The sequence below is a fragment of the Exiguobacterium sp. TNDT2 genome (genome assembly GCF_003331145.1).
In the GTDB taxonomy this organism is placed as follows: domain Bacteria; phylum Bacillota; class Bacilli; order Exiguobacteriales; family Exiguobacteriaceae; genus Exiguobacterium.
Window position 1 is genome coordinate 1 of the sequence record NZ_QLVE01000010.1, and the last position, 82,365, is coordinate 82,365.

78 protein-coding genes are annotated in these 82,365 nt (G+C 52.7%); 63 read left to right on the forward strand and 15 right to left on the reverse strand.

Going from position 1 to position 82,365, the window contains the following annotated elements:
• Positions 1-94 (reverse strand): helix-turn-helix domain-containing protein (locus DPV68_RS15135; protein WP_157964149.1); only part of this gene is annotated, 94 nt, incomplete at its 3' end.
• Between the two features lie 238 nt (positions 95-332).
• On the opposite strand from DPV68_RS15135, the gene DPV68_RS07105 reads away from it, so the two are divergent.
• From DPV68_RS07105 to pheT, 6 genes are all read left to right on the forward strand, one after another.
• On the forward strand, positions 333-587 hold the full coding sequence (locus tag DPV68_RS07105) for a hypothetical protein (protein ID WP_114166084.1): 255 nt from the start codon (positions 333-335) through the stop codon (positions 585-587).
• 23 nt (positions 588-610) lie between these two features.
• Positions 611-1,093 carry a dUTP diphosphatase gene (locus DPV68_RS07110; protein ID WP_029595195.1) on the forward strand — a complete coding sequence of 161 codons (483 nt, stop codon included), beginning with the start codon at positions 611-613 and terminating at the stop codon, positions 1,091-1,093.
• Positions 1,068-2,198 (forward strand): M42 family metallopeptidase, encoded by a 1,131-nt coding sequence (locus DPV68_RS07115; RefSeq protein ID WP_483297294.1) that lies wholly within the window; start codon positions 1,068-1,070, stop codon positions 2,196-2,198. Before DPV68_RS07110 ends, DPV68_RS07115 begins: the two co-directional genes overlap by 26 nt.
• Before the next feature lies 1 nt (position 2,199).
• Complete coding sequence (locus DPV68_RS07120; protein WP_114166086.1) at positions 2,200-2,946, forward strand: TrmH family RNA methyltransferase; 747 nt, start codon at positions 2,200-2,202, stop codon at positions 2,944-2,946.
• 301 nt (positions 2,947-3,247) lie between these two features.
• The gene (gene pheS, locus DPV68_RS07125; RefSeq protein ID WP_114166087.1) at positions 3,248-4,270 is read left to right on the forward strand and encodes a phenylalanine--tRNA ligase subunit alpha; all 1,023 of its coding nucleotides are present in this window, start codon (positions 3,248-3,250) and stop codon (positions 4,268-4,270) included.
• Between the two features lie 12 nt (positions 4,271-4,282).
• On the forward strand, positions 4,283-6,658 hold the full coding sequence (pheT, locus tag DPV68_RS07130) for a phenylalanine--tRNA ligase subunit beta (RefSeq protein ID WP_114166088.1): 2,376 nt from the start codon (positions 4,283-4,285) through the stop codon (positions 6,656-6,658).
• A 42-nt stretch (positions 6,659-6,700) separates the two neighbouring features.
• Here the strand turns inward: pheT and DPV68_RS07135 are convergent, their stop codons facing one another.
• From DPV68_RS07135 to rnhC, 3 genes are all read right to left on the reverse strand, one after another.
• Complete coding sequence (locus DPV68_RS07135; protein WP_114166089.1) at positions 6,701-7,723, reverse strand: PTS sugar transporter subunit IIC; 1,023 nt, start codon at positions 7,721-7,723, stop codon at positions 6,701-6,703.
• 326 nt (positions 7,724-8,049) lie between these two features.
• Positions 8,050-8,862, reverse strand: coding sequence for an alpha/beta fold hydrolase (locus tag DPV68_RS07140; RefSeq protein ID WP_114166090.1), 813 nt, complete (start codon positions 8,860-8,862; stop codon positions 8,050-8,052).
• A gap of 72 nt (positions 8,863-8,934) precedes the next feature.
• Entirely contained in the window at positions 8,935-9,846 is a 912-nt protein-coding gene (rnhC, locus tag DPV68_RS07145) for a ribonuclease HIII (RefSeq protein ID WP_114166091.1), read from the reverse strand.
• Between the two features lie 123 nt (positions 9,847-9,969).
• Between rnhC and DPV68_RS07150 the strand changes: the two genes are divergently transcribed.
• The 7 genes from DPV68_RS07150 to DPV68_RS07180 all read left to right on the forward strand — a co-directional run bounded on the left by DPV68_RS07150 (position 9,970) and on the right by DPV68_RS07180 (position 18,018).
• On the forward strand, positions 9,970-10,371 hold the full coding sequence (locus DPV68_RS07150) for a hypothetical protein (protein WP_114166092.1): 402 nt from the start codon (positions 9,970-9,972) through the stop codon (positions 10,369-10,371).
• Positions 10,371-10,892 (forward strand): NfeD family membrane protein, encoded by a 522-nt coding sequence (locus DPV68_RS07155; RefSeq protein ID WP_021065653.1) that lies wholly within the window; start codon positions 10,371-10,373, stop codon positions 10,890-10,892. The genes DPV68_RS07150 and DPV68_RS07155 overlap by 1 nt, the downstream gene beginning before the upstream one ends.
• A gap of 3 nt (positions 10,893-10,895) precedes the next feature.
• On the forward strand, positions 10,896-12,410 hold the full coding sequence (locus DPV68_RS07160; protein ID WP_114166093.1) for a flotillin lipid rafts scaffold protein FloT: 1,515 nt from the start codon (positions 10,896-10,898) through the stop codon (positions 12,408-12,410).
• Positions 12,411-12,546: 136 nt separating this feature from the next.
• Positions 12,547-13,518: a BMP family lipoprotein gene (locus tag DPV68_RS07165; protein WP_114166094.1), complete on the forward strand. Its 972-nt coding sequence runs from the start codon at positions 12,547-12,549 to the stop codon at positions 13,516-13,518.
• Positions 13,515-15,158 (forward strand): methyl-accepting chemotaxis protein, encoded by a 1,644-nt coding sequence (locus DPV68_RS07170; RefSeq protein WP_114166095.1) that lies wholly within the window; start codon positions 13,515-13,517, stop codon positions 15,156-15,158. The genes DPV68_RS07165 and DPV68_RS07170 overlap by 4 nt, the downstream gene beginning before the upstream one ends.
• A 156-nt stretch (positions 15,159-15,314) precedes the next feature.
• Complete coding sequence (locus tag DPV68_RS07175) at positions 15,315-15,884, forward strand: helix-hairpin-helix domain-containing protein (protein WP_114166096.1); 570 nt, start codon at positions 15,315-15,317, stop codon at positions 15,882-15,884.
• 1 nt (position 15,885) lies between these two features.
• A complete protein-coding gene (locus DPV68_RS07180; protein ID WP_114166097.1) occupies positions 15,886-18,018 on the forward strand; it encodes a ComEC/Rec2 family competence protein in 2,133 nt (710 codons plus the stop codon).
• A gap of 59 nt (positions 18,019-18,077) precedes the next feature.
• On the opposite strand, the gene DPV68_RS07185 is transcribed toward DPV68_RS07180, so the two are convergent.
• Positions 18,078-18,242 (reverse strand): YqzM family protein, encoded by a 165-nt coding sequence (locus DPV68_RS07185; protein WP_016508105.1) that lies wholly within the window; start codon positions 18,240-18,242, stop codon positions 18,078-18,080.
• A 90-nt stretch (positions 18,243-18,332) separates the two neighbouring features.
• Between DPV68_RS07185 and holA the strand changes: the two genes are divergently transcribed.
• Together holA and DPV68_RS07195 are read left to right on the forward strand one after the other, a co-directional pair.
• Complete coding sequence (holA, locus tag DPV68_RS07190; protein ID WP_232819544.1) at positions 18,333-19,343, forward strand: DNA polymerase III subunit delta; 1,011 nt, start codon at positions 18,333-18,335, stop codon at positions 19,341-19,343.
• A 9-nt stretch (positions 19,344-19,352) separates the two neighbouring features.
• The gene (locus DPV68_RS07195) at positions 19,353-19,787 is read left to right on the forward strand and encodes a GNAT family N-acetyltransferase (RefSeq protein ID WP_114166099.1); all 435 of its coding nucleotides are present in this window, start codon (positions 19,353-19,355) and stop codon (positions 19,785-19,787) included.
• A gap of 30 nt (positions 19,788-19,817) precedes the next feature.
• On the opposite strand, the gene rpsT is transcribed toward DPV68_RS07195, so the two are convergent.
• A complete protein-coding gene (gene rpsT / locus DPV68_RS07200) occupies positions 19,818-20,078 on the reverse strand; it encodes a 30S ribosomal protein S20 (RefSeq protein WP_021065661.1) in 261 nt (86 codons plus the stop codon).
• A gap of 220 nt (positions 20,079-20,298) precedes the next feature.
• Here rpsT and lepA point away from each other — a divergent pair, with 220 nt between their 5' ends.
• The 5 genes from lepA to hemW all read left to right on the forward strand — a co-directional run bounded on the left by lepA (position 20,299) and on the right by hemW (position 26,858).
• Positions 20,299-22,122 carry a translation elongation factor 4 gene (gene lepA / locus DPV68_RS07205; RefSeq protein ID WP_114166100.1) on the forward strand — a complete coding sequence of 608 codons (1,824 nt, stop codon included), beginning with the start codon at positions 20,299-20,301 and terminating at the stop codon, positions 22,120-22,122.
• A gap of 101 nt (positions 22,123-22,223) precedes the next feature.
• Positions 22,224-23,300 (forward strand): 3-phosphoserine/phosphohydroxythreonine transaminase, encoded by a 1,077-nt coding sequence (serC, locus tag DPV68_RS07210; protein ID WP_114166101.1) that lies wholly within the window; start codon positions 22,224-22,226, stop codon positions 23,298-23,300.
• Positions 23,278-24,441, forward strand: a complete 1,164-nt coding sequence (locus DPV68_RS07215) for a 3-phosphoglycerate dehydrogenase family protein (protein ID WP_114166102.1) — start codon at positions 23,278-23,280, stop codon at positions 24,439-24,441. The genes serC and DPV68_RS07215 overlap by 23 nt, the downstream gene beginning before the upstream one ends.
• A 12-nt stretch (positions 24,442-24,453) precedes the next feature.
• Positions 24,454-25,638 carry a DUF1015 family protein gene (locus DPV68_RS07220; RefSeq protein ID WP_114166103.1) on the forward strand — a complete coding sequence of 395 codons (1,185 nt, stop codon included), beginning with the start codon at positions 24,454-24,456 and terminating at the stop codon, positions 25,636-25,638.
• Between the two features lie 65 nt (positions 25,639-25,703).
• Positions 25,704-26,858 (forward strand): radical SAM family heme chaperone HemW, encoded by a 1,155-nt coding sequence (gene hemW / locus DPV68_RS07225; RefSeq protein WP_114166104.1) that lies wholly within the window; start codon positions 25,704-25,706, stop codon positions 26,856-26,858.
• 55 nt (positions 26,859-26,913) lie between these two features.
• On the opposite strand, the gene DPV68_RS07230 is transcribed toward hemW, so the two are convergent.
• Entirely contained in the window at positions 26,914-27,519 is a 606-nt protein-coding gene (locus DPV68_RS07230; protein ID WP_114166105.1) for a DUF1054 domain-containing protein, read from the reverse strand.
• Between the two features lie 191 nt (positions 27,520-27,710).
• On the opposite strand from DPV68_RS07230, the gene hrcA reads away from it, so the two are divergent.
• The 6 genes from hrcA (at position 27,711) to DPV68_RS07260 (ending at position 34,099) form a co-directional block, all read left to right on the forward strand.
• Positions 27,711-28,733 carry a heat-inducible transcriptional repressor HrcA gene (gene hrcA, locus DPV68_RS07235; RefSeq protein WP_114166106.1) on the forward strand — a complete coding sequence of 341 codons (1,023 nt, stop codon included), beginning with the start codon at positions 27,711-27,713 and terminating at the stop codon, positions 28,731-28,733.
• Between the two features lie 17 nt (positions 28,734-28,750).
• The gene (gene grpE / locus DPV68_RS07240) at positions 28,751-29,323 is read left to right on the forward strand and encodes a nucleotide exchange factor GrpE (protein ID WP_114166107.1); all 573 of its coding nucleotides are present in this window, start codon (positions 28,751-28,753) and stop codon (positions 29,321-29,323) included.
• Positions 29,324-29,352: 29 nt separating this feature from the next.
• Positions 29,353-31,176 (forward strand): molecular chaperone DnaK, encoded by a 1,824-nt coding sequence (gene dnaK, locus DPV68_RS07245; RefSeq protein WP_114166108.1) that lies wholly within the window; start codon positions 29,353-29,355, stop codon positions 31,174-31,176.
• 109 nt (positions 31,177-31,285) lie between these two features.
• Positions 31,286-32,392, forward strand: a complete 1,107-nt coding sequence (dnaJ, locus tag DPV68_RS07250; protein ID WP_114166109.1) for a molecular chaperone DnaJ — start codon at positions 31,286-31,288, stop codon at positions 32,390-32,392.
• An 18-nt stretch (positions 32,393-32,410) separates the two neighbouring features.
• Positions 32,411-33,349, forward strand: coding sequence for a 50S ribosomal protein L11 methyltransferase (gene prmA, locus DPV68_RS07255; protein WP_114166110.1), 939 nt, complete (start codon positions 32,411-32,413; stop codon positions 33,347-33,349).
• Positions 33,350-33,352: 3 nt separating this feature from the next.
• Positions 33,353-34,099, forward strand: a complete 747-nt coding sequence (locus DPV68_RS07260) for a 16S rRNA (uracil(1498)-N(3))-methyltransferase (RefSeq protein ID WP_114166111.1) — start codon at positions 33,353-33,355, stop codon at positions 34,097-34,099.
• 83 nt (positions 34,100-34,182) lie between these two features.
• On the opposite strand, the gene DPV68_RS07265 is transcribed toward DPV68_RS07260, so the two are convergent.
• Positions 34,183-37,842 (reverse strand): S8 family serine peptidase, encoded by a 3,660-nt coding sequence (locus tag DPV68_RS07265; RefSeq protein ID WP_114166112.1) that lies wholly within the window; start codon positions 37,840-37,842, stop codon positions 34,183-34,185.
• A gap of 332 nt (positions 37,843-38,174) precedes the next feature.
• On the opposite strand from DPV68_RS07265, the gene DPV68_RS07270 reads away from it, so the two are divergent.
• From DPV68_RS07270 to DPV68_RS07395, 26 genes are all read left to right on the forward strand, one after another.
• Positions 38,175-38,819, forward strand: coding sequence for a class I SAM-dependent methyltransferase (locus DPV68_RS07270; RefSeq protein ID WP_114166113.1), 645 nt, complete (start codon positions 38,175-38,177; stop codon positions 38,817-38,819).
• The gene (locus DPV68_RS07275) at positions 38,816-39,283 is read left to right on the forward strand and encodes an S-ribosylhomocysteine lyase (RefSeq protein ID WP_021065678.1); all 468 of its coding nucleotides are present in this window, start codon (positions 38,816-38,818) and stop codon (positions 39,281-39,283) included. The genes DPV68_RS07270 and DPV68_RS07275 overlap by 4 nt, the downstream gene beginning before the upstream one ends.
• Complete coding sequence (locus tag DPV68_RS07280) at positions 39,284-40,222, forward strand: PLP-dependent cysteine synthase family protein (protein ID WP_114166114.1); 939 nt, start codon at positions 39,284-39,286, stop codon at positions 40,220-40,222.
• Positions 40,188-41,345: a bifunctional cystathionine gamma-lyase/homocysteine desulfhydrase gene (locus tag DPV68_RS07285; protein ID WP_114166115.1), complete on the forward strand. Its 1,158-nt coding sequence runs from the start codon at positions 40,188-40,190 to the stop codon at positions 41,343-41,345. Before DPV68_RS07280 ends, DPV68_RS07285 begins: the two co-directional genes overlap by 35 nt.
• A gap of 130 nt (positions 41,346-41,475) precedes the next feature.
• Positions 41,476-42,354: an EamA family transporter RarD gene (rarD, locus tag DPV68_RS07290; protein ID WP_232819545.1), complete on the forward strand. Its 879-nt coding sequence runs from the start codon at positions 41,476-41,478 to the stop codon at positions 42,352-42,354.
• A gap of 92 nt (positions 42,355-42,446) precedes the next feature.
• Positions 42,447-43,112, forward strand: coding sequence for a deoxyribose-phosphate aldolase (gene deoC / locus DPV68_RS07295; RefSeq protein WP_029595219.1), 666 nt, complete (start codon positions 42,447-42,449; stop codon positions 43,110-43,112).
• A 77-nt stretch (positions 43,113-43,189) separates the two neighbouring features.
• Complete coding sequence (rpsU, locus tag DPV68_RS07300; protein WP_029334745.1) at positions 43,190-43,384, forward strand: 30S ribosomal protein S21; 195 nt, start codon at positions 43,190-43,192, stop codon at positions 43,382-43,384.
• Between the two features lie 33 nt (positions 43,385-43,417).
• Positions 43,418-43,867 (forward strand): GatB/YqeY domain-containing protein, encoded by a 450-nt coding sequence (locus tag DPV68_RS07305; RefSeq protein WP_114166117.1) that lies wholly within the window; start codon positions 43,418-43,420, stop codon positions 43,865-43,867.
• 136 nt (positions 43,868-44,003) lie between these two features.
• The gene (locus DPV68_RS07310) at positions 44,004-44,516 is read left to right on the forward strand and encodes an NfeD family protein (RefSeq protein WP_034778122.1); all 513 of its coding nucleotides are present in this window, start codon (positions 44,004-44,006) and stop codon (positions 44,514-44,516) included.
• On the forward strand, positions 44,513-45,493 hold the full coding sequence (floA, locus tag DPV68_RS07315) for a flotillin-like protein FloA (RefSeq protein WP_034778121.1): 981 nt from the start codon (positions 44,513-44,515) through the stop codon (positions 45,491-45,493). The genes DPV68_RS07310 and floA overlap by 4 nt, the downstream gene beginning before the upstream one ends.
• A 5-nt stretch (positions 45,494-45,498) precedes the next feature.
• On the forward strand, positions 45,499-45,933 hold the full coding sequence (locus DPV68_RS07320) for a hypothetical protein (protein WP_114166118.1): 435 nt from the start codon (positions 45,499-45,501) through the stop codon (positions 45,931-45,933).
• Positions 45,934-46,067: 134 nt separating this feature from the next.
• A complete protein-coding gene (locus DPV68_RS07325; RefSeq protein WP_114166144.1) occupies positions 46,068-47,024 on the forward strand; it encodes a PhoH family protein in 957 nt (318 codons plus the stop codon).
• A gap of 18 nt (positions 47,025-47,042) precedes the next feature.
• Entirely contained in the window at positions 47,043-49,124 is a 2,082-nt protein-coding gene (locus DPV68_RS07330; protein WP_114166119.1) for an HD family phosphohydrolase, read from the forward strand.
• Positions 49,102-49,578 carry an rRNA maturation RNase YbeY gene (ybeY, locus tag DPV68_RS07335; protein WP_114166120.1) on the forward strand — a complete coding sequence of 159 codons (477 nt, stop codon included), beginning with the start codon at positions 49,102-49,104 and terminating at the stop codon, positions 49,576-49,578. The genes DPV68_RS07330 and ybeY overlap by 23 nt, the downstream gene beginning before the upstream one ends.
• Positions 49,575-49,925, forward strand: a complete 351-nt coding sequence (locus DPV68_RS07340) for a diacylglycerol kinase family protein (protein ID WP_232819547.1) — start codon at positions 49,575-49,577, stop codon at positions 49,923-49,925. The genes ybeY and DPV68_RS07340 overlap by 4 nt, the downstream gene beginning before the upstream one ends.
• A gap of 35 nt (positions 49,926-49,960) precedes the next feature.
• A complete protein-coding gene (era, locus tag DPV68_RS07345; protein WP_114166121.1) occupies positions 49,961-50,869 on the forward strand; it encodes a GTPase Era in 909 nt (302 codons plus the stop codon).
• 2 nt (positions 50,870-50,871) lie between these two features.
• Positions 50,872-51,621, forward strand: a complete 750-nt coding sequence (gene recO / locus DPV68_RS07350) for a DNA repair protein RecO (RefSeq protein ID WP_114166122.1) — start codon at positions 50,872-50,874, stop codon at positions 51,619-51,621.
• A 287-nt stretch (positions 51,622-51,908) separates the two neighbouring features.
• A complete protein-coding gene (gene glyQ / locus DPV68_RS07355) occupies positions 51,909-52,802 on the forward strand; it encodes a glycine--tRNA ligase subunit alpha (protein WP_370447070.1) in 894 nt (297 codons plus the stop codon).
• A complete protein-coding gene (gene glyS / locus DPV68_RS07360) occupies positions 52,795-54,849 on the forward strand; it encodes a glycine--tRNA ligase subunit beta (RefSeq protein ID WP_114166123.1) in 2,055 nt (684 codons plus the stop codon). Before glyQ ends, glyS begins: the two co-directional genes overlap by 8 nt.
• Before the next feature lie 21 nt (positions 54,850-54,870).
• Positions 54,871-55,500, forward strand: coding sequence for a transcriptional regulator CcpN (gene ccpN / locus DPV68_RS07365; protein WP_114166124.1), 630 nt, complete (start codon positions 54,871-54,873; stop codon positions 55,498-55,500).
• Positions 55,487-56,335, forward strand: coding sequence for a pyruvate, water dikinase regulatory protein (locus DPV68_RS07370; RefSeq protein WP_114166125.1), 849 nt, complete (start codon positions 55,487-55,489; stop codon positions 56,333-56,335). The genes ccpN and DPV68_RS07370 overlap by 14 nt, the downstream gene beginning before the upstream one ends.
• Before the next feature lie 107 nt (positions 56,336-56,442).
• Entirely contained in the window at positions 56,443-58,263 is a 1,821-nt protein-coding gene (gene dnaG / locus DPV68_RS07375) for a DNA primase (protein WP_232819548.1), read from the forward strand.
• 35 nt (positions 58,264-58,298) lie between these two features.
• The gene (rpoD, locus tag DPV68_RS07380; protein ID WP_114166127.1) at positions 58,299-59,393 is read left to right on the forward strand and encodes an RNA polymerase sigma factor RpoD; all 1,095 of its coding nucleotides are present in this window, start codon (positions 58,299-58,301) and stop codon (positions 59,391-59,393) included.
• A gap of 132 nt (positions 59,394-59,525) precedes the next feature.
• Entirely contained in the window at positions 59,526-59,864 is a 339-nt protein-coding gene (cccA, locus tag DPV68_RS07385; RefSeq protein ID WP_114166128.1) for a cytochrome c550, read from the forward strand.
• Between the two features lie 95 nt (positions 59,865-59,959).
• Positions 59,960-60,676, forward strand: coding sequence for a tRNA (adenine(22)-N(1))-methyltransferase (locus tag DPV68_RS07390; protein ID WP_114166129.1), 717 nt, complete (start codon positions 59,960-59,962; stop codon positions 60,674-60,676).
• A complete protein-coding gene (locus DPV68_RS07395) occupies positions 60,676-61,788 on the forward strand; it encodes a Nif3-like dinuclear metal center hexameric protein (protein WP_114166130.1) in 1,113 nt (370 codons plus the stop codon). The genes DPV68_RS07390 and DPV68_RS07395 overlap by 1 nt, the downstream gene beginning before the upstream one ends.
• Positions 61,789-61,830: 42 nt before the next feature.
• On the opposite strand, the gene DPV68_RS07400 is transcribed toward DPV68_RS07395, so the two are convergent.
• On the reverse strand, positions 61,831-62,784 hold the full coding sequence (locus DPV68_RS07400; RefSeq protein WP_114166131.1) for a 4-hydroxy-3-methylbut-2-enyl diphosphate reductase: 954 nt from the start codon (positions 62,782-62,784) through the stop codon (positions 61,831-61,833).
• A gap of 120 nt (positions 62,785-62,904) precedes the next feature.
• Here DPV68_RS07400 and DPV68_RS07405 point away from each other — a divergent pair, with 120 nt between their 5' ends.
• The 5 genes from DPV68_RS07405 to DPV68_RS07425 all read left to right on the forward strand — a co-directional run bounded on the left by DPV68_RS07405 (position 62,905) and on the right by DPV68_RS07425 (position 68,557).
• Positions 62,905-64,668, forward strand: a complete 1,764-nt coding sequence (locus DPV68_RS07405) for a sensor histidine kinase (RefSeq protein ID WP_114166132.1) — start codon at positions 62,905-62,907, stop codon at positions 64,666-64,668.
• Positions 64,665-65,603, forward strand: coding sequence for a sugar ABC transporter substrate-binding protein (locus tag DPV68_RS07410; protein WP_232819549.1), 939 nt, complete (start codon positions 64,665-64,667; stop codon positions 65,601-65,603). The genes DPV68_RS07405 and DPV68_RS07410 overlap by 4 nt, the downstream gene beginning before the upstream one ends.
• Before the next feature lie 52 nt (positions 65,604-65,655).
• Positions 65,656-67,008, forward strand: a complete 1,353-nt coding sequence (locus DPV68_RS07415) for a DEAD/DEAH box helicase (RefSeq protein WP_232819550.1) — start codon at positions 65,656-65,658, stop codon at positions 67,006-67,008.
• Positions 67,009-67,089: 81 nt separating this feature from the next.
• The gene (locus DPV68_RS07420; protein ID WP_114166134.1) at positions 67,090-67,992 is read left to right on the forward strand and encodes a deoxyribonuclease IV; all 903 of its coding nucleotides are present in this window, start codon (positions 67,090-67,092) and stop codon (positions 67,990-67,992) included.
• Position 67,993: 1 nt separating this feature from the next.
• A complete protein-coding gene (locus tag DPV68_RS07425) occupies positions 67,994-68,557 on the forward strand; it encodes a hypothetical protein (RefSeq protein ID WP_114166147.1) in 564 nt (187 codons plus the stop codon).
• 32 nt (positions 68,558-68,589) lie between these two features.
• Here the strand turns inward: DPV68_RS07425 and DPV68_RS07430 are convergent, their stop codons facing one another.
• The 3 genes from DPV68_RS07430 to DPV68_RS07440 form a co-directional block, all read right to left on the reverse strand.
• Complete coding sequence (locus DPV68_RS07430) at positions 68,590-68,760, reverse strand: DUF1427 family protein (RefSeq protein WP_114166135.1); 171 nt, start codon at positions 68,758-68,760, stop codon at positions 68,590-68,592.
• Between the two features lie 92 nt (positions 68,761-68,852).
• Positions 68,853-71,018, reverse strand: coding sequence for an RNA degradosome polyphosphate kinase (locus DPV68_RS07435; protein ID WP_114166136.1), 2,166 nt, complete (start codon positions 71,016-71,018; stop codon positions 68,853-68,855).
• Positions 71,015-72,547 (reverse strand): Ppx/GppA family phosphatase, encoded by a 1,533-nt coding sequence (locus DPV68_RS07440; RefSeq protein ID WP_114166137.1) that lies wholly within the window; start codon positions 72,545-72,547, stop codon positions 71,015-71,017. Before DPV68_RS07440 ends, DPV68_RS07435 begins: the two co-directional genes overlap by 4 nt.
• A gap of 178 nt (positions 72,548-72,725) precedes the next feature.
• On the opposite strand from DPV68_RS07440, the gene DPV68_RS07445 reads away from it, so the two are divergent.
• Genes DPV68_RS07445 through DPV68_RS07460 form a run of 4 tightly spaced genes read left to right on the forward strand, consistent with a single transcriptional unit; the run spans position 72,726 to position 76,195 of the window.
• The gene (locus DPV68_RS07445) at positions 72,726-73,484 is read left to right on the forward strand and encodes a metal ABC transporter ATP-binding protein (RefSeq protein WP_114166138.1); all 759 of its coding nucleotides are present in this window, start codon (positions 72,726-72,728) and stop codon (positions 73,482-73,484) included.
• Positions 73,481-74,344 (forward strand): metal ABC transporter permease, encoded by an 864-nt coding sequence (locus DPV68_RS07450; RefSeq protein ID WP_114166139.1) that lies wholly within the window; start codon positions 73,481-73,483, stop codon positions 74,342-74,344. The genes DPV68_RS07445 and DPV68_RS07450 overlap by 4 nt, the downstream gene beginning before the upstream one ends.
• A complete protein-coding gene (locus DPV68_RS07455) occupies positions 74,331-74,741 on the forward strand; it encodes a Fur family transcriptional regulator (protein ID WP_114166140.1) in 411 nt (136 codons plus the stop codon). Before DPV68_RS07450 ends, DPV68_RS07455 begins: the two co-directional genes overlap by 14 nt.
• A 56-nt stretch (positions 74,742-74,797) precedes the next feature.
• Positions 74,798-76,195, forward strand: a complete 1,398-nt coding sequence (locus tag DPV68_RS07460) for an NAD(P)H-hydrate dehydratase (RefSeq protein ID WP_114166141.1) — start codon at positions 74,798-74,800, stop codon at positions 76,193-76,195.
• 30 nt (positions 76,196-76,225) lie between these two features.
• On the opposite strand, the gene DPV68_RS07465 is transcribed toward DPV68_RS07460, so the two are convergent.
• The gene (locus DPV68_RS07465) at positions 76,226-76,807 is read right to left on the reverse strand and encodes a 5' nucleotidase, NT5C type (RefSeq protein ID WP_232819551.1); all 582 of its coding nucleotides are present in this window, start codon (positions 76,805-76,807) and stop codon (positions 76,226-76,228) included.
• 71 nt (positions 76,808-76,878) lie between these two features.
• A complete protein-coding gene (ispG, locus tag DPV68_RS07470) occupies positions 76,879-78,000 on the reverse strand; it encodes a flavodoxin-dependent (E)-4-hydroxy-3-methylbut-2-enyl-diphosphate synthase (protein WP_021065716.1) in 1,122 nt (373 codons plus the stop codon).
• Between the two features lie 271 nt (positions 78,001-78,271).
• Here ispG and DPV68_RS07475 point away from each other — a divergent pair, with 271 nt between their 5' ends.
• On the forward strand, positions 78,272-79,903 hold the full coding sequence (locus DPV68_RS07475; protein ID WP_232819552.1) for a methyl-accepting chemotaxis protein: 1,632 nt from the start codon (positions 78,272-78,274) through the stop codon (positions 79,901-79,903).
• An 8-nt stretch (positions 79,904-79,911) separates the two neighbouring features.
• Here DPV68_RS07475 and DPV68_RS07480 read toward each other — a convergent pair whose 3' ends face one another.
• On the reverse strand, positions 79,912-80,388 hold the full coding sequence (locus DPV68_RS07480; protein ID WP_232819553.1) for a hypothetical protein: 477 nt from the start codon (positions 80,386-80,388) through the stop codon (positions 79,912-79,914).
• Positions 80,389-80,569: 181 nt separating this feature from the next.
• Here DPV68_RS07480 and DPV68_RS07485 point away from each other — a divergent pair, with 181 nt between their 5' ends.
• A complete protein-coding gene (locus DPV68_RS07485) occupies positions 80,570-82,213 on the forward strand; it encodes a Na/Pi cotransporter family protein (protein WP_114166143.1) in 1,644 nt (547 codons plus the stop codon).
• Positions 82,214-82,365 lie beyond the last annotated feature (152 nt).

An 82,365-nucleotide genomic window follows, 5' to 3' on the forward strand; every position in this document is an offset into this window, starting at 1 on the left:
TGTTGTAGATGAAGCGGGCGCAGCCGATCGTCTTGACCAGGAACTCCGCCTGCGCCGCCGTCGGGTGGAGCCGGTATTTATATCCCTTCAGCACGTCTTTCCCTCCTTCTCTGTGTGGTCGGATGATGCTTTTCTCATTCCGATACCCGCAGAAGGGGCGAGGAAATCTGACGGAATCACGAACTTTTGTTCGTTATGTTTGTCACAGGGACATCCGAAGGGTTCGCAAGCAGGCGATTCATCTCCCACCTACGCTGGACTTCGCCCGAGACGTTTAGAGGTGGGAGAATTCTCGCTTAATTATGTTAAACTTAAGATAAGGAGGACGTCCCATGGATCAATCTGTCTTGGCCATTGTCGCATTGTCACTCATCGTGTTGAACGTCTACACGTACGTGCAAGCGAAACGGTACACGCTCGGTGAAGGCGATTTCAACGTCTTATATGCTTATGCCGGTGGTGCGATCGGCGCTCTGTTCGGACTCCATTTGACGCGCAAAAAGGCGGTTCATGCCCCAAAAAGCGTTCAAATACAAGTATTGATTTTGGCAGTCGGCTGGTCTTTAATGATTTTAGTACTGCTTTGAATGGAGAATAGGAGGAGCAACCGGTGAACTGGACAACATTGTTTGATCGGCAGCGTGAATTAGATGAGCGGATCAAAGAAGAACATCAATTATCCGGGAACCAATTTGATGAGCGCTTGCTTGCTTTGCTCGTCGAGCTTGGTGAACTCGCCAATGAGACCCGTAGCTTTAAATTTTGGTCAACGAAGGGCCCGTCGCCTCAAGACGTGATCTTAGAAGAGTATGTCGACGGCATTCATTTCTTATTGTCGCTCGGACTTGCCCTCGGGTATGAACGTGATTCGTTCCCAGCAGGTAGCTCGTATCTTGACGCGACTGACGCTTTTTTAGACGTGTTCCGCAAAGTGACGAACTTTGGTTTGTCGAAGACAGAGCCGATGTACGAGACGCTGATGGCGGCTTATCTCGAACTTGGCTATACGCTCGGCATCAATGAAGAGTTGATGGTGATGGCGTATATGGCGAAAAATGAAAAGAACCATGAGCGACAGAATCAAGGTTACTAATCAAATATCGAAGGAGCGATGTCCCGTGAACGAATCTTTACATATGTTGAAACGCTTGACGGATGCCACAGGTGTCCCTGGAAATGAAGGCGAAGTCCGCTCACTCATGCGTGAGTATTTAGAACCTCACGTCGAAACGTTCGAACAAGACGGGTTAGGCAGTCTGTTTGGTCGAGTGACAGGCGACGCGGATGGACCGCGTGTCATGATTGCCGGCCATATGGACGAAGTCGGGTTCATGGTCACGCGCGTTGAAGAGGGCGGCTTCCTCCGCTTCCAAGCACTCGGCGGCTGGTGGAACCAAGTTCTCCTCGCACAGCGCATGGACGTCGTCACACGCTCGGGAGAGAAGATCCCAGGCGTCATCGGTGCCAAACCACCTCACGTCCTTCCGGTCGAGGCACGCAAGAAACCTGTCGAGATTAAAGACATGTTCCTTGATATCGGTGCGACGTCGAAAGAACAAGTGGCCGAGTGGGGCATTCGTCCGGGCGATACGGTCGTCCCGCATTGTGAGTTCACGGTCATGAAGAACGAAGATTTCTTGATGGCGAAAGCATGGGATAACCGAATCGGTTGTGCCATCGCCATCGAGGCGGCGAAACGATTGAAAGACGACGAGGTTCCGGGGGTCGTCTTTACAGGAGCGACGGTCCAAGAAGAAGTCGGGTTGCGCGGTGCCGTCACGGCTGCCAACTTGGTCAAACCTGACGTTGCCATCGCCGTCGATACGGGCATTCCAGGAGACACACCAGGGATGACACCGGCAGAAGGTTTGTCGAAACTCGGGGAAGGGGTCCAAGTCATCTTCTTTGACGCGACGACCGTCACGAACCCGCGCCTCATCGATTTGATTGTCGACGTGGCCAAAGAGAACGACATCAAGTACCAATTAGATTTGACGCCGGGCGGCGGGACAGACGCAGGTCGGTTCCATTTGTCAGGAATCGGGATACCGGCCGTCGCGCTCACGGTACCGGTCCGTTATTTGCATACGAATGTCTCGATCATTCACAAAGCAGATTATGAAGCGGCCGTCGATTTGGTCGTAGCGCTCACGAAACGACTCGACCACGAAACGGTTCAATGGTTGAAAGAGGGATAATATGACGAAAATCACGTCTACGAAAAGTGAGACGATCAAACGCTTAAAGCGATTGATGACGAAAAAAGGCAGACAAGAGTCCGGACAATTTTTAGTCGAAGGCGAGCATTTGGTCGACGAGGCCATTCGTGCCGGACGTCTCGTTCAGCTGATCATGGGGGAGTCGTATACCCCGAAAGGCTCATGGCGTCTCGATGAGATGCCGGTCCTCGAACTATCGGACCATGTGGCCGATCTGCTATCTGAGACAGAAAAGACGCAAGGCGTCTTCGCGGTCGTCAAGATGGCCCCGGTCGAACGGAAGATGAAGCATGTGCTCGTCCTCGACCGGATTCAAGACCCGGGTAACCTCGGGACGATGATTCGCACGGCCGATGCGGCTGGATTTGACACGGTCCTCCTCGGTAAAGGGACGGTCGACCCGTTCAACGCCAAAGTTGTCCGAGCGACACAAGGTTCGCTATTCCACGTGAACGTGCGCTCGGTCGATTTGCTCGAGATGCTGCCAGAAATGAAGAGCGAAGGCTTTCATGTATATGGGACTGCACTTGCGAAAGCGACGTCTTACGAACAAGTCGACTTCAAAGAGAAAGTCGCGCTCGTCATTGGCAATGAGGCGCAAGGCGTGCATCACGACGTGCTCGACCTATGTGACACGCGCGTTCATATCCCGGTTCTTGGCGAGGCCGAATCGTTGAATGCGGCCGTCGCGGCCGGCATCCTCATGTATCGGATCGCATTACAATAATCTTGTCAGCACCGAAAAATCGTGATAGGTTTATAACATCGAACAATATACCGAATAGACGTTGAAAGAGCATAGTACGCGAACTACCGAACGAGTACAGGGAGCATGGGCCGAGACTGCGAGCCGATGCCTTGGTCGGCGCCGAATTCACTCTCGAGTCGTGTTGGAGACAACACCGGGGTAGCATCCCGATACCGATGCTCTCAAGTGGGCCGATTTCGGCCAAGTAGGGTGGTACCGCGATTATTCGTCCCTTCAGTCATCGACTGAAGGGATTTTTTTTGTAGAGGAGGAAATAAGGATGAAAGAACAGTTAGAACAATTACAACAAGACGCGTTGCAGGAGATTCAAGCGGCATCGTCACAAAAAGAATTGAACGATGTCCGAATCAAATATTTAGGGAAGAAAGGTCCGATGACCGAGGTCCTTCGTGGGATGGGGAAACTATCCCCTGAAGAGCGTCCGGTCGTCGGTGAGTTGGTCAACACGGTCCGGTCGACGATTCAAGAAACACTCGAGGCGCGAATCGAGGAAGTGAAGGCGGTCGAACTCGAAGCGAAACTCGCGGCTGAGACAATCGACGTCACACTACCGGGTCGGACGGCGCTGCCGGGCCATACCCACTTGCTTCAACAAATCGTCGATGAGATGGAAGACTTGTTCGTCGGGCTCGGCTATACGATCGCCGAAGGTCCGGAAGTCGAGACAGACCTCTACAACTTCGAGATGCTCAATCTTCCGAAAGACCATCCGGCACGTGATATGCAAGACTCGTTCTATATCACGGATGAGACGCTTCTCCGGACACATACATCACCAGTTCAGGCCCGGACGATGCTCCAAGCCAACGGGAAGCCGATTCGCATCATCTGCCCAGGGAAAGTGTACCGTCGCGACGAGGACGACGCGACACACTCACACCAGTTCATGCAAATCGAGGGGCTTGTCGTCGATGAGCACATCTCGATGGCTGATTTGAAAGGCACGCTTGAAGTGTTCGTCCAGCAATTGTTCGGTGAGACGCGCGAGATTCGTCTCCGTCCGAGTTTCTTCCCGTTCACGGAACCGTCGGTCGAAGTGGATATCTCTTGCTTCAAATGCGGCGGCGAAGGCTGCAATGTCTGTAAGGGAACAGGCTGGATCGAGATTCTCGGAGGCGGTATGGTCCATCCGCGCGTTCTCGAGATGGCTGGCTATGATGCCACGAAGATATCTGGATTCGCGTTCGGAATCGGCGTCGAACGGATGGCGATGTTAAAACATGGGGTGGACGATATCCGTCACTTCTATACAAACGATTTACGTTTCATCGAGCAATTCTAAGGGGGAACACACATGTTATTATCGAAAAAATGGTTGAATCAATATATTGATGTATCAGACTTGAGCGGGCAAGAACTCGGAGACTTGATCACGAAGAACGGAATCGAAGTCGAGAGCGTCATTAGCCGCGCTGAAGGATTGTCAGGACTCGTCGTCGGTCACGTCCTCTCGTGCGAGAAACATCCCGAAGCGGACAAGTTGAATGTGACGACGGTCGATATCGGGGCGGACAGCCCGGTGCAAATCGTCTGCGGCGCACCGAACGTCGCTGCCGGACAGCACGTCATCGTGGCAACGGTCGGAGCTCGACTCCCAGGACTCAAAATCAAGAAAGCGAAACTGCGCGGCGTCGAGTCACAAGGCATGATCTGCTCCCTCGAGGAGCTTGGTTTTGAGAAGAAACAGATTCGTGAAGATGAACAGGAAGGGATTCATACGTTCCGTGAATCGGTCGAGGTCGGTGCGGACGTCATCAGCTTACTCGACCTTGACGATGAAGTGATCGAGCTCGGGTTGACACCGAACCGCTCGGATTGCTTGAGCCTATACGGAATCATCCATGAAGTCGCGGCCATTCTCGAGCGTCCTTACACGCTTCCATCGGCAGATGTGACGACTGATGCACCAAACGCGGTCAGTGTCCGTCTTGAGACGAACAACTGCCCGTACTACGCGACACGTCGCGTCGACGGTGTCACGATCGGGGACTCCCCACAATGGCTGAAGAACGTCTTGATTGCTGAAGGTGTCCGACCGATCAACAACGTCGTCGATGTGACGAACTACGTCATGCTCGAACTCGGCCAGCCGCTCCACGCGTTCGATACGGCAAAACTTGGAACGACGATCGCTGTCCGTCAAGCACATGACGGCGAAGAAATCGTCACGCTCGATGATGTGACGCGCACGCTCGATGCCTCGATGATGGTCATCACGGACGGCGAACAGCCTGTCGCCATCGCCGGCGTCATGGGCGGTGCGAACACAGAAGTCGATGCGACGACGTCGAGCATCATCCTCGAGTCGGCTTACTTCGCACCGGCATCGGTCCGTAAGACGAGCCGTACGCTCGGTTTGCGTTCAGATTCAAGCGCCCGGTTCGAGAAAGGAGTCGACCCAGAACGATTGCAACTGGCCCTTGACCGTGCGGCCGAACTCATCGTTGAAGTGAGCGGTGGCACGATCAGCGACATCGTCGTCGCTGGGGAAAAAAACTCCGCGGCTCGGACGATTGACGTCTCGGTCGCTTATATCAACCATCGACTCGGGATGGACCTCGAGCAAGCGACGATCGTCCGCATCTTGGAACGTCTCGGTCTCGATGTGACCGGGGACGAGACGTTGACAGTCCACGTACCGTCGCGTCGCCCTGACTTGGAGTTGCCGGCTGACATCACAGAAGAAGTGGCACGCCTCTACGGCTATGACAGTCTTCCGTCAACACTCCCGGCGTCGCGTTCAAAAGGGTACCTCCCGAAAGAAAACGTGTTGCGCCGTAGCGTTCGTCGCGTCCTTCAAGGGACAGGGTTGTCGCAAGCAATCACGTACTCGCTCACGAGCGTCGGACACGCCGCACGCTTCAGTGGGGAAGGCTCGGACAAAGTTAACTTGGCGATGCCGATGAGCGAAGAGCGCTCAGTGCTCCGGACCTCACTCGTCCCGGGTCTCCTCGAAGCGGCGCGATATAACACGTCACGCCAACAAGCGAACGTGCGCTTGTATGAAACAGGACGCGTCTACGTGGAAGAAGGCGAGACGTTACCACGCGAAACGGAGCGGGTCGCCGGTGTATTGACGGGTCTTTGGTACGACCATCGCTCGCAAGGCACACGTGTCCCGGTCGACTATTTTGTTGCCAAAGGCATCGTCGATACGCTGTTGCACTCACTTCGCATCGAAGCGACGTATGAGGCGGCCGTGATTGCGGATATGCACCCAGGTCGTACCGCAAACGTGCTCATCGACGGACGTGTCATCGGCTATGTCGGACAAGTCCATCCGGGCGTGTCAAAAGAAGCGTACGGTTTGAAGGAAGTGTACGTATTCGAACTCGACTTGGATGTGTTGCAACAGTCAGCCGAGCTTGTCTATGAAGACGTACCACGTTTCCCATCCATCACACGTGATTTGGCGCTCGTCTTGAAACGGGACATCCCGGCGGGTCAAGTCGAAGCGACGATCAAACAGGCGGCCGGACCGCTCTTGGTTGACCTCGCCTTGTTCGATGTCTATATCGGGGAGAACGTAGGAGACGATGAAAAATCAATCGCCTTCTCGCTCAAGTATCAAGATCCGACCCGCACGCTTCAAGATGAAGAAGTGACGGCGTCGTATGAAGCGATTCTCACTGCCGTTCAAGCGGCGCACGGTGCGGAAGTTCGCGCCTAACTTAAAAAAGGTGTCCACTACGTGTGGACACCTTTTTTGAGTTTACTGGACGTCGAGCGCCAAGTCGCCGAACTTTGTCCAACCGACGAGGCATGTCACTTTATACAACAGGAGCGTGATGACGGCCGGAAGGACGACACCCGTTCCGACGAAGATGAGGAACGCGTCCATTCCTTGCGCGGCAAGGATGTTGAGCGGGGCAATCAACGAATTGAGGCCGAGCCCTGCGATCTCATATGGGACTTCGAGCGAGAAGACGAGCGTCGCGATCGGCGCGCTGATCATCGCCGCGATAAAAGGTGGCATGACGACGCGAGGATTTTTGACGACGTTCGGGAACTGCACTTTCGGTGTGACGAAGAACGAGGCGACCAAACCACCCGGATCCGTTTGACGATACGCCATGAGTGTGAAGCCGACGAACTGGGCCGTACATCCGATCAACGCGGCGGCGCTGGCGACCGGGTCGAGCTGGAGCGCGATGGCGAGTGCGGCCGATGAAGCAGGCGACATGAGCATGACGCTAAAGACGAGCGCGATGACGAGCGATGTCGCGATTGGAGACGTATTGACTGATGCGGTGATGCTCGCACTAATCGAGTTGATGAGCGGTGTCGTGACGGCTGCTGCACCGACCCCGACGATGCCGCCCCCGAGGACGGCCGTGACTGGGACGACCATCATATCGAATTTTGTTTTCCCAAGGACACGTTTACCTAACCAAACCGCAGCTGTTGCCGCGATCAAGGCGCTGATCGGTTGACCAGGTATGAGCACGAGCCCGCTCTCGGTCGGTTGGAGCGCCGCACCACCGACGGTTGCCGCAATCATCGAGCTGAACAAAACGAGTGTATTGCCGCCGAGCTGGTAGGCGACACCGGCACCGAGCGCCGGGGCGAGCAACGATTTCGCGACTTGCCCAATCAAGACGAGCGTCTCGATGCCGGCCATCTTCCCAATCGTTTCAATCAACAGTCCGACCCCGAGCGTGACGAGGACGGCGCTAGCCATTCCTGCTGATATTTTGATCATCCGATCCATTGCGTACTGTTTCACTTCCATCATCTCCTCTATGTGTGTCAATCCAATAAAAAAACCTATCCAGATAGGATAGGCGCGTCGGTCATACCATGAGCGCCTCGTCCGAAACCATCGAAACAAGGGCCCAAAAATTCGTCTCGGTCATCGAGTCGATTTTCAGTCCCTCAGTCGAATAATAATCAGTAGGCCGTGTTGCGCATGGGTTTTCATCATTGCCAGCTCCTCCGTTTGTTAAGATTTGTCTAAGCCTAACATGATATGTTTCAATAATCAATATTTTCTGAAAATTTATTTGAAAAAATTAAAAATAGCTCAAATAGAAAGACGACCCGATGAAGGGTCGTCTCGTATTAAGACGTGCTGGCTGCCAGTGAGCCGACTTGTTGATCGATGAATGCCATCGAGATTGAATTGAAGTGATCGGGTTGATCGACATTGACGACGTGACCTGAGTCAGAGACGACCTGGACGCGTGCCGTCGGTTGATGTTTCGCGGTCCGTTCGACAGCTTCAAGGAACATGTAGTCCTCGTCACCCATAATATAGAGAATCGGTACGTTCGTCTCGATTGAAGAGAAATGACGAAGCAACGGATTCATATTTTCAGTCATCTTGAACCAGCGGATGAACTCACGCTGACACAGGTTGGCCGCATCACGGACGAACATCATGCGTGATTTCTTATGCCGTTTTTTCGGCAACAAAATCCACGCGAAGAGCTGATATAGCCACATATAGGGCACGAAGCTCTGCACGAGACTGCCGAGGCGAATCAACAACGTCGAGCGGACGTTGAATTTGACGATGGCCCCACCAAGTACGACCGAAGCAATTCGCTCGGGATGGTGCTCGAACATCGCTTGAATGACAATCGTCCCGAGTGATAAACCGACCATATGTCCTTTTTCAATCTGTAAGTGGTCCATGACCTCGACGACATCTTCGACAACGACGTCAAGCGTATAGGCGTTCAGCGGTTGGTTCAACGACTGTTCTTCGTTGTACGAACCGCCGTGTCCGCGCAAGTCGAGCAGGAGCACGTTATATTTCTTTTTGAACGGCCGAATTTGACGATACCAATGCGACAGACTTCCACCCGCGCCATGAATGAAGATGACCCAAGGGTGGTCGTCGCTTAAAGTGTACGTTTTATAATGCAACATGAACGCTATCCTCCAAAAATTTTTAAGTTCATTAAACCCTAAAAACAATATACCATATCTACAAACGTAGGACTATCGTTTCAACTCGCTCAAGCGAATCGCTTTCTTCGTGTTGGCGAAGTGGACTTTCGCCACTTCGTTCAAACGCTCTTGACCGTAACGGATGATCAACTCGGCCGCAACTTGATCGACTTTGGCACCGGCGCCTTTCGGTAAGGTGACCCCGAGTGTCGCACTTAACTTGTCCATTTCTTTTAAGAACAAGGCGCGGGCGAGAATCGAGGCAGCGGCCACGGCGACATGTAGCCCTTCCGCTTTCGTCGAAAAATAGACGTCGTCTTTGACGACCGCCTTTTCAGATCGCAAATGGTTATAATAGACGTTCTTTTCAGCGAACTGATCGATTAAAATGGCGTCAGGTGTCGCATCGAGCTTCTTCAATAAGGCCGACAAGGCGGCATTATGCGCAATGGCCGTCATTTTTCCTTGCGTCATCGTCCGTTGCATCTTATTATATGCCGGATTGTGCAACGTCGCTTTCTGATAAGTGATGGTGACATGCAAGTCTTTAGCGATGCGGACGATTTCTGTGTCCGACAGCAGTTTGGAGTCTTTGACCCCGAGTTCTTTGACGAGGGCGATTTTCTCTTTTGGCACATAAGCGGCGACGACGACGAGCGGTCCGAAATAATCACCTTTTCCGACTTCGTCGCTCCCGATGACAGACCAGTCCGCAAAGCCTTCCGGCAGAACATTTTTCGGAACACTTGGTTCTTTTTTAATGCTTGTTCCCCATTTGGCGGCTTCCGTGTCAGCATTGCGTCCCTGGAACATGACTTTACCCGAATTGTAGACTGTAATCACGCACTGAGGTGTTTTGGCACTGAAACGTGCGTGTGGTGGGGGGTTGACTGAATGGGCCCGATAACTCGCGATGAGTTCCTCCTGGGCGGTAGCTGATAATTTAATGACTTGATTGCCCAATATGAGCACTTCCTTTCTAACGCTAGCAAATTAATCTTACATTTTTTTTAGATATTTTGAAACCAAAGTTTCGCTCTAAACGTATAGACAAGTGAGTAAAGAAAGAAGCGAGGTGAGTCGGAGATGTGGTGGCGCGATGACACGGATGAAGATGAGGCAGAATCTCTCTATAAACATATTCTCGAGCTAGAAGCTCGGATTGCGAAGCTGATCGCCCATCAAGTCAGGGTGCGTCGCTTGCTCATGCAGGAATCGTCGGAAGCGGCGACTGAGCAAATCATTGCGTTACAGGCGGAAGTCGATCACTATTTGTCACTTCTGCGACAAGAACGGATGGAAGCGGTCGACCGCTTTGATCGCTTGCGTCTCGAGCAGACGTTAGGACGGGTCCGGCAGTCGGTCGAGCAACCGACCCGACCGTTGGCAGAGTGGGATACGATCGAACAGGCGCTCGCGCTCGAAGTCGAACATTTACGCCGCGTCCTTTCGTACGAACGACAGCGTCGCGCCGAGGAGGAGTGGTAATGGAATCGTTAGATCAGCTATATTGGTGGGTACTCATCATCGCCGGTCTCGGTACATTCGTGTACATGATTTTTTCAGATGCGTTCGATGTATTTGATGGTTGGTTCAATCCCGCCGTCATCTTATCGTTTTTAGCGCTCGGTGCTGGGATCGGATTGATATTAAACGCCCTTGCCCACGTGTCGCCGATGATTGGGCTAGCCGTCGCCCTCGTCGGATCGTTCGCGCTCACGACGCTCCTGTACTTATTTGTCCTCTTGCCGCTGTCGAACGCGGAAGAATCGATCGGCATGACCGACGAATCCCTCGTCGGCCTCATCGGTCGTTTGACGGTCCCGGTCCCGGAAGGCGGGTTTGGCGAAGTGCTCGTCGAATCGGTGACAGGATCCGTATTAAAAACGGCTAAGAGTGTCGACGGAAAAGCCATCGATACGACACAACGCGTCGTCATCATCGAAGTCGAACGAAACATTGCGGTCGTCATGGAGTATGACGAGCCGACAATCCGAAAGGAGTTTTAACGTATGAACACAGCTATTTTAGCCAGTATTATCGTCGGGGTGATCTTGCTCGCCTTGATTTTCGTCTTCGTGTTGAAGTATCGCACGGTCGGACCAGATGAGGCGCTCATCGTCACCGGCAGCTATTTAGGGAAAAAGAACGTCCATAGCGATGCGTCAGGCAATCGCGTAAAAATCATTCGCGGAGGCGGGACATTCGTCTTGCCGGTGTTCCAGCAGGCAGAGCCACTCAGTCTTCTCTCGAGCAAACTTGAAGTGACGACACCGGAAGTGTATACCGAGCAAGGTGTACCGGTCATGGCGGACGGAACGGCCATCATCAAAATCGGCGGCTCCATCAGCGAGATTGCCACGGCGGCCGAACAATTCCTCGGCAAACCGAAAATCGAACGCGAGAACGAGGCGAAAGAAGTGCTCGAAGGTCACCTGCGTTCAATCCTCGGTTCGATGACGGTCGAAGAAATCTATAAAAACCGCGACAAGTTCTCCCAAGAAGTGCAACGCGTCGCCTCACAAGATTTGGCCAAAATGGGTCTCGTTATCGTCTCGTTCACCATCAAAGATGTCCGCGACAAGAACGGCTATCTCGAATCGCTCGGGAAACCGCGAATCGCGCAAGTGAAGCGTGATGCCGATATCGCAACGGCCGAAGCGGACAAAGAGACGCGGATCAAACAAGCAGAAGCGATGAAGGACGCGAAGAAAGCAGAACTCGAACGCGCCTCAGAAATCGCGGAAGCCGAGAAAGAGAATCAGCTTCGCATCGCCGCCTATCGCCGCGAGCAAGACGTCGCAAAGGCCCGTGCCGACCAAGCGTATGAACTAGAGGAAGCCCGCGCCAAACAAGAAGTCACCGAGCAACAGATGCAAGTCCAAATCATCGAGCGTCAAAAGCAAATCGAGCTCGAAGAGAAAGAAATCATGCGTCGCGAGAAACAATACGATTCTGAAGTGAAGAAGAAAGCCGATGCCGACCGCTACGCAATCGAGCAGTCAGCCGAAGCCGACAAGGCGCGTCAAATCGCCGCGGCCGATGCCGAGAAGTACCGCATTGAAGCAGAAGCGAAAGCCGACGCCGAACGTGTCCGTCTCGCCGGTGTGGCCGAAGCCGATTCGGAACGGGCCAAAGGGGAAGCGGAAGCCGAGATTATCCGCTTGACGGGTCTTGCCGAAGCCGAAGCGAAACAAAAGATCGCGGAAGCGTTCGAACAGTACGGACAGGCCGCCATTCTCGACATGGTCGTCAAGATGCTTCCGGACTATGCGAAACAGATTGCAGCACCGCTTGGCAATATCGACAAGATCACGGTCGTCGATACGGGTAGCGGTAAAGACGGAGGTGCCGGCAAAGTCACGGGGTATGCCACAGATTTGATGGCATCGCTGCAACAGACGCTCAAAGCGTCGTCAGGAATCGATATGAAAGACTTACTCGACAACTTTGCCGGAAAAGGCAACGTTCAACCGAGTGCGGATCGCGAATTGAGTGATTCGACGTTCGCCGCGACGGAAGAATAAGTGTGAAGCCACAGATCGTCTGTGGCTTTTTTGTTTTTACTCGGATTCACCTAAAATTAAAAAGAAAGGCTTCAAACTCAATCGGTTTCTGACGATAAGGGAGATGTCAGACCATTAGAGAGAGGAAGTAGCTATTATGAAGAAATCACTCATTATCGGCTTGTTGGCCGCATGTGTGACTTGGTTGCCGGGTTGTCAGTCTGTCATTGACCAGCCAGAACAAACCGTTGAAACTCGCCAATCGATGGGTGTTGTCTTGTCCGATGTTGGTCTCGGCGACCAATCATTCAGTGATGCGGCGATGCGCGGCATGGGACAACTCCGTGAGACGGGGGAATGGTTCGTCGATTATCGCGAACTTGCAGAGACGGAAACATATAAAGCAGGGTTCGAACAGCTCGTCGCCGACGGACATGATGTCATCATCGGTCTCGGTTTCGCCTGTCAGACGGATTTGGAGGCGGTGGCAGCCGAACATCCAGAGCAACAGTTCGCGTTGATTGATGCGGTCTCGACGTTACCAAACGTCATGTCGGTGACGTTCCAAGAGATGGAAGGGAGCGCACTCGCCGGCGCAGTGGCGGGACTTGAGACCGAATCGAACAAAATCGGCTTTATCGGAGGCGTCGACAACGAGCTGATTCAAAAGTTCGAGACCGGCTTCGAACTCGGGGCAAAGAACGTGAATGAAGATGTGACGATGCTCGTCGATTTCGCCAACGATTTCGCCTCGCCAGAAATCGGCCGCCAGTTGGCCGAGAAACAGATTGAAGCCGGAGCGGACGTGCTGTACGCAGCTGCCGGACTGACTGGAGTCGGCGTCTTAGAGACGGCTGAGCGAAACGGGATCAAAGCGATCGGTGTCGACAGCGATCAATCGATGATTGCGCCTGATGCGGTCATCACATCGATGTTGAAACAAGTCGATTTGGCCATCGTCGAGATTGCGGACCGGGTCGAAGCAAAGGCGTTCAACGCCCATATCGAACTTGGAATCGATCAAGGCGGTGTCGGGTTGGCCGCTCTTCGTCGTGTCCAGTGGGATGACGATGAGACGAAACGGTTCGAGGCGTTTCAGAAACAGTTGATGGAGGGGACGCTAAAATGAGCTTACGGAAACGGTTTCTCTTTTCGACCGTCTTCACGGTCTTATTGATTGTCTTGATGATGGGTTATGTCTTATTGACGCTCAATCGTCTGCAGACATATAACGAGCAGTACGGCACTCAGATGATTGAACTGTCCCAGCTCGAGACGTCGCTCCTGCAAGAACAATCCCTTTGGACATCGCTCGGTGAGCAGATGAGCCAATCAACGCTCACACAGCTCGAGAGGATTCGAGCGACGAACACGGAGACGTTCACGACGCTCGAACAAACGTACCTCATCCCTGAATTCGCGAACCATTTAGAACGCGCGACGATGAAGTATGAGCGGATTGGAGCCGAAGTCGAGACGGCTGAGGCAGGCGGGATTGCCGCCCGGATTCAAGCGGCGAAACTTGAAGGGGTACTGAATGACGTGAACACGCTCCTCTTGAAAAATGGAACGTTCTATGAGGCGCTACAAGCCGAGGCAGCGAGTGAGACGAAGCGTCTCTTGCTCGTGTCGGTATTATTGACGATTTTCGTCATCGGCGCACTCAGTGTCTATAACTTCTTCTTTGCCCGCTCGATCACCCAACCGCTCAAACGTAACGTCGAGGCGGCGGAAGCAATCGCGGCCGGCCGGTTGATCACGTTGCCGGACTCGACGCGGCGTGATGAAATCGGACGGTTGGAGCGGGCCATGCAAGAGATGACGGTGTCGCTGCAGACGGTCATCGGATCCATCCGCGTCACGTCGATGAAAGTGAACGATATGACGGAGACGGCGGCCGCCGAAAACGAGGCTGTGGTCAGCACGACGTCGAACATCACGAACGCTGTCGATGAGATGGCAAACGGGGCACAGTCAATCGCGACCGAACTACAAGAGACACTTGAATCGGTCGGCATCATGGCGACATCATTCGAGACAAGTTTGAACCAGACGAAGCAGACGACCGAACAGACGTCTGAGATGACGCGTGAAGTCGCCGCTGGTATCGAGACGTTGACGGACCAGGAAGCGATTTTAGCGCGTGCGAGCGAACGTAACGCATCGCTCGTCAACCGGATGGATGATTTCGCCCGGAAAACAGAAGAAATCGAAAAAATGGCAAAGCTTGTGGAAGATGTCGCCGCTCAGACGAACTTGCTCGCCTTGAATGCGGCCATCGAGGCTGCACGTGCCGGAGAGGCCGGCCGAGGGTTTGCCGTCGTCGCCAGCGAAGTGAAGAAATTGGCCGAGGAGAGCAACGTGGCGACACGTTCCATCTTTGGTGTCGTCCAAACAATTCAGGACGAAGTCGTCCGCTTGACGGACATGGTCGAAGAGTCGAGTCGGGAACAGACGGCACAGCTCGAGGCGTTCGGAATGACGAAGCAGGCGTTCAACCGAATTCATGACCGCACGGACCACGTCGCCTCGTTCGTCAGTACGATTGAACGCGAGATGGTCGCGTCGAGTTCGGAAGTGACGAACGTCTTGAAACGGGTCGAGGAAGTGAGCGGTGTCACCGAAGAACTTGCGGCGGGGAACGAGGAAGTCGCAGCCTCGATGAAAGAGCAGCAAGCGAGTTTCGATCAGATTTTCGCCTTGATGCAAGAGTTAGAAGGACAAGCCGCGGCACTCGCGAGCCAAGTTCAACATTTTGAAGAGGACTGAGACAAGTTTCGGCTTGTCTCTTTTTTTGTCGTCTTGAAACGGATGAGGCACACGTCCATCTGGGTCATAAGCGCGTCAGAAACGTTAAAGGCGGACCGGGTGCACCGATGGCCATTTCCTCATACTATAGGGGAGACTCACTCGAGGAGGAGACGTATGGAAAAGTGGAAACGATATGTCATCGTGCTGCTGATTGGACTGTTTATCGGGGTGGGCTATATGTTTTATTCGAAAGAACCGGAGACGCCGATGGTCGAACAGTTCATCGCGACACCCGAACCGGAAGTCGAGCCGAGCGTCCCGACCGAAATCGTCGTCTATGTAACTGGGGCAGTTGAGGCACCGGATATGTATACGATGCCGCAAGGGGCGCGTGTCGGAGATGTGTTGTCTCTCGCCGTCTTGACGGATGAGGCTGATCCCGAACAATTGAACTTGGCCCAACTGCTCGTCGATGGGACGAAAGTGAGCGTCCCGAAAAAAGGGGAGACGGTCGTTGTGCCGGCCGCTGAAGAAGCGAGCGGGGGGACGAACGGGGTCCATGTCAACAGTGCGACGAAAGAAGAATTGATGACCGTACCGGGAATTGGTCCGGCCAAAGCCGAAGCCATCCTGAATCACTTGAAGCAGAACGGTCCGTTCAAGTCGTACGAGGAGATCGGTGACGTCAAAGGATTCGGTGAGAAGACGCTAGAGAGCATGAAAGGGTATCTATTGGTGCCGTGACATGCCACTGTATCCACTGTTGCCGATCAGCCTATTCATTGCCGGGATGTACGGGTCGGTCACCCTCTGCCTCCTATTGTCTGTTGCCATCGCGTTCACCTGTCGCGGTCAATCCTTCTATGCGCATATCGGTGCCGTCCTGCTCGTCCTGTTCGTGTTCGTACGTCCTGACGCCGAACCGTTGCCGGAGGACGGGCCCTATCTGTTTGCCATCGAGAGCCGGCGGGACAACGGACTATCAGCGCGGCTGTATGGACAAATCGCCGGAACCGAAGGCGTGTTGACCGGACGAGATGTCGCGCTTGGCCGTCCGGGCGAAACATGTCTCGTCACATTCACAGACAGCGCATTCGCACCGTTACGCAATACGGGAGGATTCGATGAGGCGGCTTGGGCGCACGGTGCAGGGCTTATGTTCAAAGGGAACGACGTGTCGATTGAGGCGTGTCAACCGAGTAAAGGATTGAATGGTCGTCTGCTCCGCTGGAAAGAGCGACAGCTCACGAGAATCGAGGCGACGTATCGGACGGACGTGGCGCTCTATATGGAGGCGCTCCTATTCGGGGAAAGCCGTTTGCTCGACGAGGAGACGTCGTTCTCTTATCGAGTGACCGGGTTGTTACATCTGCTCGTCATCTCCGGGTCGCATATCGCCCTCCTCGTCTTGGCGTTCCGATGGTTGTTACGTGGTTTTCCGTTTCGTCGGGAGACGAAGACACAACTTATCATCACCGCGGTCACACTGTTCGGTTGGTTGACAGGTTTTTCACCCCCGGTCGCACGGGCCGTGCTCGTCGCCGATTTGTTGCTCGGGTTATCGCTGTTCGGAATTCACGTCCGCGACCCGATTCGGCTACTGAGTTGGTGTGGCGCGATGTTGCTCGCGATGCAACCGTATTTGCTATGGAACTTGGGGTTTCAATTGACAATCGTGATGACGTTGTTCTTGCTCGTGACCCGATCGATTTGGCATAGACCGTTCGGCTTGGCCATCTATGCCCAATGGTTCGGTCTCATCTTCCTATGGTCAGTCCAACCGATTATCTCGGTGTTGGCACCCATGTATAACGTCGTAGGCGCTTTCTTAATTTCCTGGATTGTCATTCCGCTCGCTCTTTTGGCATTCATCGTACCGGCGGTGGAACCGCTCCTCTACCCAATCCTCGACGGGTTGAATGGGACGTTCCGCTTGCATCATGACTGGCAGCCGTGGCTCCCATTGCATGAGTCCACACTTTGGCACGCTGTGGCGCTCGCTACCGGATTGTGGGTCGGGTTAATCTTACTCGAATGGAAACGGTGGACGGGGTGGGCGTTGGCGCTCGGCTCCCTTTTACTCCTGCATGTTACGTTGGAATGGACCGAGCAGCCTCGTGTCACGTTTTTAGATGTCGGACAAGGCGATGCCATCGTCGTCGAGTATGGTGAGGTGACCGGGGCCATCGACGTCGGCGGGGTGTATCAAGACCCGAACGAACAAAAACGCTCCACTTATGACCCGGGAGCGGACGTTGTCGCCCCGTATATATGGAAGCGGGGGGAACGTCGTCTCGATTTTTTGTTGCTCACCCATGCCGACCACGACCACATCGGAGGACTGACTGGGCTGCTCGATGCGATTCCCGTTGAGGAAGTATGGCTCTCGGCGGAAGTGGCGGACCATGACAAACGGGACGAATTGTTGGCCATTCTGGCCGAGTATGACGTCCCGGTTCGTCTCTTGTCGGCCGGAGACCGACCGTATCCGTGGATGTGGGTCGTCGCACCGGACGAGTCAGGAGAGGACGAGAATGCGAACTCGGTCTCACTATTTATGAAAGTAGGGGGCCTATCGTATTTATTGACCGGGGATTTGCCGGACACGCGGGAAGAGATGATTCCGACCGTTGACGTCGATGTGTTCAAGCTCGGACATCACGGGGCGGAGTCGTCCTCGAGTCATGAGTTGATCGAGCGGGTCGACCCGGAATGGATTGTCGTCAGTGTTGGAGCGAACAATCGCTACGGTCACCCCCACCCCGACACATTAGAGCGAATCGAAGGCAGACGGTTATTGCGGACCGATGAGGACGGGATGGTCGTCTGTGAACGAAATCGCTGTCGCGGGATTGTGACGAAGGCAGTACCGCCATGAAAAACTATGATAAACTAAAAAAGCGATTGCTCCCCCGGGGCAATCGCTTTCTGACTGACTTATAAGCTCAAGAACTTGATGAGGACACCGATCGCGAAGATGGTGAAGAAAAAGCCGAACGGGACGATGAAGCCGATTGCTGAATCGATGGCATCGTTACGTTTGCACTGCACGTCGTTCTCGAACGGGTTTTCGCTTTGTGGGCGAACAGAGTTAATATGCATAGTGAGTCCCTCCTTGAAATGGTTCCGTCCTAAGTATAGCGAATCAGTGAAGGATAATCTATGTTTAGATAAGAATAAATTGTGAAAGTGGTGTGTGTTTTGAATGAACCGTGGCTGCATAACGGAAAACTGTCGAACGTGTACGTCCTATTTGGGACAGAGAAATATTTACTGGAGACGTGGGAACGGGCGATCGTCAAAGCCGCTAACCCGTCTGGTGACCAATTTGATGTCATGCAGCTCGACTTGCACGAGACGTCACTCGACACGGCACTCGACGAAGCAGAGACAGTACCTTTTTTCAGCGAGTATCGGACCGTCATTGTCAAACATGCCCAGTTCTTGACGGGGGCGAAAGAAAAGCAGAAACAAAATGTCGAGCGCTTGACGGATTACGCGTTACAACCGGCGCCTTACTCTGTGCTCGTCTTTGTCATTGAAGCGGAAAAACTCGATGAACGAAAAAAAGTTGTCAAACGCCTGAAAGAACGGGCCATCGTCCTCGAAGCGAAAAAACCGAGCCAATCCGAATTAATGCGTTATGTCGGCGATGAATTGAATCGTCGTGGTCAAAAGATGGAGCGGGCGACCGTCGAGCGTCTGTTGTTCCTCTGTCAAGACGATTGGGGCAAACTCGTGCGCGAGCTTGAGAAGTTACAACTCTATGCAAGTGAAGGCGCCGATATCCCGATCGAGATTGTCAATGACTTGGTCCCGCGGACGCTCGAGGATAACGTGTTCCAACTGTCCGAATTTTTAGTGGCCCGACGTGCGGATGCGGCTCTTCGCCTCGTCCGGGATTTAGAGAAGCAAGGGCAAGAATTGATTGGTCTATTGTCGCTCCTCGCCCGACAGTATCGGAATATGTATCTCGCGAAACAGCTGACGGAGAAGGGGTATGGCGAGAAACAAATCGCCTCGAAAATCGGGGCACACCCGTACACGGTAAAACTCGCCTCACAAGCGAGCCGGAATTTCTCAGAGGCCCAGCTCGGCCGGGCACTGACGTTGATTGCCGATGCGGACGAGGTGATGAAGACGGGACGGGGCGACAAGCAAATCGTTTTCGATACGCTCGTCTGCCAATTGACATTACTATGAGGTGAAGACATGGGATTACAGGAAGTCGGACTAGAAGATGTGATTCCGCTCCGGCATGACGTGTTACGTCCGGGGCAGGCGATTGAAACGTGTTATTTTGAAGGGGATGACGCCGAGACGACTCGTCACTTCGCCTGGGTCGAAGATGGTCGTGTCATGTCGATTGCGACCGTCATGGAAGTGAAGCGTGACTTCGATGGTCAGACGGTGGCGTACCAACTCAGAGGGATGGCAACTGACCCGAAATCTGCTGGTCAAGGGATTGGCTCGGCCTTCTTACAGGCGCTCCACCGCGAGCTCGATGACGCTTGGTGGTGCAACGCCCGAGAAGTGGCAGTCCGTTTCTATGAACGGAACGGTCTAGTGAAGATCGGTGACGCGTTCGACATTCCGGGGATTGGACCCCACTATGTGATGAGAACCAAAAAAACAGCCGGCTCCTAATGGAGGCGGCTGTTCCGTTTTAGTCTCTAATTAGAGAGCTGCGATGCGAGCTGCGAGACGTGATTTGTCACGGCCAGCTTTGTTTTGGTGGATAAGACCTTTTGCTGCAGCTTTGTCGATTTTCTTCGTAGCGAGGACGAAAGCTTCTTGAGCAGCTTCTTTGTTTCCTTCGAGTACGAGAGCGTCAACACGTTTCACTGCTGTACGCATTGCTGCTTTCTCTTGCGAGTTCGCGACGCGACGCTTTTCAGAAGTTTTTGCACGTTTGATTGCTGATTTGATGTTTGCCATTGTTTTGTCACCCCCTGAAACAAGAAAGTGTATGTTCTCATTACTTCAAGTAATCATTCAACAGAACAAGCACAATTGTAGCAAACGGTTATTCGAAAAGCAACCACTTGATGATTATTCTGAAAACTATATGTGGTATTGTTGAAGTAGGTCGTACACATACACTTAGGATTTTGATATAATGACACGGTATGCATGAGAAGGATAGGTGAACCCATATATGAACAAACAAGAATTAGAGGATCGTCAGAAGAAGATTCGGAACTTTTCTATCATCGCTCACATCGACCATGGAAAGTCGACGCTCGCTGACCGGATTCTCGAGAGAACTGGTGCGCTCACGGCGCGTGAAATGAAAGAACAGACGCTCGACGCGATGGATCTCGAACGCGAACGCGGGATTACGATCAAGTTGAACGCTGTTAAATTGAACTATACCGCAAAAGATGGCGAAGAGTACATCCTTCACTTGATCGATACACCGGGACACGTCGACTTCACGTATGAAGTGTCGCGCTCACTTGCGGCTTGCGAAGGGGCCGTCCTCGTCGTCGATGCGGCGCAAGGGATTGAGGCCCAGACGCTTGCGAACGTTTATCTCGCACTCGATAACGACCTTGAAATCATCCCGGTCATCAACAAGATCGACTTGCCATCGGCCGACGTTGAACGCGTCCGTCAAGAGATCGAGGACGTCATCGGTTTGGATGCGAGTGACGCCGTACCGGCTTCAGCCAAGGCAGGGATTGGGATTGAAGAGATTCTCGAACAAGTTGTCGAACTCGTCCCAGCACCGACGGGAGATCCGTCAGCACCGCTCCAAGCACTTATCTTCGACTCATATTATGACGCCTATCGTGGCGTCGTCGCCTCGATTCGAATCGTCAACGGTTCGGTCAAAGTCGGGGACAAGGTCCAAATGATGTCGACGGGTAAATCGTTTGAAGTCACGGACCTTGGCGTCTCGACTCCGAAGCCTTTATCGGTGAAAGAATTGAATGTTGGAGACGTTGGTACGCTATCGGCGTCCATCAAGACGGTCGGTGACGTCCGTGTCGGGGATACGATCACGCTCGCTAAAAATCCTTCGACGGAACAGCTCCCAGGTTACCGGAAGATGAACCCGATGGTGTACTGTGGTCTATATCCGATTGACGCCGCCAAATATAACGATTTGCGCGAAGCGCTTGAACGGCTTCAGTTGTCGGATGCGGCACTCGAATTCGAACCGGAGACGTCCCAAGCACTCGGCTTTGGCTTCCGCAGCGGATTCCTTGGCATGCTCCATATGGAGATCATTCAAGAGCGGATCGAGCGTGAGTTCGGAATCGACTTGATTACGACGGCACCGTCGGTCATCTATCATGTCACGACGACGGCGGGCGAGGTTGTCCACGTCGATAACCCGTCGAAGATGCCGGAACAACAAAAAGTCGAGTCGATTGAAGAGCCATACGTCAAAGCGGCCATCATGACACCGAACGATTATGTCGGGGCCATTATGGAACTCTGTCAGAAGAAACGCGGCAGCTTCATCGATATGCAGTACATCGATACGACCCGCGTCAAAATCACGTACGACATCCCGCTCAGTGAAATCGTCTACGACTTCTTCGACCAGTTGAAATCAAGCACGAAAGGATATGCTTCGCTCGATTACGACTTGATCGGGTATCGCCCGTCACGCCTCGTCAAGATGGATATCCTCCTCAACAATGAACTCGTCGATGCGCTCAGCTTCATCGTTCACCGCGATTTCGCCTACGAACGCGGCAAGGTCATCGTCGAGAAATTGAAGGCGCTCATCCCGCGGATGCAGTTCGAAGTGCCGATTCAAGCAGCGGTCGGAACGAAGATCGTCGCCCGCTCGACGATTAAGGCGCTCCGTAAGAACGTCCTCGCTAAATGTTACGGCGGTGACATCTCACGGAAACGTAAATTGCTCGAGAAACAAAAAGAAGGTAAAAAGCGCATGAAGATGGTTGGTTCCGTCGAAGTGCCACAAGAAGCGTTCATGTCCGTCTTGTCGATGGACGAAGAATAATCGTTCGCCCTTATCTCCGGATAAGGGCGATTTTTCTCATTTGGCAGGATTCGGCACGTCGGGTACGGAATAGTACCCACTTACAGATAAAAAGAGGAGGAGTGGCGGTGGTCTATAATTTTTCAGCCGGGCCAGGCGTATTGCCGGAACCTGTCTTACGTGAAGTGCAAGCCGAGTTTCATTCCTATAAACAAGGGGTGTCCATCGTCGAGATGAGTCATCGTTCCGAAACGTTCGCCACGATTGTCGAGCAGCTCGAGATGAGACTGCGGCGGTTGATGCACATTCCTGACGACTACGCCGTCCTGTTCCTTCAAGGGGGAGCGACGCTGCAATTTTCGATGGTACCGATGAACCTACGCGCGACCGGTCGTTTCGCCTATCTCGACAGCGGGATTTGGTCGAAGAAGGCCATCGCCGATGCGAAACACTTCGGTAACGTCATCGTCGTGGGCAGTTCAGCCTCATCGAACTATGGCACAATTCCGGAGTGGCCGGAGCATATACAGGACGTCGATTATCTTCATGTGACGTTGAACAACACGATTGAAGGGACGCGCTATACGAAACTGCCGGACACGGGAGTCCCGCTCGTTGCCGACGTCTCGTCGAACATCTTGGCGGAAGCGATTGACGTCAAGCGCTATGGGCTATTATATGCCGGTGCCCAAAAAAATATCGGGCCGGCCGGATTGACGCTCGTCATCATCCGTCGCGATTTGATTGTCGACCGTGACTTGCCGTCATACCTCGCGTACAGCAAGCACGTTGATACGCTGCTCAACACGCCATCGACGTTCAGTCTATACGTCGCCGAGCGCGTGCTCGCCTGGGTCGAGGGAGAAGGCGGGGTCGAGGCGATGGAACGTCGCAACGTCGAGAAGAGTGGTCTGTTGTACGATGCTTTAGATGCATCGCCACTGTTTCATGCCGTCGTCTCGGGCAAGCAGCGGTCGCTGACGAACATCCCGTTCACGACCGGGGATGCCGAGACGGACCGGGCGTTTCAACGATTCGCCGAGGCACGCGGATTAATCGAGCTCGGGGGTCACCGTTCGGTCGGCGGCCTGCGAGCCAGTCTATACAACGCGATGCCGCTCGAAGGCGTGACACGTCTCATCGATGTGATGCATGAGTTTGAACAGGAGGGACAAGATGTTTCATATAAAAACGTATAATCAAATCGCAGAAGACGGGTTACGACGTTTCGAGCCGAGCGAGTATGCCGTCAATGACGCCGAACAAGCGGACGCCTGGGTCATTCGGAGCCATGACGTCCATCAGGCGGACATCCCGCCTTACTTGCTCGCCATCGCCCGGGCCGGTGCCGGCGTGAACAATATCCCGCTCGACCGGCTCGCCCGTCAAGGGGTCGTCGTGTTCCATACGCCGGGCGCGAATGCGAACGCGGTCAAAGAACTCGTGCTCGCCAGCATGCTGTTATCGGTCCGTCCGATTTTGGAAGGGGCGAACTGGGTCAACAATCATACGTTTGCCGATCAGACATCGCTCGAAGAAGCGATGGAACAACAGAAACGGCGTTTCGTCGGGTCCGAACTGCGAGGCAAGCGCGTCGGCATCGTCGGTCTCGGTGCAATCGGGGCGTCGCTCGCGAACGATTTGCTCCATCTCGGCATCGACGTCATCGGGTACGACCCGCACTTATCGGTCGACGGGGCCTGGAATATCTCACAACAAGTAAAACGGGCGAAGCAGTTGAGCGAGTTGCTCGTCGACGTCGACATCCTGACGATTCATATGCCGCTCACGGATGACACGCGCCACATGATTGATGCGACATGGTTCAAGCAGATGAAACCGGGCGCTACCGTTTTGAATTTCGCCCGGGGTGAACTCGTGAATGACGCCGATTTGTTAGAAGCGCTCGATGACAACGTGGCGACATACATCACCGACTTCCCGAAACAAGTGCTGCTCGGACATCCGCAAGTCGTCGCCTTCCCGCATCTCGGCGCCTCGACCCACGAGTCTGAGGTGAACTGTGCAATCCAAGCCGTCGATACGCTCAAACTGTATCTCGAGACCGGTAGTATCCGAAACTCGGCCAATTTCCCGAACACGGAACTCCCTTACGTCGGCAAGCGGCGTTTGGCCGTGCTCCATTTGAACGTCCCGAACATGGTCGGTCAAATCGCGAGCCGGCTCGCCGAGAACGGAATCAATATCGACAACATGGTCAACCGGAGCCGCAACGACGTAGCCTATACGTTGATTGACATCGACAACCACAAACATGAGACGCTATCCGTGCACGCTTTATATGACATCGAGGGCGTCATGCGCGTCCGCGAATTTTAAGGAGGAATGACCATGGTCGTATTCAAACCGTTTGCCCCATACATGCCAAAACATCCCGAGAACGTTGCCGCTGACCCGTACGATATCGTCAGTGTCGAACAGGCTCGTGAAGACGTCGAACAGCGTCCCGATTCATTTCTTGCGGTCGATAAGCCGGAACTGTTCACGGCGGACATGCCGCTCGAAACGTGGGGACAACGAGCCCGTCATGAGCTCGAACGGCTTTATAAGAGCGAGTTGACCGAACGGACCCACGGGTTTTATGTTTACCGGCTCATCGATCAAGGGCGTGTCCAGACAGGGCTCGTCGCCACATTCTCGGTGACCGATTATGAGGCCGGTCGCATCAAGATTCATGAGCACACCCGTGCCGCGAAAGAACGCGAACGCGTCGAGCACGTATCGGCGACGAAAGCGCACACCGGCCCGATTTTGATGAGCCACGCGCCGGACGAAGGGTTGCGTCGCATCTTGGACGACGCGACGACAGGAGAGGCGTTGTTTGCCTTCACGGACAGTGAAGGTGTCATCCATGAAGGCTATGCCGTGCCATCCAAGCATCAAGCGCGCGTCATCATGATCGGAGCCACCATTCCGGCCATCTATATCGCCGACGGGCATCACCGTGCCAAAGCCGCGGCCGTCGTCGCCCGGAGTCCGATTCATGAAGGGGAATCGAAACAAGAGCGGGATCATTTCCTCGGCGTCCTCTTCCCGAGCGATGAGCTGACGATTTTGCCGTATCATCGGATTTTGAATCAAGTGGCCCATGAAGAAGTGATGGTGCTGCTCGAAAGTCTGGATTTCTCGTATGACATCGAGTCGGTCCCTTTCTTGTATGTCCCGAACGAGCGGGGCACGTTCGGTTTTTCTAACTGGGGCGAACATTTCATGCTCAAAAAACGACAGACGACGACGGCGCTCGACGTCGAGACGTTGCAACGAGATGTGCTCGAACCATATTTTCACGTCACGGACGTTCGCACTGATCCTCGCATCGATTTCATTGGCGGCAAGGATGCCCTGACACGCCTCATCCACTTGGCTGGACGTAGGGACGTCGTCGTGTTGACGTGCCACGCCACGGCGATGGAAGAGTTGATGCGCGTCGCCGATGAGAGCGGTCAAATGCCGCCAAAATCGACGTGGTTCGAACCGAAATTGAAGAGCGGTCTGTTCATTCATCGGTTCGATTGAACGTGCAGAGTGGCGTCACGACGTGAAAAGCGTTATAAATGGAAGAGAAGAAAGGGGTGGCCGCCATGGCTAAAGCCGTATATCTTCACATTCCATTTTGTGAACATATTTGTTATTACTGCGATTTCAACAAGGTGTTCTTGAAGAACCAACCGGTTGATGACTATTTAGATGCACTTGAACGAGAAATCAAACTCTCGCTCAAACAATATCCGACCGATACGATCGAGACGATCTTTATCGGCGGCGGGACACCGACCGCACTCGATGAGGCGCAGATGAAACGTCTCATGGATATGGTCGCGCGTCACTTGCTCCCGCTCGCGTCGCCGAATCTCGAATACTCGGTCGAGGCGAACCCGAACTTCGTGAGCGCCGAGAAGCTTGATACGATGAAACAGGGCGGCGTCAACCGCGTCAGTTTCGGTGTCCAAACGTTCGATGACGGCGGACTCGAACGGATCGGACGGACACACCGGGCCGATGACGTGTTCGCGACCGTGACAGAGGCCGCGAAGCGATTCGATAACATTTCAATCGACTTGATGTTCGGCTTGCCGGAGCAGACGCTTGAGCAGATCGAGCGCGACCTCGACTTGGCGTTCAAGCTTCCGATTCAACACGTGTCTTCCTATTCGTTGATCCTCGAGCCGCACACCGTGTTCGCGATTCAAGAACGAAAAGGAAAGCTGCGCCTTCCGGGCGAGGACATCGAAGTCGCGATGTATTTGAAAGTGATGGAGACGCTCGAACGTCGCGGTTTGAAGCAATACGAGATTTCGAACTATAGCCTCGAAGGACGCGAGAGCCGTCACAACCAAGTGTACTGGCGCAACGAAGAGTATTATGGTTTCGGGGCCGGAGCGCACAGTTATTTGAACGGGGAACGGCGGGCGAACATCGCCCCGATTCCGCACTATATCAAGGAGGAAGGGCTACCGGTTCGCAATACGACGACGCTCGAGACGTTCGAGAAGATGGAAGAGGAACTGTTCCTCGGACTCCGGATGCGTCAAGGCGTGTCGTTTGCGACGTTCGAGTCGAAGTATGGTGTGTCGATGCGTTCGGTGTTCGGGCACGTCTTGACTGAGCTTGAGGCGAAACGGTTGATCGAGACGACGGACACACACGTCCGCTTGACCGAATCTGGGCTCCCGCTCGCCAACGAGGCGTTCGCCGCTTTCATCGGCGAGGCACGGATGATCGACTCACCGGAATAGACATCGATGTCATAAACACAAGGGCGAACCCGGATTGGGTTCGCCCTTGTTTTGGTCATAAGACAAGATCGCGGTAAAGCGGCAGGAGCCGGCTGAACGTGTCCTCGACGAGCGCGAGGAACGCGGCTTCGTTTTGGAGAATCGACGCATCGGCCGGAAGTTGACGTCCAATCAAGAAGTCGGCTTTCTTCACGGTCGCGAACCGTTCCGTGATTGCCTCAATCGATTCAGCTGACGAATCCTCAATTAAGAACGCGTCTTTTTTCATATGATCCCCGGCGACATGGAAGTCGGGGAACTCTGATTTGAAGTCGATCGTCATGAGTCGACGGCCGATCGCTTCTTTGTTCGGCATCTCATAGATGAAGGCGAGCCAAATGAAGACGCGATCATCGAACAGGCCGACTTGGAAATGGGGATGTTTCTTATAGCCGCGCTTATCATGGCAAATGGCCATCCACGTGTCTTTCGGTGGATTGACTGTGCGACGGGCATGTTTGGCGACATGCAGATAGAGCGGGAGACCGACATCGGCCTCAAGTTGAGGACCGACCTCGTCATAGATTCGGTGGAACAGCGGTTGAATCTCAGCACGGATCCCAGCCATCCGGGCATCGAGTCCGTCTTGTGTGAATACGTTAAATTGTTGTGTTGTAAACATCTAATCACCTCAATTTGTATCATACCGAAACTTGAAGAGACATGCATACCGGAAGGCTTCAATGGACAGGAAAAAATGAGGCGAATGAATTGACAAATGTGGAGAACATGATAATATTTGAAGTGTGATTAGCACTCGATGAATATGAGTGCTAACAAAGTAAGGCCAATCCTTCAGAGAGGAGTGACGTTGTGCTGACAGAGAGACAATTGCTCATTTTACGAGCCATTATTGATGATTATATTCAAACGGCCCAACCCGTCGGTTCGCGGACGTTATCGAAGCGGGATGACTTGTCATTCAGTTCGGCGACGATCCGAAATGACATGGCCGATTTAGAAGATTTGGGTCTGATTGAAAAGCCGCACACGTCGGCCGGACGCATCCCGTCTGAAGTCGGTTATCGGTACTATGTCGACCATCTCGTCGAGACGAAAATCATCGACGAGCGGGCGACATATCATCTCGGCGAACGACTTCGTGCCTCGGCCCAAGAGTCGGAAGTACTCATCCGTCAAGCCGCTGACCTACTCTCTGATTTGACCAATTATACGACGGTGGCACTCGGACCCAACAGCCAGATGAATCGGTTGGCCCGAATCGATTTGATGCCGCTCGATGAGCGACGCGGTGTCGTCTTGATCGTGACCGATCAAGGACACGTCGAACATCGGACGGTCGTATTCGATTCACCGATGGCGCCGGATGTGGTCGAACAGACGGTTCGGTTCTTGAACAATCGTCTGAAAGGAACTCCACTCGGTCAGCTGAAGCTTCGAATTGGAGAAGAAGTGTCCAAGCTTCACCTCGCGCATCAAGAACAATTTGAGTTCATGATGCAACTCATTCAATCGACCGTCGGCGTTCACCATCCTGCTTCACTTTACCTAGGCGGGAAGAAGAACATCTTCAATCAACCTGAGTTTCAGACGCTTGATACGCTGCGTCCGTTCCTTGAATGGATCGATGAGCAGGAGCGATTGACCGACTGGCTCGAATCGTTGCCAAACCGGGAGATTTATGTGAGCATTGGAAGCGAGAATGGCATCGTCGCGCTTCAAAATTGTAGCGTTATCACCTCCGACTATACGCTCGACGGCCAGACATTCGGCACGATCGCGATGATTGGGCCGACTCGGATGGATTATCGACACGGGGTTCAAATGATGGGACAAATTATTGAGGCGCTCAGGCGAACGAAATTAGAAGAGTGATGGAAAGGAGCCTCATTATGACAACTGACAAACAAAACGGGCCAGGGCCAGAAGAAGTGCTCGAAGAAAAAGATTTTGATCCGAAACAGATGGAGACAGTAGAAGCTGAAGAGGTTTCAAATGTTGAGTTTGTGGAAGAAACTTCTGAAGGGACGGATTTACAGAAAGAGATCGACGCACTCAAAGCGAGCGAGCTCCGCATCCGCGCGGACTTTGACAACTTCCGACGCCGGACGAACGAAGAGAACGCGAAACGTGTGAAGTTCGCTTCACAGACGGTCGTCGAGAAATTGATTCCGCTCATCGACAACTTTGAACGGGCGCTCCAAGTCGAAGCGAATTCGGAAGACGCCAAGCAGATTCAAGCCGGCGTCGACATGATTCACCGCCAGTTGCTCGACGTTTTGAACGGTGAGAACGTCGAAGTGATCGACGCGGTCGGACAACCGTTTGACCCGAACTATCATCAAGCGGTCATGCAAGAGCCGAGCGATGAGTTCGAGTCAGGGATCGTGACGATGGAGCTTCAAAAAGGGTACACAATGCACGGACGTGTCATTCGTCCGAGCATGGTAAAAGTCTCAGAATAACATTACTTAATTAGATGGAGGAATAGACAATGGGTAAAATTATCGGAATTGACTTAGGGACAACGAACTCATGTGTGGCAGTGATGGAAGGTGGCGAAGCGGTCGTCATCTCGAACGCGGAAGGGAACCGTACGACACCTTCTGTCGTCGCATTTAAAGGCGAAGAGCGTCAAGTCGGTGAAGTCGCGAAACGTCAGGCCATCACGAACCCGAATACGATCCAGTCGATTAAACGTCATATGGGTACTTCGCATACAGTAGAAGTCGATGGTAAGAAATTCACACCGCAAGAGATCTCGGCGATTATCTTACAAAAATTGAAAAAAGATGCGGAAGACTACCTCGGTGAGTCAGTGACAGAAGCGGTCATCACTGTTCCTGCTTATTTCAACGACGCCGAGCGTCAAGCAACGAAAGACGCAGGGAAAATTGCTGGACTTGATGTCAAGCGGATTATCAACGAGCCGACAGCGGCGGCACTCGCTTACGGACTCGACAAAGGCGAAGACCACACGATTTTGATTTATGACCTCGGTGGCGGTACGTTCGACGTGTCGATTCTCGAACTTGGCGACGGCGTCTTCGAAGTTGTTGCGACGGCAGGGGACAACCGTCTCGGCGGTGACGACTTTGACCAAAAAGTCATCGACTATCTCGTATCTGAATTCAAAAAAGAGAACGGCATCGACCTCGCCCAAGACAAGATGGCACTCCAACGTTTGAAAGATGCAGCTGAAAAAGCGAAGAAAGATCTCTCAGGCGTGACAAGCGCACACATCAGCCTTCCGTTCATCACGGCCGGAGCGGCTGGTCCGCTTCACCTTGAAACGACGCTCACGCGTGCGAAATTCGATGAGTTGACAGCCGACCTCGTCGAGCGCACGATGGAACCGACACGCCGCGCGTTGAAAGACTCTGGTCTCACACCATCTGACCTCGACAAAATCATCCTCGTCGGTGGTTCGACTCGTATCCCAGCGGTCCAAAAAGCAATTCACGACTTCACGAAGAAAGAGCCGTTCAAAGGTGTCAACCCGGATGAAGTTGTTGCTCTCGGTGCGGCGATCCAAGGTGGGGTCCTCGCTGGTGACGTCAAAGATGTCGTCCTCCTCGACGTGACTCCGCTCTCGCTCGGTATCGAGACGATGGGTGGCGTGATGACGAAGTTGATTGAACGTAACACGACAATCCCGACATCGAAATCACAAGTCTTCTCGACGGCAGCTGACAACCAGCCGGCCGTAGACATTCACGTCCTCCAAGGAGAACGTCCGATGGCGCCGGATAACAAGACGCTCGGCCGCTTCCAATTGACGGACATCCCGCCGGCACCACGCGGTGTGCCGCAAATCGAAGTCAAATTCGACATCGATGCGAACGGAATCGTTCACGTATCGGCGAAAGACCTCGGTACGAACAAAGAGCAGTCGATCACGATTCAATCGTCTTCAGGTATCGATGAGGCTGAAATCGAGCGCATGGTAAAAGAAGCGGAAGCGAACGCAGAAGCGGACAAACAGCGTAAAGAAGAAGCCGAACTCCGCAACGAGACGGACCAACTCATCTTCGCGACAGACAAAGCGATCAAAGACCTCGGCGACAAAGTCGACGCGGCGGACAAAGAGCGTGCTGAAGCGGCGAAAGAAAAAGCCAAGTCAGCCCTCGAAGGCACAGACCTCGAAGCAATCCGGACGGCGAAAGACGAATTGTCAAACGTCGTTCAAGAATTGACGCAAAAAGTATATGCGAACATGGCTGAAGAGCAAGGTGCTGAAGGTGCCGAGACACAGACGGAAGCGAAAGACGACAACGTCGTCGACGCGGAGTTTGAAGACCTCGACGATCGTAAATAAGGCAACCGATAGATAGGAGAGCGCCAAAGCAGGTTTCTGCTTTGGCTCTTTCCATGTTAAGGTAGATTCGGTAGAATCTTAGTTTAGACAGTGTAGAGGAGAGAGTAACGTGGCGAAACGAGATTACTATGAAGTGCTTGGCCTGGATAAATCGGCCTCGGCACAAGACATCAAGCGGGCATATCGTAAGCTCGCACGACAATATCACCCAGACATCAACCAAGAGCCGGATGCGGCTGAGAAATTTAAAGAGCTCGGCGAAGCGTATGAAGTGCTGTCAGACGAGCAAAAACGGGCCCAATACGACCGCTTCGGTTTTGAAGGGGCCAGCCAGTTCGGTGGCGGTGGCGACTTCCAAGGCGGTTTCGGCGACATTTTTGACATGTTCTTCGGTGGCGGCGGACGTCGTCAAGACCCGAACGCCCCACGTCGCGGCGAAGATTATCAATACGTCGTCGACCTCGATTTCATGGAGAGCGTGACCGGTAAGACGGAAACGATCGACCTTGAGATCGAAGTGGAATGTGACACGTGCATGGGCAGCGGCGCCAAACCGGGAACGAAACCAGAGACGTGTGGCCGTTGTGGCGGCAGCGGTGTCGAGACGGTCGAACAGAACACGATTCTCGGCCGGATGGTCAACCAGCGGACGTGTAGCCAATGTCACGGCAGCGGCAAGACGATTAAAGAAAAATGTGACACGTGCCACGGCTCAGGCCACGTCAAAAAACAGAAGCAAGTCGAAGTCAAGATTCCGGCCGGGATTGACAACGGCCAACAAATTCGTCTCTCCGGTAAAGGCGGCCCAGGTCATAACGGCGGGCCAGCCGGAGACCTATATATCGTCGTCCGCGTCCGGGCCCATGAGATCTTTGAACGGGTCGACCAACACATCACGATGGAGATGCCGGTCACGTTCGCTCAGGCCGCACTCGGTGCCGAGCTCGAAGTTCCGACCGTCCACGGCAAGGTGAGTTTGAAAGTTCCGGCCGGCACGCAAACCGGGTCGAAATTCCGATTGCGCGGCAAAGGGATGCCGAGCGTCCGCGGCGGCGGCAATGGCGACCAGTACGTCAATATCGTCATCATGACGCCGACGAACATGACCGACCGCCAAAAAGAATTGCTCCGTGAATTCGAAGAGATTAGCGGAGAAGCAGGCGTCGAAGAACAACACGGCCTGTTCCAAAAGATGAAGAAGTTTTTTAGCCAGTAAAAGGAGCGTGTTCAAACAATGAAATGGTCTGAAATTTGTGTCCACACGACACAGCAAGCAGTCGAAGCCGTATCGAATTTACTACATGAAGTGGGGGCACAAGGGGTCGTCATCGAGGACGTCGAGGACTACGACCAGATGATGGCCGAAGACCATTTCGGAGAGGTTTGGGACATTTCCGGACGCGAATCATATCCGACGTCTGGCGTCTACGTGAAAGCGTACGTCCCGGCCTCGGGTGATTTCCAAGACACCCTCGCCGCGCTCAAAAAAGAAGTGGATGGCTTGCGTCATGTGCTCGATATCGGTACCGGTGACGTGACGGTCGTCGAGATGGACGAAGAGGACTGGGCCCACTCGTGGAAGCAGTACTACAAGCCCGTCAAAATCTCGCAACATTTGACGATCGTCCCGCTTTGGGAAGATTACGAGCCACAACCGGAAGAGAACGTCATCTTGCTCGATCCGGGCATGGCGTTCGGGACGGGTACGCATCCGACGACGATGCTCTGCATTCAGGCGATCGAAAACTATATCCGACCGGGTGACCGGCTAATCGATGTCGGCACTGGGTCGGGCGTGCTCGCCATCGCCGCGGCGAAACTCGGAGCCGAACGGGTCGATGCGCTCGATTTGGATGCGGTCGCCGTCGAATCGGCGCGTCAAAACGTCGAGACGAACGATGCGCAAGACGTCGTCGATGTGAAGACGGGGGATCTGCTAAAAGGGATGACGGGCGAGTATGACCTCGTCGTCGCCAATATTTTGGCCGACGTCATCATGCTGTTCATCGATGACGCTTACGCGCGCGTCAAGTCAGGCGGTTACTTCATCACGTCTGGAATCATCGGTCAAAAGCGGGCCGAAGTGACGGCTGCGCTCGAAGCGTCCGGTTTCACGATTGTAGAGACACGAGTCATGGAAGACTGGGTCGCCATCATCGCGAAGAAGGACTAAGCTATGCAACGTTATTTCTTACCGCGCGAATCATTTGTCAATGACATGGCCACGTTACCGGCCGACGTCGTCTATCATATCGGCACGGTGCTTCGGGAAAGTCCTGGGTATCGTATGGTGCTTTTAGATGGTACCGGTCTCGAGTATGAGGCCGAGGTCGTGACGCTCGAGAAGAAGAGGGGGACGGCCCGAGTGCTCGAACGTCGTCAAGCGACGACCGAACTTCCCGTCGACGTGACACTCGCCTATGCGCTTCCGAAAGGCGATAAAGTCGAACTCGTCGCCCAAAAAGGGACCGAACTCGGCATGCATCACTTTTGGGTGTTCGAGTCGAAGCGCTCGGTCGCCAGATGGGACGCCAAAAAGGCACCGAAAAAAGTTGAACGGCTCCAAAAAATCATGCAGGAAGCGGCCGAACAGTCGTACCGCGCCGTCGTTCCGATGTGCCAACACATCACACCTCGAGAACTGGCGGACCGAATCGATGCGTTCGACGCCGTCGTCATCGCCTATGAGGAAGAAGCAAAGCAAGGGGAGCAAGCAGCGTTTGTGACCATATTGCAAGCACTGCGTCCTGGGGCAAAACTACTGCTCATTGTCGGGCCGGAAGGCGGCTTTGACGAAAGTGAAGTGAACGAGTGGATGGAGCGCGGGGCACGGGCCTGTGCGTTCGGACCGCGCATCTTGCGTTCGGAGACGGCTCCGCTCTATGCGCTCGCAGCTGTGTCTTATGCGCTCGAATTAAATTAACACCTCAAACGGCTCTCGCGGATGCGGGAGCCGTTTTTTGAGAAGACAGAAGGGCTCGCATAATCACTGCGAGCCCTTGCTTATTATTTGACGAGTGTGATCGTCTTCGTCGTCACGTTTCCGGCGAGGTCAGTCGCCTCGAACGTGAACGTGTTCTCACCTGAGGTCACAGGAAGCGTGACCGTCTGCGTTTTTGCGAACGAACGCATCACATAAGGTGCTTTCAACGCCTGACTGAACTTCAAGTCACCGTTGACGACGAGTTTCACTTCGTCGAAGTTGTCTTTCACCGTCACAGCGACATCGACCGTCGTTTGTTTTTTACCAATCTTCTTCGGCAGTTTTCCGATTTCAATCACGGCTGGTGTCGTGTCCACGAAAATGGCGCGTTGGAAGTTGGTGGTGTTTCCGGCCGCATCCTCGGCGACGAACCGCAACTTATGGACACCGTCCGCAAACGTCCGCGTCGTGTTGAAGACATGTTCTTTCTTCGCATCATCCCACGAGAGCGGCACGTCAACACCGTCGACTTGGAACGACTGGATCGCAGATGCGTCTTGAATCGTTCCAGAGATCGGAATGACCGATGTCGCGTATGGCGTCAAAGCGAGCGGGGCGTTCACGAACACGCCTGGCTTATCCGCGTCTGTCGAGTAAGCGACCGTCTTCGTCGTGCTGTTGCCAGCGTGATCGACGACGCGAACGCTGACTTGATCGGCGTCACTGACGCCTGCGAACGTATAGGCTTTGCCGTCAGCTTGCTTGGCGACGGATTTCCCGTTCAAGAAGTATTCGACTGAATGGATGCCTGAGAATTCATCTTTCGCTTCGACCGCCAAGCTGTCCCCTTGCCATTTCGTCGTGAACGTCGGGTCCGTGTAATCGACTTTGACCGGGAAGCGAAGCGTCTGGGCTTGCTTCTTCATGTAGTCGATGCTTCCTTCGATTTCATAGAAGTATTTGCCGGCCGGGGCTGGTTTGCCGTTCAACTGACCATCCCATGTGTAGGCGGCCGAGTAGTAATAAGGTGTGTTGGCACCGCCGTCAAAGTAGTTTTTGCGAAGCTCTTCGTCTTGGAACAACGTCCGGACGACATTGCCGGCTTCGTCAACGATGCGATACTTGACGTCCTTGGCGTTACGGAGCAACGAGAACACCGGTACGGCAACGTCTTTTGAGCCATCCTTGTCTGGTGAGAAGGCGATCGCATCGGCGTCGACCGACTTGTCGAGGTTCGAACCGAGATAATTTCCTGTCTCATCGACCATGCCCGACACTTCATAGAACGAGCCATCTTCATAGATGGAAGCATCGAAGATTGGCGCCTTGCCCCAGTCGCCTTCAAAACCGACGAACGGCACGACGAGTGACGGGTTGCCCTCAGCACCGTTGACGTCCGTCAAGCGGACGAATCCATCGACGAAGTAACCGTTCTCGAAGACGTCTTTCGCCGGTACGAGACCGTCGAGCGTTTTCGGATTGAGCACTTGCGCTTTCGAGACGTCGAGTGCGACTTTGAGTTCTACTTTCGCGTTCGGTTTTACTTTGACCGTACTGACTTTCTTCCCGTTGACCGTCACTTGGGCATTCTCGAGCGCTTGGGCTTCCATCGCGTTTTGAACGAGTCCGGCCGTCTTCTCGACGGCGAGGTCGGTTTGGAGTGACGAAGACACGTTATACGATACGGCCTTGTCCGACAAGTTCTCCACGACAAGCGTGAACGTCGCCTTGCTGCGGTTCAATTCTTTGAGCGCGACTTTCGCCTCTTTTGTATTCTTCTCGTACGCAATCGCTGGTGTCGAGACGGCAGCATGCAATTGCATCAAGCCAGCGCCTCCGCGACGTGGCGTGTACGGAAGGTTTTGTTGCAACTGTTTGTTGAGCGGTCCGATATCCGTGACCGCTTTCGACGTGTTGATGAGCAAATTCTTCGCCATCGTCACACGTGCCGTGCCCGTCAAGTTGAAATCGCGGTCGACGCGCTCGAGGACGAGGGCGGCTCCACCGGCTACGTGTGGGGCAGCCATTGATGTACCGCTCATCAAGCCGTACTGGTTATCGTTCAACGTCGAGAAGATTTGACCACCCGGTGCCGAAATCTCCGGTTTGAAGTCAAGGTTTGGCGTCATGCCCCACGACGTGAAATTCGAGAGCTGTCCGGCCGCGCCGTTGACGACGCTGAGGCGATCGCCGGCAAAGCCGATTGTCATCTGTTCACCAGCGAGGAGACGTTGTTGCAACGTGTTCCCGTCTTTGATGCTGAGCGAGGCCATCGGGATTTTCGGGTTGGCCAATGCCATGCTCACATAATCGCCGTGACCGACGGCTCCGCGGACGATGACGCCGGCCGCGCCGTTCGCTTCGGCTGTCTGTTGAATGTTTGAATAGAAGTAACTGCCGTCGCGGACCGCGAGGACAATTTTTCCTTTGACGTCTTTCCCGACGTACTGGCTCGGTTGACCGTCGCCAACGTAAACGAGGTCATAGTCACCTTGTGTGAAGGCAGGACCGTCTTGTTTTTTCCAACCGATTTTGTCTGTGGCGTCACCCGACTTGACCGAGAACGCGTCCAATTGAATTTGATCGTTCTCGAGAGAAGCGACCGATGTCGACGCCGAGCTGACGCTCGGGGCACCGACGACGCCCGTGTCAGGGTTATCGGCGTACGGCAGGTCATACCCGTTCCCGAAGTAGGCCGAGTTCCCAGCTGAAATGGACATGAACACACCGTTATCGACTGCGCGTTGTACTGCTTGTTGTTCCGGTGAATCGGCATCAACAAATCCGGCCGTTGAGCCGAGACTCATGTTGATGACGTCCGCACCTAGTTTGATCGCGTCATCGATGGCTTTGATGTAGATATCCCCATATGTCGAAGCGTAGTTCGGATCGTTACTAAATACTTTGAGCCCGAGCACTTGCGCCTCTGGAGCGACACCTTTCAAGCCACCGGCCGCTTCATCCCCGTTGGCGGCGACCGTACCCGAGACGTGCATTCCATGCATGGAGGCGCCAGGTGAATCGTCACGGATATCATCGTTCTCATCATAATAGTTATAAGCGTAAGGAACTTTTCCGTTTATGTAAGCTCCAGGCATGCCGAACGTGCTGACGGCCGTCTCGACTTCTGTTTGAGACAACTCGGCTTTTGAATTATCCGTAAGACGGAAGTCACGGTGGTCGGCGTCAACGCCTGTATCGATGACGGCAACGACCGTCCCTTCACCGGTATATCCGTAATCGCCCCAAGTTTGTTGTGCCTGAACCATCCCATTACTTGTGACCATATCGGGTTTTACTTCTGGCCGTTCGTATTCATTGACTAGATGAACACGGGCGACTTCTGGCAACGCCTCGATTCGTTGAATGTCTGCAGTAGACAGTTCCAAACTAAAGCCGTTGAAGACGGTCGTGAACTCTTCGAGTGTCACAACTTTGACGCCTTGTGTTGAGATGGCCACTTTCGCTTTGTTCTGTTCGGCTTTGACGAGCTTCTGGGCACCGTCTTTCTCTGACTTCGTCAATTCATTGAATTTCTTGCCTTTCTTTTTCGCTTGCTCGATGGCTGGGGCACCTACAAGTTCGACGACGACTCGCACCTTCTCGTGCTTATCGTTCGTGTTCACGCTCTGTTTGACGCTTGGTTTCGCCATGACAGGTTCTGCGCCGAGGCCGAGCAGGGCAGGGGTCAACGCGAGGCAAGTTGCGAGAGAGACGTTTAAATAAAATTTTGGTTGTGGCAATTTGATCTCCTCCAATTCGTTTTCTTTTTGAAGAAATGAATCTATTTGTGGAAAATGATAGCGGATAAATGATAGAAATTCCTTTTATTTTTTTTAAAGTAAGGGTAATGAATTTGCACAAATTAAAAAATTCTGACAATTACTTTGGACCTATACACCTACAACGGCAGATAGCTCCTTTTTATTTTTTTACGTTGGAAGGCGAAAAACAAATCTACTAATTGAAGCAGACAATATACTTGAGATTTTAATCCAAAATTGATACAGTCTGTAGTAGATAAATCATATAAAACTTATCGATATAGTCGGAATAAAGATGATGGGGTGACAGCATGGGATTACAATTCATGGACATTTTTAAAGAATGGGCGTCAGAATACGACGCGACCGTGACCGGACATGACGAACAATATCGTGAAGTGTTCGCCGGATACGAGACGATGCTCAATGAGGTCGTCGACCAACTAGAAGGCCGGGTCATGGAGTTCGGAAGTGGGACAGGGAACTTAAGCGCAAAAATCTTGGAGCGGCACGAATTGATTTCGGTCGAACCGTCTCCAGAAATGCGGGCCGTCGCAGCCGAGAAGTTACAACTCGACATCGTCGACGGTGACTTCCTTAACTATCCGACGGATCGACCGGTTGATACGATCGTGTCGTCTTATGCGTTCCATCATTTGACGGATGACGAGAAACGAACGGCGATTCGAAGCTACGTCGAGCATCTCGACGCCCCGCGCTTTGTCTTGCTCGATACGATGTTCGCCTCGCAATCGGCGAAACGGGACATCTTGGACTGGGCCGAAGCGAACGGCTATACCGATTTACTCGAGGATTTGAATCGAGAATTTTATCCGTATACCCAGACGATTCAAGCGATGCTCGAAGCGAACGGCTATACGGTCACCCTCACGCAAAAAAATAAATTCGTCTGGCTAGTCGTGGCCACGAAACAATCAGGAGGAACTCAATCATGAAAAGTTATAAAGTCGAAAGTTTTAATTTGGACCATACGAAAGTACAAGCGCCTTATGTCCGTTTAGCCGGAGTGAAGAAAGGGACGGCCGATACGATTTATAAATATGACATTCGTTTCATTCAACCGAACGAAGGGCTCATGCCGATGCGTGCCGTCCATTCGCTCGAGCATTTGATTGCTGAAAACAGCCGCAGCCACTCGAATCAAATCATCGACGTGTCGCCGATGGGTTGCCAAACAGGCTTCTATTGGACGATGTTGAACGATGGGGATTACGAAGCGATGCTCGACCTCGTCGAAGCGACGCTCCGCGACGCGGCCAATGCGACGGAGTTGCCGGCGCAAAACCCGATTCAATGCGGAAGCGCGAACCATCATGATTTCGAGGGCGCGAAGAAACTCGCGGCCGATATGCTCGCCAAACGTGACGAATGGCACATTATCTTCAAGGACGAAGCGTAAATGATTGTCCAAAGCGTCTATGAATTGATTGGAGAGACGCCTCTGCTTGAGTTACGGACGTTGCCGGTACCTCCGGGTGTAAAAATATATGGCAAGCTTGAGATGATGAATCCGGGCGGTAGCGTCAAGGACCGTCTCGGTTTGCAGTTGGTTGAACGGGCACTCGAACGCGGACAACTTGAACGCGGGGGAACGGTCGTCGAACCGACGGCCGGGAATACCGGGATCGGGCTTGCGCTCGCTTGTCAACGTCACGGCATCAGGTTGATCACGGTCACGCCGGAGAAGTTCAGTCAAGAAAAGCAAGCGCTCATGGCGCTCCTCGGGGCGACCGTCGTCAACACGCCGACAGAGCTCGGGATGAAAGGTGCCATCGCGCGAGCGAAGGAGCTCGCCATCGAACATGACGCCTATGTGCCGGAGCAGTTCTCGAATCCGGATAATCCGGACGCGTACGTCGACACGCTCGCCGAGGAACTCATGACCGACCTCCCGAACATCGACGTGTTCATCGCCGGGGCCGGCTCAGGGGGGACGTTCACGGGTGTCGCGAGCAAGTTGCGGCCGAACGGGACGAAGACGATCGTCGTCGAACCGGTCGGGTCGATTATGAACGGCGGAGAACCAGGGCCGCACAAGACAGAAGGTATCGGTGTCGAGGTGTGGCCGGCGTTCTTGCCGCGCGACCTTATCGACGGGATTTATACGATCTCCGACGAGGAGGCGTTCTATTATGTCGCCCACCTCGCCAAACACGAAGGACTGCTCGTCGGGAGTTCATCCGGCGCGGCCATTGCGGCATGCGTACAAGAAGCGGTTAAAATGACAGAAGGCGTCATCGTGACAATTTTACCGGACAGCGTCGAGCGTTATTTAAGCCAAGGCATAGTCAAGGAGGCAGAACATGCGTACAAAAACAGCACTCATTCACGGCGGTAAGACGACGGATTCATTAACAGGAGCCGTCACGCCACCGATTTATCAGACGAGCACGTATAAGCAAGACGGGATCGGCAATCTTCGGGAAGGGTATGAATATTCGCGGACGGCCAACCCGACCCGGACGGCACTGGAGACGCTCATCGCCGATATCGAGGGCGGTGCTCGCGGATTTGCATTCGGTTCTGGGATGGCAGCCATCTCGACGATTTTAATGTTAATGAAATCAGGGGACCACGTTATCGTCGGTTCTGACGTATATGGGGGAACGTACCGTGTATTCAATCGAGTATTTCAATCACTTGGCTTGGAGGCATCTTTTGTCGATACGGCCGATACACAAGCGGTCCGTGAAGCGCTTCAACCAAACACGAAAATGATTTACGTCGAGACACCGACGAACCCGCTGTTGAATGTGACCGACATGCGCCTCATCCGCGCCATCGCTGACGAAGCGGACGTCCTGTTCGTCGTCGACAACACGTTCATGACACCGTATTTCCAAAACCCGATCGAGTTCGGGGCGGACTATGTGCTTCATAGCGCCACGAAATATTTGGGCGGTCATAGCGACGTCGTCGCTGGTCTCGTCGTCGCTCGGACAGAAGAGCTCGGGGAGCGCTTGGCGTTCTTGCAAAACTCGGTCGGCGCGGTACTTGGACCGCAAGACAGTTTCCTCGTCGTCCGCGGCATCAAGACGCTCGCGGTCCGTATGGAAGAGATTGAAGCGAATGCGCTCGCCCTCGTCGACTACTTGACGAAGCACGAGGCAGTGAGCCGTGTCCTGCATCCGAGCGTCGGCAGTGAGGATGCGAAGCGGGTCCACTTATCACAGGCACGCGGTTTCGGTGGGATGATTGCCTTCGACGTCGGTTCAGCCGAGGCGGCGGAACTTGTCGTTGCGAAGACGAAGTACTTCACGCTCGCCGAAAGTCTAGGCGCAGTCGAGAGCTTGATTAGCGTCCCAGCCCGGATGACGCATGCGTCAATTCCGGCCGAACGCCGCCTCGAGCTCGGGATTACGGACGGACTCGTCCGCATCTCGGTCGGCCTTGAAGATGTACAAGACTTGATTGAAGATTTGGAGCAGGCGCTAACGACCGTAGCGACGATTCCGAACTAAGATTCGTAATGATTTGAGGTGTGCTCGCGAGCGCACCTCTTTTATCGTGTTCAGGGTAAAAAAATCGCTTGAATGTGCGAATCGCATCGACTACACTGACGATAATTGATTACGAGAGCAGGTGAACAGAGTGAGCAAAGGCGTCATGCCGACGGTCGGAGCCTATGTCATGTGGGGCATCCTACCGATTTATTGGAAATTTTTGCAGGAAATACCGAGCGGTCAAATCTTGGCCCATCGCATCGTCTGGTCGTTCCTCTTCATCTTACTCGTCTTGAAATGGACAAAACAGTGGACCGAGTTCAACTATGCGCTCCGACACCGGGCGACGCGAAACGCCTTCATGTTGAACGGCTTCATCGTCAGTGCCAACTGGTTCGTGTACATATGGGCGGTCAATCACGGCTATATCATCGAAGCATCGCTCGGCTATTACATCAATCCGCTCGTCAGCATGGTGTTAGGCGTGCTCGTTTTTCGGGAATCATTAAATCGAGTGCAATGGCTCGCGGTGACCGTGGCGGCGATCGGCGTGCTCGTCTTGACGTTCGGGTATGGGTCCTTCCCATGGATCGCCTTCATTTTGGCCAGTACGTTCGGATTTTATGGCATGGTGAAGAAACGCCGACCGCTCGCCTCGACGGTCAGTCTCGGCATCGAGACGCTTGCGGTCGTGCCGGTCGCACTCATTTTCTTAGGATGGCAGGCATCACAGGGCGGATTGACGATGACGACCGAGCCGGTCATTTGGGTCGCATTGGTCGGGACTGGCGTGATGACGGCATTGCCGCTTCTTTTGTTCGGATATGGGGCGCAACACATCCCGTTCACGCTTGTCGGATTTCTCCAGTTCATCGCACCGACACTCAGTCTTGCGATTGGGGTCATCCTCTATAATGAACCGTTCACGGGCTATCATATTTTTGCGTTCACATGCATCTGGATTGCCATTTTCTTCTTTAGTTGGAACAGCTGGGTGCAGACGCGAAAACGTCGTCAACTCGTCTGAATTGAAAGCTATTACATTTAAAAAAAACATGTTAATATGTTAGATGTCAGACCTATATGTCAGATTGATACATCATGAGGAGGAATTTTACGATGGAATTAGCACGCTATATTGACCACACAGCTTTGAAGGCAGAGACAACGAAAGATCAAGTCACGAAACTTTGTGCCGAGGCGCTCGAATATAAATTCGCAAGCGTCTGTGTCAACCCGACATGGGTGAAGTACGCGGCGGAACAACTCAAATCAGATGACGACGTTAAAGTATGTACGGTCATCGGCTTCCCACTCGGAGCCAACACGCCAGAAGTGAAAGCGTTTGAAACAAAAGACGCGATCGCGAACGGTGCAGATGAAATTGATATGGTCATCAACATCGGTGCCATGAAAGACGGCGACTTCGACCTCGTCGAACGCGACATCCGTGCTGTCGTCGAAGCAGCAAACGGCACACTCGTCAAAGTCATCTTCGAGACGTGCCTGCTCACGAAAGAAGAAATCAAAAAAGCAGCTGAACTTTCAGTCAAAGCAGGCGCAGACTTCGTGAAAACGTCGACTGGCTTCTCGACAGGCGGCGCGACGGTAGAGGACATCCGCCTCATGCGTGAGACGGTCGGACCAGATCTCGGCGTCAAAGCTTCAGGCGGCGTACGTGATTTCGAAGGCGCCCAAGCGATGATCGATGCCGGCGCGACGCGCATCGGCGCATCGGCTGGAATCGCCATCGTCACAGGCGGACGTTCAGATAGCGACTATTAATAACTAGTGGTTGACCGCACGACTTACTTTCACTATAATATGTTATGACGTGTGAAACACGTTTCCTTAGTCGTGTAATTCGGAGGGAGGGAAAACTAGTGGAAACTCGTGTCCGTAAAAACGAATCGCTTGAAGACGCTCTTCGTCGTTTCAAACGCGGTGTTTCGAAAGATGGCACTCTTGCCGAAGTTCGCAAACGTCGTCACTACGAAAAGCCAAGCGTAAAACGCAAATTGAAATCAGAAGCTGCGCGTAAGCGTAAGAAATTCTAATTTCAGTTTCATTTGTAGAGAGGGTGTTAGCTCATGAGTCTTCAAGAACGCTTGACGGACGACATGAAGCAAGCCATGCGCGCAAAACAGAAAGATCGTCTCACGACGATCCGAATGGTCAAAGCGTCGCTCCAAAATGAGGCCATCAAATTTGGTCGACAAGATCTTACTGAGGAAGAGGAACTCACGGTGCTCAACCGAGAGATGAAACAGCGCAGAGACTCCCTCCGAGAATTCGAAAGCGCTGGTCGTGAAGACCTTGCATCTAAAGTAGCTGACGAGATTGTCGTACTAGAGGCCTATATGCCTGAACAACTTTCTGAAGAAGAAGTCACGGCAATCGTGAAAGCAGCCATTGCTCAAACGAATGCTACCGGCCCGTCAGATATGGGTAAGGTTATGGGCGTCGTCATGCCGCAAGTTAAAGGCAAGGCAGACGGTGGTCTTGTGAACCGCATTGTCAAACAACAATTGACGAATTAATGAGTAAGACAGAAACTTTTAGATTGATCTAAAAGTTTCTGTCTTTTTTTGCGTATTCTGAAACCACAAGCAAACTTGTTTCGTATACACTAGAGATAAGAGGTAGCTTGTGAACTCGGAAGGGGGTTGCAATACGATGACATTTGGTCTCGGAGTGATTCTGACAGTATTTTTCGTCGGAATCGTCCTTTTAGGAATTGAAGTGTTCGTTGCCGGTTTTGGATTGTTCGGCGTATTGGGGATTGGGGCGGTCGTCGCCAGTTTGATTATGGCGGGCGCCACGATCGGGCAGCTATGGCTGTCGCTCGGTCTAGCCACGGCCATCGTCGCTGGACTCGGATTTTGGGCGTATCGTCGCCTACAGTCCAATCGTTCGCTCATGTATAAAGGGTTGATTTTGACCGATTCAACGTCATCAGACAAAGGGTATCTGTCTCACGATGACCGCAAACGGTTGCTCGGGAAAGTCGGGGTCACGTTGACGCCGCTTCGCCCGGCAGGTACCGCTGAGATTGACGGAGAACGGATTGACGTCGTGACAGAAGGTAGCTATCTCGATTCGCAAACGAAAATTCAGGTGTATAAAGTCGATTCAGGACGCGTCGTCGTCCGGAGCTTTATAGAGCCGAAGGAGGATGTAACAGAATGACACCAGAACTATTGACCACGTTACTCATCTCAGGTGGAGGATTGATTGCGCTCGCCGTATTCTTCACGTTCGTACCGGTCGGGCTGTGGATTAGCTCGTTCGCCGCTGGCGTCCACGTCTCGATTTTCACATTGATCGGGATGCGACTCCGTCGCGTCGTCCCATCGAAAATCGTGAACCCGCTCATCAAAGCTGTCAAAGCCGGCATCGGTTTGAACACGAACCAGCTCGAGAGTCATTTCTTGGCCGGCGGTAACGTCGACCGTGTCGTCAATGCCTTGATTGCGGCCCACCGTGCCGACATCGAGTTGTCGTTTGAACGGGCTGCAGCGATCGATTTGGCAGGCCGTAACGTACTAGAAGCCGTGCAAATGTCGGTCAACCCGAAAGTTATCGAGACGCCGTTCATCGCCGGTGTGGCCATGGACGGGATTGAAGTGAAGGCGAAAGCCCGCATCACGGTCCGTGCCAATATCGACCGTCTTGTCGGGGGTGCCGGGGAAGAGACGATTATCGCCCGTGTCGGTGAAGGGGTCGTCTCGACGATCGGTTCACAACACAACCATAAGCATGTCTTGGAGAACCCTGATATGATTTCACGTACCGTATTGACGAAAGGTCTCGATTCAGGCACCGCGTTTGAGATTCTATCGATCGATATCGCCGACATCGATATCGGTAAAAACATCGGGGCGGTCCTCCAGACCGACCAAGCCGAGGCTGATAAGAAAATCGCGCAAGCGAAAGCGGAAGAACGCCGCGCGATGGCGATCGCCCGTGAGCAAGAGATGAAGTCATCGGTCGAAGAGATGCGCGCCAAAGTCGTCGCGGCCGAGGCGGAAGTCCCGCTTGCGATGGCCGATGCCCTCCGTCACGGCAAGCTCGGAGTGATGGACTACGTCAACTACTTGAACGTCCAAGCTGATACAGAAATGCGCAAAGCGATCGGTCACCCAGTCGAATCTGACAAAGAGTGATTGGGATGGAGGGACTTTGGGTACTACTCCTCGCCGCTTTCGGGATCGCCTCGGCGGTCATGAAGCGGATGGAGAAATCATCCTCTACTGGAGAACGGCCGCCGAGCACAGATTTGAAGCGCTATCTCGATACGGTCGGTGACATGATGAAGGAAGTCGAGGCGACGTTTGACGAGCCGCGTGATGGCAAGGAAAAACCGGCACCGCAAGAACTGCGTCGCCGGGTCGCCGCCCCGGTTGAATCAAGGGAATTACAGCCGCCGCGCCGACGTGAAGAATTGCCGCACGTGAGCGCACAGTTCGAACAGACGGTCAAGATTCCGCCGATTTCGGAAGCAACCGAGTCGCAACCGCAACCGCGCATGTCGATGAAGCAAGTTCGACAAGCTGTCGTTTGGAGTGAAATTCTGCAGCCGCCGGTGTCGAAACGCCGTCGCTAAGCCTGAAGCAGTGACATCGAGTCACTGCTTCTTTTTGTGGCCAAAGCAAACGGTCTTTCTTTCACGAACGGCTTGATAGTGCTAAAGTAAAGAAGGAACAATCTACTGATGGGGAGGAGAAACAACCATTGATTATGACTGATAAGATACCGTTCGTCATGGAACATGCGAACGAAGCACAGGCGCTCCTTGGACCGAAGGACGAGGTCTTCCACGCCATTGAGGCAGAACTCGCGGTCGCACTCACTCCTCGTGGAGAAGAATTGATTATTCAGGCCGATACCGCTGACACGCTCGAATTGACGAAAACTGTCGTCAAGACGCTGCAACAGCTCGTCAAGAAAGGGGCTCGCTTGAACGAGAGCGATGCAATCAGCGTGATTCAACATATCAAGGTCGGCAAAGGCGACGAATTGCTCGAGCACTATGAACGGGTTGTCTTCACGACGAACAAAGGCAAACCGATCCGGGCGAAAACGGTGGGACAGAGCCGATACGTCCGCGCCATCGAAAAACGTGATCTCGTCTTCGGGATTGGACCGGCCGGGACCGGAAAAACCTATCTGGCTGTCGTCTTGGCAGCGCGGGCATTGAAGGAAGGGCAAGTCAAACGCATCATCTTGACGCGTCCGGCCGTCGAAGCAGGGGAAAATCTGGGCTTCTTGCCAGGCGACTTGAAAGAGAAAGTCGACCCGTACTTGCGTCCGCTCTATGACGCCTTATTTGACGTCTATGGCGTCGAACAGACGAATCGTTTGCTAGAACGAGGCACAATCGAAGTCGCCCCGCTCGCCTACATGCGGGGACGCACGCTCGAAGATGCTTTCGTCATTTTAGACGAAGCGCAGAACACGACGAAAGAGCAGATGAAAATGTTCTTGACTCGACTCGGTTTCGGCTCGAAAATGGTTGTCACCGGCGACTTGACGCAAGTCGATTTGCCAAAAGGAAAGGCGTCAGGGCTTCAAGAGGCGCTGCATCTGCTCGAACGCGTCGAAGGGATTCATTTCGAACACTTCACGTCGTCCGATGTCGTTCGACATCCGCTCGTCAAGAAAATTATCAACGCCTATAGTACCGAACTCACATAACAAAAAGGGGGGGCACTGATGCAGCAAGCACGTCATTGGACGGTCGCGACAATCTCCGTCCTCTTTTTTCTCATTCTAGGCGCGATTCTCTATTTTACAGTGCGCCCATCCATTATTAGTGTCGAACCGCTCGGTATTGCCGAACAGGATATCCGCTCGCCCATCACGGTCGAGGACCGAACGGCGACGGAACGGTTGCAACAAGACGCCGTCAATGGCGTCGGCAGTCAATTTTCACTTCGGCGCGAGTTTGCTGATCAACAAATCGCCAAAGTCGAGCAACTGTTCGCGGCGTTTGAAGAGACGGGAGAAGAGACCGAGCTCTCGGATATTAAAAATCGATTGAACTCGACCGAGGTGAATGGCTTTCTCGGTGACGACGAGTTGTTCCTGCTCCTTGAGGCGAGTGAGAATACGCGTCGAACAGTTGAAGACGTCACTGTGACGGCGCTTCAAGAAGTGATGGGTAACCGGATCGAGACGAGCTCACAGTCAATCTCAGAAGCGAGAGACCGGGCTGAGACGCTCGTCGACCAATCCCCGCTCTCACTCGAGTTCCGAGCTATCGCCAACAGCCTGAGTGATCAATTGATCGTCCCGAACTACGTGTTCGATTCCGAGGCAACTCGGCAAAAAGAACAGCAAGCGCTCGACGCGGTCGAGCCGGTCATCATCCAAGAAGGACAGTTGCTCGTCAATCAAGGGGAAGTTGTGACACGTGAAATTTATCGCAAGCTCGAGTTGACCGGTGCGATTGACCCGAACCGTTCGTCCGCACCACTTTTTGGAGCTTATTTACTGAGCGGACTGTTGACGACCGGGTTCCTTTTCATGCTAATCCGTTCGAAGATTCAACAGTTGTTGCTTCGTCCTAAAATCTTGATTACCGTATACGGATTGTTATTGCTGCAACTCGGTATCTTTTTCGGTGTCGGCTATATCGGGATCGAGTTTACGACATATGCCTACGTGCTCGCACCGACAGCGTTCGTCGTCCTGTTGCTTCGCATCCTCGTAGATGAACGTGTTGCGCTTGCTTCTGCCCTCATTACAATGATTGCTGGGTCGATTGTGGCGAGCTTCGGTCAAAACACGAGCTTTATGACGGTCGTCTATTTTGCGACCGGGAGTTTCTTGGCTGTCTTCCTCGTCGAACCGAAGATTCAGCGGAAACGGTTATTCTTGTCTGGCGTCTTGCTCGGCATCATCAACATCATTATGGTGCTCGCGCTCTTGTTCCTACGTAACACGGTAGTGACGTGGGAGATGGTCGCGTACCTGTCAGGCTTCGCGATCATGAGCGCCTTGTTGTCGATCGTGCTCACGTTCGGCTTCTTGCCGTTCCTTGAGCCGTGGTTCGGCGTTTTGTCATCGGGTCGCTTGATTGAGCTGATGAGCCCGACGCATCCGTTGTTGCGAAAATTGTTAATGGAGGCTCCGGGGACGTATCATCACAGCATGATGGTCGCCAATCTGGCTGAATCGGCGTGTGAGGCGATTGGGGCCGATGGACTGCTCGCTCGGGTCGCGAGTTATTACCATGATCTTGGCAAGACCGAACGGCCGCTCCATTTCATCGAGAACCAACAGAGCGGAGTCAACCCCCACGACCGGCTCACGCCGGAAGAATCGGCCGACATCATCATGGCGCACCCTTATGACGGTGCCGATCTGTTACGGCGTTACAAGTTGCCGAAAGAAATCATCGATATTGCCGAGCAACATCACGGCACGTCATTGTTGAAGTTCTTTTATGTGAAAGCGAAAGAGACTCGAGACGTCACCGAATCGCGTTTCCGTTACCCGGGACCGAAACCGCAGACGCGCGAGGCGGCGGTCGTCATGATCGTCGATTCAATTGAGGCGGCGGTAAGGTCACAGAAGCAGCCGACGCCGGAACGAATCCGTCAGCTCGTCAACGCGATCATCCGTGACAAGTTGCAAGACGGACAGTTCGAGGACTGCGAGTTGACGACGAAAGAAGTGTGGCGCATTGGTGAGAGTGCGTGTGAGACGCTGACCGGTCTGTTCCATGAACGAATCGAATATCCTGAACTGAAGAAAGAAGGCGAATTACATGCAAATCATTTCGAACGATGAGCACGGGTTGTTGACCGATGCTCAAGTCGAGCTCGTCGAATCTATTTTGATGCACGCAGCGCTCGAAGAGGACATTGAAGAACCGAGCGAACTGTCGGTCACCTTTTTGACGAACGACGAGATTCAAGCAATCAATCGGGAATGGCGCGGGAAAGATGCGCCGACCGATGTGATCAGTTTTGCTTTTGACGAGATGGGGGAAGAAGAGATGGATTTCATGCTCGATGAAGACGAGCCCCGTCTCCTTGGCGATTTGCTCATCTCGGTCGAGCGTTGCCGCGAACAGGCGGCCGACTATGGTCACTCATTCGAACGAGAACTAGGATTTTTGGCCATTCATGGCTTCTTACATCTCCTCGGCTATGATCACATGACGCCTGAGGAAGAAGCGGAGATGACGGCGCGCCAAGAACAAGTGCTGGCACATTTTGAGCTGAAACGAGGCGGAGTGTGAAACCGTTCTGGTTCGCCATGCACGGCATCGTGCACGCGGTGCGGACCGAACGCAACATGCTGATTCATCTCGCATCGAGCCTGCTCGTCGTCGTATTTGCCTGGTGGCTCCCAACGACGAAACTTGAGAATTTGATTCTGTTCGGTTGGGTCGTTCTCGTCATCGCGCTCGAACTGATGAACACAGCGGTCGAACGCACGGTCGACCTCGTCACAAAAGATATCGAACCGCTCGCGAAACAAGCGAAAGACGTCGCGGCCGGGTCAGTGCTCGTTGCGGCCATCGGGGCCGCAATTACGGCGCTCATCATCTTTGGGCCTTATGTAATCGACAAATTAATTTTATGATTGAACGGATTGGAAATTGAGAAAGCAGGTGCATTATGAATCAAGAAGATTTTAAGTCAGGATTTGTATCTATTATCGGTCGCCCGAACGTCGGGAAATCGACGTTCTTGAACCGGGTCATCGGACAAAAGATTGCCATCATGTCAGACAAGCCGCAGACGACGCGCAACAAGGTCCAGGGTGTCTACACGGCGGATGATTCGCAAATCATCTTCATCGACACGCCAGGGATTCATAAGCCGAAACACCGGCTCGGCGATTTCATGATGAAAGTCGCGACGAACGCACTCCGTGAAGTCGACGCGATTCTCTTCATGGTCAATGTGACGGAACCGCGTGGCGCGGGAGACGAGTTCATCATCGAGAAGTTGAAAGGGCTCGATACACCGATCATTCTCGTTATGAACAAAATCGATTTAATTCATCCGGACGAGATTCCGGCCGTCATCGAGCAGTACACGAACCAGCTCGATTTCGCAGCGTACGTCCCAATCTCGGCGCTTCAAGGCAATAACGTCGAGCCGCTCCTTAAAGAAATCAAAAAGTTGCTTCCGGAAGGACCGATGTATTATCCGGCCGACCAAGTGACCGACCACCCGGAACGGTTCATCATCTCTGAATTGATCCGCGAGAAAGTGCTCCATAAGACGCGCGACGAAGTCCCGCACTCGATCGCCGTTGCCATCGAATCAATCAAGAAACGGGAAAACTCGGAAATGATCGATGTCGAGGCCGTGATCATGGTCGAACGTGATTCACAAAAAGGGATCGTCATCGGCAAAAAAGGTGCGATGCTCCGCGAAATCGGGACAGAAGCACGCCACGACATTGAAGCGCTCCTCGGGACAAAAGTGTATTTGAACCTATGGGTGAAAGTACAAAAAGATTGGCGTAACAAGATGGGTCAACTCCGCGACCTCGGTTTCCGCGACGACGAGTATTAATTATGTTGCAAAAGGTCACGGGAATCGTCATTCGGACGGTCAATTACGGGGAGTCGAACAAAGTCGTCACGCTGTTCACCGAAGAACTCGGGAAAGTCGCCGTCATGGCGCGCGGAGCGAAAAAGCCAGGCAGTCGCTTGCATGCGTCGAGCCAACCTTTCGTCGAGGCGGTGTATATTTTCCCAGCGAGCCGTGGCCTCGGGCAACTGAAGTCGTCGGATGTGATCACGTCCTATCCGGAAATCCGGAAAGACGTCGAGCGGATGGCGTACGCCATGTATTGGCTCGAACTTGTCGACCGCACCGTCGAGGACCGGGTGCCGAACCGGCCGCTCTATCGGATTTTAAACGATGCCCTGCAGGCGCTCAATGCGGATATGGACCCGGATGTGATTACGCACCACTTTGAACTGCGGATTTTGCACCTGCTCGGGGTCGCACCCGTTTTGACCGGATGCATCCGTTGTAACGATGTGACCGACCCGATGTATTTTTCAGTGGCGGCCGGCGGTTTTCTTTGCGCGCGTCACCAAGAAGAAGGGTCGGCCCGCATGAGCGAACGTCTAGCGAAGCTCCTCTATTTGATGAGCCGACACGAGCTGTCCGAATTCAGTAACGTCCCGCTCACGAAAGAGACGCGGATTCTGCTCAGGCAGCTGTTCGACGCCTATATGGAGTCATACAGTGGCTTGCGGCTGAAAACGAAACGTGTCCTCGATCAAATGCAGCGCCTTTACTTGAACGATGATTGACTTTTTCGACAAGATTCGATACCATAATCTACGATTAGACAAATGAAATAGCGTGCGCAATGAAGGAAACGAGTAGCTTTTACGCCATGGGTACAGCGAGTTCGGGGAGGTGGGAGCCGAACGCCAGGGGGAAGTGAATGGCAATTCCGGAGCGCCCACAATCCAAAGAGTGGCCTCACCTCGAGGCAAGTAGGGTGGAACCGCGGGTAATCCCGTCCCTATGTGCATGGCACATAGGGGCGTTTTTTGTCGTTTCAATACTTTTGGAGGTGTCACATATGAAGCACATGACCGTGCAAGAAATTATTTTGACGTTGCAAAATTTCTGGGCGTCGAAAGGCTGCTTGACAATGCAAGCGTATGACGTTGAGAAAGGGGCCGGTACGATGAACCCGATGACGTTCTTACGGAGTCTCGGACCCGAGCCGTGGAACGTCTGTTACACGGAGCCATCACGTCGTCCGGCGGATGGACGGTACGGTGAAAACCCGAACCGTTTATATCAGCATCACCAATTCCAAGTCATCATGAAGCCGTCACCGAGCAACATCCAAGAGCTTTACTTAGAAAGTTTAGAGTTGATCGGGATCAACCCGCTCGAGCACGATATCCGTTTCGTCGAAGACAACTGGGAAAACCCGACGTTCGGTGCGGCCGGACTCGGCTGGGAAGTATGGTTGAACGGGATGGAGATCACCCAGTTCACGTATTTCCAACAAGTCGGTGGCATCGAGTGTGACCCGATCGCCGTCGAGATCACATACGGTCTCGAACGTCTCGCATCGTACATCCAAGAAGTCGAGAGCGTGTTTGACCTCGTCTGGACAGACGGATTCAAGTATGGCGACATCTTCTATCAGCCAGAATTCGAACATTCAAAATATACGTTTGAACTCTCGGACGTCGATATGTTATTCACATTGTTCGATACGTACGAAAAAGAAGCGAAGCGTGCCCTTGACGAGAACCTCGTCTTCCCGGCTTACGACTATATCCTCAAATGTTCGCATACGTTCAACCTTCTCGATGCGAAAGGTGCCATCTCGGTGACAGAACGGACAGGTTTCATTCAACGCGTCCGCAACATGTCCCGTGCATGTGCCGCCAAATTTATCGAAGAGCGGGAACGTCTCGGTTTCCCACTTTTGAACCAACAGAAAGCAGGTGCCCTTGATGCGTGATCTTTTATTAGAAATCGGACTTGAAGAATTACCAGCCCAATACGTCCTCCGTTCAAAGAAACAATTGGCGGAACGCGTAACTAACTTCTTGACGGAAGCTCGTGTCCAATTCGGTGCCATCACCGTTTATTCGACACCGCGCCGCCTCGCCGTTCTCGTCAAAGACGTGGAAGAGAACCAACAAGATTTGACGGAGACGCTTCGCGGACCAGCGAAGAAAATCGCCCAAGACGCTGAAGGAAACTGGTCGAAAGCAGCCGTTGGGTTTGCTCGTGGCCGTGGTCTCTCGGTCGACGACTTGTACTTCGCTGAAGAGAAAGGTGTCGAGTACGTGTTCGCAGACCGTCACGAGTCAGGTCAGGCGACGAGCACGCTGCTTCCGGCACTCGAAGACGTCGTCCGTGGTATGACGTTCCCAAAAAACATGAAGTGGGGCACGAGCAGCCTCCGCTACATGCGTCCGATTCGTTGGCTCGTCGCCTTGTTCGGTGCCGAGCAAATCAATTTTGAAATCGAAGGCGTGAAGACAGGAAACGTGACACGTGGTCACCGCTTCTTGAGTAAAGGTGACGTCACCATCGCCGAGCCGTCCGCCTACGCTGAGACGCTCGAACGTGAATTCGTCGTCGCATCATATGAAGACCGTAAGGCCCGCATCGAAGGCCAAATCGCGGAGTTGGCTTCAGAACAGGGGTGGACGGTCCCGCTCGACGCGTCGTTGCTTGAAGAAGTGACGAACCTCGTCGAATGGCCGACAGCGCTGTTCGGTGAATTCGAAGCGAGCTATCTCGAGCTTCCGGAAGAAGTGTTAATCACGACGATGAAAGAGCACCAACGTTACTTCCCGGTCTACGTCGGGGACACGCTCCAACATTACTTCGTGACGGTACGTAACGGGAATGCGGACCATCTTCAAAATGTGGCCAAAGGGAACGAGAAGGTCATCCGAGCCCGCTTGGCCGATGCCGTCTTCTTCTATGAGGAAGACAAAAAGACGAAGATCGACGAGCAACTCGTCCGTCTCGACCGCATCGTCTTTCATGAGAAGTTAGGAACAACCGGCGATAAGGTCCGTCGCGTGGAACAACTCGCGGGAACACTGGCCACGTTGTTCAATGCCGATGCAGCCAAAGTCGCCCGGGCTGGGGCCATCCACAAGTTCGACCTCGTCAGCCAAATGGTGTATGAGTTTACAGAACTCCAAGGGGTGATGGGCGAGAAATATGCGCTCCAACAAGGCGAGGACAAAGAAGTGGCCGCGGCGATCCGTGAGCACTATATGCCACGCTTTGCTGGTGATGCCTCGCCGGCGACGCCAACGGGTGCAGTTCTCGCACTCGCCGATAAATTGGATTCGATCGCTGCATTCTTTGGCATCGGCATGATTCCGAGCGGTTCGCAAGACCCGTTCGCACTTCGTCGTCAAGCCCAAGGGGTCGTCCAAATTCTAGCGGATTGGAAGATTACATTGCCACTCGACCAATTACTTTCACAAGTTGTCAATTCGCAACTTCAGGCAGGACTTTATGATGCCGATAAAGAACAAGTCAAGGCACAATTAAAAGACTTCTTCATGCTTCGCCTGAAGTATCGTCTCCAAGAACGGCAAGTCCGTTATGACGTCATCGACGCCGTATTGACGACAGAGCTCGCCATCGACCGGCTCGATGCCCGAGCGGACGCGGTTCAAGCCATGCTCGCAAACGATGCGAAACTACTCATTGAGCAATTGACGCGTGTCGTCAATATCGCCAAGAAAGGTGAGGCTGGAGAGGTTGATCCGGCATTGTTCGAAAACAAAGAAGAGAACGAACTCCATGTCGCCATCGAAACGACGCTACCGGAAACGGAGCGAGCCGTCGAGGATGGGGATTATCATCAAGCGATCGCGTCATTGCGCGTATTGGAACAACCGATTAGCGCTTATTTCGAAAATACAATGGTCATGAGCGACGTTGAAGCGATTCGCGAGAACCGTCTGCGCGAGATGAAACGACTCGCCATGACAATCGAGAGCGTCGCCGACTTTAGCGCGCTCGTACTCTGACCAAACTTGAGGGGGTTGGCTATGCAGCTGAATGAACGCCAACAGAAGATTGTTGAAATCGTCAGGGTCAACGGACCAATCACGGGTGAGCAGATTGCGCAAGAGCTGTCGCTCACTCGTGCCACGCTCCGCCCGGACCTGGCCATCTTGACGATGACTGGAATACTAGAAGCCCGGCCACGTGTCGGCTACACGTTCGTCGGCAAACGAAACTCATCCCTGCTTCGGGAAAAATTGGATTCATTGATGGTTGGCGACTTCATGTCGTCCGCGAAAGTCGTCAGTGACGAGATGACGGTGTATGACGCCGTCGTGACCTTGTTTTTAGAAGACGTCGGTTCGCTGTTCGTCGTCGGGAAAGACAACGAGCTCGTCGGTGTCTTGTCACGTAAAGACTTACTTCGAGCCGCCATCGGCAATCAAGACTTGGATCAATTGCCGGTCAACGTCATCATGACCCGCATGCCGAACATCACGGTGTGCGAGAAGAGTGAGACGTTGATTCGGGCCGGGATGAAGCTGATCGAGAAACAAATCGATGCCATGCCGGTCGTCGAAGAGAAAGACGGCAAGCTGATCGTGCTCGGTCGCATGACGAAGACGAACATGACGAAAGTATTGATCGCACTTGCCAACGATGAGTCGTTCTGAGGAGGAATCTGGTTTGACACTGACACAAAAACAACTTGTATTTGTCGTGAGCGATTCGGTCGGGGAGACGTGTGAACTCGTCGTCCGCGCCGCGAGCATCCAGTTCCACGAGAATGCGATTGAGACGCTTAGAATTCCGTTCGTGGAAGATGAACAGACGATTCACGACGTCGTGACACAAGCGCGTGCCCAAGGAGCGGTCATCGCCTTCACGTTGGTCAACGAAGAGCATCGGGCGTTGCTCGTCCGTCTCGGACAAGAGTACGGTGTGAAGACGGTCGACTTGCTCGGAGATTTACTCGACGTGCTCGCCGGTCAACTCGGAGAGAGCCCGCGTGAGAAACCAGGACTCATCTATCGTCTAGATGAAGATTACTTCCGTAAAATCGAAGCGATGGAGTTCGCGGTCAAGTACGATGACGGACGTGACCCGCGCGGTTTGAAAAAAGCGGACATCGTCCTCGTCGGCGTATCTCGCACGTCGAAGACGCCCCTTTCCCAGTATTTAGCGCTGAAACGTTACAAGGTCGCCAACGTGCCGCTCGTGCCGGAATCACGCCCGCCGGAAGAACTGTTCGATTTGCCGCCGGACAAGTGTGTCGGGTTGATCATCTCGCCGGATAAGTTGATTTCGATTCGGATGGAACGGTTGAAGTCGCTCGGATTGAAGCCTGAGGCCGATTACGCCCAACTCGAACGCATCAATCGAGAACTCGAATATGCCCGTGGAATCTACGAACGAATCGGTTGCGAGGTCATCGACGTGACGAACAAGGCTGTCGAAGAGACGGCGGGCATCATTTTACGGATGCTCGATCAATCAAAAGACGACTGAGTACTCGGATTAGTAATCGCCTGGCGTTAACGGTATAATAGAGTACTGACATTACAGTGAAACGGAACGTGGTGAGCGTTCCGTTTCGTTGCGAGTTTGGATAGGGAGTGGTCGAGTTGCCGCGAATACCGGATGAAGTCATTGCGGAAGTGAAACAAGCCACAGACATCGTTGATTTAATCAGTGAACGCGTTGAATTGAAGAAGCAAGGACATCGCCTCGTCGGTCTCTGTCCGTTCCACTCAGAGAACAGCCCATCGTTCTCCGTGTCCCCGGAAAAAGGGATGTACCATTGTTTTGGATGCGGTGCCGGCGGGAACGTATTTACGTTCGTCATGGAGACGGAAGGTCTGTCGTTCCCTGAGACGATCGAACGTCTCGCCACGCGGGCGAACATCGCTATCGAGGGCGGGGTGTCTGGTGACGAGGAGTTGTCACGGGACCAAGTCATTCGTAAACAGATGCGTGACGCCCATCGTGTCGTGGCGGATTTGTACCATGAAGTATTGATGAAGACCGAAGCAGGCGAAGTCGGATTGACGTATTTGCAAGCGCGCGGTTTACAGGAGTCGACGATTGGTCAGTATAAGATCGGTTACGCGCCTGACCATCGTCGGTTTACCGTGGATTCATTGGAACGAAGAGGGTTCGACCTCGAAGTCATGGTGGAGGCGGGATTGATTTCTAAGTCGAGGTCCGGTGAATATTTTGACCGGTTTGAAGGCAGAGTCGTCTTTCCGATTGCGGATCGAGACGGCACCATCGTCGGATTTAGCGGACGGGCAATCGATGAACGACAGCCAAAGTATGTCAACACGGCGGATACGCCTTTGTTCAACAAGAGCGAGCTCCTTTTCGGCTTTTCTCAGGCACGGGCCACGATGCGAAAGCAAAAGCGCGTCGTGCTCGTGGAAGGGAACGTCGACGTCCTACAAGTCGCCCAGGCCGGGACGAAGGAAGTCGTCGCCTCGCTCGGGACGGCGTTTTCGACGCAACATGCCCGTGCTTTAGCACGCATGGTCGAAGAAGTCATCATCTGTTATGACGGCGATCCGGCCGGGCAAGAAGCGACGATGAAAGTCGTCCGTTTGCTCGAAGGTTACCCGCTCGATGTCCAAGTGCTGATATTGCCTGAAAAGACCGACCCGGACGACTATATTCGGAAGAATGGGGCAGAGCAGTGGCATCGACTCGTCGAATCGGAACGTTTATCCGTCCTCGACTTCATGAACCGGACGCTTCGGCGCGGGAAAAATATGAGTCGAGAAGGAGAACGGATTCGATTTATTGAATCTATGCTTGTGGAAATCAGTAAAACGGACAATTCGATTCGCCGTGATCTATATGTGAAAAAGCTGGCCGATGAATTTGAGCTTCCGGTCGAGACATTGTTGTCACGGATGCCCTCGACAAGACCGAAAGAAATCGCACCACAGCGAGTGCCGGAAGCTGAACCGGTTCGCCGGCGTTCATCTAAGACGAATGAACCGCGTTACGTCAAAGCTGAAAAGTTGTTGCTTCGTGCCATGCTGAGCGGTCCGGAGCGGGTCCGTTTCGTCAGAGACCGCCTCGGACTGGCCTATCAAGACGAAGTGCATCGCATGTTGGCGACAGCGCTCTATGAGATCGTCTCCGAGGACATGACGCATGAGGAGTTCAATCAAGTCGCACCCCCGTTCATGGAACGATATTGTGACCAACGTCCGGACTATGCGAATCGGTATGCCGAGATTCGGCTCATGTCCGCACCAGATGAACTGGGCGAAGAGGTTTTAGATGAATACATTAAGGTCATAAACAGTTATGAGGAACAGCGTCAAATCGAACGGGCGAAAAGGGAAATCGGACAAGATGCCGAAAGTATAGTAGACCAGGCATCCAAGTTGCAAGAATTGATTACCCGGAGTCGTCGACTTCGTGAACGATGAACGTGAAGGAAGTTTGGAAGGAGTTGAACTGCTAGATGGCAGAGAAGAAAAAAGAGGATTTATTTAACGCCATAGACGAACTTGAGAAATTAGGTAAGAAAAAAGGCGTCGTATCCATGCAAGCGATTCAAGACCGCCTCAGCCATTTCGAGGTGGACTCAGACTTTATCGATAACTTCATTGAAGATTTAGAAGGTAAAGATATCCGTGTCACAGAAGACGCGGCCGATGCTGAAGAGACGCCAACAAAAAAAGAGGACGAAGAGGTCGATTTGAACGACTTGTCCGTCCCGCCAGGCATTAAAATTAACGACCCGGTCCGCATGTACTTGAAAGAGATCGGCCGCGTCGATCTCCTCAGTGCGAAAGACGAGACCGAGCTCGCGAAACGGATTGAACAAGGGGACGAAGAGGCGAAGAAACGTCTCGCCGAAGCCAACCTACGTCTCGTTGTCTCAATCGCGAAACGTTATGTCGGGCGCGGTATGCTTTTCCTTGACTTGATTCAAGAAGGGAACATGGGCCTTATCAAGGCGGTCGAAAAGTTCGACTACATGAAAGGATTCAAGTTCTCGACGTACGCCACGTGGTGGATTCGTCAAGCCATCACCCGCGCTATCGCCGACCAAGCCCGGACGATCCGAATTCCGGTCCACATGGTCGAGACGATCAACAAGTTGATTCGTGTCCAACGTCAACTGTTGCAAGACCTCGGGCGCGAACCGTCGCCTGAAGAAATCGCCAAAGAGATGGAACTCACACCTGAGAAAGTGCGGGAGATTTTAAAGATCGCCCAAGAGCCGGTCTCGCTCGAGACACCGATCGGGGAAGAAGATGATTCACACCTCGGCGACTTCATCGAAGATCAAGATGCGATGGCACCGCAAGATGCGGCCGCTTACGAACTACTCAAAGAACAGCTCGAAGACGTGCTCGACACGCTCACTGACCGTGAAGAGAACGTACTCCGTCTCCGCTTCGGGCTCGATGACGGACGCACGCGCACACTTGAAGAAGTCGGTAAAGTATTCGGTGTCACTCGCGAACGGATTCGTCAAATTGAGGCGAAGGCGCTCCGTAAACTCCGTCACCCGAGCCGGTCGAAGCGATTGAAAGACTTCCTTGATTGATTGGGATTTTGAATAAAGTGTGAAGTTTTAGAAGAAAGGAAGGAAAATGAGTGATTTTCCTTCCTTCTTTATTATTTTTTGAGTAAAATAGTGATGGGTAGAAATTTGGAATGAACATGAGGGGGAAATACAATGCGTAATCCATTGTTACCGTTTGCAGCGATCGCGATCGTCGCAATCATTGCCATGGTCTCATTATCGTATTTTGGCGTGAATCAAGCTCAGCAGGCTGCTGAAGGTCCAGCGGTCACCGAGATGAACCCGGAAGACTTGTACGCGGCGAAAGGTTGCACAGGTTGCCACGGCGGGAATCTCGAAGGCGGCGTCGGTCCTGCCTTGACAGGCGTCGGCGAACGTTTATCGGCGGAAGAGATCACAAACATCATCGTCAATGGTAAAGGTTCAATGCCAGGTGGACTTGCGACTGCGGAAGAAGCAGACGTACTCGCGACTTGGTTGCTCGAACAATAAGGGTGAAACGTACTCCATTTGGGGTACGTTTTTTGTTGTTTCAGGTATCATTTTTCGTTAACCTAATAGTGAAGTAGATAAAAGGAGTTGTCCCTATGCAAGAACAAGTGACGTTAGACCGTCGACTGAAGCAAGTCGTCGATTTTATCCCGAAAGGCAGTGTGGTGGCGGACATCGGATCCGATCACGCCTATGTGCCGTGCTATCTCGTCCAGCAAGGCATCGTCGACCGCGCGATCGCTGGCGAAGTGAACCGCGGACCGATGGAAGCAGCCAAAGCCCAAGTCGAGCTGATCGGTGCGACCGAAAACATCGACGTCCGTCTCGGTGACGGCCTCGCCGTCCTCAAAGAAGATGAGGCGACATGCGTTTCGATTTGCGGGATGGGCGGAAGTTTGATTCGGTCGATTTTAGAGAGCGGCCGTGACAAATTAGGGGCGGTCAAACGGCTCGTCCTGCAGCCGAACGTGGACGGGCAATACGTCCGCGAATGGTTGCTCGACGCAGGGTTCGTCCTAGTCGCGGAGTCAATCGTCGAGGAGAACGATAAAGTGTATGAGATTCTTGTCGGAGAGCGTGGTACGGAAACATGCTACAGCCTAGATGATACAGAACGCGCATGGCAACTCATGTTCGGACCGTACTTGCTCAAGACGCGGACAGAGGCGTTCAAATTGAAATGGGGCCGCGAGGCGGACAAGCTCGATTATGTGCTCGGTCAAATGGCCGCAGGCGCACAGACCGAGGCGCTCATCCGGAAACAGGAGGAGTTTAAGAAGCTGCGCGATAAGATGAGAGAGGTGAGCAACTGATGGCGAACGGAAACCATGTCATTCAATTGTTTGAAGAGTTTGCCCCGAAACATCTCGCGGTCGAAGGCGATAAAATTGGTCTGCAGATTGGGACGTTGAATAAACCAGTGCATCGTGTGATGGTGACGCTCGACGTGCTCGAATCGGTCGTCGACGAGGCGATCGAACAAGACGTCGATTTGATTATCGCCCACCATCCCCCGATTTTCAGTGCGCTCGCGCAAGTGAACGATCGCAGTGCTGCTGGTCGGATTGTCATGAAATGCATCCGGCATGATATCACCGTCTATGTCGCCCACACGAATTTGGATGTCTGCGAGGGCGGGGTCAACGATTGGATGAGTCAGGCGCTCGGACTAGTCGACCCGACGGTGCTCATCCCGACATACGAAGAACCGGTGTATAAACTGTCCGTCTTTGTCCCGACAACGCATCGGAAATCTGTGTCGGAGGCGCTCGGCCGGGCCGGTGCCGGAAGGCTCGGGGATTATGGGGATTGCCAGTTCACCGTCTCAGGAGAAGGGCAGTTCACACCGCTCGAAGGGTCTACCCCGTATCTCGGTGAGCACGGCAAGACCGAGCACGTGGATGAGGTCAAGATTGAGACGATTGTCACGGAGAGCCAAAAAAAACAGGTTCTCAAGGCGATGACGGACGCTCACCCTTACGAAGAAGTCGCCTACGATTTGATTCGTGACGACATCGAAGGTCGCGTGTTCGGTCTCGGACGCATCGGCCGTCTCGAGGCGCCGCTCACACTTGAGTCGTTCGCCGAACACGTCAAAACGAGTTTTAACGTCGAAGCCGTCCGGGTTGTTGGTGACCGTGACCGGACGATCGAGAAAGTGGCCGTCCTCGGTGGGGACGGAAACAAATATGTTTCAGCCGCCCATTTCAAAGGAGCAGATGCATATGTGACGGGCGACTTGTATTTCCATGTGGCCCATGACGCGATGGCGCTCGGACTTTCTGTCGTCGACCCGGGTCATCACGTGGAGAGCGTGATGAAGCAAGGCGTCGTCGATGTGATGCGCGAGAAGTGTGAACGTGCGAAACTCGATGTCGAACTGATTGTCTCGAAAGCCGATACGAACCCGTTCCGTTTTTATTGATTAATCGAAAACCCCCGTCCTCTCCCGAGGGCGGGGGTCATATCATTTACGGAGCGCCTTCACTTTCGGGAGGATGCTGCGCAGTTCAAGATATGGCGTCTTATCATGCGTGCTCAAGTCGAGCGGGTCGTATTGGGACAAGAAGTCGATGACTTTTTTCGTGATTGGCGTCGGGGTTGAGGCGCCTGACGTGACGGCGACCGTTTCGACACCTTCAAGCCAAGTGAGATCGAGCTCGCTCAAGTCACCGATGCGATAGGCGTTCGTGCCGGCAATCTCTTTAGAGACCTGCGCCAGACGGTTCGAGTTATTCGACTTCGGGTCACCGACGACGATCAACAGTTCACAATCACCGGCCTGCTCAGCGACAGCCTCTTGCCGGACTTGGGTCGCGTTACAGATTTCGTTGTGCACTTCGACATGAGGATATCGTTCTTGAATCATCTCGATCAAAGCCGAGACGTCCCATTGGCTCATCGTCGTCTGGTTCGTGACGAGAATTTTTGCGTCATACAGATGAGCCGGGAGCGCCTCAAAGTCACGCTCGTATTGGACGAGATGAACTTTTCCTGGAGCGACCCCCATCGCGCCTTCCGGTTCCGGGTGGCCATGTTTCCCGATATAGATGACTTCGTAGCCGACTGCCGTTTTTTCGCGAATCAAATCGTGGGTGACGAGGACGTCTGGGCACGAGGCATCGACGATTGTCAAGCCTTTCTCAATGGCACGTTTACGCACGAGCGGTGAAATACCGTGTGCGGTAAAGACGACCGTTCCACGATCAATCGTCTCGAGTGCTTTCATCCGATCCTCGCCGTCGACCGTCTTGACGCCGAGTTCCTCGAATGCTTGGGTGACATGACGGTTATGGACGATCATGCCAAGTATATGGATGGGACGCGGTAAATCTGGGTTAGCCACGGCTTCGTTGGCAAGCTTCATGGCATCGACAACGCCGTAGCAATATCCGCGCGGACTAATTTTTTTAACTTTCATTTTGTAAGGAACGCTCCTTTCGCGATGCTATCATACGTATTAGTCTAACATTGTTTCGAAAATACGAAAAGATTTCCGTGTATTCATGCTATAATCTTAAGGTTAGAAAGGAGGGACACCGTGGAACGCCTAAGAACATTGCTTGAAGTTCGAAAATCGTACTTCTTTCAGATTACGTTCATTATCTTCATTATATTAGGACTTGTCATCTCTTCACTAGCCTTCTCTGCCGATCGTGTGACGGTGTCCCGTGCGGAAGAACTGGCGAAAGAACAATTTGACTACGCGATCGACGGGAGTATTGAAAACCTGGAGACGCGGCTCGGTAAACTATACGAAGATTTGGTCTATCTCGGTGCTTATGTCGGGAATGAGATATTTATCGAAGAGCGGATTCGCACCGGTTATTTGAATCAACGGACGAGCTTCACCTCGATTTTTTATTACGATTTAGACGGCGACGCGTTCAAATGGTACTCGCAACGGCAAGTGCCGGCGTTGACGCTTAAGAGCGATCCGAAATTTCAAGAAGTGCTCATCGGCGGTCGAAACGATTTGTTTATGAGTGACCCGATCTCAATCTCGGGTGACATCGGGACGTATTTGTACGTCCCTGTGCTTGAAGACAACCGAATGATTGGGTTGTTCGGCGGCAGTATCAGCGTGCTCAACTCCGATTTATATCGTCGAATGCTCGAATCGGCGAATGATGACATGATTCTCTATTTATTAAATGAACGGGGCGAGGTATTGTCGACCTCGTTCAATCTCGTCACGGACGCAGAACGGCGCTTGTCACGATCCATCGTCGAGGCGACGGACGTTTATGATGTACGTACAGTGTTCAGCACGAAAGACGACGTCCTCATGTATGAACCCGATGCACGCGTCAACGGATGGAGCGTTCTCGCGAAGCATAGCACCGATTCCGTCTACGAAGCGGTGTATGCGACACGTTGGCAATACTTGATGATCACGCTCGTCACGTTCTTCTTGAGCATACTCGTCGGCCTGTTGTTGTCGAAGACGCTGACGAGTCCGTTGCTTGAACTCGTTCAAAGTATCAAACAGCAACAGTCGCTTGAACCGATCCAACTCGAACGGACCGGATCAAAAGAAATTGAGACGTTGCTCGATACGTACAACGATTACTCCCGCCGCATGGAGACGGCTCGACGTGAACAGCTCAGTCAACAACAGCTGTTGCTTCAACAAGAGAAACTCGCCTCGCTCGGACAGCTCGCGGCGGGAATCGCCCATGAGATTCGCAACCCGCTCACGCCGGTCCAAATCACGTTGCAGATGGTGAAAGAAGGCCATAGCAGTAGCGAGATGCTCGATCTCGCGCTCTCAGAGCTCGACCGAGCCAATCATTTGATTACGACGATGCTCACGCTCGCGAAGCCCGACCAGGCGAAGTTGCAAGAAGAGTGGCTCGACATGACCGAGTTCGCGAACCGTCTAGAATTTCTGCTCGATGCCGAATGCTATAAGCGGGTCACGAACTGGGAGTTGAACATCCCGAACGATATGCCGCCGTTTTACTGCTCAAGTGACATGCTCGTCCAAATCATCTATAACTTGTTCAAAAACGCGGTCGAGGCCGTCGACCCGAAAGGTGCCGACGGGGTTGTGACGGTCACGATCCAATTCACGGAGCGAGATTACCGCTTCTTGATTAAAGACAATGGAGTCGGGATGACCGAAGCCCAAGTCAAGTCAGTCGGATCCGCGTTTTATACAACGAAAGAGAACGGAAACGGTTTAGGGCTCTACATGATTCGGGAATACTTGAAAGCCGTGAACGGTCACATGGAAATTGAGAGTGTTGAAGGAGAAGGTACGGCCATGATGATTAAAATTCCAAGGCGGTCACACCCATGATGAAAGGATTCAAACATTACTGGCTTTGGCTGCCGATCGTCTGGGCGCTGTCGATTCTATTGATCACATCGATTCAATTACCGGAACGGACGATCGAAAACAATGAAGTCGGTTTCGTGTTCGTCAGTGAAAAACATGAGCATGCCAATAAACTGTTGGCCGCGTTCGTCCGGACGGCGAACCAAAAAGGATTCATCCCTGTCCCGACGACGAGTGAGGATTCCCGTGTCCTCGAGAAAGAGAAATTGGATACGTTGATTGACCGCGGAGTCGAAGCAATCTTCGTGACGACGCTCGATGAATCGTTCATCCGCCCATCACTCGAACGGGCCGAACAGGAAGGTATCCCAATCATCGCCATCGACCGAATGATTGACCATGAGAGCGTCGTGACATCAGTCATGTCCGATAACGTCGAGATCGGCCGGATGGCAGCGAATCATATCGCCGCCCAACACGCCGGGCTCGACCGTCCGATTCGTGTCGTCGAAGTGAGAGGGACCGCCAAGGTCCGCTCGACGATTGACCGAAGCCTCGGATTGACGGAATATGACAAGGCAAATGACAATTTGCAAGTCGTCGCTTCGATCACCGGTAATTACGATACGTTCCAAGCCGAGATCGAGATGTCCCGTTGGCTCGATGCCGGTATCCCGTTTGATGCGGTCTTTTCCCACAATGACGACAATACGTTCGGTGTCGTGCGTGCCCTTGAGAGCCATGGTCTTACCGATAAGACACTCGTGTCGGTCGACGGTGTGGCGGGCATTTATCCGCTCATCCATAGCGGGAAAGTCGATGCGACCGTCGTGCAATCACCGAACGAGATGATCGAGGTCGGGTTCAAGGCGCTCGAACATCATTTGAACGGCAAGAAAATTGCGTCACACTACTATTCGTCGAGCTATTTGTACGAAGGGCTCGCAAAAGATTAATTGACAAATGATTAGATTCCGCTATGCTAGGAAAAGTGGAAAGAAACAGGAGGTGTATCGATTGAACAGCTTCCAACAGTTCAAATTGTTACCGTTTATCGTCGATGCCTTGACAGAAAAGCGCATCACAGTACCAACGGACATTCAAGCCCGGATTATTCCGGCTGCGATGAATGGCCGCGATATCATTGGGAAATCACAAACCGGGACAGGGAAGACGCTTGCGTTCCTCTTACCTATTTTAGAAGCAATCGATCCGAAAGAAGAATCGGTCCAAGCCATCGTCGTCGCACCGACGCGCGAACTCGCTTGGCAGATTCACGAAGAGTTGAAAACACTCCTCGTCAAACAGCCGGACTATATTAAAACAAGTTTGATTGTCGGAGGAACTGACCGGGAACGACAAATCGACAAGATGAAAAACCCACCACAACTGATCATCGGGACACCAGGTCGTCTACTCGACTTGATGAAAGTCCAAGCGTTATTCCCGCACAAAGTTACACACTTCGTCGTCGACGAAGCCGATCAAATGCTCGACATGGGCTTCTTGCCTGAAGTCGACCGCATCGCGCAGGCGTTGCCAGAGAAACTTCAAACGATGGTTTTCTCAGCGACGATTCCTGAGAAGCTGCAACCGTTCTTGAAGAAATATTTGCATGACCCGCGTTACGCCGAGGCGAGTGAAGAGCACCGCGTCGTTCCGAAAATCAAGCATCACGTCATCCCGGTCCGACATCGTGACCGCAAGGCGTTGACGGTCGAGATCGCAAAAGCAATCAATCCGTTCGTTTGTCTCGTGTTCATGAACACGAAACAAGATGCGGATGAGTTGGAGACGTCGTTCCGCGAGGCGGGACTCAACGTCGGTACGCTTCATGGGGACATGCAAGCCCGTCGCCGGAAGCAAGCGATCAAAGACATCAACGACGCGAAATATCAGTTCGTGATCGCCACCGACTTGGCGGCGCGCGGCATCGATATTAAAGGTGTGTCGCACGTCATCAACTTTGGGATTCCGAAAGACCTCGATTTCTATACGCACCGTGTCGGCCGGACGGGCCGCGCTGGTGAGACGGGTGAAGCGTACACGTTGTACGAAGATCACGAGAACGGTCCGATCAATCGACTCGAAGAGCGTGGTTTCACGTTCAAACATGTCGATGTGAAAAACGGATCGCTTCAAGAGATCAAGACACGCAAACGCCGCACGACCGACCGGAAGATGAAAGTCTCGCAAACGGCGCATAGCCGGATGGCGGGCGAAATCAAGAAGGCGAAGAAAAAGGTCAAGCCTGGTTACAAGAAGAAGTTCAAATACAAATTGAAAGAGACGGCCTCACGTGAGCATATGCAGAGCCAACGGAAGGAACGTCGCGAAGTTCGTAAGAAGAACCGTCGCTAAGCAAAAGAAGGATCGACTTCGTGGAGTCGATTCTTCTTTTTGTGTACACTAAGGACAGATGAGAATGAAGGAGAAATGACTATGTTAAAAATTGGTTCCCACGTTTCAGTATCCGGCAAGAAGATGTTGCTCGCTGGCAGTGAAGAAGCCGTCTCATACGGCGCCAACACGATGATGGTATATACGGGTGCGCCACAAAACACGCGGCGCAAACCGATCGAGGATTTAAATATCGAGGCGGCGCTCGCCCATATGGCGGCGCACGACATCGACGAGATTGTCGTCCATGCCCCGTATATCATCAACTTGGGCAATACGACGAAACCGGAGACGTTCGAGCTCGCCGTCTCGTTTTTGGCCGCCGAGATTAAACGGGCCGAGGCGCTCCAAGTCGCACGCCACGTCGTGCTTCATCCTGGCGCGCATGTCGGTGCAGGGGAAGCCGTCGGCCTCGCCCGAATCATCGAAGGCTTGAACGAAGTACTCACCGGCGACGAGACGGTCAGCATCGCGCTCGAAACGATGGCCGGAAAAGGCAGCGAACTCGGCAAGACGTTCGAAGAACTGGCAACCATCATCGATGGGGTGACGCATAACGACCGCCTCTCGGTCTGTTTCGACACGTGTCACGTCCATGACGCGGGTTACGACCTCGTCGGCGACTTGGACGGTGTCATCAATCAATTTGATCGAATCGTCGGATTGGACCGTCTCGGCGTCATCCACGTCAACGACTCGAAGAATGTGCGCGGTGCGAAGAAAGACCGCCACGAGAATATCGGCTATGGCGAGATCGGTTTTGACACGTTGAACCGAATCATCCACCACGAGGCGTTCACCCACTTGCCGAAGATTTTAGAGACGCCGTATATCCCGATCAGTGAGAAGATGAAAGTGGCACCGTATAAGCAAGAGATCGAGATGTTCCGGGCGAACCGGTTCGATGCCGAATGGCGCGAACAGTTCACGCTCGCGTACCAGTAAGATGAATATCATCCGAATCAATCCGAACGAGTATGACGTCTGGTCCGCGCTCCCGATATACTTCCAGGAAGCGAGCCCATTTTATGTGGAAGGCCGGCACGAGGAAGGGACAGCTTGGATTGAGATTCTCGGGCACGGCATCGTGGCCGAAGTCGAAATCATGCTCGTCGAAATGACAAGACGCCCGGCCGACCGCTATTGGCGGACGGAGGCGGGACCAGAGGCGAAGGCGTATAGCCTTGTCGACGTGGTCGGTCTTGATTTCCATCATCCGTTGCTTCAATCAGGGATGTACGAGGAAGACACGGACGCTGTCATCCGCACCAAATGGGAGCAAGGGTACCGCGTCCCGTCTGCCAAGTGGACCCGGGAGACATTCACTGCCCACTTGACCGAAGAGCAGGCAGTGTCACAACTCGCCCCGACGGCCGTCTGTGAAGCGTGCGGAGATGACTTGAACCGTTTCGGGCCGGTCGGGATTCGTTTGATGGAGTATCATCTCGAAGCAGAGCGCGGCACGTGGCTCTGCCCGACGTGTCACAAAGCGAGACATTATGATATGTAAAAAACGAAGCCGGTGGGCTTCGTTTTTTACAATTAAAATGGCCAGTTCGCTAGTGCGAATTGATATACCTTCATTCCAAGAAACACTCCGAAGATACCGACGACGCCCGGTAAGACCGGCGGTGCAGGGAGCGGCAACTTCAAGGCCGTGAAAATCATGCCACAAATGAGACCGGCAAGCAATGACAATAGGATTTCTTGCATGAATAATTCCTCCATAATCGAAATGAAAACGCTTTATTAACAGGTGACCGAATTCATTATACAATGTTCATTCTCGTTTGAGAAGTCTAACATCAGTCATCTGTCATTTTCTCGTTTTCAGCTCGTAAGCGAAGGACTTCCCGTTCAGCCCAGTTCGACGGTTCGCGCTCAAACACGCTTGGAATGTTGTTCCAGCGACCGCCAGTATATTGATGGATAATGATTTGTGATTGAATCTGCTCTTGTCCGGCCTCTTGTTTTATATAGGCGTAACTCCCGTCAGCACGTTGGATTCGGGCTTTCACGTTATCGACGAGTTGCAGGGCGAGCATGTCTTTAATGTAGGATTTATGGCTCGCGTCGAGGATTGGGAAGAGAATCTCGATTCGTTTGCGCATGTTGCGCGTCATCCAATCGGCTGATGAGCAATATAAATCTTCTTTCCCATTTTGATAGAAATAGAAGATACGCGAGTGCTCCAAATACCGGTCGATGATGGAGATGACCCGGATATTATCGGAGATGCCTTTGATTCCGGGACGCAAACAACAGATGCCGCGGACAATTAAATCGATTTTGACCCCGGCCTGCGAAGCGTCATATAGTTTCGTGATAATCGGTTTGTCGGTAATCGAGTTCATTTTGGCGACGATGCGGCCGTTTCCGTATTTCTCATGCAGTTTAATCTCTTCGTCAATCTTTTGAAGGAAGAAATCATGCATGTCGTCCGGCGACGTCTCAAACTTGTGCCATGATGGGCGTTCACCGTAACCGGAGAGCCAATTGAAGAAGTTGGTCGCATCTTCGGCGAGCTCTTCGTTCGTCGTCAACAAACCGATATCCGTGTACAATTTGGCGGTCGAGTCATTATAGTTACCGGTGCCGAGATGGAGGAAGCGCTGTAAGACCCCGCCCTCTAAAATCCGGACGACGAGTGTGATTTTCGAGTGAGTCTTTAGTTCTTTATAACCATAAATGACGTGGGCGCCGGCCTTTTCAAGTTGTTTCGCCCATTGGATGTTCTTCTCCTCATCGAATCGGGCCTTCAATTCGACGAGGACGGTCACTTGTTTCCCGCTCTCAGCGGCGTCGGTTAACGCTTTGATAATCGGTGAGTCGCCGGAGACACGGTAGAGCGTCTGTTTGATGGCGAGTACGTTCGGATCTTTGGCAGCTTGAGCGATAAAGCGGACGATCGGATCGAACGAATGGTACGGGTGATGGAGCAAGTAATCGCGTTTGAGGAGCGCTTGGAACAAGTCTTTCCCCGGCTCAAGTCCTTCTGGGACGAACGGGATGAGCGTCTCGTTAATCATGTCGTCATACTCGATGCCAATCTTGTTATACACTCCAAACAGGAACGTTAAATCGATTGGGCCGTCGACGAGGAAGATGTCGCGCTCGTGCAAGTCAAGCACGTCCTGTAGCATGAACAATAGCTGTTTACTGAGCGACCGTTGCTGAACCTCAAGGCGAATCGCGACACCATAACGCCGTTTCTTCAACTCTTTTTCAATCTGTTTCAGAACATCGCGGCTGCCTTCCTCGTGAAACGGCATATCGGCGTTTCGTGTAATTCGGAACGGCATCGTCGACTCGACTTCAAATCCTTTGAACAACGAGTCGATGAACTGAATGATGACGTCCTCGAGCAAAATCAAATCGGTATGGTCCTCGTCTTCTGTCGGCAGTTCTAGATAACGCGGCAACACGGCCGGCACTTGGACGAGCGCGAGCCGTTTTTTCCCTTCAGCGGTCGAGGCAATCTCGACGGCAATGTTAAGTGACTTGGACAACAACATCGGGAACGGTCGGTAGGCGTCAACAGCAATTGGTGTCAATACCGGGAAAACATGGGTTCGGAAGTATAACTTGACGAAGTCGAGCTGTTCTTTGTTCAAATGTTTCGGCCGTAAAAAGCGCACGTTCTCTGTATGAAGTTGTTTGATGATTTTTTTGTACGTCGCGTACTGAACTTCGACGAGTCCCTGTGCTTTGATTGAAATTGCCTTGATTTGCTGTTTCGGCGTCAGCCCGGCCTTGTCTTCCGGTCGATTGAACCCGGCGAGCACTTCGTCTTTGAGTCCCCCAAAGCGGACCATATAAAACTCATCAAGGTTCGAGCTGAAGATCCCTAGAAACTTCAAACGTTCCATGAGCGGATTTCGTTCGTCCATCGCTTCTTGTAAGACACGTTCGTTAAAGCTCAGCCAGCTGAGCTCGCGGTTATTGAAATGTTCAGGTAAATAAACAGTCATGACTCTCTCTCCTCCACGTATAACTCGATTGTCTGGTCGATTGCACGTTCCAAATGTTTTTTATGACGAATGCCACGTTGCACTTCGAATCGGGGTGAGGTGTTCGTATGAAGCGTCAAAATAAGACCATCGTTTGACGATGAGACGTCAATGTCCTCCACGACTTGGCGTTCAGTCAAATCGAGCGCGTCGACGAGCTTGACAATCGAGCCGAGCAGTTCTAAACTCTTCATCATTTTTGAATCGAACCATTGCGGGAAACCTTCAATATGTTGTTCGAGCAGACGACGCGATTTATAAGACGTGACTAAGGCGAGCGCTAGACGGTCTTCATTGTTCATTCCTTTAAAGTCGTTCGTCGTAATCAAGTGGAACGTGTGGTCACTCTTATTGTTATGGTCGATATATTCTCCGACGTAGGCGAGGCGACAGGCCCCTTCTAATAGGCCGGGTTCGAACGGTTTCGGTTTGATTGCCTTCGTCTCGATCAGGCCGGTATAAATTTGGCGAGCCAAATGAATCAAATGCTTGTGACGGGCCGGGTCGACGTCATATTGTTTCTCGAAATGACGAAAACTTTCTTCTTTGACGTCACCGAAACGGACGCGGTTGTTTTCTTTTAAGTAATATTCGTAGAATAAGCCCTCACGCAGCCCGTTGTTGCTCATCATGAACTCTGGTACTTTCAAATATTTCGCCAGTTCATCGATGGCGGTAACGGCCGGGGCGATGATGTCCATGCGGTCTTTCGACAATCCATCAAGCCGGCTGAGCTGTTTACTCGACATGTCGATGAGCTCATCCACGACGTCATGCAAGCGATCGGCGCCAATCGTGTATTGATGGATGCCTTCGAGCGGGAACAAAGACAGCGATTGTTCGACCCGGACGAGGTTTCGGGCCGTTCCGCCGACCCCGACGAGCGGTACGCCGCGCGGTACGAGCCAATCGATGTCTTTGAACGACTTTTTCAAAAACGCCGTCAGTTGCTTGCGCTCGTCTTTCGTGAGTGTGTCACCTTTCATGAAGTCCTCGGTCAATGTGACCGCCCCGAACGGGAAACTGTGATAGAAGACGAGTTCACGGTCCTGGAAGTACGTCACTTCCATCGATCCGCCGCCGATATCGACCGAGTACCCATCCTCGATATACGTCGAGTTGATGATGGCCGAGTAACCGTAGAACGCTTCCTCGTAGTCGCTTAATAGTCGGATCTCCATGCCCGTCGCTTGCTGCACTTCATCTAAGATTGCGGCGGAATTGCTGGCGTTACGGATGGCGGCGGTCGCGACCGGCAACACTTCTTTTACTTCATGATAATCGTTCAACCAGCGGAAATGGTTGAGTGTTTCGATGAGCGTATGGATGCCATCCTCGGACAGTTCATTTTCCTCGGTGACATGGCTTGATAATCGGGCCACTTCTTTCACATTCAGTCGTTCAAAATACTGGCCGTGACCGTTCACTTCAAAAATGACGTTACGAATCGAGTTGGAACCGATATCGATGACTGCTAGTTTTTTCTCCACGGAAAAACCCCCTCTGCGTTATCTCTAGTGTACAACGAAGATCATCAAATTACATACGGATTTCAGTTCATGCACCACCAATCGGCTCATACTTGAAGCGAGGACTGATATTCTGTATAATACAGACGCCAAGCAAGTAGAAATGATTACGATTTATCACACGAGAGAAGGGTAGCTTATGACGACATCCGTCGTAAAATTAGATCATGTTTCCTATCATTACGATGGGACCGCCGCGCTACAGGACGTGTCCATCGAGATTAAACAAGGCGACTTTGTCGCCGTCGTCGGGGAGAACGGTTCCGGCAAATCGACGCTGATTCGGACGATTCTCGGATTGTTATCGCCGCAAACCGGCTCGGTCGAGCTGTTCGGCCGTCCCCAAGGACAGTTCAAAGACAAGTCTCGTATCAGTTACGTTTCCCAAAAAGCCGCGTCATTTAACTCAGGATTTCCGGTGACGGTCGAGGAAGTCGTCGCCATGGGCCGGTATGGACGCCTTGGTCTGTTCAAACGATTGAATATCGAAGACAAGGCGGCCATCCAAAATGCGCTCGAGACGGTCAATATGTGGCAGTTTCGGCATCGGAAGATTGGCAGTCTGTCCGGCGGACAACAGCAACGCGTCTTCATCGCTCGGGCGATGGTCAATCAGCCGGACCTGCTTATTTTGGATGAGCCGACGGTCGGGGTCGACCAAAAACATTTGCGCGATTTTTATGAGGTGCTCCATCTGTTGCGCGAGCATACGTCATGCACGTTCATTCTCGTGACCCACGATTTGAACGTCGTCACCGACCTCGTCACGAAAGTCATCCATCTTGACCACGGGCGGATGGCGTGCAACTGTGGATTGAAAGAATATAGTGAGCTCGGCAAGTTGACGGCGATTAAACCGTATCCGGTCAAAATGCTCGTCCATGAAGGTACGACATGATCACCGATCTGTTCACGTACAGCTTTTTACGTTATGCGTTCATCGCAGCCGTCGTCATCGGGTTCACCGCTCCGCTCATCGGCTCGTTCGTCGTCGTCAGGCGGATGAGCTTGATTGCCGACGCATTATCCCATATGACGCTTGCCGGAATCTCGTTCAGTCTGTTCCTCGGACAGTATATTCTGCTGTTCAGTGACTTGAACCCGCTTTACTTGGGGACGCTCGTCTCCGTACTCGCCGCGCTCGGCCTCAATTGGCTCCGCGGAAAATACGTCCATTTCCAAGAACTGTCGATTCCAATTATGATGTCGGCCGGGATGGGGCTCAGCGCCATCTTCATCTCGCTGTCGCGCGGTTTTTCCATCGATTTGTCGACATTGTTGTTCGGCTCCATCTCCGCGGTCAGCCAATCGGATATTTGGTTGATTCTGGCAGTGGCCGGGATCACGTTGCTCGTCATCGTCGTGTTCTATAAACAGTTGTTGTTCTTGTCGTTCGATGAAGAACAGGCGAAAGTGTCCGGTTTGCCGAGTACGATGCTACATGTGTTGTTCATGTTCGTCGTCGCGCTCGTCATCGCCGTCAGCATGCGCATCGTCGGTACGCTCCTCGTCTCCAGTCTCATCACGTTGCCGGTTGCGGCTGCGCTCCGGTTCACGAACAGCTTTAAACAGACGATCCTTTGGTCGATTGTCTTCGGCGAAATCGCGACAATCGGTGGCCTCGTGCTCGCCTACGAACTCGACGTCGCCCCGGGCGGTGTCATCGTCTTGCTCGCCGTCATGATTTTAGCGATTGTCATGCTGGCCGAACGGATTGGCCTTGCTCGGAAAAAGGAGGTTCGTTATGAAGGAAACTGAACAGTTGACCCGTCTGAAGGCCTCGTCGCTCAAAGTGACACCGAAACGAATCGAGATGTTTGCCTTTCTCGCGGCGGAAGAGCGATACGTGAGTGCCAAGGACGTCCTCGACTATATGCGCTCGAAACATCCGACGATGAGTTTTGACACGGTGTACCGCAACTTGAAATCGTTCGCCGAGGAAGGCTTGCTTGAAGCGACCGAGTTGAACGGGGAGAAGGCGTTCCGCGTCACATGCGGCGCCAATCATCACCATCACCACCTCATTTGTCGTGGTTGCGGCAAGACGAAACTGCTCGAGCTCTGCCCGATGCGCTACGTCGAGACGCTCGATCCTGATTTTGAGGTCGTCGATCATAAATTTGAGATTTACGGGTATTGTAAACAATGTAAGTGACAAAGGGATTGTGTCGACAATCCCTTTTTTGTCGAATCAAGAGAGGAGGAGTCGACATGATTTACACAGCAGCCGAAATCAAGCAGGCCGATGAGACGGCACTCCAAAGAGGGATGCCCGCTGACGTCTTGATGGAGCGGGCAGCGTCAGCTATGGCGGCGCGCCTGACCTTCCCGCCAAAATCGACCGTACTCGTTGTGTGTGGCGCCGGTAACAACGGGGGAGACGGCTGGGTCATCGCACGCGAATTGGCGCATCGAGGTCATGCGGTCACCGTCTATGCCCCGTTCGGACAGCCAAAAGCGGAGGAAGCGAAACGGCACGCGACATACGCCCGAGAGTTTGTCACGGTCACGGATGAGCCACGCGATGCCGATCACATGATCGATGCGTTGTTCGGGGTCGGTTTCCATGGACCAGTCAGCGGGAAGGCAAGGGACGTCATCACATGGATGCGCGAGCAACAAGCGCCAATCATGGCCGTCGATGTCCCGTCCGGTGTCCCGAGTGACGACGCACTGGCGTTTGACGGGCACGCGGTCGAGGCAGAAGTGACATTTTCGCTCCATGGCTATAAGCGGAGCACTTTTTTAAAACGGACCGCTCCATATTACGGCAAGGTCGAGGTCGTTGAGATCGGGTTGCCGCACACGTCAACATGGCGTGTACTGACCGCTTCAGATTTTGACCGTTCCCTGCTCGAGCGGGGAACATACAGTCATAAAAATACGTACGGGCATGGTCGCCTGATTGGCGGAAGTCGGCATTTGATCGGAGCACCGTTTTTGGCAGGACGGGCGGCGCTCAGGACCGGAATCGGACTGCTCGATTTGGTCATCCCGAATGAAGCACTTACGCTCGCCTCGATTCTGCCGGAGGCGATGTATTATGAACTTGACGAGTTGCCAGACAAAAACTATGCCGCGACGGCGATCGGACCGGGCCTCGTCGACGATGCGCGACTTGCTCACCTATGGGAAACTGTAAGCCGTACCGAGGCACCGCTCATCGTGGATGCCGGAGCATTGACGAAAGAGCATCTCAAATCGTCAGGACCACTCATACTGACGCCGCATCCGGGTGAATTAGCCCGATTAACGGACAGGTCGGTCGACGAGATCGAAGCAGATCGCTTTCGGATCGCCTCTGAATTTGCAAAGACGCACGGGGTCCATCTCATCTTGAAAGGGACACATACGCTCGTTGTCAAGCCGGATGGTACCGGAGCGGTCAATACAGTCGAGGCGTCGGCGCTCGCGAAAGGCGGCAGTGGGGACGTATTGACAGGAATGTTGCTCGCGCTTTGGGCGAGGACGGACCGAATCCAACCCGACAAGTCGCCGAATGAGCAAGCCGTGCTTTGGCACGCTCTGGCGGCGAAAGAGGCGAGTAAACAAATTCATCCCGCAAGTATCTTGGCAACCGATCTTATCGAAGCAATCGGGCGCATTTAAAAAGAGGAATCCATGAAGGATTCCTCTTTTTTAAATGGTGATCGAATTTGTCGCCGCGATGTGGCGTACGATATGCTGAGCCTCGTTCCAAGAGGTGATTCGTTTTACACCGGTTGGCAGTGGCTTCCGATTATACGGGGCGTCGAACAATAGCACGGGGATCGATGTCTGTTCGTGGATGGAAATCGCGTTCTCATAACGGTCCTCCATGAACAAGTCGAGCTCGAGCTGTTTGACGACACCGACCTTGTCGTGGCTTCCTGTCATGATGAGCGAGTCAAGTGGAAGGTCGTGTTGCCGAATCCACTCCTCGGTAACGGCGCGTACGGCCTCACTCCGAGCCGTGACGTAATGGATGCAGTGGGCCTGACGCATGTTCCATAGGACGGTGTTCACTTCAGAGTGGGGAAGTGAGCGTCGATAGATCGCCTCCTCGTGGCCTTGTTCAATCATGAAGCGCCAAAACGCCTCTTGTGTCATATCGGTATAGGTGTGCAACTCGTATTCGGTCGCTTGATGATAATCGATGGCGTACCCGAGCGCATCGTTCATATAGTGAAAACAACTTTGCGGATCCGTGACGGTTCCGTCGAGGTCAATTCCAATGTGCATGTGCGTCCCTCCTTGCTCATAGCCCTTATTGTACCAAAAGCCCGCTCGGTTGCAACCGAGCGGGCGAAGGATTAGTTAGATTGGTTGGCGAGCTCTTGCTCTTCGAGTTCACGAGCGGCCAATTTTTCGGCGACGATGGCGTCGATTTCTTTTTTCAACTCTTCGACCATCGTAGCTTCCGGCACTTTTCGGATGATCTTCCCGTGTCGGAAAAGCAAGCCTTCGTTGCGGGCACCGGCGATGCCGATGTCGGCTTCACGGGCCTCACCTGGTCCGTTGACCGCACAGCCAAGGACGGCGACTTTAATGTTGACGTTGATGTTTTGGATATACTCTTCGACTTCTTTGGCAATCGAAATCAAGTCGATTTCAATGCGACCACATGTCGGGCATGAGATGAGTGTCGCTGCGTTAGCCGCAAGACCGAACGACTTGAGCACTTCTTTGGCAACTTTAATCTCCTCGACCGGATCGTCTGATAGCGAGACGCGGACCGTCGAACCGATTCCGAGCGAGAGAATCGCGCCGAGGCCGGCCGCTGACTTGAGTGATCCCGAGAAGAGCGGGCCGGATTCCGTGATTCCGACGTGGAGTGGGTAATCGAACGTTTTGGCTGCGAGCGTGTACGCTTCGAGGGCCAAGTTTACGTCAGATGCTTTGAGCGAGATGATCGTGTTATAGAAGCCAAGATCTTCTAAAATTTTGACGTGGTGCATGGCACTCTCGACCATCCCTTGGGCTGTCGGGTAACCGTATTTCTCGAGGAATTGCTTTTCGAGCGAGCCGGCGTTGACACCGATGCGAATCGGGATGCCTTTCGCTTTGGCGGCATTGACGACCGCTTCGACTTTCTCACGGCGGCCGATGTTACCCGGGTTGATGCGAATCTTATCGACACCGCTCTCAATTGCTTTAAGTGCTAATTTATAGTCGAAGTGAATATCGACGACGAGCGGGATATTGATGCGGCTCTTGATTTCAGCGAGGGCATCGGCCGCACGCTCGTCAGGACAAGCGACGCGGACGACTTGGCAGCCCGCTTCTTCGAGACGCAAGATCTCAGCGACAGTCGCTTCGACGTCATGAGTTTTCGTTGTCGTCATCGATTGGATGACGACTTCGTTCGATCCACCGATAATGAGGTTACCGACACGGATTGGACGGGTTAAAGAACGATGTAAAATTTCTGACATATACGTAATCTCCTTCTTTTGGAAAGGTTCCAATCGATATAAGATGGTTAGTTTCCTTCTTATCATAACGAAATGTTTGTGAAAAAGCACCCGGCAAGCGCTTGATCAGTGTGCTCTTACAAAACGCTAACGTTATCTTAACAGATGCTTCATAATTTTCCACCGTCTGAGGACCGATATATAGGAAGAAATGACCCGTGAAAAGGTGGAATGCTTAATGGTGAAACGATTTAAAAAATTCTGGAGCAGGAATCGACGGTCAGAGAGGACAATGAGTCGACGCTTGCTATGGACGTTGATGCCCGTCATGCTCGTCCTCTTTTTAACGGCATTCGGATGGTTTGCTTTAAAGGCAGAACAGTTATTGACAAGCGAAGTCGAAAAGAGGCTTCATCGGGAAGCGACGGTCATACGAGAAACGGTCAAGACGACGTATGGAGCCTATATCACAAATGAAAAAGTGCTGAACCGAGCTTTGAAGTCGATGTATATGCAACAGGCTTCTATTTTATCCGCTGACGGTCTAGAGGCCAGTCAGTATTTATTGCGTGATAATGAAGTCGAACAATTGAGTGGTCGACAAATCAAAGATCGTTTTGTAAATCGTCCGGACGAAATCATAGCAAATGACGTAAATGTCAGTGAGCAGTCGGATGTATTTATTGTAACGGTACCGATTCCTGAGCTGAAGGCTCACTATGCGATTGTCGTCACGAAACAATCCGTATTGGGGACGATGTGGAACTTACGAGAGCTCGTTTTCATCGCCATCACCGTCATGCTGGTCATGATGATTGGCTTATTCTCGTTCATGATCCGCCGGGAAATCAAACCGTTGACGGCATTTGCGGTACGGCTTCGTGAATCAGTGGCCACGCGGTCGTTCTCAGAGGTCGAACTTCACGCCAAATCGTTTGAAATGCGAAGTTTGGAACGAGAGTACAATACGTTTATCGGATTATGGAAACGTTCGTTGTTAACGATGCTCGAGACGTCGACCGCCTTTGAATCAAGCCTTCCGGTGTTTATGCAACAACTTGAAGCGAATCAACATCAAGTGACGGGGTTCAAGCAAGTTGCCGCTACCGTCGCATCGACGAGTCAATCTTATCAGTCGTTCACGACTGAATCGACACATCGCTTTACGGATTTGGCGGGCAACGTCGGTTCGCTCGAACAAGAGATTAGTTCAATTGATCAGCGAGCGGAGGCATTAAAACAGACGATCACGACAGAGATTGAATCGTTCTCGATCGTCAAAGGAGCCAGCGATCGATTCGCAAGAAAAGCGAGTGCGGTTCAAAACCGCTTGCTTGAAAGTGAAGCAACATCAGAACAGGCGGATGAAGCGCTTCAGAAAATTTTATCCGTCGCTGCTTCGACAAAGATGTTGGCACTCAATGCGTCAATTGAAGCGGCACGAGCTGGAGAACATGGGAAAGGGTTTGCCGTAGTCGCCCATGAGGTCGGACAATTGGCCAAAATCACGAATGAATCGACCTTGTCGGCTGTGTCGGCAATTGAAGCTATTCGATTGGAACGAGCAGAAATCTTTAATGAGATGAAACGCTTTGAAGAAGATATTGTACATTTAGGCGAGACGTTGCAACGTGTTGAAGAAGGGATTGAAACCATCGATTTAGAAGTGAGAAGGCAGATGACTCAGTTCCAATCGGTCACTGAACAAACGACCGCCACCGGACATCAGTTACTTCACATGGCTGAAGCGAATGAACAGTTAAAAGAGATTGGTGTGGCACTTGAGCGAAAATTAGACGAATTATATGAAGGGGTCGAAGTTTGGTCAGACGTGCAACAGACGTTACAAGGCGCCGGGACGGACCTGGGTAAGCAAAGTAAACGATTACAAGAAGTGTTGTCTGACTTGGCACCGACGTTATAATAACCGGATCAACGCATGTGTGCGTTGTCCGGTTTTTTTGATGCCCTTGATTTGACGGGAATGTGACGCAACGGAATAGTTAAATAGATAAATGTCATGAGAACACCAAGCCAAGTCAATGAGGGCGCGGCATGGTACAAGACGATTAGGAAAAGGACTGGGATCATCGTCATCGCGACTGCGTACGGCCAAGCCTGGCGATACGGCCATGTTCGTTTCGTGAGCCATCTCGTGACGAGTTGGACGAGGATGGCGCTGAACGCGACGAACCCCATATAGAAGAAGAAGATGGCGAAGCCGTGTAAAAAGAGCCACATCGGCCAAAAGAAATCGGGTTGTAATACGATGTAATCGAGCACCGTGACCACAAGCGTCAAGATGAGACTCGCCAACATATAGGCGTGGAGCGGTGCCAAGCGGAGACGTAACGCTTGCTTGGACGGGTAAAGGCTATGGCGGATAAACTGAATCGTTGTCTTGAACATAAAAAGGAACTCCAATCTGTTATAGTACAAAACTAGAAAAACAAACAAAAATCATACAGTGGTTTAATAAAACCTTAACATTAAACCTGTTTACAGCGAATGGATGATGCAGGCATAATAAGTAGGGCAATAAAAACCAAGAAAACACAACTAATTCACAATCAAAAGGAGTACAAAAATCGTGGAATACAATTTGCAAGAAATGTTATTCATGTTTTTTGGAGGATTAGGGATCTTCCTCTTCGGTATCAAATCGATGGGAGACGGCCTCCAAAAGTCAGCAGGTAACCGTCTGCGCGACATCCTTGATAAGTATACATCGAATCCGTTCCTCGGGGTACTAGCCGGGATTATCGTAACGATCTTAATTCAATCATCGTCAGGTACGACGGTCATCACGGTCGGTCTTGTCAGTGCCGGCTTCATGACACTTCGTCAAGCAATCGGGGTCATCATGGGAGCAAACATCGGTACGACGGTGACGGCGTTCATCATTGGTTTCGACGTCGGTGCCTACGCGTTGCCGATTATCGCGATTGGTGCAATTCTCCTGTTCTTCTTTAAAAAAGAGAAGTTGCAACATTTAGGTCAAATCTTCTTCGGATTCGGGATGCTGTTTTATGGTCTTGAACTCATGGGAGGCGGGATGAAGCCGCTCCGTTCAAGCGAATACTTCATCGACTTGACGCAATCGATGAGTGACAACCCGTTCCTCGGTGTCATCGTCGGTACGGTCTTCACGGTCATCGTCCAGTCGTCTTCTGCGACAATCGGAATTTTGCAAGAATTATATGCGGGTGGGTCGATTCAACTCGACGCCGCACTCCCGGTCTTGTTCGGGGACAACATCGGGACAACGATTACAGCGGTACTCGCTTCAATCGGTGCTTCGGTCGCAGCGCGTCGTGCGGCAGCAGCCCACGTCATCTTTAACTTGATCGGAACAACGATCTTCATGATTTTGTTGATTCCGTTCACACAATATATTTACTGGATCACAAATCTTTTAGCAATCGAAGACAAGATGCAAATCGCTTTCGCTCACGGGACGTTCAACGTTGTCAACACGTTCATCCAGTTCTGGTTCATTGGAACGATCGCATGGATCGTGACGAAGTTCGTACCAGGCGAAGATTCAATCGTCGATACGAAAGCACAGCATTTGGATCCGATCTTCATCCAACAGTCACCATCGATTGCCGTCGAACAAGCGAAGTTTGAAGTCATCCGCATGGGTGATTTCGCGAAACTTGGCCTTGATGAGGCGCGTAACTACATGACGACTGGTGATAAAAAACATGCCGAGAAGTCAGCGCATATCGAAGAGGCGCTCAACTCGCTCAACTCGAAAATCACAGATTATCTTGTGAAGCTGGCTGCTGTCGATTTGACGGAACAAGAATCACAAGAACATAAGACGCTCATGCATGCGATCAATGATATTGAACGAATCGGTGACCACGTTGAAAACATCATCGAGTTGATTGATTATAAAACGGCGACACGGGTCAATCTCTCGGCCGACGCTCAAAAAGAGTTGACGGAGATGTATGATTTGACTCGTGCCACGCTTGAGAAATCGCTTCAAACGCTCGCGAGCGGCGACATGGTCGAAGCGCGTCAAGTCATCGAGATGGAAGCGAAACTCGACATGTTGGAACGTCAATTCCGTAAAAATCACGTCGTCCGCTTGAACACAGGCGAGTGTGACGGTCAAGCCGGGATGTTCTTCGTCGACATGCTCTCGAACTTGGAGCGCATTGGTGACCACGCGATGAACATCACCGAAATCACGCTTGAAGATGCAAACGAGGGAATCGTGTAATCGAATGGTCTCTCTGGCTCAAATGAGCCAGAGGGGCTTTTTTTTAGATGTGACTTTTGATTGACAGTGACGCCTGCATTCAGTATATTATTACTGTATAACAACGTGGCGGTGTAGCTCAGCTGGCTAGAGCGTACGGTTCATACCCGTGA

Excerpts from the sequence above, each read along its gene's own strand:
- DPV68_RS07105 (WP_114166084.1), top strand. The coding sequence starts at position 333 with ATGGATCAATCTGTCTTGGCCATTGTCGCATTGTCACTCATCGTGTTG.
- DPV68_RS07115 (WP_483297294.1), top strand. The coding sequence starts at position 1,068 with ATGAGCGACAGAATCAAGGTTACTAATCAAATATCGAAGGAGCGATGT.
- DPV68_RS07120 (WP_114166086.1), top strand. The coding sequence starts at position 2,200 with ATGACGAAAATCACGTCTACGAAAAGTGAGACGATCAAACGCTTAAAG.
- pheS (WP_114166087.1), top strand. The coding sequence starts at position 3,248 with ATGAAAGAACAGTTAGAACAATTACAACAAGACGCGTTGCAGGAGATT.
- pheT (WP_114166088.1), top strand. The coding sequence starts at position 4,283 with ATGTTATTATCGAAAAAATGGTTGAATCAATATATTGATGTATCAGAC.
- DPV68_RS07135 (WP_114166089.1), bottom strand. The coding sequence starts at position 7,723 with ATGATGGAAGTGAAACAGTACGCAATGGATCGGATGATCAAAATATCA.
- DPV68_RS07140 (WP_114166090.1), bottom strand. The coding sequence starts at position 8,862 with ATGTTGCATTATAAAACGTACACTTTAAGCGACGACCACCCTTGGGTC.
- DPV68_RS07150 (WP_114166092.1), top strand. The coding sequence starts at position 9,970 with ATGTGGTGGCGCGATGACACGGATGAAGATGAGGCAGAATCTCTCTAT.
- DPV68_RS07155 (WP_021065653.1), top strand. The coding sequence starts at position 10,371 with ATGGAATCGTTAGATCAGCTATATTGGTGGGTACTCATCATCGCCGGT.
- DPV68_RS07160 (WP_114166093.1), top strand. The coding sequence starts at position 10,896 with ATGAACACAGCTATTTTAGCCAGTATTATCGTCGGGGTGATCTTGCTC.
- DPV68_RS07165 (WP_114166094.1), top strand. The coding sequence starts at position 12,547 with ATGAAGAAATCACTCATTATCGGCTTGTTGGCCGCATGTGTGACTTGG.
- DPV68_RS07170 (WP_114166095.1), top strand. The coding sequence starts at position 13,515 with ATGAGCTTACGGAAACGGTTTCTCTTTTCGACCGTCTTCACGGTCTTA.
- DPV68_RS07175 (WP_114166096.1), top strand. The coding sequence starts at position 15,315 with ATGGAAAAGTGGAAACGATATGTCATCGTGCTGCTGATTGGACTGTTT.
- DPV68_RS07180 (WP_114166097.1), top strand. The coding sequence starts at position 15,886 with ATGCCACTGTATCCACTGTTGCCGATCAGCCTATTCATTGCCGGGATG.
- DPV68_RS07185 (WP_016508105.1), bottom strand. The coding sequence starts at position 18,242 with ATGCATATTAACTCTGTTCGCCCACAAAGCGAAAACCCGTTCGAGAAC.
- DPV68_RS07195 (WP_114166099.1), top strand. The coding sequence starts at position 19,353 with ATGGGATTACAGGAAGTCGGACTAGAAGATGTGATTCCGCTCCGGCAT.
- rpsT (WP_021065661.1), bottom strand. The coding sequence starts at position 20,078 with ATGGCAAACATCAAATCAGCAATCAAACGTGCAAAAACTTCTGAAAAG.
- lepA (WP_114166100.1), top strand. The coding sequence starts at position 20,299 with ATGAACAAACAAGAATTAGAGGATCGTCAGAAGAAGATTCGGAACTTT.
- DPV68_RS07215 (WP_114166102.1), top strand. The coding sequence starts at position 23,278 with ATGTTTCATATAAAAACGTATAATCAAATCGCAGAAGACGGGTTACGA.
- DPV68_RS07220 (WP_114166103.1), top strand. The coding sequence starts at position 24,454 with ATGGTCGTATTCAAACCGTTTGCCCCATACATGCCAAAACATCCCGAG.
- hemW (WP_114166104.1), top strand. The coding sequence starts at position 25,704 with ATGGCTAAAGCCGTATATCTTCACATTCCATTTTGTGAACATATTTGT.
- DPV68_RS07230 (WP_114166105.1), bottom strand. The coding sequence starts at position 27,519 with ATGTTTACAACACAACAATTTAACGTATTCACACAAGACGGACTCGAT.
- grpE (WP_114166107.1), top strand. The coding sequence starts at position 28,751 with ATGACAACTGACAAACAAAACGGGCCAGGGCCAGAAGAAGTGCTCGAA.
- dnaK (WP_114166108.1), top strand. The coding sequence starts at position 29,353 with ATGGGTAAAATTATCGGAATTGACTTAGGGACAACGAACTCATGTGTG.
- prmA (WP_114166110.1), top strand. The coding sequence starts at position 32,411 with ATGAAATGGTCTGAAATTTGTGTCCACACGACACAGCAAGCAGTCGAA.
- DPV68_RS07260 (WP_114166111.1), top strand. The coding sequence starts at position 33,353 with ATGCAACGTTATTTCTTACCGCGCGAATCATTTGTCAATGACATGGCC.
- DPV68_RS07270 (WP_114166113.1), top strand. The coding sequence starts at position 38,175 with ATGGGATTACAATTCATGGACATTTTTAAAGAATGGGCGTCAGAATAC.
- DPV68_RS07275 (WP_021065678.1), top strand. The coding sequence starts at position 38,816 with ATGAAAAGTTATAAAGTCGAAAGTTTTAATTTGGACCATACGAAAGTA.
- DPV68_RS07280 (WP_114166114.1), top strand. The coding sequence starts at position 39,284 with ATGATTGTCCAAAGCGTCTATGAATTGATTGGAGAGACGCCTCTGCTT.
- DPV68_RS07285 (WP_114166115.1), top strand. The coding sequence starts at position 40,188 with ATGCGTACAAAAACAGCACTCATTCACGGCGGTAAGACGACGGATTCA.
- deoC (WP_029595219.1), top strand. The coding sequence starts at position 42,447 with ATGGAATTAGCACGCTATATTGACCACACAGCTTTGAAGGCAGAGACA.
- DPV68_RS07305 (WP_114166117.1), top strand. The coding sequence starts at position 43,418 with ATGAGTCTTCAAGAACGCTTGACGGACGACATGAAGCAAGCCATGCGC.
- DPV68_RS07310 (WP_034778122.1), top strand. The coding sequence starts at position 44,004 with ATGACATTTGGTCTCGGAGTGATTCTGACAGTATTTTTCGTCGGAATC.
- floA (WP_034778121.1), top strand. The coding sequence starts at position 44,513 with ATGACACCAGAACTATTGACCACGTTACTCATCTCAGGTGGAGGATTG.
- DPV68_RS07320 (WP_114166118.1), top strand. The coding sequence starts at position 45,499 with ATGGAGGGACTTTGGGTACTACTCCTCGCCGCTTTCGGGATCGCCTCG.
- DPV68_RS07325 (WP_114166144.1), top strand. The coding sequence starts at position 46,068 with ATGACTGATAAGATACCGTTCGTCATGGAACATGCGAACGAAGCACAG.
- DPV68_RS07330 (WP_114166119.1), top strand. The coding sequence starts at position 47,043 with ATGCAGCAAGCACGTCATTGGACGGTCGCGACAATCTCCGTCCTCTTT.
- ybeY (WP_114166120.1), top strand. The coding sequence starts at position 49,102 with ATGCAAATCATTTCGAACGATGAGCACGGGTTGTTGACCGATGCTCAA.
- era (WP_114166121.1), top strand. The coding sequence starts at position 49,961 with ATGAATCAAGAAGATTTTAAGTCAGGATTTGTATCTATTATCGGTCGC.
- recO (WP_114166122.1), top strand. The coding sequence starts at position 50,872 with ATGTTGCAAAAGGTCACGGGAATCGTCATTCGGACGGTCAATTACGGG.
- glyQ (WP_370447070.1), top strand. The coding sequence starts at position 51,909 with ATGACCGTGCAAGAAATTATTTTGACGTTGCAAAATTTCTGGGCGTCG.
- glyS (WP_114166123.1), top strand. The coding sequence starts at position 52,795 with ATGCGTGATCTTTTATTAGAAATCGGACTTGAAGAATTACCAGCCCAA.
- ccpN (WP_114166124.1), top strand. The coding sequence starts at position 54,871 with ATGCAGCTGAATGAACGCCAACAGAAGATTGTTGAAATCGTCAGGGTC.
- DPV68_RS07370 (WP_114166125.1), top strand. The coding sequence starts at position 55,487 with ATGAGTCGTTCTGAGGAGGAATCTGGTTTGACACTGACACAAAAACAA.
- rpoD (WP_114166127.1), top strand. The coding sequence starts at position 58,299 with ATGGCAGAGAAGAAAAAAGAGGATTTATTTAACGCCATAGACGAACTT.
- cccA (WP_114166128.1), top strand. The coding sequence starts at position 59,526 with ATGCGTAATCCATTGTTACCGTTTGCAGCGATCGCGATCGTCGCAATC.
- DPV68_RS07390 (WP_114166129.1), top strand. The coding sequence starts at position 59,960 with ATGCAAGAACAAGTGACGTTAGACCGTCGACTGAAGCAAGTCGTCGAT.
- DPV68_RS07395 (WP_114166130.1), top strand. The coding sequence starts at position 60,676 with ATGGCGAACGGAAACCATGTCATTCAATTGTTTGAAGAGTTTGCCCCG.
- DPV68_RS07400 (WP_114166131.1), bottom strand. The coding sequence starts at position 62,784 with ATGAAAGTTAAAAAAATTAGTCCGCGCGGATATTGCTACGGCGTTGTC.
- DPV68_RS07410 (WP_232819549.1), top strand. The coding sequence starts at position 64,665 with ATGATGAAAGGATTCAAACATTACTGGCTTTGGCTGCCGATCGTCTGG.
- DPV68_RS07420 (WP_114166134.1), top strand. The coding sequence starts at position 67,090 with ATGTTAAAAATTGGTTCCCACGTTTCAGTATCCGGCAAGAAGATGTTG.
- DPV68_RS07425 (WP_114166147.1), top strand. The coding sequence starts at position 67,994 with ATGAATATCATCCGAATCAATCCGAACGAGTATGACGTCTGGTCCGCG.
- DPV68_RS07430 (WP_114166135.1), bottom strand. The coding sequence starts at position 68,760 with ATGCAAGAAATCCTATTGTCATTGCTTGCCGGTCTCATTTGTGGCATG.
- DPV68_RS07435 (WP_114166136.1), bottom strand. The coding sequence starts at position 71,018 with ATGACTGTTTATTTACCTGAACATTTCAATAACCGCGAGCTCAGCTGG.
- DPV68_RS07445 (WP_114166138.1), top strand. The coding sequence starts at position 72,726 with ATGACGACATCCGTCGTAAAATTAGATCATGTTTCCTATCATTACGAT.
- DPV68_RS07450 (WP_114166139.1), top strand. The coding sequence starts at position 73,481 with ATGATCACCGATCTGTTCACGTACAGCTTTTTACGTTATGCGTTCATC.
- DPV68_RS07455 (WP_114166140.1), top strand. The coding sequence starts at position 74,331 with ATGAAGGAAACTGAACAGTTGACCCGTCTGAAGGCCTCGTCGCTCAAA.
- DPV68_RS07460 (WP_114166141.1), top strand. The coding sequence starts at position 74,798 with ATGATTTACACAGCAGCCGAAATCAAGCAGGCCGATGAGACGGCACTC.
- DPV68_RS07465 (WP_232819551.1), bottom strand. The coding sequence starts at position 76,807 with ATGCACATTGGAATTGACCTCGACGGAACCGTCACGGATCCGCAAAGT.
- ispG (WP_021065716.1), bottom strand. The coding sequence starts at position 78,000 with ATGTCAGAAATTTTACATCGTTCTTTAACCCGTCCAATCCGTGTCGGT.
- DPV68_RS07475 (WP_232819552.1), top strand. The coding sequence starts at position 78,272 with ATGAGTCGACGCTTGCTATGGACGTTGATGCCCGTCATGCTCGTCCTC.
- DPV68_RS07480 (WP_232819553.1), bottom strand. The coding sequence starts at position 80,388 with ATGTTCAAGACAACGATTCAGTTTATCCGCCATAGCCTTTACCCGTCC.